Source organism: Nicoliella lavandulae, assembly GCF_037546185.1.
Classification (GTDB): domain Bacteria; phylum Bacillota; class Bacilli; order Lactobacillales; family Lactobacillaceae; genus Nicoliella; species Nicoliella lavandulae.
Map to the genome: position 1 here is coordinate 230,687 of NZ_JAWMWH010000003.1, position 115,343 is coordinate 346,029.

The window sequence follows — 115,343 nt, forward strand, 5'->3', positions numbered from 1 at the left end:
AAATGACTGTCTCAGTTGACCAAGTTAAGTCGGACATCAAAATATTCCAAAAGATGAGTGATGAGCACATCCAACTTGCAATTGGGATGGGCCAATCACAAGCTCAGTCGGACAAGATTGACCCGATTGCCTTTGATTCTGGCGTTATTTTAATGGCCAAGTACTATCTTTATATCGACTGGTTCAAAGGCAATGGTGGTGTCACTGGTGCGTCTGCTTTAGGCCAATCTCAAACGGTTGCTAATCCAGATGCAACTAGTGATGGCTGGCTCGCTTTGTACCAAGATATCGTTGATAGGTATGGCCAAGCTACCAATCTAGGAAGCTTTGATATGTATGACTGACGACTTTAATTATTTGCTGCTCAAGATTAAAGAATTACAGAAAATCAACAACTCACATATCTACATCGGTGTCCCGTATGACGATGACCATATGACCATGATCGGACTGGTCAACGAATACGGGACGCAAATTCAAGCAAAACCAGGCAAGTGGTTATGCATCCCAATGGTCGGTGCGCAGGGTAAAAAGCCTAGTGAGATACCGCACTTGTACAAGCGTGGTAATTCGTTGGGTGTCAACGACTCAACGCAACCGAACGGCTATCGACTATGCTTTGTGCTACGCAAGAGCGTCAAGATACCATCAAGACCGTTCATTCGGCACACACTTAGTCACTCAATTGGTGATTGGACTGACATGATTCAGTATTGTTTGCAACGTGTTTTATCTGAACGGCTATACAGTGCAGATGATTTTTTTAAAGACGTTGGCACACGTATGGTCAAGGACATGCAAAAGACAATCAAGGACATGACAGAACCCGCTAATGCGTCGTTGACGATTGCCAATAAAGGCAAAGACGATCCATTGGTCGATACTGGTAAGCTCATGAAGTCGATTATGTATGTTGTTGAGCATAAATAGGAGGAATTTATATGTTAAAAGTTGCAATTACTAATGGTGTTAAAGACGCTAACGGAAGTTACGCTGCACCAACTGATTTAACTAGTTACGCTTTCATCGCTTCAGATGAAAAACCACAAACTGCCCACATTGGTGGTTTAAACCCTGGGGATGAAGTTGCTGACGGTCAATACTACGTTGGTGAGTTCAATACTCAAGCAGAACGTTTTGTCGGTAACTTAATCAAAGTTAGTGCATTCGTTGCTGGTGGTGATCCAACACCTAAAAACATCACCGTAACCGCTACTGATGATGGTGCAGATGTAACTGCTAACAGCTCTGCTGCTGTTCAATCAAGCTCAGACGCTGCTAGTTCAGCACCTGCTAGCTCTGATTCAGTAAACAGTGCTAACTCTGCTCAACCAGCAAGCAGCAACGTAAACCACTTATAAGATGGATTTCGTAAATTTCGATAGTTTCGATTTCATGTTCGACCGACTTTCACAGCCAATTACCGTTGACATCCCTTATAGTAACAGCAAGAAACGGGATGCACACGGTAAACCCATCATCGATAAAGGCCAGACGTTAGAATTGAACGAGCCAATCGTCAACGATTCTAATCCGAATCTGACGTTTACTAATCAACCTGGTGGTCAACAACCCCAAGCAACGATGTATTGGGAATCTAAGGCGGTCAAGAATGCACCTAAAGGCACAGTTATCAAGACTGCGGACTTAGGCTCGTTCGAGACCGTCTCAAGTGGTCAAGTCGTGACGGCTGATATCGTTTACTATCAATTGAAACGAGTTGGTGATGCAAATGACTAGCTTATCAGCACGCTTGTACGATGCGTTGATTGAAATTATTGACAAGTACAAGCCGTACGAAGATATGACTGTGACTCGTGAGAATGTGATTGGGGAACCACCCGATTACCCGTATATCTCGGTCAATCAATACGATGATCCACAACCCATTACACGTAGTCACATATATACACAACTGGCGGTGCCAGTACAATTTAAAGCCATTTCAGATGACGAGGACCAAGCCAAAGACTTGGGACTGTTCCTGAGACGGCTTTTTTACTACGAAGAACCGCTAGAACAACTAGATAACCAAGGCATTAAGCCGGTCAAATGTAGTTCGATTCCAGGCATCCCTAGTTATGCCGACAACCTAATTCAATTCGTATCAGGCGCTGATATGACGTTTGTCGTGATTGATGATGTTGTCGACTTGACTCGTGGTAATCAACGAATCGAAAAAGTTGGTGGCATAGTCACTGACCAAACGCATTCAACTGGTATTAATGCAATAAGAAAGGATGAATAGAATGCCTTACACAGTTAAGCAAATCTCTGATGTGCACTTAAAAGTCATCCTACACCGTCTTAGCACGGTTGGTGATAGACCATTAGTTGCTATCGGGACTCCATCTACTGATGGTCAAATGCATAGTTATATCTATGACAATATCTTTGATCTCGGTAATAAGTACGATGAAACAACTCAAGTGTACCGCGTGGCTAACAACGCTTGGGACGTAGATGAATTCCAAGGCAAAGAAATTGAAATCATCGAATACCCACAAGGTGCATTTACGGTTAAGCCACCAATCAACCTTGATGACATTAAGCAAGAAGCAAGTGCCAACAGCAATGGGGATGTGAGCTTAAGTTCTAGTAGTGCTAATAACACCACTGGTACAGCTAAACAAACCGCATCAAGTGCTGGGACTCAACGTCCTGGGGTAGCTTACGCCTTTGCTAACCACCTATACGATGGTTTCATGTTCGCTACTTTAGCTGGTGCAGCCGCACAACCTACGGCTCAAGACTACTTTGACCTATCTGACATGCTATACGACAACCAACGTGTTGCCTTAGTTGGTCAAACTACTGACTTAAAGGATATCTACAACGCATATCAACACGTTCAAGGATATCAAACTGACGATGCTAAGCTAGGTAACTTTGCAATGGTCTGGGAACCTAATTCCAAGAAATTCCCAGTCGGATCAATGCTAGGTTATGCAGCATCTAACTGGCCAGTTGACTTTAAGCACATTGGTAACTTAGACGACTTTGACGTTCCAGATGGTTTAACTCAAGACACGATCGATGTTTTAGACCAAATTAACGGGATGACGATTGAACAAACTGCTAACGATTATATGGTATCAAGTGGTAAAGCCTTAGCTGGTAACTACTTAGACCAATTCGTTAACACTCAATACGCTGTCGATGCTTACCAATTCACGCTTCAAAACTTCTTAAACCACAAGAAATTTGGTTATACACAAGGCGAAATCGACTTAATGGAAGTTGCCTTAAAGGAAACTGACGGGCAATTACTAGCTAAGCGCGTCTTGTACCAACCATCTGACATCACTGCTCAAAAGCGTGCTGATGTGTCCAATACTGACGTGAGTGAACGTGAATACAACGGCTTTAAGATCAAAGCCCAAATCAATGACGACATTGAAACAATCAACGGAATCATTGATATGACTGTTTAGGAGGTGGATTAGATGACACAAATCGGTATTACTGACGCTGGCCATACGGTTAACCTATCTGATAATCCGTTTGACCATGTTGCAATTACCTTCCCTAATTGGAAAGGCGGTAAGACACTTGAACTTACCAACGACTTAATGCAAGGTAACTCGTTCACGGTTACACCAGCAACTGCGGCGTTCCAAAACACGCAAGACTGGGGTGACAACTCACATTTCTCACACAGCAATGATCATAGTGCTACTGGTACTATCATTCCGGTGCAAGATAGTGACGTTGACAAGTTACTAATGGGTATCTTCAAGAAGTCCCACCCGGTTAAAGGCGACTTATCTGATGCGACCGCGTCAGAATGTGTCTTTAACGTGCGTTACTGGAACAGTGCTAATGGTAAAGAATTAAAGGCACAAGGGTGCTTAATCACTAACTTACCAGCGTTCGAAGTATCTAATGGTTCGAACAGCACTCAAAACGGGAACAGTTACCCATTCACAGCAACTGACTACGACTACACACCAGCAGCACCTGCTGACAAGAATTACGCAGTCGACTAGTCGAACGGACGGAGCAATCCGTCCATACATACTAAATTTAGGAGGAATTTATTACTATGACAGAACAATCTAAGGAAACTAAGAACAGTAATGATTTAGCAGCAACTCAATTGGACTTGATGACGAAGAATCGGACGGTCAAGAAGGTCAGCTATCAAGATTTAGAAGGTACTGATCATGAAGTCGAGGCCGCATTGAAGGACCCCGGTGATTTCTACTTAGCTCAAGCTATCGATATGGTGCAAAGTGCCGATGATACGAGTGATTACGTTGGTTTATACAGCTTGATCATGGATAAGGTTCTGTTATCACCACGCTTGACTTACCGCTACGAAAACGAACAGCTTAAAAAGGCAAAAGCAGACGTTCGCAAGCATACCATCACTGCAACCGACAAGAACGACAACGAAATTCATCTAGTAGTCAAAGTGCCAACTTATGAACGACTAGTTAATCTCATCTTCATGAGTACTCGACCAAGTAGTGCTACTAACATCACTGGATTAGTGACTGAATTAGCGAATGGCGTGCTATACGACATGAACGATAACAAGATTGACAACGACTTTTGGGAATATGGTAAGCCAGGTAACGGCTTCATGATGAGTGTGATTAACGAAACCCTTAGCTATCTTCAAAACGTTGCTAATCGTGACGGCTTCTTGTCCGTTATGAACGCGGGAATCACGTTTCTTACGCAAAAGGGCTAGTTACTCTGCGTTTGAAAAAGCTGATGGGGGTATTGATACCGAGCAAGTGCAAAACGTTGCTAAGCGCAATTTTCGGTATCGTTTTATCGCTAAGTGGTTGAACATCCCTATCGAAGAGGTGCGGTCAATGACGCACGATGAAATGCTGGTCGCGACTGAAGAGGCTAAATTGTTTTTAAAGCAAGACTATGAGAGCAGCAAGCAAGCGGTCAATAACGCGTTTGTGTCGATACTGAACCAGTTATTCGGAAAAGGTGGTGAGAACAATGGCAAGCAATGAGGTTGCACATGCTGGGATTGGTGCTGACGTTACGGTCAACGGCTTAGATAAGCTAGTACAAGCTAATAATGAGTTATCCAAGATGAAGCAATTTGCTTCTGACTTGAAACAATCGATGAACGGGATGCAAGTTAATTTCAAAGGAATGAGCGATTTTAACTCTGTCATCGATAAGCTTAGACAACTCAAGGACAACATCAATGCTAAGGTCAATATCGAGGTGTCTGGTGACACTAAGCTGCTTAGCTTAATGATGGACATCAAGAACCTTACTAGTCGGATTCAGTCCAGTATGCACTCGATAAATCGTGAAACGATGACCATGACTGATTCATTACAACGAGTCGGTGGCGAGTTTACACATGCTGCTATGACCAGTGGTGATTTTGAACATGTCATGAATCGAAACACCCAAGCGGTTCAGCATTTCGAAGAAACGTTCAAATCGATGATGCACAAGACGTCCGATGAAACTAGGGCACCGCTTACTGGTCTTGGTAAAATCCGTGAGAGCATGGATAGACTAAAGGCTGAAATGCCACACTCGAGCATCTTTAGTGGTGTCTTTTCGGGAACGTTAGCAGCTAATGCTTTTAGCGGTGCTATCTCAACTGTGACGGGCAAGATTAAAGAAGCTGCCGCAGCGGGGATGCAATATGACGTTGATCAACAAAAGATGAACGCCACATGGACGACCTTGACTGGTAATGCGACCAAGGCTAAGCAAGTCTTATCAGATGTTAACCAAATGTCAATTAAGACCGGTCAAAGTCTAAGTGTCGTTGATGAATCGGAACAAGGATTCTATCACTTGCACTCGAACAAGCAAGAAGCGTCCAAGATGACTAGCTCAATGCTGAACATGGCCGATGCTGTTGGACTACAAACGCCTCAAATCCAAGCGGTAACGCAAGATATGGTTAACGGGATGTCTCGTGGAACGATCAATAACGGGACGTTGAACCAAGTTAGCCAATACTTCCCAATGCTGCGTGAACAGATGGAGAAATATGAAGGTAAGCTGCACCACACTAGCCAAATTACCGGTAAAGAATTAGCTGCAATGGCTAAGTCGGGTAAGATATCCGGCCAAGACTTTGAAAATGTCTTCAATCAAATGGGACAAGACAAGTATGGTAAAGCAGCCGAAAACATGATGAAAACCATGAACGGGATGAAGAGAACAATTGAAGCCCGTGTTCCAGCGTTGCTAGGCTCGTTTGAAACTCCAATTATGAATGCTAAGAATCCACTATATGGTGCAATCTCTAAATGGGTATCTGACAAAAGGACTAACGAAGAATTTAAAAAGCTTGGTCAAGCCACCAATAAAGGAATCTCAACGATTACCGGTGCGTTTGGCAAAGCTTTTAATTTAGGTCACGGTACTCAAGCAATGGATAAGCTAATGAGTGATCTGACTAAATCAGTTACTAAATTTAGCGATTCGATTGCTAAACATGCACCACAAATTAAGGAATTTTTCTCGTTTGCTAAGCAATCCAGTGGAGCTGGGCTAAAGATACTGTTCATGTCAATGAAAGCCTTAGCTGAAGTAACAACACCATTTGTTAAGCTTGCAATTGCACATCCCAAAGCATTTACGATCCTATTCTCTGGTCTCTTTGTTAGCAAGAAGATTGGTAGTGCTGCTGTTAGTATGTACAGAATGGGTAGTGCTTTTAAAGGGATTACCAAAGGCATAGCTAGTACTAGAGCAGCTATGAAACTATTCGGATCAGTAACCAATGAAAACGGTGAAATTATTAAAACATTTTCCAAGAATGGTTTAATTGCCAAAGGAGCAACAGCTGCATGGGCTGGTGTGATGAAGGTTGCTACCGGTACTGCTAAATTGTTTGGCAAAGAAGGTTTAATTGCCAAAGGAGCAATGGCAGCTTGGACAGGCGTGACTAAGGCAGCAACCGCTGCTCAAAAGCTATTAACATTAGCATTTAAGTCCAGTCCATGGGGCTGGATAGCACTTGCAATCGGGGCAGTTATAACTGTCCTAGTTGAGCTTTATAAGCACTTTAAGCCATTCCGTGATTTATGCAATAACCTTGCTAAATGGTTCATGCAATCATTCGGCAACGTTATCAAGTGGGCAGGCAAGCTGCTTGGTTCAATTGGTGATTTAGCTAAGGGTGTCGGCAAATGGTTCGGTAATATCTGGCAAGCCGGCAAAGAAAAGTTTGCGCATCTCCGTAGTGATGTTGGTAAGAGCTTCAAAGGTATGGGTAAAGACTTAGGCAAGACACAACAAGATAGTAATCGGACGATGAAAGCTTATGTAGGCGTGTTCCATGATATCTTCACTGGTAACTTTAAAAAGCTCAAGAAAGACATCCCCGCATACTACAAAGGGATGTTCAACATCATGAAGGATATCGGTAAGGCTTCATTCGACTTTTTGAATGATTTAACCGGTGGCAGACTTAAGGATATGTGTAAGACTGTTGAAAAATGGGGCGACTCAATCAGTGACGCCTGGAAATCAACTTGGAATGGTGTTGGCCATTTCTTCGAAGGTATCTGGGACTGGATCAAAAAGACAGCTAGCGGTGGTATCAATGGTGTTATCGGTGTAATGAATGGCGGAATTGGTGCTATCGATGACGTTATTCACACCTTTGGTGGTTCATCGTCTGCTATTGGCAAGATTAAAGAGGTCCATTACGCAACTGGGACTGGTGCCTTTAGCTCAGTAAGACGACCAATCACGCGGCCTACAATGGCTGTTTTGAACGATGGTAACGATAGCCCTTCAACTCAGAACAGAGAAATGGTTATCCATCCTAATGGCATGGGTGAGTTGGTCCAAGGTCGCAACACCAAGCGATTGCTAGCACCGGGTACAGAAGTGCTCAATGCAGCTGAGACTAAGATGTTGCTCGGTATGGATCACTTTGCTAAAGGAACTGGGCTATTCAGCGGACTTGAAAAGACCGCGTCAAATGCTTGGAACACGACTAAGAACGTTGCCGGTTCTGCATGGGACGGTATCAAGGACTTTGGTGCTTCGATTGCTGAGAAAGTCAAAGAGCTTGGCAAGATCATATCCAATCCAATGGGCTTCTTAAAATCCATGTTCGGCAACTTGACCGGTATTCAAGGCGACTTGATGCAACAACTTACTCAAGGGATGTATGCCAAGGGTAAGGACGCGGCAACTAGTTGGTGGACTGAGTTGATGAAGATGGCCAAACAAGCCGAAGGCGGTTCATCTTCTAGTTCTGAATTGCTGAACGCCGTTATGAAATATGGTTCTGGTCACAAGTATGTATGGGGTGCAACTGGTCCAGATAGTTTCGACTGTTCTGGATTAGTACAATACGCCTTACACAAACTAGGTATTGACTACCCTAGAACGTCCGGTGCTCAAATTGAACACGCTCAACACATTACACGCTCACAAGCACGGACTGGTGACTTAGTTGGTAATGGTGAGCATATCGGGGTTGTTGCTAATGATAGTGCTACTAAGTACTTTTCAGCATTCAACCCCAGCTCAAAGCCTAATATATTGATGACACCACTTAACAGCACTTACTTCCCTGGCACGCTGCAATTCGGACGTGTTCAAGGACTACGCGCTAACAAGTCTAAGTCAAGCAAGGGCGATGATAACTTAATCGCTAAGCTCATCAAGTCTGAGACTGGTGGATTCTTGAAATGGGTTGCTAAACACATGCAAAGCGGCGTTGGTGGTAGCTTTGGTAATCCAGCTGGTGACGGTGTTAAACGCTGGATTCCGGTTATCAAGAAGGCTGCTAGTGCAATGAACGTATCGTTGAGCAGCGGTAAATTGAGCCAAATCCTTGAAGTTATGCAAGGTGAATCTGGTGGTGATCCGACTGTTACTCAAAAGGTACAGGATGTTAACTCTGCCGAAGGACACCCAGCACAAGGGCTACTGCAATTCATTCCTTCGACATTCGCTCATTACGCTGTCAAAGGCCATGACCAGATCAAGAATGGTTATGATCAACTGTTAGCGGTCTTTAACGATAGCAGCTGGGAAAGTGACTTGACCACACATGGTTGGGGCCCTACTGGTAGTCGTAGACGTGCTAAGGGTGGTAAGACTCGCAAGGGTGAAACCTACCTTGTTGGTGAAGAAGGACCAGAATTGTTTACGCCGCCAGAAGATGGCAAGATTATCTCGCACGGTCAGTCCAAACGGATGATCAGTAAGATGAATCGTAGCTCATCGGTCAAGTATCAACCAATTATCAACATCAAGGGTAATCCTGACGATACTACGATTGAAAAGCTAAGCAAAGCGCTTGAAAAGCATGGTGATACGCTCATGGATATGTTGGCAGACGGTATGGGTTTTAACGATGAAGGAGGTTTGACGATCTAATGGCTAGGAAGAAAGATGCTGAAACTGTAAAATACGAGCGTGAGTTACGAGCGCAACGAATCAAGCAAGCAGATATTAGAACAAAAGAAGAAGCCACTAAATCGGCTGCTAATGCGTCTAAATTAGCTGCTGAAAAGAAAGCTGCATGGAACAAGGCAGCAGCGTCTAATAAGTCTAAATCAAGCTCAAATAGCTCGTCTAAGAAAGATGATAAGCAAGCCTCGGCTGGTTCAGATGTTAAGACTGTTACAAAAATTATGAATGGGCATGTAGTCAATTTGGTAGTTAATAATAAATCGTCTAAAAAAGAGACCGCTGCCGAGGAGAAAGCTAATGCTAAAGAGCGGACTAAGATGCGTAGTCTTGATAAACGTATCAAGGGTGATTCTACAAAATCATTAACTAAACATGCTGATTCACTCAGTGATAAGGTCAAAAATACCGCTCATAAGATTGGTAAAGCTGAAGAAGCAATCCGAAACAACCAGAAGATTCAAGATAGCTATCAAGATTATTTGAATGCCAAAGGTGGTGCAGCTGGTTCTGCTAATGAAAACATCAAAGCAATTGACAGTAAAATTGCTGACATCACCAAACAGATTGCTAAGTCTAAGCGCAAAAGCGAAAAAGAATCTTTACAAAAGCGCATTGATAGCCTTAACAACGACCGCAAGAAAGACGTTGATACCATCGCTAAGTTCAACAATGGTTCTGAGTATCAAAGCTGGTTAGCTAAGAACAAGCGGGCTACAGCTTCGATTAAGCAGATGAAGAAATCAATCAGCGCAATGAAAATTCGAAAATCAAGATACAAAGACGAGTTAAGCCACTATAAGAAAGAAATTAATCGGCAAAAGGACGCTAAGCAAAAGCATCTTGAAAAGAAGAACAAAGGAAATATTGAAAAGAAGATTAAGGACGATACTGACTCAATTACAAAGCGCAAGCAAAAGCTGACTTACATTTATCGTGATGATTGCAAGTCTGACACGTTAATCAAACTGCTTGAAACCTCGCCTAGTGAGCAAAATCAGGTTAATGCACCCCAGAAATCCATTGATAGTGGACTACCATTGGAACATTTTATACAAAACTCTGGTTTAACATTGAGTGGGCAATATGCTATTTATGAACCAACTTATGCCAAGCGTGTATCAGTTTATAACACACTTCGTAAGTGGCAGAATGACGGAGTCGCTATTCATATTCGTGGTTTCACACATTGGGACCACGTCTTGATTAGTAGTCTTAGCCGTAGTACTGCTGCTGAGTCGAATGGTAATGCGCTTATCTTGAACATCGAAATGCAACATGCTCGAGTTGCTAAGATTCAATATGCTAAGCAAGCGCAAGGCAAAAAGCATAAAGCTAAAGGCTCGAAGAAGGCCGGTACAAGCAAGACAAAGCACCGCTCGGTCAAAATTAAACCGGGGATGACTTACTCACAAGTATCTGCCAAGATGGGTATCAAGGTGTCCGAGTTGCGCAAGCTCAACCCTAAGTACAAGGACATGTCACTACCTGTTGGCGGCAAGATGGAGGTGTCTTAGATGGTGCATGACTACATTCCAGTCGACATTGACGCAATCATGGACGGTGGCTATACCCAGTTGATTGACCTAGATAGTGGGACTTACGAGTTTGCTTTCTACTTTAATCCGATCAACCGTGTTTTCTACGTTGATTTACACGATGAAGACGGTAACGATATCAAGGCTGGTGAGCCAATTTGCTTGAACCAACCGCTATGGCGCAATGTTAACAAGGACAAACTACCGCCCGAGACAATTACGCCGCTAGATGAATCGGGAATCGCTACGACAATCAAGCCGTCTAACTTTGGCGATACTGTGCAGCTATGCATTGACAATATAGGAGATGATAGCGATGACTAAACTAGCCGTCAGCACGCGTGGATACTTTCTCGGATACCGTACTAAAGTAATCTTTCCGAAGATAACCTTTGATACCCGTGAAGGTTGGGACATGACGTGGGAAGTCACGTCAACTGATGCTGGAGATGCAACTAGTAATACCGTGACCATTTCTAACTTGTCAAAGAAACACCAAAGCATGATCAAAGTTGGCGACCCGATTGAGCTCAAGACTGGCCCAACTGACTTATACGGAACACTGGTCAAGGGTACGGTTACGAACATATCAGCATCACAAGACGGGACTGACTCAACGTTTACTATCATTTTTCAAGAAGCACGTGGTTATGTTGAGGCAGGTAAGATTTACAACAAATTCAACGGGACTAAGACCGTCTCTAAGACGTCTAAAACACCGTCTGGTAAGTTATTAACCTATAAGAAGAAACAGGTTAAAAAGCTCAATATCGCATTCAAAAAGGGCTCGACTGCTAAGCAGATAATCACGCGGATATGTAGTGAAGCCAACTTTAGTCTTCGCAAGTTAAAACTGAAGGAAAATTTGATATACAAGAAAGGCTACACGCTATCTCAGAAGCCGTATGAAGCATTACGCTCCATTGCCAAGAGTTGCGGTAGCCTTCTGTATATCAGAGATGGCAAGATTGTAATTGATGCACTGACTGAGCCGAATCCGTTCAACGAACATATCTTTTTTAGTTTTCACTCTGGGTTGCTTGCTGAACCCACGATTAACAACAATTCGGGCAAGATTCCGCTAATTACGATTGATACGCTCGAAGATCCACGGGTTAAAGCGGGCTCAGTGATTTACGTTAAGTCACAATTGCTAGATACGACATCACGGGTACAGAGTGTCAAGCATAGTTTTAACCCCGATAACGGATACACGATGGAGGTGACTGGATATGGCGAAATTACATCATAATCGAATTGCGGTTGACCAACGGAATAAGCACAAGAATTTCTTTGGTGACCAACTCCCCAAGTACATTAGCAGTCAGATTCATTGCATGGAATTGGCACGGGTTAAAAAGTACGATACGAGCACGCATAAGTGTGAGCTAGTCCCGTTAGCTTTGCAAAGTGACGATGACAAGCGTGCTAACCTGCTCGAAGTCGAAGTGCCATATGACATCTGGCATCGTGATGAGGTTCTAGAAACGTTGGTCAAGGACTACGATTCACGGACTCATTCCAAGCTTAAGTGGGAAAAGCTCAAGAAAGGTAGCGTGGTGTTAGTTGGTTTCATGGACAGGGATACTGATAACTTTACCGGTTCAGCGACTAACTACAAAATTAAGCCCGAACGGATGCACTCACTTAACGATTCCATTGTGTTGGGGGTGTATAAACCATGAGCAAATACGCGTTTGCATTAGATGATGATGGTGATATCAAGTACAACGAAGACACCGGGACGTTCGACATGGTCTCGGCTGATGATGAGGTTACTCAATATTTGTACTTGCTGCTTGGGACTAACCTAGGCGAGTTAACTTGGAACGAAGATATTGGCTTACCACAGCAGCAGCTAATCTTGATGGGCGATGATGAAATGGCTGTACAAAGTATGATCAGCAATTACCTTGAAGAGATGCTCGGTACCCAATTCGTTGACTTGGATATCACACATTTTGAGGTCGACAACGAGAATCGACTCACTAACTTGCAGTGCTCGGTCACTATGAACACCGAAGATGGTGAGTTAACGCTCGATACAGCAATTAGTAACGATTCAGAAAGAGGAGGTGCATAAGTTGGCATATGATGAAAATCAAGGCGCATTCACCCTAGATGACCTAGATACGCTTAGACAGGTCGCAAACCAGCTATTTCAAATTCAATTTGGCATGGGTATCGACTTAGACGATGCTCAGACACCGGGGATGCTAGCTGCTATCTTGGCTTCGATAATGCAACGGTTTGAACAAGAATTGCAAGCAACGGTCAATAACTTTTTCGTCTTGCTCAGTAACGGGCAAGCGGTTGATGATCACGGGGTAGACGAAGACATCTATCGTAAGGTCGCTCAGTATAGCTATGTAAATTTACAGATTGATTGCTATGTTGATTCACCCACGATCATTCCGGATGAGTCCGAGTTTTCAACTAATGATGGTCATATCTTCAAGATTATTGACGGTGATGTGACGGTCTCAACACCAGCTTTTATCGATGATGGTAAAGGCAACGTGACCGCTTTGACTGACGAAGACGGTCAACCACTAGGACGGGTGTCAGTACAAGCGCAATCGCTTGAGACTGGTTACTCGGAGAACGTCTTGCCGAACACGATTACCAATGCTGAGCAAAGCATTGACGGGGTAGTCAGCGTGACTAATCCAGAAGGTAGCATTGGTGGGACTGATGCTGAATCAGATGATTTGTTGAAAAAGCGGATCATTGATACTCGAGTCGAAACACCCGCATACTCGCCAAATGGTGTCGTAGCAGCGTTGAAGAACCTACCGGATGTGACTGACGTTAAGCTAGTCAATAATCGTAAGCACGACACTGACAAGTACGGCAATCCGGGCAAGTCCGTTCACGTCTATGTAGTGGGTGGTGACCATCAAGAAATTGCCCAAGCGTTGTGTGACCACCTATACCCAACGACACAGACGATGGGTAACATTAGCGTCCCAGTTAGTCGCTCAGACGGCATCAGTGAGAACATGCAGTTTGACACGGCTAATGCAGTGCCAATCTATGTGACCGTTGACTTGAACGTTGATGAAAATATGTTCGATTTTGACAACGGTATCAATGCAATCAAGCAGAACATCACTAACTATTTCGACACAATTCGCATGGGTGATAACGTGGTGTATAGCAAGCTGTTCGCACCAATTTATCAACAATCGGGTGTTGAGTACGCTAATATCAAGATTAGCAAGGACAACAGCGTGTTCGTCACGACTGACCTTAGCTTTAACGACTTTGATTTGCCAATCGTTAACGACAAGAATATCATCGTTAACTTGAATAAGGTAGGTGATTAGTCATGCTAGTGAGTGATGAGAACCTAACTGATGAGGCTTATTTAGAACGATTACAACAATCGTTCCCAGCTGTCATGAACCAGCAAGATGACTCGACTAATCAGAAGCTAATCAACATCTTTAGTGGTATTGAAAATTATTACAAGAACCAGCTGCTAGCGATGAATGATTTGAATATTCTCGAGAACGTCAAAGGTGATATGTTAACACAGCTAGCGTTGGACTGGAATATCAGACGGATTGATAACGATGATGGATTCTTGCGTTTTCAAATCCGTTTTGCGATGTGGAAGCGTCACTTGGGCGTGGGTGTCAACGATATCAAAGAGTTTATTGCTTTCATTCTTAACGTTAAACCGAATGACTTTAATATCAACGCAACTGGGATGGAAGACATAGAAGTTACTGATATACCTTTTAACTTTAGTCGTAGTGATCATTCAGACTTGAAAGTCGATCTATTGATCAATGCACTTGAAAGCGTGTTACCGACTGAGTTTGACTTGACCAACGTGGAATTTATGAAGACATCAAGCATGACACTTTATCTTGGTATTGCAGTTCAGCATGGTCAAATCAAGCGAGTCTGGCAACGACCATTTAGCTATGATAAATCGGTCGTTAGCCAGTTTTACCTTGCTAATGGAATGAATGGCGCTATTGCACAAATTAAGCATGTAAAGCAACGATAGGGGGAATTTAATTGGCAACACCAAACGTAGGTATCTTGACTCAAAAAGGACTTGATATGTTCAACAAGGTTGAAGTTGGTCAAGACACTATCACATACACCAACATGGTCTATTCAAGTGATAACCTAATGGATAAGACCGATGAACAATTAGAACAACTAATTGACTTGAACAGCAAGGATTTAACATTACCAACCCAGTCCTTCATCAACACAGATGGCGTAACCGAAGTTCGCTCATCTGGCAATAATAAGGGTGTCGCTAGCGGATTTTACGTAAACGTCTACGGAATCTACGCCCACGGTACTGACGGAGTAGAATTCTTATATGGATTGACTGTCGATGATAAGCCTAGCTATGTAACGCCTTTTGATGGGGTGTCTCCGCAATCTCTTGTCATGAGTTGGCAAGCTAAGATTAGTAAGACTCAGAACGTAACATTAACTGCTACTACTGCTGTCTATGCAACAATTGATGACTTAGCTAATCAACAAGATTCACTCATCAAGAAAGTTAGTGAAGAAGGATTTATTAAGTCTAATGACGATATTAACTTTACTGGTAAACTTCAACATAGTGGATCAGACATTGCAACCGAAGTAGATGCCAAATCATATGCAGATAGCGCATATTCACACGCTAGTTCAGATTTAAGTAATTACGCTAGTAGTAACAATTTAAAGTCGAGCGTTGACAATCTTCAAGTTACTAAAGTCGATAAATCAGAATTGCAAGGACTATCTGACAACATTACGAACACGATTAATCCAAAATTAGATAGTAAAGCTGACAAGTCAGATTTGGATACGACTTTCCAAAATGCAGTTAACGTATCTAAAAAGTATACCGATGACAGCGGAATTCTAGTCAAGCCATATAGTAATTATGACGATGCTTACAATGCTGCCAAAAGCTCTAATGTTAAAGGTTTGTTTTTATATCCAATGATCAATGGTCAAATGGGTAAAGCTGTTAACTCAAGCATAATTTATAGTTACGGGAACGAAGCTTTGCCAGATGTAAGAGTTGAACTAACGAATCCTGATACAAGTCAATTCACGTTTACTAACGCTTATGTAACAATTAATCAAAAAACTATGGTAGCTACTTTACATGGTAGTATCGTTACTAAAACAAGCATAGGTAGCGGTAGGACTGTTGCAAGTTTAAACATCAAGCAATTCGGTATGAATGTGGTCGCGTACAGCTATCTTAATTCACAGTCAATTAGTGTTAATACTAACTATAATCTAGAACAATTAGTAATTAAGAATAACTATGATAATAGTAGCGGTACCACTTACAACATTGAGGGTTGCATCGTTAATCTAGCTTATGACGCTAACGCTAAGGCTAAGATTAGTGGCGACTATGAAGAAGCAGTCCCGCCACTACTATCAAAATACGGAAACAGTTCATACTATAACAAAGTTGTATATGTAGATAACATAGATGATTTTAGCGATTCGCCTTCTAACTCAAGCTTTGAACCTAATAATGAATTCACAGATGTAGATAGGGGCAAATCTGCACTAGTAAAAGCATTTAGAGGTATTTCTTTTGATTATATTGTCATTAAAATGATTGGAAGTGGTAATTACTACTGGAAAGACTTTAGCAATTGGAATACCGGAAATAACGGGTTTCTATTCTAAACATAAGGAGAATATTAAATTATGAAAATTTACGCAAAACTAAACGATAACAAATCTTTACAAACTTACTCAACAACCGCAATCGATGGATATACAGAGCTAACCATTGATGCAGCAGATGCTCATTTTTTAGGCGAAAATTATAATTTAATGTGGGCTGATGATAACGGCCTTGTGCATGCTGATAACGTTCCAGCAACTAGCTACGAACGTAAACTCGCTCAAATCGAAGCTAATATCGATACTAAGTCATCTGAAATTGATGGTAAAGTCAAGGACATGCAAGATAAGATTGATGAAGCAGACGATGCTAAAACTAAGCTAGAAAACGAAATCAGTGTTATGAATACGCAATTAGACAACGCTCAAAAGGCAACAATGGCCGTACAAGCTATGATTGCGCAAACTAAATAAGGGGGACGATATTAATGTTTGGATTATTAAAAATGGAATACGGTTGGGGTTGGTTAGGCGCTGACGAACTAAAGATGTACGTTAATTGGGGCTCAATCACGCAAGAACAATACGACCAAATCACCGGCGCTAATCAAGCAACACAATCTAGCGCTACTGACAGTCAATCCGCTGCTCAATCTAGCGCGGCAGCAAGTCAAACACCAGCTAGCTCAGCACAGCCAAGCGCTCAACCACAATCAACTCAGTCCAGCGTAACTAGCAGCAACTAGTTGCGCTTTTAATTTGCACAAATAAGGAAGTGACTAGATGCGAGTTTTGAAAAACATTCGATACTACGGTGAAACCACAGCGATTGCAGTCGTGACCTTCCTCATGGGGTTGTATATCAGATTCCATGTCAACTACCTTGATGACCCCCGTGTCACGCCTACGCCCTTTTTGCCGCCACCCGACTATCGTGAGTTGCTAGGGTTTGCGGACGACTGGTGGTTCGCAACGCTCTTGATCATCGTTAGTCTTGTGTTACTGCTCGGTGTGCTGCTAGACAGTATCAAGCTAATCAAGCCGACTATCTCGGTGTTGTCATCAATATATCTAGTCTTAGCACTAGAATTCTCAGCACGGGGAATGCTTGAGCCGCACTTTAACATTAGCTGGGCGGGGTGTTTGATTGCCGTTATAGCAATTCTAAACATCATGTTCAAGCTCGGCAGGGGTGGTGATCGTCATCCGTAATTTCGATTGGGCTGGATTCTCAGCCGTAATCACCGCTGCCGCTGGTATCTTCGCGTCCTACTTTTCTTTCAATCGTGGTAAAAACAAGGACAAGATGGAAGCGAAGGAGAAAGAACGTCAAGGTCAGCAAGATAACTATCAACAAATCATCAAGAATTACCATGATCAGTTCGAAGACCAGCGTAAGACTAACGAAGCTATGCAGAAACAAATCGATGATCTGCAGAAAGACAACAAGTATATTCGTGACGAGCTTAACAAGTTGCAAGATGAGAATGCTAAGGTGCGCAGCGAGAACCACGCACTGATTGTCTTGAACGATAAGCTCAAGCAGGACAACGATAGTCTTGCTGCTGACAACAAAAGTTTGACGGTCAAGGTCACGACATATCAGACCAAGTTTGGTGAAATATAGAAAGAAGTGATGAAATGGACGTAACGGATTACATCCTATTATTCGCGGTCATCGTCGGTGCTACGGTGACCGTTTGGCACGAGTTTAACAACTACTTAGTCAAGCAAGAAGCTAAGAAGGGTGCCAAGTACAAAGCACTAGTGGACAAGTCAGTCTATCTGAACCACATCGCAGCGTCAGTCGTTGCATCGGTCGCAGTCAATCCGCAGATTACCAAGTCGGAATCAATGGACGCTGCGTTGTCCAAGTTCTCGGCATTGCTCAATGCTAAGGGTATTAGCAACATATCGACTAGCATTGCGCGTGGCTACCTTGAAAGCAATTATCAGACTTACAAGCACAATCTAGGCGGGGACGTACATCAATCAGTGACCACGTTAACTGACGATGCAATCAACGCAATGCTTGACGGTCAAACGACTAAACAAGCACCAGTTAACCAAGGGGGTGTCGACCATGTCTAGTGTACTAGTTACGGATCACTCCGCATATAACGACAGCAGCGTTAGCTACTTCAAGAATTTAGCTAGCAAGGGTGTTAAGAGTGCCTTCGTTAAGCTATCTGAAGGGACTGGTTGGAAGTCTGACGTTGCACCTTTGCAAATCAGCAATGCTTTCAAGTCCGGCATGAAGACGGTCGGTGCTTACCATTTCTTCCACGGCAATGGTCGTCCCGAAGCCCGCTACTTCTTATACTGGGTCAAGCGTTATAAGCTCGACACGACTACTCCACTCATGATTGATGCTGAAACACCCGACATTGGTGGGACTAGCAACATCAACGAATTCCTCGATGAGCTAGTCAAGTACGGCTATAAGCGTGTTTTCGTGTACTCGATGCAAAGCTACTTTGGTGTACGGATTTTCCCCAAGTATCTCAAGCATGATGCTAAGCTATGGGTTGCTAACTATTCGGGTGGCTTTAGCATGGATAACGTCACGCTTTGGCAATTCACTGATAACTTCAGTGGCACTTCAACTGACGCTTCACGTTGCTATTTCCCATCTACGCTAGGGTTAGACGACAAGGTTGCTAAGCCCGATAAGGTCAAGATTGGTAACAAGGAATACTTGACCACCGGAACACACTTCAAGGTCACTAGCCTGGGTGGTGTCAATGCTTACAAGGACAGTCAGTTGACCAAGCCAGCTGGTATCCATCGCAACACTGGCTATGACGTCTATGGCAAGGTTGTCTATGACGGGAAATACCCACGGATCAAGACTAAGTACGGTAACTACTACACAACACGTACTGATTTAGTTCAAAGAATTAAATAGTATGCTATAATACATGTAGTTCATAAGACTATAGCGGATAATCAAGAATAGATAATTAAGCCTACTGCCCTAATGGGCGGTGGGCTTTTTTATTTACCTAAAATTAATCGTTAAACACGAAAAATCGTTTTTAATATTAATATGTACATTGCTCCCCAGAATATTTGACTACCCCACTGACTAACCTTTGCAAGATAGAATAGGATAGTATGGTAAAGTTAAAGCCGCTAAAAGCGCTGTAAAATCAATTTTAAAAGAAAGTGATAAGTTATAATCAACTGGCTTGTGTTTTTCTTCACAAAGGATTATGATAAGGGCATAAAATAATATTACGAAATATTCTTGCGAATATTAAAGGAGTTTTGATTATGAAGGTTATTGTTATTGGTTGTACTCATGCTGGTACTTTCGCTGTTAAGCAAATTTTAAAGGAACACCCTGATGCTGAAGTAACTGTGTATGAAAGAAATGACAATATTTCGTTCCTTTCATGTGGAATTGCACTTTACTTAGATGGTAAGGTTGCAGATCCTCAAGGATTATTCTACTCTAATCCTAAAGAACTAGCTGAACTTGGCGCTAACGTAAAGATGTTACATGACGTTAAGTCAGTTGATCCTGATAAGAAGACCATTGAAGTGGAAGACTTACAAAGTAAGCAAACCACTAATGACAGTTATGACAAGTTAGTTATGACTACTGGTTCACGGCCAGTTGTTCCTCCAATTGAAGGGGTGGACAATAAGAACGTATTCTTCTGTAAGAACTGGCACGATGCCCAAGTGCTCTTTGAAAAAGCAAAGGACAATAAGCGGATTACAATCGTTGGTAGTGGTTACATTGGTGCTGAATTAGCCGAAGCATACTCTAACCATGGTCATGACGTTACCTTAGTTGATACTAATGATCGAGTAATGTCCAAATACTTTGACAAGAAATTCACTGATAAGATTGAAGATAGCTACAAGAAGCACAATGTAAAGCTTGAATTAAACCAATTAGTTTCTAAATTTGAAGGTGATGATGAATTAACCATTACCACTGACAAGGGTCAAATCAAGACTGATATGGCCATTCTATGTGTCGGTTTTAGACCTAACACTGAACTATTAAAGGGTAAGGTTGACATGTTACCAAACGGTGCCATTAAGACTAATGATTACATGCAAACTTCTGATCCTGACATCTTTGGTGCCGGTGATAGTGTGGCTGTTCACTACAACCCAACTGGTCAAGATGCTTACATCCCACTTGCCACTAATGCAGTTCGGCAAGGAATCTTAGTTGGGATGAACATTGAAAAGCCAACTACTAAGTACATGGGAACACAATCATCATCTGGATTACAATTATACGATGACACGATTGTATCAACTGGATTAACGATGGCTAATGCTACTCAACAAGGAGTAGAAGCACGCGAAGTAGTAATTGAAGATAACTACCGTCCTGAATTTATGCCAACTACCACTCCAGTATTAATGTCCTTAGTTTATGATCCTAAGACTAGACGGATTCTTGGTGGTTCCTTAATGAGTAAGTATGATGTATCTCAATCTGCTAATACGTTATCTGTATGTATTCAAAACCGGAATACTATTGATGATTTAGCAATGGTTGATATGTTATTCCAACCAAACTTTGACCGTCCATTTAACTATTTGAATATTTTAGGCCAAGCTGCACAAGCTCAAGCTGACAATCAATAATTTAAATATTAAGTAAAGAGCATCCGATTGGGTGCTTTTTATTTTTGTCTAAAATTTAATACGATTAAATAGCAATCAAAGTGGGATTATGTAATAATGAATAGCATGATTAATTACGAAAGGATGTTCGTCTAATGAGTTCGGTTTATGATTTTACTGAAACTGAAATGAGTGGCCAAAGCTTACCATTAAGTCAGTACAAAGGTAAGGTACTATTGATTGTAAATACTGCTAGTAAGTGTGGCTTAGCAGGACAATTAAAAGAGATTGAAGCTCTATATAAGAAGTACCATCAAGACGGCTTAGAAGTATTAGGCTTACCATCAAACCAGTTTCACAATGAATTAGCAGATGATAAAGCAACCAGTGAATACTGTCAGTTACACTATGGAGTAACATTCCCAATGACCAAACACATTCGGGTCAATGGTCGTGATGCAGATCCATTGTTTACCTATTTGAAGGATGAATCAGGCCACGGTCGCATCAAGTGGAACTATACTAAGTTCTTAATTGGTCGGGATGGTCAATTGATTCATCGGTATGCCCCAATTACCAAACCAGAAAAAATGGAGCCAGAGCTTGTGACTGCATTATACGATGAAGATTAGGAAGCGATGAAGGAATGGCACTTCGTAGAACGCATATCGCTGCTTCAGAAGCACTAGTTTTAGGTGGATTATATTTTACTAACCAACCAATTTCGGTCGAAATGATTAGTGTTTTGGGGGTCTGGATCGGCGCTCAAATGCCAGATATTGATGTTAAGAATACACGGATTAACCGGTTCTTTGGCGTTTTTGGGTTCATTTTTTCGATGCAAAGGCACCGAACCTGGACGCATAGCATTTGGGCAGTTATATTAGCCGGAGTGGCTGCTTATTATTTACCGGTGTTTAGCATTATGAACGCTAATTTCATGGATTTAAATTTTCAGCGGGTGTTTTACTGGGCGGTTTTTGCCGGCTACTTATTACACTTAGTTGAAGATAGTTTTTCCAAGCAGGGCGTGCATTGGTTCTATCCGTTTTCACTTCATGAGTCATATAAGAAGTATCGCCGTAGTGGTGGACGCCGTTCGAAATGGTATTACTATCAAACCGGTGGACCGGCAGAACGATTGTTCTATCTTTGTGCAGTGTTAGCAATCGTATATCTGTCGATTATGATCTTTTATGCAAATTATCTAATAAAATAAGGAATTGGCTTTTGCCAATTCCTTATTTTTGTCTATTCAATTGAAATTAAACTAATTTTATTAGCACCATCAATATCTTTAATTTGCTCTAGCAATTCATCGATGGTGATGTGCATGTGGGTTAAATCAAGTGAAATAACAACACTTGCAACATCGTGAATGGGGATGTTTTGGTTGATTGTTAAAATACTGGCGTCACTATTGGAGATCGTTGCTAATACCTTTGACAATAAGCCCCTTCGATTATCCAGCATAAATGAAATTAGGGCCTTTCGATCCCATGAAGCATTACTGGCTTCGTATACTAAATCTTTATACTTATAATAACTACCACGGCTAATGCCGACTTCCTTAACCGCTTCACTAATTTTTTTAACCTGGCCAGTATCTAATAAATGCCGCGCTTGAATTACCTTATCGAAGGTTTCTGGCAATAAAGATTGGTCAACAATGTAGTATTTATCGATTTTAAAGCACCTCGCTTTTCGCTCCATGATTATCAACCATAATTGGGACAACTTGCCATTCTGGAAATGCTGCTTTAATTTGGGCGACTAATTGTGCTTTAATTGTTGGTTGGTCAGTCACTGCCATCATGGTCGAGCCACTACCACTAATGTAAAGCACGCTATTGAATTGATTACAAATTGCCTTAATTTGGTCGAAATGATGGATTAATTTTGCTCGATATGGTTCGTGCATGCGGTCATTCATTGCTTCTTTTAGCTGGCTTAAATTACCAGTTTCAACTGCATGCGTCATTAATAAACTATGGCTAACTTGATGGGTTACGTCAGGGTAACTCATTTGACTTGGCAATACCGACCGGGCTGCTGCCGTGCTAATTTTGAAGTTAGGGATAATGGCAACGAATTGCAATGCCTTGTTTACTGGATATTTAACCACTTGGACTTGTTGATTGGAATCAACGAATGCCATACATAAACCACCAAAAATAGCTGGGGCAACATTATCTGGATGACCTTCCATTTTAGTTGCGATTTCTAATAGTTCTTGATCGTTAAGTGGGAGGTCAAACCATTGATTAGCACCCACTAGTCCGCCAACGATGCAAGCAGCAGAACTACCCAATCCTCTAGAAACAGGGACGTTGGTGTGAATTTGAATGGATAGCTTAGGAACGGGTTGGTCAATGGCATTACAGACAGCTTTGAAACCCTGATATACTAGATTATCTTCATTTTGAAATTCGCTTGGACAACCACTGATTGTTAAATCAGCATTCGAATTATGTTCAAACGTGAATTTTGACTGCATGTCAACAGCTAGTCCAATGCAATCAAAACCTACTGATAGGTTAGCACTAGTGGCGGGAACCGTAACTTTAATCATGCTTGAACACCTCCATTGAACGTTGGTATACAAAGTCAGCCATTTGGCTTGGTTCAATGACAGGAGCTTGATCTTCAGGCAGTTCCCATACTTTAGCTAGGTTAGCTGGAACTTCAACACCAGTTGCTTTAAAGATGGCTTGAGTGGTTTTGATTGGATCGTCATCGTGGCTGCCCAACACTGCATCGGCAACCGCATCCACGAATTTATAAGGGCTAGCGGTACTCAATAATACCATTGGTGTATCAGGATCTTGGGCTTGGGCCGCTCTCATTACGGAGTAACCAGAAGCAGTATGGGGATCCATTAGATAATGATACTTATCAAAGACTTCCTTAATTGAAGCTTCAATTTGTTGATCATCACTAAATCCACATGCAAAGTCTTTTTGGATGGATGCTAATAATGATGGAGTTACCTCATATTTTCCAGTAGTTTCCAATTGATCCATCAATGATTTAATATATGCAGCATCCCCACCACTCTTATAGAAAAGTAGCCGTTCGAAATTACTAGAAATTTGAATATCCATACTAGGGGCCACCGTTTTAAAGAATGGGCGGTTACGGTCATAAACACCGTTGGTAAAGAAATCTGCTAGCACCTTATTGGAGTTACATGCCACCACTAACTTTTTAACGGGTAGTCCTAATAGCTTTGCGTAATAACCAGCTAACACGTCCCCAAAGTTACCAGTTGGCACGGTAAAGCTAATTGGGTCACCAAGTTTAACCTTTCCAGCATCAACCAATTGTTTGTATGCATTAAAGTAGTAAACGATTTGCGGGATTAAACGACCGATATTAATGGAATTAGCACTTGAAAGGTTAATGTCTTTTCCTAATCTTTGTTTCAAATCTGCATCATTAAAGATGTGTTTAACATTCGTTTGTGCATCATCAAAATTACCATCAATCGCAGCCACATTGGTATTATCACCCTTAGTGGTTAGCATTTGTTGTTTTTGAATTGGACTAACTCCGCCATCGGGGAAGAAAACACTGATTCCCATTTGCTTGGTATTCTTAAACCCAGCCAATGCAGCCGTACCTGTATCACCGCTAGTAGCAGCTAAGATCATTACCCGTTGTTCGGGACTAAGGGCGGTACGCATTAATTCTGGTAATAATTGAAGACCCACGTCCTTAAATGCACTGGTAGGCCCATGGAATAGTTCTAACACGTGGAAGTTATCAACCGATTCAACGGGCGTGATCCGCTCATCACTGAATGAATGATCGTATGCATTATGCAAACATTCATCAATTTCAGCTTCTGAAAAATCAGGAAGTAAAATACTGAGCACGTCAGCAGCCATTCCTTGATAGTCCTTCTTAATTAATGAAGCTAAATTAACTTGTTGATCTGATAAGTCGGGCAGCACAAATAATCCTTTATCATCAGAAAACCCTTTAATAATGGCATCCTTGGCACTCATCTTGATTTGGTCATTTCTAGTACTTATGTAGTAATTTGTCATAAATTTACTCCTCCAATAACTTGCATTCGATTTATATCCATGATAATATGTTTTTAAATAAAAAACAAGTGTTTATTAAAAATATACATATAGGAGGCTGCATAGGTTATGAATATTGCGATTTTAGGATTAGGAACTGTCGGCACTGGCGTTGCCAAAATAGTAGAAGGTGCTGATGCAATGACAAAAGCAGCAGATCTCCACGTTTCACACGTTTTTGTACGACCAGAAAAAGCGGATGCTAGTAAACGGTTAACGTCTGATTATGATGCCATTTTAAATGATGACGATGTTGACGCAGTCGTAGAAGTGCTTGGTGGAATTGAACCTGCCCATTCAATGATTTTAGATGCATTACGGCATCAAAAACATGTTGTTACTGCTAATAAAGCAGTTGTTGCTAGATATATGGAAGAATTTGTTCAAACGGCTAAGGACAATGTAGTTCAATTCCGATTTGAAGCCAGCGTTGCTGGTGGAATTCCTTGGATTACTAACTTGGAACGGACATTACGGATTGATTCCATTAATTCATTTCATGGAATCTTCAATGGAACTAGTAACTTCATTTTAGATCAAATGACTAAGACTGGGGCATCATTTGATTCAATTTTAAAGCAGGCTCAAGACTTAGGGTATGCAGAAGCTGATCCGAGTGCAGATATTGATGGATATGATATTGAAAACAAACTGTGCATCAGCTTAGACATTGCTTACGATACGTTAGTTCACCCCGGTGATAATTTACCTAAGTTTGGGATTCGGACAATTCAAGCCCAAGATATTGATTTCTTCAAGCAACAAGGTTGGGTCGTTAAATTGATCGGTCGTAGCGTTAGACATGGTGATCATTTTAGCTATGTGATCGAACCAATGTTATGTCGTGCTGGTTCCATTGAAGCAAGCATTAGCGATAACTTTAACTACGCTAGTCTACATGGTGATTCCATTGGTGAATTAGGCTTTATGGGCCAAGGTGCTGGGATGTTACCAACGGCACATGCAGTCGTTCAAGACTTATTGGATGTTAAATGCAGTAATGAACATTTGGACCGTTGCTTCGGCAAAACCCTTCAATTAGATAATCGTTCTGATGAGGGGACTTATTGGGTCCGGACAAGTGCAGCTCAATTCAAAGAATTGGCTAAGGCATGGCATCCTGTTGAACATGATGGTTACTTTAAGGTTGAAGATATTGATGCTCAATCAATGCATGATTTAATGAAAGAATTATTATTGATTGATGCAAACGCATTTATGGCTCGTGAATCTGGAGGTGTCGACTAATGATTGTTGCAAAATTTGGTGGAAGTTCGATGGCGGATGCTGACCAATTAAAAAAGGTCAAGGCCATTTTAAACAGTGATTCGAATAGACAGGTGGCCGTAGTTAGTGCGGCTGGAAAGGGGATTCACAACCCAGTTAAGTTAACTGATCAATTAATCCATATTTATGATTTGATTCAAGCTGGTAAGGATTTCTCTAATGCATTAAATGAGGTTTGGCAACGATTGGATGCGGTCGTAGAAGCCTTGGACTTAGATTTTCCGATCCATGAAGAGCTATCTAATATCTCAAAACAAATTAATCAACTTAGTTATGCAGAATTAGTATCACGTGGTGAATACTTAACGGCCCACTTATTAGCTAGTTACTTAAAGTGGCCAATGATTGATGCCGCTGATTTCTTAGTAATTAATAGTGGCCAAATTGACTATCAAGCTTCCAAGCAACGTTTAATGAACATCACTAAACATATTGAACACTGTGTGATTCCTGGCTTTTATGGAGTAAATGCTGCTGGGAAAATCGAATTATTACCCCGTGGTGGTGGTGATACTTCTGGAGCCGTGGTCTCTAATTTGGTGAATGCTGCTTGTTATGAAAATTGGACGGACACGAATGGAATTCTAGCAGTGGATCCAAGAATCGTTGATCAACCAACGAAGGTCAATATTTTATCCTATGATGAATTACAAGAATTATCATACTTAGGTGTAAAGGTATTTAATGAAGAAGCAGTCCAACCAGTGCGCATGAAACAAATTCCCATTCGCATTATGAATACGAACCGCCCTGAATTAGGGGGAACGTTCGTTGTTACTGATAAGAATAGTGTTGATTATAAACCAGAAGTAGCAGGGATTGCGGGTAAACAAGACCAAGTCATCTTAACGGTAAAGCAGTATCAATTATCTAGCCATGTTGATTCAGTGATTGCACTGATTAGATTGGTAAATAATTTCCATTTGAAGTCCACTTATTCATTATCTGGTGATTCAATTAGTTTTGTATTATCAGGAGTGGATGAACAAAAAGACATTCAGGACTTGGTCAATCAAATTAATGCTAATGTAAATCCAGATAATATTCATGTAACTGAACGAATTGCCAAAGTGGCAGTTGTTTCAGAAGCCTTTTGTAATCGGCCTCGGTTAGTTGGGAAAATGATCGAATTATTAGAAGCTAATTCAATTCCCGTTCAACAAGTTATTCAAACCAGCGATGATATTAAGGTTGTTTTTGGGGTTGCGAATGCTGATTATCAACGTGCCATTGAATGTTTGTATCATGAATTCTTTCGCAAAGCGAATGTAAGATCAATGGTAGCAGTGAATTCCTAATTTATTTAGGCTAACCAAAAAATAATGTTGGATATTATAGTTAAAATCATTTATAATAGGTAGTGGATAGTTATCGATTAATTAGATCTTTTCACACTTTACAGAAAATCACTAGAATTCCATTCTTCCTAATATTAGACATAGATTATACTATAATAAATATTCCATTCTAAAATGGTTGATAACTCAATCCTAAATGGAGGTTAATGAACAAGTTCGTGCTTGTTCACTAACCTCCATTTATTTTTAGACCGTGTTAGAATGAAACCATATTAAACTTTAAAATAGGTGGTAGTGACATGAAATTATCGATTGAGATCCAGCCCAAAGATAGCCAAACGAATGCACGACTATTAACTTTAATTCAACGAATTGCACCCGCTGCGGTATATGTTCCGTTCAATCCTGGTGGGCATCAAAATGAAATTGCTGATCATCACTTTTTAGACCAGGTGCAAAATAAATTACACATCCCAGTAATCCCACACCTGACTGGCCGTTACCAAAGTCAATCATCGGTTCGTAAACGCATCGATGAACTACAACAGTTACACATCGATCATTTATTAGCCCTCCGTGGTGATAACATTGCAGGCCAGCCACCAATGAAGACGTTTGAACATGCTAGTGATTTGATCCATTTCATTAATCACGTTGCACCCGAATTTAGCATTGCTGGAGCATGTTATCCGGAAGGCCACTACGAAGCCCCTAGTATCGCTTCTGACATCGCTAATTTAAAATATAAAGTCGCTGCGGGGGCCAAGGCCCTAGTGACCCAAGTGGTGTTTGATAATCAAACGCTATATCAATTTATGACACAACTACGCGCTGCGGGAGTTAAACTTCCCCTTTCAATTGGAGTGATGCCCGTGTTCGATCGTGATCAGGTTAACCGGATGCTCAAGTTAACTAAAGTCCAAATACCAGATTGTTTAGCAATGCTACTTGCGATCGAAGATGACTCGCTATTTGCAATGGCGGGTCGGATTTTTACTAAATTTCAATTACGTGATTTGGCTCAACATGGGATTGAGCGAGTTCATTTATATACGTTAAATAATGAGCAATTGTTAAATGATTTAGCAACCAATAATTATGTCGTACAAGATGGATAGATGGAAATTTAGTTAAATAACGAGTATAATTAGAGTATTATAAAATTTTAATGAAATTAAAATAACAAAACAATTTAAAGGAGTTTTACTATGAGTGAGTTAGCTAGATTATATCCAGTTTTTCAACCATCACATTATGATTTGTTAATTGATGTGAACCGGGGCGACAAGTTAATTAAGGGCCAAACAACGGTGACTGGAAATGCAAAGCAAAAATCAATTGCTGTGCACCAAAAGGACTTAACGGTTGAATCAGTCAAATTAGATGGTCAAGACGTTCCATTCTCATTGGATCGTGATCATGATTTGATCAACCTAGAACTACCAACTAATGGGGAAGTTACTTTTACCATTGACTATACAGCACCATTGACTGATACGATGATGGGAATTTACCCATCGTACTATGAAGTTGATGGAGTCCAAAAGCAATTAGTGGGAACTCAATTTGAAACTAACTTTGCACGACAAGCATTCCCATGTGTGGATGAACCAGAAGCTAAGGCTACGTTTAGTTTAGGAATTAAGTTTGACGAACAACCTGGCGAATCAGTTATTAGCAACATGCCAGAAGTAAAGGAAACTGACGGAGTTCACTACTTTGAAACGACAGTCCGGATGTCTACTTATCTAGTTGCATTTGGGTTTGGGGACATGCAAAACAAGCAGACCACCACTAAGAGTGGGGTTAAGGTCGGCGTATTTGCTACAAAGGCCCACCAACCAAAGGAACTTGACTTTGCCCTAGACATTGCTAAGCGTTCGATTGAATTTTTCGAAGACTTCTATCAAACTCCATACCCACTTCCACATTCATGGCAATTAGCATTGCCTGACTTCTCAGCTGGTGCAATGGAAAACTGGGGCTTAGTAACTTATCGTGAAGCCTACTTACTATTAGATCCAGATAATACTGCCCTATCTACGAAGCAATTGATTGCAACGGTAATTGCGCATGAATTAGCCCACCAATGGTTCGGTGACCTAGTTACCATGCAATGGTGGGATGATTTATGGTTAAACGAAAGTTTCGCGAACATGATGGAATACGTAGCGATTGATGCCATTGAACCAAACTGGCACATTTGGGAAAGTTTCCAAACTTCAGATGTTCCCGCAGCATTACAACGTGATGCTACCGATGGGGTTCAATCCGTTCACGTACAAGTTAACCATCCCGCAGAAATCGATGCTTTATTTGATGCCGCAATCGTATATGCTAAGGGAGCTCGGATGTTAGTAATGGTTAGAGCCTTAATTGGTGATGATGCATTGCGTAAGGGTCTTAAAGCTTACTTTGCTGCTCACAAGTATGGTAATGCTAGTGGGGATGACTTATGGAATGCGCTAGGGGATGCTTCTGGGATGGACTTGGCTAAGATCATGAAGACCTGGTTAGAACAACCTGGTTATCCAGTTGTCACTGCGGAAGTGGTTGATGGTCAATTAACCCTAACTCAAAAGCAGTTCTTCATCGGTGATGGTGAAGATAAGGATCGCCTATGGCAAATTCCATTAAACAGTAACTATGCAGCTGCGCCTGCTATTTTTGCTGATCGTAAAGTGGTACTTGGTGATTACCAAGCACTAAGATCACAAGCTGGAAAACCATTTAGAGTGAATGTTGGCAATAATTCTCACTTTATCGTTAAATATGATGATACGTTATTATCAGATATTTTAGACCACAGTGATGAATTAGGGGCAATTGATGAAATGCAACTATTACAAGACTTGCGATTATTAGCCGAAGCGAACCAAGTTAAATACACTACTGTCTTACCATTCCTATCCCGCTTTGCAGATAGCAAATCTGCAGTGGTAGTGAATGGAGTGTACCGGTTAGCCATTAAGCTAAAGGATTTTGTTACTCCTAATTCAAGTGAAGAAACTAATTTACGGGCGTTCTTTAATCAACTGAGTGCAAATGCTGCTAAGCGGTTAGGTTGGACCCCCAAGGCTGGTGAATCCAATGATGATCAACTTAGTCGAGAAACGATTTTAAGTGCGTCACTGTATGGTAAGAACCAAGCATCAATGGATGCCGCCCATGAAATCTTTACTAAGCATCATGATCATTTAGAAGCATTATCTGCTGATACACGGGGCTTAATTTTAGCCAATGAAGTTGAAAACTATGGCTCACAAGCCCTCTTTGATGAATTGATTGCTGATTACCGTAAAACAGCTGATGCTAGTTATAAATCTGATTTAACATATGCCGTAACTAAGGTACGGGATGCTAAGTTAGTTGCGGAACTGGTAGCTAAATTTGAAGATAGTAACACCATTAAACCACAAGACTTACGAGCATGGTTTGCCGGCGTATTAGCTAATGCTGCTGGTCAACAAGCCGCATGGGATTGGGTTCGTAATGAATGGCAATGGCTAGAAGATACGGTCGGTGGTGATATGGAATTCGCAACGTTCATTACCGTTATTTCAAGAGTTTTCCATACACCAGAACGACTAGCTGAATTTAAGGCGTTCTTTGAACCTAAGTTAGATACGCCTGGATTGACCCGTGAAATTAAGATGGACATCAAATCAATTACCACTAAGGTTGACTTAATTGAATCTGAAAAGGATGCAGTTAATCAAGCATTAAGTAAATAGAATTAAATTTAAAAGGAATTTCATGATTAAGATGAAATTCCTTTTTATTTGCGTAATTTACTAATGAAAGGGAGCTGATCGATGTGGATGCTAAACAAGTGTATCTATTACAATTTATTTCTGATGAATATGGACCAAGTGACTTCGTTGCAATTAATGATATTGACCGCTGCGTTATTATTGGTGATGCAGTAAGGACCTGGCGAGTACCAGCAATTGAGGCCCAAATTGTTGAACACCATGAATTAATTAAGGCGGTGTTAAATGGACTAAAAAGGGGATACCGGCTAGTGGTTGCTTCTCATCATCCTATTTTTTAATGAGTCCATTAGTGGAAATCGTCACGGCAATCAAGACACTAGAACATCGTTATTATATGTGTGTAGATTTGTTAAAATAAAGAGCTTAAATCCCGTCTTAATCATGACTAGTGATATACTTGTAAACGAATATAAATTAAATGATTCACTAGGAGGAATTTGGTTATGGCAGATAAAAAAGTAGCTTTAATTACTGGTGCAGGCCAAGGAATTGGAAAGGCAATCGCTGAACGTTTAAATCGTGATGGCTTTGCAGTAGCATTATTGGGCCGGCATTTAGATAAGGTGCAAGCCGTTGCTGATGAATTAAATCAAGCTGGTGGGGATGCATTTGCAGTTCAAGCAGATGTAGCTGACCAACAAGCAGTATTTGATGCAGTAGCAAAGGTAAAAGACCATTACGGTGACTTTAATGTAATGATTAATAACGCTGGGGTCGCTCCATCAGATCCAATTGAATCAGTGACACCAGAACAATTAGACTATGCTTACAAGATCAATGTAGGTGGAGTCATTTGGGGGACCCAAGCAGCAGTGAAGGCCTTTAAGGAATTGAACCACGGTGGTAAGATCATTAACGGTTCTTCTCAAGCTGGCCAAGAAGGAAATCCTAACTTAACTGTTTATGGTTCTACTAAGTTTGCCATTCGTGGGATTACGCAAACTACTTCTAAGGAACTAGCTCCAGACCATATTACGGTAAATGCATATTGTCCAGGAATCGTTAAAACACCAATGATGGAAGATATTGCTAAAAACGTTGCTAAGGAAGCTGGTAAGTCCGAAGAATGGGGAATGGAACAATTTGCTAAAAATATTTCTCTAAAGCGATTATCTGATCCTAGTGATGTTGCTAACCTAGTATCATTCCTTGCTAGTGATGATTCAAACTACATTACTGGTCAATCCATTTTAGTTGATGGTGGAATGGTTTATAGATAATAAAAACATTTTAACTTAAATATTAACCCTGCTAATTAAACTTGTAGTAACTGGAAAGCCCAGGATAGTTTAATTAGCAGGTTTTTTATTTACATATAAAATATCACCAAAGTAGTAAAGTATGCCAATTCATTAATCATTGAGGGTCCGGATTCGTTTTGACCAACCCCTAATTGATTATATTAGTATCAATAATTTTTATACCCACTTAATAGTTTTGTTTTATAAGGAACTTTCTGGTATAATTAATTTATTGTAAATATTATTAATTTTTATTTAATTTCAGGAGATGTTTATTGTGAAGTTTACTAAATTAGCAACGGCAGTCGCTGCTGCCGCTATGTTCGCTAGTGCTGGTTTCCCAGCAGCTCATGCAATGTCTACATACAACCAAAAGACGGCTGCAGTTACTAGCATTCCTCAAGTTAAGGTGGTTCAAAACCCTAATATTACTAGAGCATTACCTAACCCTTATGGATATGGTCAAAACCAATCCAACAACCAAGGACGGTTAAATACCATTACTGTTAATGGTGGGGCTAAGAGTGTTAGTTTTACTACTAGTGCCTTTTTAATGACCAGTCAAGGTTCACCACAAAGTGGGGCATTAGTTGGTAAGTACCTATATGCAATGTACAATGCTAACCGGAGTGAAAGTGATAACGACCGTAAGGATTATATCGTACGTTATGACTTAAGCAAGTTACAAAATAATCAATTCCCAGCCGATGCGATTAAACAAGGTCCTGAATTTGATGGTGGCCACGGTCAATCATTATCATACAACCCTAAGACTAAGCAACTTTGGTTCTTAAACATTGCACGTGGTTCTGATACCCATGCAGCAGCTGAATTAGTTAGCAAGAGTACTTTAACTCCTACTAATAGTGTTCAATTTAAATTCTCAAGCAATGGTAGTTCCATTGATAATAACTTAGCATTCGATAAGAATGGTTATGCTTATACTTATGTTAAGAGTGGTGGTGGAAACGTACCACAAGGTGCATACAAGATCTATCGTGGTAAGATTACTACCAAGGGTGTTCACTTCGACTTAATGAAGAGTGCCATCAGACATTCTGCCGGTGCAATTCCACAAGGTTTTGGTTACAATCCAAAGAATGGTCGTCTATACTTTGTTTCAGACAGTAGTATCGTTTCTGCACCTGCTAACAAGTTAAACAACCTTTCTAAGTCAGACGTTAAGTACATTCATGCTGATAGTACTCGTGAATTTGAAGGTTTACTATTTAATGCTAGTGGTAAAGGCTTCTTAATTAGTCTTCGTCCTGATGAATTAATGGCAATGAAGGGTTCATTCTAATTTATTAGTTTGAATACTAACTATTATTAAAAATGCATCCTAATGATTTTAGGATGCATTTTTTGTATCTGAAGTTGATCGTAGAGGTAGTAAATTATGTCAAAATGATTATTTTGCATTTGAATCTGTAACTGCTGCTATTTATACGGAAGTATCAATCGATACGGCTGGTTCAATTGGCTACTGTGCCGAACAAAATGCCATTGGGCCTAATTAATTAATTACCACGCTAATATTTTAGGGTGGTTTTTGATTGCAACCATTTATAAAATATTTAATAATTATAAATAGAAATGGGGGTAATTAATTTGAATAAAAAATGGAAAATATTTGGCTGGGGCTTTGTCATTTTAATGGTCTTCGGTTATTTTGGTGGTGGTTCAAGCGGCAGCCAATCAAATGCTAAACATGAATCAGCAACCAGCAGTAGTAAAGCGGTTAGTTCGACCAGCAGTAGTGATAAACCTAAAACGGTAGCGCACACAGAAGCTAAGAAGGAGACTAAGGTTCATCATTCCACGAAAAAGCACCACGCAAAGAAATCAAATGATAGTAAAATAGTCACAGAGTTAGCTGATCAAAACTATCATAGTGGTGAAGCAGCGTACATAAATGTTAATGGTGGTAATAGTACTCTTAAAGCCAGTGCCTGGCACACTAATCACATCCATTATGCTGACTTAGATAGCTTAAACCGGACTTCAGCCGCTAATACTGGTTATTTGGAGCAACGAAATGTTGCAAACGATTCGTTACGGACTACTCAAACCGTTTATCCAACTGGTTGGCAACAAAAGTTCATTAACCGGGTGGCAATCATTAATCGAGGCCATTTGATTGCGTATAGTTTATCAAAGGGCATTTCTGTTAATGGGACCTATAGTCCTAGCGATGAGTCGGGAGATCAAAATAATCCGCGTAATTTATTTACGCAGACGGCATTTAGTAACCAACGGGTACAAACAATTTATGAATCCAAAGTTAGAGATGCCTTACGGGATGGCGAACGCGTTATTTATCAAGTGCAACCCATTTTTAGAGGTTCAGAGTTAATGGCCCGCGGGGTTCATTTGCAAGCAATTTCCACTAATGGGCATTGAATTTTAATGTCTATTTATTTAACGTTCAACCAGGTGTCGATTTTGACTACGCAACTGGTCATTCTAAAATTGATCATGCGATGGTCGTACCGACGCCTGATGGGGCACCCACTTTCTATAATGATGAGCATCATAGCTATTATCACCGTCATTATAGCTATCATCGCCATTATTATTATCACTATTAATGGTTTTAATTCCGCTAATTTTAAAGTTAGCGGAATTTTTTTTAAAAAACTTTGCATTTTTATTTGACAAACAATAATAATAGGTTTATGATAGTGACAACATAATTTATTAAAAGTTACTGAGAAAAGATGAGTAATTAATTGTAAGCATCACAGAAAGCCACGGTTGTTGAGAAGTGGTATGTAAGCATTTAATGAAGATGGTCTTGGAGTAACCATAGTTGGTGAGTTATTGATTAATAAGCCGATTACGATTAACAATCGTTACCATGTTCTAGTATAGCTTCCATTAGTGTACTTGTGAGGATTAGCCTTATTTTTGGCTAATTGAATTAGGGTGGTACCGCGTACATAATACGCCCCTAGATAGACATTCATTTGTTTATCTAGGGGCGTTTTTTTATGCACAGGTTTTTAATAAATTATTAAATTAGATTGGAAAGAAATTAGAAAAAGGGGTTTTAGCATATGACAAAGACAATTATTGGTTTTCCTAGAATTGGAGCACATCGCGAATTAAAGTTTGCAACTGAACACTATTGGAAGCATCAAATTGATCAAGCAGAATTATTAAAACGAGCACATGAAATTAAGGTAGCTCATTGGCAAGCCCAAAAGGATGCTGGAATTGACTTAATTCCAGTTGGTGACTTTTCATTCTTTGATAATTTATTAGATACTGCAGTGGCATTAAACGTTGTTTCCAAGCGTTACCGCGATTTAAACGTTTCACCATTGGATGAATATTTTGCTCAAGCCCGTGGATATCAAGCAAATGATGAAACCGTTCGAGCACTCCCAATGAAGAAGTGGTTCAATACTAATTATCACTACATTGTTCCTGAATTTACCAAGTACACCGACGTTAAGTTAATTGGTAATAAGCTATTTGAAGAAATTGATGAAGCCAAGACTGCTGGCATTGATCCTAAAGCTGTTATCATCGGACCTTATACATTATTACGATTATCACGTTTCTTAGATGGTACTAAGCCAGCAGACTTTGTAAAGCCACTAATTGCGGCATACCAATCACTATTGAATAAGTTAGCAGATGCTTCAGTATCATACTTACAAATCGATGAACCAGCATTATCATTTGATGTTACGGGTGAAGAAAAAGCCATTTTTGACCAACTCTACGATGGAATCTTAGGTTCAGCTAGTTCAGTTAAGGTCATTTTACAAACTTACTTTGGTGATATTCGTGATGTTTACGAAGACGTAATTCAAAAACCATTCTTCGGTATTGGGTTAGACTTCTTGGAAGGTCATTACAACTTTGATTTAATTAAAGCTCATGGGTTCCCAGCCGATAAAACCCTATTTGCTGGATTAGTAAATGGAAAGAACATTTGGCGGAACCAATATGATTTAACGTTAAAACGATTTGCTGAACTTAAAACGGATGCACCAATTGTATTGAACACTTCTTGTTCATTGCTCCATGTGCCATATTCAGCTGCCAATGAAGACCAACTAGCAAGCGATGTTCAACAACACTTAGCATTTGCGATTGAAAAGTTAACTGAATTAGTTGAATTAGATCACATTGTTAATCATGACCAAGGTAGTGAAGAACTATTAACGAATAACCAAAACCTATTCAAGAATGTTAAGCATCCATTTAACCAATCAGTTCATGATCGAATCGATGCATTAAGTGATGATGATTACACTCGATTACCAAAACGAAGTGAACGTGAAAAAGTTCAAAAGGCTGAATTCAAGTTACCAGAATTACCAACAACGACAATCGGATCATTCCCTCAAACTAAGGATGTTCGGGCTAACCGTCGCAAGTTCAGACATAATGAAATTACGCGCGAACAATACGACCAATTCAACCGTGATAAAATCGCTCGGATCGTTAAGATTCAAGAAGACCTTGGATTAGACGTGCTTGTGCATGGTGAATATGAACGAAATGACATGGTGGAATACTTTGGTGAAAAACTAGATGGATTCGTCTTTACGCAAAATGGTTGGGTTCAATCATACGGAACTAGAGGAGTTAAGCCACCAATCATCTGGGGTGATATTAGTCGGAATGCACCAATCACCGTCGCTGCATCAGTCTATGCGAATAGCCTAACTGATAAATGGATGAAGGGAATGTTAACTGGTCCAGTAACGATTTTCAACTGGTCATTCCCACGTGAAGATATTGCTAGAAAGGATACTGTAACCCAAATTTCCCTAGCATTGCGGGATGAAGTTTTAGACCTTGAAAAGAATGGCATCAAGATTATTCAAATCGATGAACCAGCACTTCGTGAAAACCTACCATTACGAAAGTCAGATTGGTACAAAGAATATCTTGACTGGGCAGTTCCAGCATTTAGATTGGTCCACAGTGGAGTCCAACCATCAACGCAAATTCATACGCACATGTGTTACAGTGAATTCGGCGATATCTTAACTGCAATTGATAACTTGGATGCAGATGTTATTTCATTCGAAGCATCCCGTGCCGACTTCACCTTAATTGATGAACTAGTTGCTGATAATTTCCAAACTGAAGTGGGACCAGGGGTTTATGACATTCACTCCCCACGGATTCCGTCAGAAGCAGAAATTCAAGATTTAATTCAACAAATTATTAGTAAATTACCAGTCGATAAGATTTGGATCAACCCAGATTGTGGGTTAAAGACCAGATCAGAAACTGAATCATTCGAAAGCTTAAAGAACATGGTTGAAGCAACCAAAGTAGTAAGGGGGAGCATTTATGAACATAGCTGATCTTTTTAAACACAAAACTGTGTTTTCACTTGAAGTTTTTCCACCAAAGAAATATTCTGCGGTCGAAACGATTTTACCAACCTTAACGGCACTTAAGAACGTTAATCCTGATTTTATTTCCGTTACACTAGGTGCCGGAGGTTCAGCGCAAAGCGATGGCACGGTAGCAGTTGTTAATTTAATCCAAAATCATTTGAATATTCCAGCGGTTGCTCACGTGCCAGGGCTTTATCAAGATCAAGCTCAAGTGGATCAGCTGATTCAACGCCTTCAATCAATCAACGTGAATAATATCTTAGCATTACGTGGTGACCAGATTCCTGGGTTAGCGCCCCGCGGTGAGTTTGAACATGCTAGTGACTTGATCGAGTATGTTCATGAAAACTATCCAGATGTCAATATTGCAAGTGCGTGTTATCCAGAATGTCATCAAGAAGCAACGTCATTTATTGCGGATATTGAACACTTAAAGCTTAAAATTGATGCTGGAAGTGACCATTTAATCTCTCAACTATTCTTTGATAATCAACATTTTTACGATTTTCGCGAAAAATTAGCTTTAGCCGGGATTAATGTCCCCGTTGAAGCTGGAATTATGCCTTGTACTAGTAAGCAACAAATTGAACGGATTACTCAAATTGCGGGCGTCCCAGTTCCAGATAAATTCAAGAAAATGATGAACCGATATGCCAATAATAAAGTCGCCTTGAAAGATGCTGGAATTGCCTATGCAATTGATCAAATCGTTGATTTAGTATCACAAGGAGTAGATGGAATTCATCTTTATACGATGAATAAACCGGAAGTAGCCCAACGAATTTGGGATGCAACTAAGAATATATTTGGTGCCAGTGAAATCAAAGATGGCAAGATTCATGTTAAATAACTAATAACTGTTTTAAAATGAAGCACTCGATAAATCATCGGGTGCTTTTTTGTGCAAACCATTTGGTAAATTAAGCTTGGACAACTACAATTGATACTGTGAACTAGTTAAAATTAATTATTTGTAATAAATTATAAAAAATAAAGGAGCTTATTAATGACAAAAACATGGTTAATAACGGGAACTTCAACTGGCTTTGGCAAAGAGTTAGCATTACAATTAGCTAAACAAGGCGAAGTGAATTTAATTGCTAGCGCTCGTAAACCGGCTCAACTTGCTTATTTAGATCAATATGATCACGGTCAAATCATCAAAGCACAATTGGACGTAACCAAAAATGATGATATTAAACGAGTGGTCAATGCGGGATTAACTAAATTTGGTTCAATTGATGTCTTAGTTAATAATGCCGGATTAGGATACTTTTCAACGCTAGAGGAAAGTGATGAAAAACAAGCCCGATACTTGTTTGACGTTAATTTCTGGGGGGTGGTTAACATGACTAAGGCCGTCTTACCATCAATGCGCAAACAACGTTCAGGAATCATTGTTAATTTATCATCGATTGCAGGAATCAAGGGGACAACCGCGTTATCATTCTATAACGCAAGTAAACATGCTGTTGAAGGATTAACTAAGAGTTTTCAACAGGAGGTTTCAGCATTTGGGATTAAGTGTATGCTAGTGGAGCCTAGCGCCTTTCGGACTGACTGGGCAGGTCGTTCGTCCCTTAAAGATGCCACTAAGATTGATGACTATAAGCAACTAGATGATGCTAGAATTAATGGCCATAGTAATAGTAAGTACAATGAATCGGGTGATCCGGTCCTAGCTGCTAAGATCATTATCGACCAAGTGCAAAATCATGCTGATGACTTACCACTGCATTTGCCACTAGGTAAGTGGGCAATTGGTGCTGGATTGGATGAATTTAAACAGGGAATTGATGCATATCATAAATACGCTAAATTAGCAGAATCCGCTGATGATCCGTTAACTAAATAATAAATTAGAAAACAATTAAAAAATGATTGACTTTCTAATTTAATGATGTATACTGATATCAATTAATAAATGAACCGGATGAACTAGTGAATTCGAATGATAGGCTTACTTAGCGAGTGCCGTTTGATGGGAAGGCATTAAGCACTATGATTTTAAAAGCTAAATTTAGTGTGGTGCCAATTGTTTAGATTGGCTGGTCGTCACCCAATACTGTGACTAATGAGGAGTCATTCGACTTAAATTAAGGTGGTACCACGTGTAAAACGTCCTTCAGAAAAATTTTTCTGATGGGCGTTTTTTTCGGTTAACACATAGTAATAGAAGGGAATTGATATTATGAAGTATGGCATTATTGGAGCAGGGGCAATGGGCTACCGTTATGGAGTTATGATGCAAGAAAACGCTGGTTGTGAGGTTGATTTTATCGATACCTGGGAACCAAACGTTGAAAAGGTTCGTGAACAAGGCGGGGTTAAAGTGGCTCGTGATCATGAAAACCAACATATCGTGCCAATTAATATTTATTACCCAGAAGAATATGATGGCCATCCAGATGTTTGGATCATTTTTAAAAAGCAAATGCAATTAGCGGATGAATTAGAACGTGACCAAGCAGCTGGAATCTTCCATCGTGACCAATACGCATTTTCAGCAATGAATGGGTTAGGTCATTTTGAAAAAATCGCGAAGTACTTTGATGATGATAAAATTATCTGTGGAACCGCAATGATCGCCACTCGAATGGATGGTCCTGCTGATGTTGACTTCATGGGACCCGAAAATGGTGAAGTCATGCATATGGCACCATATGATAATCAACCGGCTGATGAAACAACCCAACAGGTGTTTGATGATTTTAAAAAGGCTAAGTTAGGTCCAGTTATGGCTCATGAATGGTTAGGAATGTGTATGTCAAAGGTGGTTTATAATGCCGTTGTTAACACCCTTTGTACCATGTTCGAATTACAAATGGGTCAATTCATTGAATATCCAAAGGTTCCCGAAATGGCGACCCAGTTATTTAATGAATCCTTTGATGCGTGTGAACGTGCTGGCATTCAAATGATCGAAACCAGACAGGAACAAATTGATTCAGTTACCACCACTAGTCATCAATTCAAATACCACTATCCTTCAATGTATCAAGATTTCTCAAAGGGTCGACCAACTGAAGTTGACTATATCAATGGATACATTGCCAAAATTGGTCGTGAACATGACTATGTTTGTCGAACCCATGAATTCATCGTTAATGAAGTGCATATGGTTGAATTAATGCGTAAGTACAAACAAAAATAATCTTTTAATGCAAAGGTCATTCCATTTGGGATGACTTTTTTGAATTTTTTAATCAATTAGTGTTGACATTTATAAATGATAAGATTATTATACTAGATAACATATTAATTAAAGGTTACTGAGAAAAGATGAGTAAACATTTATCTGATTTTAACAGAGAGCTCAGGTTGATGAGAATGGGTATTTTAGAGAATGTTGAAGATGGTCTGGGAGTAATTTTAAATGGTGAGTTCATGAAATGAGCCGTTTACGACATAATGCCCGTTACCGCATTGAAGGATAGCTAAGTTAGTGTCTGGAGATAATTGGGATTTAATTGCCAATTAAGTAGGGTGGTACCGCGTTACATATGCGCCCCTAGGTTTAGATTTTTTATAGTCTGAATCTAGGGGCGTTTTTTATTTGCAAAGGAGGAGTTTCAGCGATGACAGTTAATGTAAAAAATGGATTTTTAAAGGCAAGTCAGGAATGGGTTGATCAAAAGTTAAATCAACCATTAAAAATTTTGGTGTTGAACTTAATGCCAACGAAAAAACAAACTGAATTACAATTTTTGAATATTTTAAATGCATTAGATCATGATATTGAAGTAACGTTCATTTATCCTGCTACCCATCATTTTAAAACCATTGACCGGGCTGAAGTGGAAGACTGTTACTGTAGTCTGAATCAAATTAGTGATCACCACTACGATGGACTGATCATTACTGGAGCTCCGGTAGAACAAATTGACTTTGAATCAGTTGATTATTGGGACGAATTTGTTTCAATTAAACGCTGGGCCCAAACTCATGTTGGACAGACGATTAACGAATGCTGGGCAGCCCAAGCCGCTTTGTACGATGATTTCGCCATTGATAAGTGCTTGTTACCACAAAAGTTGTTTGGCATTTATCAAGCTACGGCGGTTAAAGATGATTGTCAATTAAGCGTTGGGTTAGAACACTTTACCAACCCACAATCTCGTCATTCAGCATCATTGATCGATCGGAAGCACTTACCTAACGGCTTAAACATCGTTGCGGATAACCCAGAAGCAGGGCCACTACTATTACACTCGGATGTTAAGCACCAAACTTATGTTACTGGACATCCCGAATATTTAACTAGGACTTTAAACGATGAATATCTACGCGATATTGCTCGCCATGCTCAAATTAAAGCTCCAGTAAATTACTATGATCAAAACCACCACGTACGAAATACATGGCAGTCAAGTAGCATTCGTTTATACCAAAACTGGATTAATTTAATTGAAAGTGAGGCCCTTAATTATGACCAAACCAAAATCACAATTTGAAAAGGAATCGACCCAAGCTAACGAAGAAGAACAAGTCGCAATTGAAGTCTTGATTCAACAGTTAAATAGCTGTTATTTATACTATTAATTGAATGTAGCGCGTAAATGAAAGTGAGGAATCAGCATATGACAGAACCTAAATTACATTTTGAAACCCTACAAGTCCACGCAGGACAAACCGTTGATCCAGAAACTGGTTCTAGAGCAGTACCTATTTATCAAACGACTTCATATGTATTCAAAGATTCACAACAAGCCGCAGACCGATTTGGCTTGAAGGAACCGGGTAACATTTATACCCGATTAACAAATCCAACGACTGATGTAGTTGATAAACGGGTGGCAGCCTTAGAAAATGGTACTGCCGGAGTAACATTAGCCACTGGTTCGGCGGCCATTACAGCAGCCATCTTGAACATTGCTGGACAAGGTGATGAAATTGTAGCCGCTAGCACATTGTATGGCGGAACGTATGACTTATTTGCAGTAACCCTACCTAAGTTAGGGATTAAGACTCATTTCGTGGATCCTGATGATCCAGAAAATTTTGCTAAGGCAATTACGGATAAGACCAAGGCGGTATATGTAGAAAGTATTGGGAACCCCAATATTAACTTAGTTGATTTTGATGCAATTGCTAAGATCGCGCATGCTCATAACATTTTATTCATTGTTGATAATACATTTGGCACCCCATATTTAATTCAACCATTGGAACATGGTGCCGACGTTGTGGTCCATTCTGCAACTAAGTTTATTGGTGGCCACGGGACTACAATGGGTGGCGTTATCGTTGAAAATGGGAAGTTCGATTATCGAGCTAGCGGGAAGTATCCCGGATTCACCGAACCCAACGCGCAATATAATGGACTAGTATTTGCTGATCTGAAGGGTGCGGCCTTTACGACTAAAGTCAGAGCAGAAACCCTTCGTGATTTAGGGGCGGCAATCAGTCCATTTAATTCCTTCCTGTTATTACAAGGACTGGAATCACTATCATTACGGGTTCAAAGACATGTTTCCAACACCGAAAAAGTGGTTGATTTCTTAGCCCAACATCCTAAAGTAGCATGGATCAAATACCCATACTTAAAGGATAGTAAATACCACTCATTAGCTAAGAAGTATTTCCCAAGAGGCGTTGGTTCAATCTTTACCCTAGGATTAACCGGTGGTGAAAAAGCGGGGAAGGAATTGATTAGCAACTTAAAACTATTTTCACTATTAGCTAACGTGGCAGATGCTAAATCATTGATTATTCACCCCGCTTCGACTACCCATGCGCAGTTGAACGAAGAACAACTACGTGCAGCTGGGGTTACTCCTGATTTGATTCGGGTTTCGATTGGGATTGAAAACGCAGATGACTTAATTGCAGATTTAAAACAAGCATTAGATAAAATATAAAGGAAGCGTGATATTTATGTGTAGCGATTGTACATGGCAACGAAAGATTGATACGATTTTAGCGCAAGCGGGTAACCGCGTGGACAATGTAACGGGTGCGATTTCCATGCCGCTTTATTTTTCAACGGCATATCGACATGCGGGACTAGGTAAGTCAACTGGGTATGATTACTCACGGATGACTGAACCAACACGGGATGTGTTGGAGGATGTTTTAGCAAAACTTGAAAATGGGTATAAAGCATATGCAGTTTCATCAGGAATGGCAGCAATTCAGTTAGTATTTACCCAATTTAACACCGGTGATCACATTGTAGTTTCTGATGATTTATATGGCGGGTCATTCCGGTTCTTTGATCTATTAGCGAACCACTACCATTTACGGTTTAGTAAGTGGGATGGAAAAGATTATGATCAATTGGATAAATTGCTCCAGGATGATGCCAAGGCAGTCTGGATCGAAACACCATCTAATCCAACTATGAAGGTGATTGATATTCAAGCCGTCGCCGAACATACCCATGCCGTTAATGCGCAATTAATTGTTGATAATACTTTCTATACCCCATTGATTCAACAACCATTGAATCTAGGCGCAGATGTTGTTGTGCACAGTGCTACTAAATATCTATCCGGGCATAATGATCTACTAGCCGGCGTAGTGGTTTGTAAGACTGAAGCCACTGCAACAGAAATTGGGAATAACTTAATTACGATTGGTTCGAATTTATCACCATTTGATTCTTGGTTACTAATTCGTAGCCTTAAGACCTTGCCATTACGGTTGCATAAACAAGAAGCAAATGCCCAAGCAATTGTAGCGGCCCTTCGCCAATCTGATTTAATTGAAAATGTTTTATATCCTGGTCGCGGTGGGATGATTAGCGTTTATGTCAAACCAGCGGTCAATGTTGACCAATTCTTACAACACCTTCAAGTTTTATCCTTTGCGGAAAGTTTAGGGGGGACCGAGAGTCTAGTGACGGTGCCTGCAATTCAAACTCATGCGAACTTGAGTCCAGAGCAACGAAGTGCAGCGGGGATTACTGACAATTTGTTGCGGATCTCATGTGGGATTGAAGATAGCACCGACTTAATTCATGATTTAAAACAGGCACTAACCAGTGCTAGCAAGCCAGCGGAGGTGGATTCGAATGCCAAATAATCATTTTTCAGATTGGACCGAGGTAATCAAAAGTACCACTAAACCAGATCCAGCAACGGGTGCGATCAATCCACCAATTCAATTATCATCTACGTTTGAACAACGTGATTTTGATCACTTTGGCAAGTGGGATTACTCCAGAAGTGGTAATCCGACTCGGGATGTATTGGAAGCTAGTATTGCAAGTCTAGAACATGGGACCCGTGGCTTTGCATTTTCAACCGGGATGGCTGCGATCTCCACTGCACTGTTGACATTAAATCAGGGTGATCACATTATCCTGACCAAAAATGTTTATGGTGGTACGTTTAGATTAGTAACTCAAGTGTTGGTCAAGTATGGAATTGAATATACGTTTGTGGACTTAGGGGATGAAGATGCACTACGGGGTGCTTTTCAAGATAATACCAAGGTCGTATACATTGAAACGCCATCCAATCCCACCTTACAGGTTACAAACATTGCCGATGTGGCAGCAATTGCCCATGAACATGATGCTTTAGCATTTGTGGATAATACATTTATGACGCCAGTCCTACAAAAGCCATTAGACTTAGGGGCCGACTTAGTTGTTCACAGTGGTACTAAGTTCTTGGCGGGGCACAGTGATATTTTAGCTGGCTTGGTGGTGACTAAGGATGAACAACTAGGCGATCAAGTATACTTCTTGCAAAATGCCATGGGGGCCACACTAGGGGTTTCTGATTGTTGGTTATTGTTGCGGGGAATTAAGACATTGGCGGTAAGAATGGAAAAAGAGTCAGCAAATGCATTAGCACTAGCTCAGTGGTTAGAACAACAACCATTGGTAACTAAGGTCAATTATCCAGGACTTGCTTCATCCCCAGAACATGATGTTCAATTAGCCCAAGCTAAATCAGGCGGGGCCGTCCTATCTTTTGATATTGGTAGTGAAGATAACGTTAGAAAGTTAGTTGATCTATTAAAAATTCCAGTGTTCTCCGTTTCATTAGGAGCTGTGGAATCGATCATTTCCTATCCGCCTAAAATGTCACATGCGGAAATGAATCCGGCAGAACGGCATGCGCGTGGCATTACCGATGGACTATTAAGATATTCAGTCGGTTTAGAAGATATTGATGATTTAAAACATGATTTGAAAACAGCGTTCGATCAAATTGAACACTAAAAAAACGGCTAATGTTAGCCGTTTTTTTAGTTGCTACTGATTTGATAAAGGGCAATGGCAGTTAAAACACCACCAATAATGGTGATTAACAACCCCCATTTAATAAGCTTGCCACCAATTCCATCCCACGCTGGTTTATTCTGCAGCGCGCGGAATTTAAAGGCTGTCCAACCAATTCCCATTATTAAGATTCCACAGAATAGGATGGCATAAGCAATGATAATTAAATAATTAATGGTTTGTGGAAATTGATTCATAAAGATTCTCTCCCATGTTAGTAATTAATGCATATATTTAGCTAGGAACTGCTTAATCGTTTTTTCATATAGTTGCTTATCATGTTCATATGATCGTGCATGACTAGCACCCTTAACAATTAGTAGTTGTTTAGGCCCTTGACTGGCTTTATATAGTGGATAGACCATCTTCGTTGGAACAAAATGATCATTGCTACCATGAATAAAGAGCATGGGGCGTTTATTTTTGGCAACTTGTTTTAACGCATTACCATCTTCATAGAAAAAGCCATTTTTAACCTTGTTGATCACACTGATCATTGGTTCCAATGGATAAAAAGGAATCGTTGGCAGGTGATACAATTGCTTAGCTTCATACTTCAACTCATTATGAATGCTATCGTACCCACAGTCTTCGATAAATGCTTTGACTTGGTGCGGAACGTCTTTTTCACCACTGACCATCATGGTCGTTGCACCCCCCATACTGACCCCGAACATGACGATCTTAGATGACTGACCGTTAGCATTAATGACCTTATGGATCCACTTTAAATAGTCTAGTCGATCTGGCCAACCGTAACCAATGTAGTTACCCTGACTATCGCCTTGTCCGCGATCATCTGGTAATAAGACGTTATAACCTAGCTTATGAAATAGTGCGGCATAGGTACCCATGGTATTTTTGTTGCCCATATAACCATGTGCGATGACTACGGTACGGTTAGTTTTATGTTGGGCGGGGATGTAGTAAGCATCTAGTTTTAAATTACCAGTAGCTGATTTTTCGTACCATCGTTGTTTCTTAACATTTTGGTACCACTTTTCATTATCATATAAGGGATTATTTCTGGTAATTTGATTATTTGATAAGAATGATTTACTAGTAGGTACAGATATGACCCGATATAAATAAGCACTAGCGATACATAAAATAATTGCTAGAATCGCAATTATTGTCGATATAGTAATGATGATTTTACGTTTGAGACTCATGATTTGACGACCTTCTTTTTGGATTAATTATCATTTTACCATTAAAAATGCTCCTATGTCAATAACTTGGACTGATTTTATGTAGTTTTGACCAAGCTAATTCTTTCATTGTTATACCATCTTACGTACCAATCAATACCTGCAATTGCCTCTTCTATGCTTTCAAACTTTGTTTGAAATACTAATTCACGTTTTAGCATTGAATGAAAGTTTTCAATGTAAGTATTGTCGTATGGATGGCCTTTCAATGAATATGAATGCTTGATATTAAGTTTGTTTAATAACTTTTCAAATAAATCACTGGTATATTGACTTCCCATATCACTGTGTAAAAACATAGGTTTGCTAGTCTTTTTCACCGCTTTAAGCATGGTATTAGTTACTAATTCTGCAGTCATTTCATTACAAACCTGATGGGCAATAACCTTATGGTTATTAGGATTATAGACACTGGCTAAATAAACCCACTTGTGATTCGTTAGTGGAATATAGGTAATGTCAGCACACCAAGCAGAACGCCAGTCCTGACGGACTAAGTTAGCACGTTGTTCATAATCATTATGGGTGGTTGGTTTGCGATATTTTTTGTTCATTACTGAATGAATTTTCATGGAATGCATTAGCTTCCAGACGGTTCTAGAGCTGACCTGTAATCCTTTATTTAAGAGGACTTGATGAATTCTGGGATACCCATAAACATAACGGCTTTGTTGCCAGGCAACTAAAATTTCTCGTTTTAAAATTAGATTATGATGATCACGTTTTGTTGGTTGATGATTAGTCCAATAATAATAGGTACTCTTAGGCATTTTAAAAGCTCTTAAAATGGTTGCTAAGCGGTGTCCATGTTCCAAACTATCTTTAATGAAGCCTAAGGCTTCATTAATTGTTAGCGCTTGCCAAGTAACACCGCGGCTCGTTTTAAAATTTCAAGTTCCTCTTGAGTCTCAGCTAACTTATTTTCCATTTGAATATATTTTTCATATGAAATACTTTTACCATCAACATTAATCGTCTTGGCTTGCTTGATCCAACGATTGATTGTATTAGTAGAAATATTATAATCCTTAGCAAGTGAAGTGATACTACGTCCTTGTTTTGCTAGTGCAATAATTGAATCTCTTAATTCTTTAGAATATGATTTTGGCATAATAAAAACTCCTTTAATAATAATTATACCCGAAAGGGTACGACATAAAAATGGTCTATATTATTATCATAGGAGCATACCTATATTTGTACATTGTTCATCTATGGTATATTCGTTAATTTTATTAATACTATCAGTATTTTTTATAGCATCGCAAACTTTATTATCGCTAATAATAGATTTGATTTGCTCTGGATCTGCCTTTTTGTATTTTGATCCTAGCTGCTTTGATAATTCATTCTCTAAGTTTTTTTCATTTTGCATACTTTGATTCATGTATTTATAGTGTGCTAGTAGCCATACCTCGAATGATATGTTAGATAATCCTATTTTAATGCCTTTTTTACTAGCATCCTTAATCATCTTCAAACATTTATTTTTATTATCATTATCACGATCAAAAATAATAAATATTTTAGTTTGAGAATCCACTGGGTACTTAGAACTTTCTTTAAGCTGTTTTAATGTCTTCTCTAATAGATTACCACTACCATTATTTAAAATTTTTATTGTGTGTGATGAAGTGAGTCTGAATTCTTTTTTTAAAGCTTTGAAAAAAACACTCTCAGTTTCTCCTTCTACAAAAAAGTAAATTTTGGGTTTAGGCTTAAGATTTCTTCTATATCTACTCACTATCGTTCAACGCCTTTCTTAGTAATCCTTCATCAACAATTTGAGTAGCCCCATATCTACCTTCTAGATACTGTTTTTTATACTTTACATCTTTTCTCTTAAGTTTTGGATCGTCAAAATCAAATAAGCTAAATAATTTACTTTGACCATATCGATTTTTTTCAGCGAACCATATCTGGTCTGTTCGTAACTTGCAATCCATAAGCGATAAGTTATGTGTAGTTAGAATGAATTGATTATTTTGATCTTTACTATTAATTAGGTTTATTAACGCTTTAGATAGTTCTAAGTGATAGGCTCTATCAAATTCATCAATTAACAAAACTTTATTTTGATTTGATAATATATTTAAAGCTAATAACACAAATATTTTTGTTCCTTCACTTTCTTCATGAAAAGTTAGTAAAAAATCATTTTCATTAGACTTATGAGTAAAATATACATCATATACTTTAGTAGTTTGTGATACACCTTCATCATCACTATCATTAATTAAGCCAAGTCTTTGTGCAATGAATTTAGGACTAGGTGCTGAATTCTCTTTGACATCAACATCTACAATATTAAAGTCAGCAGCCTGCATAAATTTAATAAATTTACTTTTAAATTTATGATTCATTAACATTTTAAATCTTACATTAGGAACACTCTTTGTATTTATGAGTATTAATTCATCATAAAACCAACGATATGCTTGACTAGCTTGTTCAACATTATTTTGTTGTGCAAAAAAAAGCATTAATTGATTTCTTCTAATATTATCTTTAATAGCATTAAGCTGTTCAGGTAAAGTATTGAACTTTTGTCTATCTCGATCAAATATTAGCTCATTATTAACCAATAATTTTTCTTTTACAACTTCATTTGGATTATATTGAATGCTATATTTATATTCTTTCTGTTTTTTTAAAAATGTAATTTCAAATTTTGTATCACCTTTTTTGTGTGCAAATGAATCAAAGTTTAATTTCTGAACATCACTTTTTGTAGGAACTACAACTAACTGTCTTAGCATCATTATAGAATAAATTAAATTCGTTTTACCATTAGCATTTGCGCCAAAAATCATTGATGATTTGAGTAAATTTATTTTTTTATTCTGATTAATTAATTCAAATGTATTATTTTCTTTATATTTTCTCAATCTAGCCCCTGTTTCCATTGAGAAATCTTGTTCATATTTAAATGACCTATAATTTTCAACCTTAAAATCAATTAGCATAATCTTATCTCCTTTAAAAACGTTTTTTCGTTTTTAATCCCTTTATGTAATATTATAGTTAAATAAAAAAAAATTCCAAACGTTTTTGCAAAATTTTTGCTTTGTATCTAAAAACAGTAAATCATTTAATGAAATTCAATACACTCCGGGGATGCTTCCTCTAGTCCAAAGTAGTGCAAAGCCATCCTCGTACTCGAGTGATTCAACACCTTCATCACCAAGCCAATGTTGTAGTTGGATTACTTGTAAACCATAAAAGTCCTGGTCTTTCGCATGGTATGGGTGCCTAGATAGTTGATACCTAGTAAGTCACCAGTCTTTAACATGACGCGATAGTACTTCGTCTTGCGGCCGTAGGTTTCTTGGTGTTGCGATTATTAGTTAACAACTTCCGTGAATTGATATCGTGCTTCTTGAGCTATCTTTGATAACGATATAGGTTATCGGCTACTTGATTCAAGTATATTCGATTGCTTTTTTGCGTCTTTTGGTCCTTGATATACACTGAGCGCTTTACTTCATCGTTATGAAGGCGAACAGCAAAACCAATCAATGGTTATATGCATACTGGTTACCTAAAAAGGTTCACGGCTATAACTGGTTGAACACTTATGGCTGGAATCAAAGTGCTGGTGATGGGACCTTTTATAATTTACATCAGTTTGGTAAGCATGAAGTCTTGACCGTTGCTGGAGGCTACAATGTTTCAGCTTATGGTCATTACTACCGGAGTGCCAAAGTTGCTAAGCAATTAGAACGGGTTAAGTATTCTAATTTCGTTTACTATTAAAAACTTAAAAAATCATCGATCAACAATGAAGTGCTGGTCGATGATTTTTACGTTCACATAAAATTTAATAGTACCATGTAAGTAGCAGTCCCAACTAGAATCGATATCATCATATTCCGTTTCCAAAAATGTAATCCTAAGGTTACTAACCCGGCAATGCTAGCAAACAGTGTTTTTTGGTCAACGTGTAAAATCTGATCCTTATAACAATATACGACTAGAATACCTAATATTGCGGGAGGTAAGTAATCACCCAGATACTTTACAAATTTAGGCGTGGGCTTACCTTCTGGAAAGATTAAGAAGGGCGTAAACCTTGTCGCCATTGTAGCTACCGATGCAATGGCAATGGTAATGATTTGTTGCATAACTGTCATTTGACCATCTCCCGTCTGTATTTAATGGCAAGGGTAATGACCATCATTACCAATGCAACGATTAGAAAATATTGTGGACCAACGATGAATAGTGCTAGGACCGTCCAAATAATTCCAGTGATGGAACTGAAATGACTCTTTTCACTTATAAATTGATTAGCGAATAAGACAATGAACAGTGCCGTCATTACAAAATCAAGACCTGGTAGTTTGATCGTGATTAAGCCACCTAACACCCCACCTAAAAAAGCACCAGAAACCCAGTAACAATAATCAAGGACGGTAACGTAGAACATAAATTCCTTATGATCGATTCCTTTAGGGACCTTTGTGGCATAGTTGATGGCAAAGGTCTCATCACACATCCCAAAGATCATAAAGAACTTTTTCTTACCGGTTCCCTTATATTGCTCGAGCATTGAGATTGCGTAGAATAGATGACGTGAGTTTATAATTAGTGTTAGGATCAATGCTAACCATGGGTTAAATTTACCCAATAGTAAGTTCCCAATCACAAATTCAACGGAACCACCAAAAATGGTGGCGGCCATTAAAGTGGGGTAAATAAAGTTGAACCCCAGTTGATGCATGTAAATTCCATATGTAGTCCCTAAGAAGATAAATCCCGTCATGATGGGGATTGTAGCTTTAAAAGCATACTTGAACGTTGGCTGATTCATACTTATCACTTCCTCATTAATTATATTTTTAATTATAAATCATAAATGAGTACAATCAATGATATAATTGTACTCATTACAATAAACTGGAATGAGGAATGCATATGTCAATTAATGTATTTACCGACTATCCACTTAGTTGGCGCCCGGATAAGCGTAAATTAACGCGGCCATATTATAAGTCACTAGTGGCAGCCCTAAAGCAAGCCGTTGCTAGCGGCGAATTATTGCCAGACACTAAGTTGCCACCCCAACGTGAATTGGCTGACTTTTTAGACATTGGGTTTGCAACGGTAACCCGGGCATATCAATTAAGCCAAAAGTTAGGCATCACGTATGGAATCGTGGGTCGCGGCACCTACATTGCAAAGAACGTTAATGGTCCGCAAACCATCACTGCAAGTGCTATTAAGGATACCATTGAGTTAGGCTTCAACGCATCATTTGAAAGCAATAATCATATGATTCAAAAGACGATTCAATCAGTGGCTAATCAAGTTCAGTTGACGACTTTATTGAATTATGATGAACCAACGGGAATGGCTAAGCATAAATTAATTGCCAGTAATTACTTAAGTCGGATTGGGATGCATGCGAATAAAGAGACCACGATGATTACATCTGGCGGCCAAAACGCATTGACGGTCGTGATGCTTAGTTTATTTAACAGCGGTGACAAAATTGCAGTAGATAAGTTTACGTATGCTAATTTTATTGAACTGGCTCGGATGAAGGGAATTGAATTAGTGCCAATCGATGGGGATGAATTTGGGATGCTACCAGCAAAACTAGTTCAGCAGTGTCAATCAAAGGCAATCCAAGGAATTTATTTAATGCCTGATTATGCTAATCCAACAGCGACTCTAATGCCCAATGAGCGGCGAGTGGCCTTAGCGAAAGTGATTGCTCAATACCAGTTAATATTAATTGAAGATGACTACCTTAACTTCTTGAATTTATATCGGGACCATCCCTTAACGAAACTGAGTCAATTAGTGCCTGCCCAGAGTATTTATATCTGTAGTATGTCTAAACCGCTAGTTTCAGGACTACGGGTCGCATTTATCCGCGTTGCTGATCAATTTAAGTTAGCAGTGAAAAATGCCATTTTTAACGTTAACGTAAAAACATCGGCATTGGATACAGAAATTATTACTAAGGCGCTGCAAAACGGAAGTGCCCGTAAAATTATGAACAGTAAGATTCAAATGGTGGTAGCTGCTAATCAGATTTTTAATCGGGTGTTTGGGTTTACTGATCATCCGCATGATTATCGATTCTTTCGAACGATACCGGTCACTAACCGCGTTAGTGGGGCGAAGATTGAAGCAACATTGTTAAACGATGGAATTCATGTGATTCATTCTGATAAGACATTGGTCGGGAGTGCTACTGATGATTGCTTCATTAGAGTTTCGTTGACTTCGTTGGCTAGTGGGGATGAATTGAAACGCGCGTTGATTAAATTAAAAGCAGCGTTAGTTCGGCATAAATTTACGTTAGCTGTTTGATCGTTGTTGTTGACTACATCATTAACAAATAAAACGAGGCACTTTAAGTGACAATGTTATGATAATGACTATAATAATAGGTAATTAAATTTAAGGAGTGGGTGAAATGAGTTTAGATAATGAAAAAGATAAATTAGCTGGAAAAGCTACTGAATTAAAAGGTAAAGTAACTGGTGATAAAGCCGAAGAAGCAAAGGGTAAAGCAGAAGGCTTTTTAGGCAAAGCCAAGGACTTTGTTGATGAAACGGTAGACAAAGCTAAGGATAAGTTTGACCACAAAGATGATCAAGACCAATCTGACGATAATAAATAATTAAAAATCCACTTAGTGTCGTTAGTGACACTGGTGGATTTTTTGCTAGGAGGCATTATTTTGTTAAAAATTGAACGGATTTATTCCAAGCCCTTTGATTTAGACGGCTATCGGATCTTAGTGGATCGTAAATGGGCCCGGGGCATTTCTAAAGCGGATGCCAAATTAGATCAATGGGAAAAAGCGATTGCTCCATCTACTGAGTTGCGAGAATGGTTCAACCATATTGATGATCGATTCGATGAATTTGAGCGTAAATACATTGATGAATTGAAGCAAAATCCAGCTACTGATGATTTTGTTAAGCTAGTTGCTAAAAAGCTTCAATCTGGCGATGTGATTTTACTATATGGCGCCAAGAATACCGCCCACAATAATGCCGTCGTTTTAAAACACTATTTAACCGAACGGCTTCATTTAACTAGTCGTGATGACCATTCGCTAATTAACTTACTTTATAACGATGGGCAAACCAATCACGATAAGCGGTTGAACGCAGCAATTGATTGGTTAGGCAATCATCCAGACGTAATTGACAAGTATAATTTAAGCATTAATGGTGATAAATTATACGAGGGCTCGAAAACAAAGGCACTAAGTCATCAAGAACTGCTAGCATTGATCACTAAGGACTAATGATAATCCATTAATGCATTTTTATGGGATGCAATTAATGGATTATTTAGTATCCAAAATATTAAAATATTTCTATGATTAAAAAATAATGGTAATATGATTATAATATTTTAATATAGGAGCGATGTTATGGATCAAGCAGTACCTTCAGATAATATGCCAACGATTACCAATCGAGAATCGAAGGCCCAATTGATTAAAGCTGCGGCTAGTAATTTAATTAGTGCTTTGACTGGGGACATGTTCTCGATGGCAATGGGATTGATGTTATTGGATCGAACCCATTCACCGATTAGCTTTGGAATCGATATGATTATTACGCCCATTGTCTCATTATTATTAATGGTCCCAATTGGTAATTTAGTTGATACATATAAGCATAAGCATATTTTGATTGTCAGTTCAGCCCTGCGAATCTTATTAATTGCCTTGTTTTACTTTACGTTACCACTGTTTCCCAAGAACACGATTTTGATTCCGGTGGTAATACTATTATCTGGGATTTCTGTTTCCGTTAATATTAATTCGACTTGTTATAATTCAGCAGTGCATGAACTGGTCAACAGTAATAATATTCAAAAATTGAATTCATTGACCCAAAGTGCGATGGCGTTATCGATGGTAGTGTCACCATTAATTTCAGTTGGGGTGTATAGCCTGTTAGGCTTTGATTTTTTCATCTTAATAGAAATTGCATCAAATTTAATTTCATTTTGTATTATGTTATCAATGAAGTTCCACTACTTTACTGAGCATAAGGAACAACCAAGTCATGAACAGTCACAATTGCATAAGTTTAAATTAGCAATAGACTACATTAAAAAAATCAAGGTAATTAAATATGTTATTTTGATCGGGTTGGTATTTAACTTTTTCTACGCGGCAATTTCAATTGGGTTACCCTATGTCATTAAGGTCCAACTGCACTTAGGCAACGGTCCGCTAGGGATTATGAATTCATTATTTGCTTTTGGTTTTCTTGCCGGTAGCGTGCTTAGCATGGCAATGAGCAATGTTAAATATAAGTATAAGTTTGTCTTGCCGGTCGCATTGTTCAACTTGTTATTTATTTTATTAGGATTTATTTTAATGCAAAAACCAACAGCACTGACCTTGAATATATTAGGTGGGGCGTTAGTTGCATTCATGGCCCTTATCGCATCGTTACTTAATGTTGCGGTTCAAGTCTTTATCCAAAAGAATGTAGAAAATAGTATGTTGGGTCGAATCAATTCGTTGTTAGTTGCAATCAATACCTCGAGCATGCCAGTTGGAATCGTTGTATTTACTTTTATTTTCGATGTGGCGTCCAATGGAGGAGTCGTTTATCTGGTAAGTGGGATTATCATGATGATATATACATTTATCTTTATTCCATCGTTACTAAGCTTTTTCAAACAAAAGGGAATTTAAAAATAAAAAATAGCTCTAATTAGGATCCATATGGTTCCTAGTTAGAGCTATTTTTATGAATTAATAACCAAGTGCACTATGGTGCCAAAAGTGTTGGCTTCAATCATGATGAATAGGCCAATTCCAATATAAACGATGGCCGTAAAAATATCACCATATCGATCCAATAGTTTGGCTACGATGGGGATGTTGATAAATAGTAATGCTAAGCCAAAGAAAACGGTTAACATGATTAAAAACGTGACTAAGATGATTAATAATGAATGCCATTGGTTAATTTGGGCGAAGATAGGCACATAAATCCCGATATTATCAGCGCCACAGGTAGTAATGGTAATGATGGCGACGTTAAGTACCAAGTGGCGTTTGGATAATCTTTTGACTACTTGTTCGTGTTCATCTTCATCACCTAGTTTAGTTAGGATAATGATCCCGATGATAATGGGGATGATGCCTAACAGGCCTAAGATCCAATCCGCAGGAATCAGCTTCGCACTAAACGATAGAGCTAAACTAGTGGCCACTAATACAATTGTGCCAATTAAGTCACCCCAATATACTTTGATGCGCTCAGTAGTGGTTTGGTTAAATGCTAAGACTGTCATTAGGATTAAGATATAATCGATACCGGTTGAGATGTAGGCAGTAATTCCAGTCATAATGGAATTAAACATATGCATTCTCCTCTTTATATGTTAATTATTTCATATGTAAATGTTAACATATGTTTATGCATAAGTAAATTCGTCATGATTTAAAATCACCAACCAAAAAAGATTGAAAATGCCCTTAGCATCTTCAATCTTTTTTAGTCGAGTGGAATTTGGATTTCAAAAATCGTTCCCTTTGGTTGTTGGTCACGAACTAATATTTTACCGTGGTGTTCGTCTACGATCCATTTAGCAATGGCTAATCCTAATCCATGACCACCAGTCGTTGGGGTTCTAGATGTATCGGTTCGATAGAATCGTTCAAAGATGTGTTGTTTATCGTCATCAGGGATGCGTTCACCAGTGTTGCTGATGCGAATGGTGAAGTTTCGTTCATCATTTAACACGGTGATTCCCACGCTATCACCAGGTTGCGTATATTTAAATGCATTATCAAAAATAATGGTGACTAATTGGCGAATTAGATCCGGGTCAATGTCTGCTTGCTGATCAGTCTCGATCCAGGAAGTAAAGGCCTTGTTCTGACTAGCCGCAATTTCAGCATATGGCTTAATAATGGATTGGAACCAAGGCTTTAAGTCGATGGATTGCTTCTTGATTTGAATGATGTCAGAGTCTGAACGTGCAAGGGTCAATAAACGATCGGTTAAGATCTTTAGGTGTCGTGTCTCATTTAAAGTTGTTGAAACAGCGTCGATCTCACTTAAAATCGTAGCCTTAGGTTTAGTTAACATGGCTTCCATTTGATTTTGAATTACGGTCAACGGGGTCCGTAGTTCGTGAGCCGCGTTGGAACTAAATTCACGTTGCCGTTCCCATGACTTGATGATGGGCTTCATACTGGATTTAGATAGTAAAAATGCCACAGCAATCGCTAATAACCAAAAGACAAATAATGTAATGATTAATGCGTTTTTAAAACTGTTGATTGCTAGTAAATCGCTATCCACGTTTTCTAGGATCAAAACATATTTACCAGCGGTTCGTTCGTCAGGAGCTGATTTGGGCACCTTAACTAGGAGGGAACGAAAATGACTAACGATTCCGTTATAGGTCAACGTCATGTCTTGAATTTTATTGACGGTCCTGGGGTTTAATTGGACCTTACTAAATAATTGATAGGTCCGATTCCCCAGTGCCGCTGCATTTTGAATTTTACCATTATTGTTGAAAATAATTTCATTAGTTCGAAAGGGACTATTTAATGAAGGGGCTTGTGAAAAGTCACGGCCATTCTTAAAAATGGGTGGATTTTTCTTCCAATTAGGGTCTGGCTGGGGACTTTTAAGCATTTGTTCCTTTTGGACTTGTAAACTATGGTCAATGTTACGGTAAATAGACTGGCTAAAGAATAGGTAAATGATTAACCCTAAGCTTAAAAAGATAATGGCAAAGGCAATCAGTTCCTTAATGAATAACTTTAGCTGTTGTTTTTGGTGGGGATTAGCTGTTTTCATGGTTAATCCTCCGTTTCAAATAGGTATCCAACCCCGCGAACGGTTTTAATTGGTTGGTTGGTCAGCGCTTTTTTAATTTTTTTGCGTAGGTTACTCATGTATACTTCAACGACCGTTAACGTGGTTTCAGAATCAAATCCCCATAGACGATCAAAAATCTGATCCTTGGTGATGATAATATCTGGGTTTTGTAAGAAGTAGATCAATAAGTCGTATTCCTTTCCGTTTAGCTGTACGGCTTCACCGTTAATGGTAATCGTATGGTTACTTAAGTCCGCATGAAAGGGCCCAACAGTTAGTTGATTGTTATCACCTAAGTGGCCGGTGCGTTTAAGTAATGCTTTTACGCGGAGCAATAACTCTTCACGGTGAAAGGGCTTGGTTAAATAGTCATCGGCGCCGTTGGAAAACCCTTGGACCTTATCGGCAATGGTGTCCTTAGCAGTTAAAATTAACACAGGAAAGTTGATTTGATCTTCGGTTCGCCAGTGTTTTAAAACATCGTACCCATTTTTTTCGGGTAGCATTAAATCTAAAATAGCAATGTCATAAATATTATCTTGGCCCATTTGTTGGCCAGTAAGTCCGTCGTTGGCAATCGTCACATCACCTAGGGGCTCTAAGAAACTAGCGATGCTCTTTGCTAATGGAATGTCGTCTTCAACGATCAATATTTGTAAGTTTTGCATTCAAATTCCTCCTAATTCCAACCCCTATTTTAACCAATAACCAAATAAATATCATTTTTATTTTGATTTTTAAGGTTAATTTATGGTTGGGGTTCTAAACTATGGTTATTCAATTCGAAAGGAGCATGATGTGAAATGCCAGATCAATCAAATCAAGTTGAAGAAACACGAGCTGAGCATCACGATGCAAAAGCGCTGCATAAGCGATTTAGACTCGATTGGTTCTTAGTAGCCACGTTAGTCATCGCATTAATATTATATACATGGAAAATATGGGAGGCCGGAAGCGCGAACGACTTCTATACGTCAGCCATTACTAGTATGACCCAGAGTTTTAAGAACTTCTGGTACGCTAGTTTTGATCCCGCTGGATATATTACGGTCGATAAGCCTCCAGTAGCCCTATGGTTCATGGCAATTAGTGCTAAGATCTTTGGGGTTCACCAATGGAGTGTCGTTCTCCCATCCGTCCTCTTCGGGCTTGGTTCGGTCTACTTAATGTACCGGTTGGTTAAGCCCAAGTTTGGTCGGGTCGCTGGTAACTTAGCAGCCTTTGCAATGACGATTACGCCAATTGCAGTGGCTGACTCTAGAACTAATAATATGGATGCAACGTTAGTTTACTTCCTATTATTAGCAATCTACATGCTCGTTAAAGCAATCGATAATCAAAAGCTACGTTACTTAGTTCTTAGTTTTTCCATTATCGGGATTGCATTTAATGTTAAAATGTTACAAGCATTTATGATTTTACCAGGAATGCTATTATTCTATTGGTTAGCATCCCACTTTAACTGGAAGAAGAAATTAGCTCATCTTTCAGTAGCATCCGTTGCGTTAGTTGTATTTACGCTCATCTGGCCATTGTCAGTTGACCTAACGCCTGCTAGTCAACGGCCTTATGAAGGTGGTTCTGAACACAACTCCGTATTAGAATTAGCCTTTGGTTACAACGGAACGGAACGGCTCTTAGGTCAAACGACCGGAACTGGTGGTGCCTTCCCAGGAATGGGTAGCAACAGTAAGTCTAAGACTGGTAACATGCCAGGTGGTCAACCTGGTTCAAGCAAGTCAACTAAGGGCATGCAAATGCCTGGTAACGGTAAGACTGGCAATTTCCCTGGCAATGCTAAAAATGGTAGAGCTGGTAACATGCCAGGTGGTAATCGTCGCGGTGGCGGCGGTGGAATGGGTGGCGCTGGTGGTGCCTTTAACATCGGTACTGCAGGTCCACTTCGGTTATTCCAAGATCAACTAGGACCTCAAATTAGTTGGTTATTACCATTCTCGATCGTTGGATTAATTAGTGCCTTTGCTTACTTCCTTGACCGGAAGCGGAAGTGGTACCAATTAACTGAAAAACAAAAACACCTCGTTATGTGGACGGGTTGGTTAGTGCCAGTCGGCGGATTCTTCTCCGTTGCTAGTTTCTTCCACCCATACTACACGATCATGTTAGCCCCACCAATTGCAGCATTGACTGGAATTGGGGTCGTTACAATGTACAAACAACTTAAAGCAGCAACTTGGAAAGATTGGAAGCGTTACTTACTTCCATTCGCAATCGTCGTAACGGCAGCCTTACAAGCATGGTACGTAAGCAGCTACTACGTATGGGCAACTTGGTTGCTCATCATCGCCGGAATTGTATTCGCAGCATTACTATTGATCAAGCCTGGTAAACAACTAAAGACGCTTACCATCGGTGGAATGATTTCAATTATGTTAGCGCCTGCATTTTGGTCCATGACACCAGCGATTGCTGGTGAATCAGCTGCCATTCCTACCGCCGGTCCAGATCTACTAAGTAGTAACGGCCAAGGTGGTGCTGGTGGTGGAATCGGTGATGGAAGTGTGAACTCAAAATTACTTTCATACCTTGAAAAACACCAAGGCAGTGCTAAGTACCTCTTTGCAACTGATGATTCCGGAACCGCAGCTCCATACATTATCAAGACTGGTAAGGCAGTCATGGCAATGGGTGGATTTAACGGAACTGACCCTGCAATGACTCTAACTAAGTTCAAACAATTAGTTAAGAGCGGTCAACTTAAGTACTACTACTCAGGCGGTAAGTCTGGTTCTTCCAATAGTGCAATCATTAATTGGATCAAGAAGTACGCCACTAAGGTTAAGGCTAGTGAATACGGTGGTTCAACGACCACTACGACTGGTTCAACTAGCAAGAAGACGAATGGTCAATCCATGGGTCAAATGCCTACAAATGGTGGTAAAATGAATGGTAAGATGTCTGGTAAGCCAAGCATGAAACCAAGTGGCAATAAGATGCCATCAACGAAGAGTTCTAATAAGAATAACACCCAACAACAAATGCCTACTGGTGGCGGTATGATGGGTGGTAATAGCGGAACCCTTTACGATTTATCAACAATATACAAATAAACTAACAGGAGGTTAGGGCATGGCAAGAAATCAGAATCCTTTAATTTCAATTGTATTACCAGTCTTTAACGAAGAAGAAGGCATTCGGCATACGATCGAGATTCTAGAAAGCTACGTTGCCAGCCAACCTGAAGATTACGAATTAATTTTTGTGGATGATGGTTGTGTGGACCGGAGTGCCGCAATAATTCAGGAAGCTGAACAACAATATAATAATATTCGCCTAGTTCAATTCTCGCGGAACTTTGGTCACCAACTAGCAATTACTGCTGGAATTCGGTACGCATCTGGAGATGCAGTGGTGGTAATGGATGCCGACTTACAAGATCCACCATCGGTCATTCCAGCAATGGTCAAGAAGTGGCATGAAGGATACGACGTGGTATACGGAAAACGACTCCAACGTGATGGTGAAAGTTGGTTCAAAAAGGCCAGCGCATCCGCATTTTACCGGATTTTGCATAAGTTCGCGAATATCGATATCCCATTAGACACTGGTGATTTTAGATTAATGGATCGCCAAGTCGTTAAAGTCCTCTCAAAGATGGATGAACCAGATCCGTTCGTCCGGGGGATGGTCAGTTGGGTCGGATTTAAGCAAACGGCGGTTGAATACGAACGGGATGAACGGACCGCTGGAACGACAAAGTACCCGTTATCCAAGATGTTGCATCTTTCAATGAATGGAATCACTTCATTCTCAGATGTGCCATTGAAGTTAGTTAACGTTGCCGGATTCATCATGATCGCAATTGGGGTCATCTACGGATTCATATCCCTATTTACTGGATTCGCAACCCTTCAATTTGCAATCTTCTCAATGTTCGAACTATTTGGCATTTCTGCTTTGATGTTAGGAATCGTTAGTGCATACCTCTACCGAATCTTTGAAACATCTAGAGAAAGACCATTGTATGTGGTCGCTAAGACCTCCGGGTTTGAACGTCACCAATCAGAAGTAAAACACATTAATACAATGTAGTAATCGAGGAGCATCTCGCCAGTGGCGGGATGCTCCTTTTTTGCTTATGCTGAAATTGAATTGTGCTAAAATGATAACTGACAACTAATTATCGAGGGGGTGAATACTATCGCTGTTTTTGTACCAGTCGCATTATTTACGTTGTTCTGGATACTATTACTCTGCTTAAGTTTTCGATCTAATCCAGCACGTCTGCTAAATGGCTTTTTGGCCACAATTGCACTAGGTTCATTTTTTTTGATGATTACGGTCGGCATTATTGGTTTGAACAATCATTTGATTATCGATGGTTATGTAGTGTTGTTTGGATTGATCATTTTATTACTTTTGTTTATCTACTTCTTCCAGGGATTCTTTTGGTTGTGGAACGCCTTAATTGTGTGGCGACGCGAGAATCACACGTTGGCGAACATGTTAACGCTGATTATCGGGGTGATTACATTAGGGTTACCGGTGTTGAATGGGATGTTAACGAAGCATCCACTAGGTCCAATCGGGGTCTTTTCATACTCGGTAATTGTGCTATCTATTTTGTACCTGCTATTCTGTATCGTTTCATTCATGCTAGCCGCGTTTTTGTTTACCTTTAAGAAGCCGCGGCCCAATAAGCGCTTTATTATTGTATTGGGTGCTGGATTACTTCATGGAGATCAGGTTTCTCCACTATTAGCTTCGCGTATTAATAAGGGAATTGAATTTTATCACCAGGTCAAAGCGGCCACTGGCCATGCTCCGCTGTTAATTTGCTCCGGTGGTCAGGGCAATGATGAAACGATTCCAGAGGGTCAGGCGATGCGGACATATGCAATTGACCATGGGGTAGCAGCTAACCATGTTGTCGCTGAAGTGCAATCAAAAACGACTTTGCAGAATATGTTATTCTCTAAACGAATTATTGAGCAACACAAGCTGCCGTTGAATGATGGAATCTATGTTTCTAATGATTACCATATTTTCCGTGCTGGAATCTATGCGCATCAAGCAGGGTTACCAATTCAAGGGCTAGGTGCGCGAACTAGTCGGTTCTTTATTCCGAATGCTACCATTAGAGAGTACGTGGCCTTGTTGATGAATCATAAGCGATTCCATATGATGATGGTGGGATTGATTTTACTTGCATCACTAGGAGTAGCGTTATTAGTTGGTTTTATCAGATAAACAAGTTAGATAAGGGGGACGATTAAATGAGGTTCAAACGAGTTTTACCATTATTAATGGGATTAGGTTTATTTTTTAGTTTTATGACCACAACGGCTAGTGCTAGTAAGCAGTATCTAAATGCCTTTCCTAGTCCAATGCAGGCTAAGTGGTATGCATATAATAAAAAGACAGGGTATACTACGTTAAAGATTTCTGATCATCAATTGTCAGTGATTAAGGATCAACGGACTACAGCTACAGTTAGTTTACATGCATATCAAAAACACGATGCAACGAAGGCCACCAAAAAGCAAGCAAATTGGATCTACGCTTGGCGTGACAATGACTGGATAGCAACTTATGGATGGAATCAACGTTTTGGTTCAGGTAGTTACTTCAATGTGAAAAAGGTGAAGAAGTCAAATCAACTGACGATTCATTCAATGCAAGCAGGGGTTAACTCAGGAACCTATTATCAAACTAAGCATCTTGCTAAACACTATGGTAGTAAGCAACAATCAAATAACACGATTTTAATGTAATTATGTAGTAGTGAATGCTTGCGATTAAAGCGTTTGCTACTATTTATTTCTGAGTCAATAATTAATTGTTACATTAACTAAACTGATTAAAAAATAAAAAATTATAGTCAATTGCGAAATTGCGAAATTTCGTAATGGGGAAATTTCGCAATTACATATAACTTTAGTTGTTATAGAAGGGATGCTTAACTATGCGTATATTATTTTTTAGTTTTATCGGAATTGTGATTGGAAACTTTACAAGTGCAGGGGTTAGCATAATTGTTGATGCCATTCATAATTTAATCAGCGATATTCCATGGACCTCGAAAGACTTTAAAGCTGAGAAAAACAGTCAGGAGACGGATCAAATGTTATTTATTATTATTTCCATCTTAGTAATCGCTAGTATGGTTGCTGGAATGGTTGTCTACTCCAACACTCAATCCAATTTAAAAGTGGTCCAATCTGCTGCTATGACAGCGTTGCTTATTGGTGTAACTGCTCAGATGGATTATAAATTGGCTTATAGTCGCCGGTATAAACGGATTAGAAGGAATAGGGAGAAGTAGATGATTTTTTAACTATAGGCCTTGATAATTATTTATACAAATTATTGATAATGGTATTTAAATTTCCTTGTCTTTAGTATATAATACTATTTAAGGTTATAGGAAAGGAGGAATGAAGAATGGATGAGACCTTATGGGCAAAAAAATCAATTGGTAATGATGGATTACCAAAATGGTTGCCTTTGAAGCAACATCTTCTAGACACTAGTTTTACTATTAAAATGTTGTATAGAAAATATTTAAGTGATAATCAGCAGTTAACGATAAAAAAGGCAATTTCTGATTCATATAATAATATTCCAGTTTCTGAATTAGATGAAAAAGCTGAGCAATTGGTTAAATTTATTGCCTTATTACATGATATTGGAAAGGCAACTCCTGCATTTCAAAGCAAAGATAGTTATAGAGGAATAAGAGAACTAGATTTATCTATAAAAAGTAAACTAATTCAAAATGGCTTTTTCCCCAGTGATGATACAAAGATTCCTACATCTAAATTTTCACCGCATGCTTTAGCTGGAGAAGCAATTTTAAAACAGTATGGAGTTAATGACGAAATTGGATCAATTATTGGTGGACATCATGGAATGCCTGTTACATCGATAGGTGATGTAAAAAGGCAACTTCCTAAATATCCAATTAACTACTACTTTAGTAATGTTTACGATAGGATACATGAAAGATGGGAACGCATCCAAAAAGATTATTTTCAATGGGCTTTAAAAGAAAGCGGTCTTAATACTATTGATAATATTCCAAGTATCAAAAGCTTTGGTTCACAGGTTATATTGGAAGGGTTACTAGTAATGGCTGATTGGGTCGCAAGTAATGAGAACTATTTCGGCTTATTTAACATGGACCAAGTAAAAGATGGATCTAATAGATATAAAAATGGATGGTTAAAGTGGTTCAAAACATTTAAATGGGAACCAGAAATCTATACAGATGCTAACGATTATTATAATGATCGTTTTGGATTTGATCCTCATAAATTACAGAAGCAGTTATTTAGTACAATTGATGATTCTATTGACCCAGGAGTATTTATTATTGAAGCTGGAATGGGAACTGGAAAAACTGAAGCTGCATTATCATCTGTAGAACAACTTGCTCAAAAAAAAGGGTGCAGTGGATTATTTTGGGCTTTGCCTACTCAAGCGACAACTAATGCAATGTTTGGCCGAGTTGAAGCTTGGTGTGAAAAAATAGCAGCATCAAGTGACACTAATGTAGAAATTCAGCTTGTTCATGGAAAAGCTGCTTTGAATGATAGTTTTACCAAGATTCCACACTCAATAGATATTAATGAAGATGAAAATGCAGGTGTATTAGTTAATGGGTGGTTTTCAGGAAATAAAAAAGCGATTCTGGATGACTTTGTTGTAGGGACAATAGATCAATTATTACTGCTTGCACTTAAGAAAAAGCATCTGGAATTGCGCCATTTAGGATTTAGTCAAAAAGTAGTTGTAATTGACGAAGCACACAGTTTCGATGCATATATGCAAGAATACTTGTATAGATCACTGAATTGGTTAGGCAAATATGGGGTACCAGTGGTTATTTTATCAGCAACATTGCCATCTGATAAAAGGCTCAAGATGATTAATTCGTATTTAGGTATTAGTGGAGCAGATGATTATAATCAAAATAATGCATATCCATTAATTACTTATACTGATGGGAATAAAGTTAGTCAAATAAGCGTTTCTGATAACATTGATTCAAAAAATGTAAAATTAAATAAATTTAATGGAAATCTTTTGGATGAATTAAAGAGTGTTCTTTCTGATGGTGGAGTTGCAGGAATAATTGTTAATACCGTAAAAAGGGCACAACAAATTGCAAAGGATATGATTGAAGAATTTGGTGAAGATAGTGTTGAGTTATTACATTCTAGTTTTATTGCAACTGATAGGTCTAATAAGGAGAAAAATCTTTTACTAGAAATTGGTAAAGATAATTCACATAGGCCTTATAAAAAGATTATTGTTGGAACTCAAGTTTTAGAACAGAGTTTAGATATTGATTTTGACATTTTGTTTACTGATTTAGCACCAATGGATTTATTGATGCAAAGAATTGGTAGACTTCAACGTCATGAGAATAATAATAGCAATAGGCCATCAAAATTAAAGAAGCCACAAGTATATGTTCTTCAAACAGATTCTAATTATGAATTTGATTCTGGTTCAATTGCTATTTATGGAGAATTACTATTAATTAGAACCCAATATTATTTACCATCAATAATAAGTATACCGAGAGACTTATCTTGTCTTGTTCAATCTGTATATAATCTAAGTTCTGATATAACAAACATCAATTTAGATTTACCTAATGACTTTGATGCAAAGTACAAAAGGGCTAAAGATAGTTATCAAGAATTAATCAATGATAAACGTAAATCCGCAAAAACATACATGATTAAAAAGTATGAAAAAAATAAGGATAACCTAATTGGTTGGATAAACAAGTCTAAGGATGAACTCAGTGATTCTAAGGGTGATGCAGAGGTTAGAGATGGTGAAGAAAATATTGAAGTTATAGTTTTATGGAAAACTAAAGATGACAACTATAAATTATTAAATGGAAAGATGATATCTAATAGTGACTTAGAAATTGATCAGATCACTAAGAATATTGCTACCAATACAATTAAGCTTCCTGTGGTTATGTCTAAATCATATAATATCGATAAAACGATTGATGAATTGGAAAAATTCAATAAAAAGTATTTACCAAATTGGCAAATGTGTCCATGGTTAAGGGGTTCATTAGGCATTTTACTTGATGAAAATAATGATTTTATTATTAATGGATATAAGTTACATTATGATAAGAATTTAGGGATGATGTATAACAAGATTGAGTGATTAAAAGGAGATGATTTAATTGGGTAGGTATAATCTACTAGATGAGTCATGGATAAAGGTCATAGATGAAAACTATGATTTAAAAAGTGTTTCATTAAAAGATTTATTTGCTAATGCTAATCATTATAAATTATTAGCTGGAGATACTGCTCCTCAAAATTTTGCAGTATTTAGATTTTTATTGTCAGTCATACACACTGTTTTTAGTAGGTATGACGCAGATGGAAATGAAATAGATGATGATGATGATCCAATCGACGTGTGGAAAGGTATTTGGGAAAATGAGAGATTTCCTAAAGAAGTAATCAATAAATATCTAGAATCACAAAGAATAAAATTTAATTTGTATGATGAAGATTACCCATTTTTCCAAGTTACTAAAAGTAACTTGGAAAAATATAATATTAAAAAAACTGGTACTATAAGTGGTAAGTTAATTAACCGTTTGTTATCAGAGAGCGATAACAAACAAGATCTTTTTGCGCCAACTAGTCAATTATATAAAAACAAATTATCAAACGATGAATTGGTTCGTTGGTTAATTACTTTTCAAGGATATACAGGAACTGGTGATAAGGCTAAATTTCCTGGAATGAAAGTTTCCGCATCAAGAGGATGGTTACTAGACTTAGGTGGTGTATATATACAAGGAAATAATTTGTTTCAGACATTAATGTTTAATTTTAAAATGGATGAGATAAGTGATCAAACACCTATATGGGAGTGGGATGTTAAAGATAAGATGAACTTATCCCGAGTAAGTCATCCTGAAAATCTAGCTGATTTGTACACTAATTGTTCCAGACTTATCTTTATTGATCCGAACACAGATTTGTCATCCGATAATGTTTCTATTGAAGCAGTTCAACTTCCTGGAATAATAGAAAGTGAATGCTTAATGGAACCAATGACGATTTGGCAGATTCCAAAAACTGGTAAAAATAAAGGAAATATAATTCCTAAAAACCATAGAGAAAATGAAGCTTTATGGAGATCGTTTGGATCACTGATTGTTTCTGATAAACTAAGACCTGGAATAATAGACTGGTTTAGTAACTACTTGGACTTTGATGTTGTTAATGGTAGCGATGTTAAAATAGTTTCGGTTGGAATGACTAGAAATCATGATGCTTCGAGTATGCCAAATGATGAGATACATGATGGATTAAAAATTAAAGATGAACTTTTACATGGAATGAGAACAGAAGGATGGATTGGAGCAATTGAATCAGAGGTTAAAACAACTAAAGATGCTATTTATTCAATAAGGAAATTCGGTATTAATGTATGTAAAATTAGGAATGATTTTGATTCTAATTTACCTGATAATCTAGAAATGGAAGCTTACTTTGATGTTGACATTCCCTTTAAGGAATGGGTAGAAGATATTACTTTAGAAACCGATTTGAGATTATATCCATTTGAATGGCGGAAAAAACTATATGAAATTCTTAAGAATATAGCTAAATCCCAAATTAGTCCTTTGAGTAATCGTGATTTAATTGGTGTTGTCAATAGTAAAGATGGATCAATTGATAATATAGTTACAGAATATATGAAGCTATTAGGGAATTTAAAATATAAATTAGACTTAAAGGAGGATTAGAATGTTAAAAAATGAAGAGACTGTTTATAAAACTACTAGTCAAATAATTAAAAACTTAGAATTTAATGACGGCAAGAGCTACTCTAAAGCTGTATTAGCTGAACTTAGGAATTCTGTAACGCATCCGTTTGTAAAAAATGGACTTCTATGGCAAGCGTTATTTAATAATATGCCAAATTCGTTTTTGAGTAGGGATGGGAGTTTATCAAAACCTGAGAAATCAATTCTAAATGCATTACAACTTTACGCGATTCATCAACAAGGTAATGATTCTTCTGTTAATACTTATGATAATCTAAATGCAGATATATCATTTAATGTAACTTATAGTAATAATAGCTTTGAGATTTTTAGTTTAAATTCATATGATAGTGACCCAATAAAGCAATTTAACCACTTTGATGAATTAGTGAAATACATGTCATCACTTAAAGATAACATTAAAAGTAATGATGTTGATAATAATCAATATAATAGAAAATGGTATAAAGATAACTTTGGACAGGCATTAAGTATTGTTAGAAAATCATCTAATGATTCAACCGCAATTGATAGAAGATTTAATGCTATGATTAGTTCTAACACTTACGATGAGTTAATTTACCATTTGAGACATTTAACGCGTTTGATTAGATCAAAAAAGCTTCATATTGAAATCAACTACTCAAAGGTTGCTGACGACTTATATACCTTTTTAAGTAGTTTGAATGGACAAGAAAAAATTAAGTTACTATGGAGCGAATCTTACTATGCACAACATAAAGGAGAAGAATAATATGACTAAAAATAATTTATACATTGATATCCATGCAATTGAAACAGTTCCCCCTTCAAATATTAATCGTGATGACGCTGGTAGTCCCAAGACAGCTTTATATGGTGGTGCCCCTAGATCACGGGTAAGCTCTCAAGCATGGAAAAAGGTAATGCGAGATTACTTCGTTGAACATTTAGATGAGAATAAATTAGGGATAAGAACTTTAGAGCTAGTTAAGTATATAGCAGATAAAATTCAAAATATTGATAGTAGTATTGATGATGATAAGTCGATGGAAATGGCCGAAACTGTTATATCTAAATTAGGAATTAAAATGACAACCTCTAAGTCTGATAACGTTAAAAAACATAAAGTGCTTAAAGCATTATTCTTTATTGGTAATCAACAGGCTAATGACTTAGCTAATGCCGCTATTAATGGAGTTAGTGATAAAAAAGAACTAGCTGAAATTTTAAAGAGCAATCCCGCCGTTGATATTACACTATTTGGAAGAATGGTTGCTGATGATCCTAATCTAAATGAAGATGCCTCAGCACAAGTTAGTCATGCAATTTCTACTCATGCAGTTAGAACTGAATTTGACTTTTTCACTGCTACTGATGATTTTTCACAGAGTGGTCATTCTGGTGCTGGAATGCTTGGAACCACAGAATATAATTCATCGACCCTTTATAGATACGCCAATATCTCTGGACATGAACTTTTAAGACAATTAGGTAGTAAGGAAGATACAGTTAAAGCGATTAATTTGTTTATTAAAGCATTTGCTAAGACAATGCCAAGCGGTAAGATTACATCATTCGCTAATCAAACTTTACCACAATCACTTGTTGTTACGATTAGAAAAGACCGTCCTGTTAATCTTGTGACTGGTTTTGAAAAGCCAGTCGCATCAAATGATGGATATGTAAATGAATCTATTCAAAGATTAAGTAATGAGTTTGATAAGGCATCTAAATGGGTTGATTCTCCAGAGGCTACATTATCCATCGGAATGCCTGATTCATTTGGTAATAACAATAATAATTTAGACGAATTATTAGATAAAGTTTCAAGTAAGCTCAATTCATTATTATAAAAAGGTTGTATGTACAATGAAAACAATATTAATGAAATTTGCAGGGCCTTTACAATCATGGGGGATTAATTCACACTTCGAGTCGCGTAGAACTAATCGTTTTCCATCTAAAAGTGCTGTTATTGGCATGATTGCATCTGCTTTGGGGTATAGAAGATATGAAGATATAAAATTAAAGGGATTAAATGATCTTTCGTTTGCTATTAGAATTGATCAGCCTGGTAGTTTATTAAGGGATTTTCAAATTGCTGAAAGTCATAAGCCTAATGGTGATAAATTAAGAAGTTATGTTACTAATCGATTCTATCTACAAGATGCAGTTTTTGTTATTGCAATTAGTAGTGAAGATGATAATCTGATTAAAGAAGTTTATGATTCGTTATTAAATCCATACTTTTCTTTATATTTAGGTAGACGATCACTACCCATTAATTTTGACTACATGTTAGGACTTTTTGAAGGCGATGCTATTAATTCATTAATGAATATGAAATGGCAAGCTTCTGATTTTTATAAAAGTCATAATTCAAATAATCTTGATATTTGGGCAGATTCTAACTTAATAGATCGTAATGATTTAATTGTCAGAGATACTCCTGTATCGTTTTCACAAGGCGTTAAAGATAGTAAGTACAGCAATGATGATCGAAGAAAATATTCTTTTAGATCAATTGGAAAAATAACTGTCAAAGTAAATCAATAATATTTTAGTAGAGACAAGGAGGGATATAATTGTATTTATCTAGAATTCAAATTGATGATAATGATCAAAAAAAGATTAAAGACCTTAATAACCTGGAATCATATCATGGTTGGATTGAAAGTAGTTTTCCGAATGAATTTGAAGAGAATATTAGGACAAGAAAACTATGGCGAATCGATACTCTATTTAACAAAAGATATTTATTATTAATTAGTCGTGATAAACCAAGTAAAGAAATGATAACTAAATATGGAATTAGTAAGACATTAAAAACAATTAACTATAATGATTTTTTAGAAAAGGTATATCCAGGAATGGTTGCAAAGTTTAGATTAGTTGCAAATCCAACTTATTCGAAGAGTACTGGTAAGTCTTCTGGAAAAAGAGGAAAACCATTTCAATGTGTAAGCATTGATGGACAAATGCAGTTTCTAGAAAAAAGAGCACAAAAAAATGGATTTAGTTTAATTGATTCTGAATATACGATAACACATAGATCTACTGAATTGTTAAAAAAGGAAAATAGAAAAATATATATTAGCAAAGTATGTTATGAGGGTAGGTTGATTATAAATGATGCTAAATTATTTACAGATTTATTATGTAATGGATTAGGGCACAATAAATCCTATGGATTTGGAATGATAACTATTATTCCAGAAGACATTTCTCTATAATTCTGTTAAAATAAAAAGAACAAACTGAAGGTATTTTTAATTTTTATAAATTGAAAATACTTTTATATTAGGCTTTTTTAAGTCTTTTTCTCGCAAGCGCGAGAGTGATCCTATAGTAGAAAATACTAGTAATGTTTTGGTCAGCTTTTTCTCGCAAGCGCGAGAGTGATCCCGGCAAAGTGTTCGGCATTGCTGGTCAATCAGTCTTTTTCTCGCAAGCGCGAGAGTGATCCTCGCTAAGAACATCATCTCGGATTACGATAGCGCTTTTTCTCGCAAGCGCGAGAGTGATCCCAGATTTATCGGCTAAAATTGACGCTATGAATACTTTTTCTCGCAAGCGCGAGAGTGATCCTACCCCTAACGTTCAAGCGTTGCAACAAGAAAACTTTTTCTCGCAAGCGCGAGAGTGATCCCATGGTATCAATAAAGCGACCGTTAAAGTACACCTTTTTCTCGCAAGCGCGAGAGTGATCCTATGTTCATCGTAATATTTGATTAGTTTCAAAACTTTTTCTCGCAAGCGCGAGAGTGATCCCCACTTACAGTAACGTTAGTAGCTGCCGGCATACTTTTTCTCGCAAGCGCGAGAGTGATCCTGTGTCGTTCTCTTTATCCGCTTCATCGAACTTCTTTTTCTCGCAAGCGCGAGAGTGATCCTATCATAAGTTTCATTCAGCAACTCAAAATCTGCTTTTTCTCGCAAGCGCGAGAGTGATCCTATAGTTGATTTACGTTGTAACCACGGATGACACTTTTTCTCGCAAGCGCGAGAGTGATCCTATACTTCACGTCCCCTAACCGCTCCCGTTTCTCTTTTTCTCGCAAGCGCGAGAGTGATCCTGAAGTTGCAATACTTCGCTCAATCAGATGAAACTTTTTCTCGCAAGCGCGAGAGTGATCCTAAACAAATTCTAAGGCTTGCATCAGCAGTCATCTTTTTCTCGCAAGCGCGAGAGTGATCCTATCTGTCGTTGGGCGGTGGCGTTATGAAATTTCTTTTTCTCGCAAGCGCGAGAGTGATCCTGGTACGCGATCAAATGACACGGCACTAGCTAACTTTTTCTCGCAAGCGCGAGAGTGATCCTATTGTTACGATAATCAGGCGTATCGTTAAAAACTTTTTCTCGCAAGCGCGAGAGTGATCCTAGTGTAGTAGTAAGCTCAGAGGGATTGAATGACTTTTTCTCGCAAGCGCGAGAGTGATCCTACCGTAACGGTGTTCCAATGTTCTCAACCAACCTTTTTCTCGCAAGCGCGAGAGTGATCCTGTTTCAAGTTTTGGATTTTTAACATTTTCCATCTTTTTCTCGCAAGCGCGAGAGTGATCCCACGAATGCCGTTGATAACGTCATTGTTAGCTGCTTTTTCTCGCAAGCGCGAGAGTGATCCTGACTTAGTGACACATGCAATTAAGTTTGCTGACTTTTTCTCGCAAGCGCGAGAGTGATCCTGATCAAACCTAACTTTTCTAAATGAGCATATACTTTTTCTCGCAAGCGCGAGAGTGATCCCGGCGATAGAACAAAGCTAAATATTGAAGATACCTTTTTCTCGCAAGCGCGAGAGTGATCCTAATATTCTGAACTTTTGAGCTTAGCATGCTTTCTTTTTCTCGCAAGCGCGAGAGTGATCCTGTCAACCGTGGGTTTGGTTTCTGAAAACACAACTTTTTCTCGCAAGCGCGAGAGTGATCCTACGCTAACGAAATTAAGCGTATTAACAAACAACTTTTTCTCGCAAGCGCGAGAGTGATCCTGGCAGATACGAGATACGAGATACGAAAGGACGCTTTTTCTCGCAAGCGCGAGAGTGATCCATCACTCGTCACGGCTTTACGTGCATCAGTCCGCTTTTTCTCGCAAGCGCGAGAGTGATCCTATCCATATGCTTTAAGTCTTGATTATCAAATCCTTTTTCTCGCAAGCGCGAGAGTGATCCTACATCAACTAATCCATAAAAATCTAATGTGTCCTTTTTCTCGCAAGCGCGAGAGTGATCCTGATATTTGATAAATCACTAGTATCATCATTAACTTTTTCTCGCAAGCGCGAGAGTGATCCTTCCATTTTATGAACCTTATATGCTATCGAGTCCTTTTTCTCGCAAGCGCGAGAGTGATCCTTAGCATTCCTATATCACGATTACTAACAAACCCTTTTTCTCGCAAGCGCGAGAGTGATCCTACAATGGTCAAACAGTTGCAGCTTTACGTCAACTTTTTCTCGCAAGCGCGAGAGTGATCCTGCTAAAGGTTCTGGTGCAAACGACCCTTCTACCTTTTTCTCGCAAGCGCGAGAGTGATCCTCTGCCCCACCTAAAGCAAGGTTGACTGCATACCTTTTTCTCGCAAGCGCGAGAGTGATTCATTAAAACTTTATAGAAAAAAATGATTAAAATGCTGTTTATAATTTAATTATCTAAGTGATTAAATACGTTGAAAGGAATTATATATGAAAAAATCAAGTGGTCTATATAAATCTGATATTCAGGAATTGCCTAGAGTTGGTGATCGGATAAGTTTTTTATATTTTGAACATGCTAAAATAAATCGACAAGATGGAGCAATAACATTTTCTGATAATCGAGGGGTTATAAAAGTACCTGCTTCAATGATTAGCGTTTTATTATTAGGTCCCGGAACTGAAATTACTCATCGAGCTATAGAATTAATTGGTGATGTTGGAACTAGCATACTATGGGTTGGTGAACAAGGGGTAAGACAATATGCTAGTGGTCGTGCTTTAGGACATAGCAGTCGTTTATTAGTGAAGCAAGCTTCTTTAGTGTCTAACGTAAGGAAGAGATTAAATGTTGCTCGTAGAATGTACCAAATGAGATTTAAAAATGAAGATGTAAGTAAACTAACTATGCAACAGTTAAGAGGACGAGAAGGGGCTCGTGTCAGGTCAGTTTATAGAGATCTATCTAAACAATATAAAGTGAAATGGAATGGAAGAAGTTATGATGTTGATGATTTTACAGGAGGTAGTATCATAAATAAGGCTTTGTCAGCAGCTCATTACTCATTATATGGTTTAGTTTATAGTGTTATAGCTGGATTGGGACTATCTCCTGGTCTTGGATTTGTTCATACTGGGCATGATTTATCTTTTGTGTATGACATTGCCGATTTATATAAGGCTGAGGTTACTATTCCAATTGCATTTGATGTTGCTTCTAAAAGTAATATAAATGATGATATTGGTAAAATAACAAGGCTAAAAGTTAGAGATTCTTTTATAGATGGAAAGTTAATAAAGAAAATCGTTAAGGATTTGCAGTATCTTTTAGATGTTGATAGTGATGATTATCTTGAAGCTGAAAGTATTCATTTATGGGACGACAAAGAAAAGTTAGTTGATTATGGTGTTTCTTATCATGAATATGACTAATAACTATGGAGTTGTATTAATATGCCGATGACTGTTATTACTTTAACCAAAGTTACTCCTGCTCTAAGAGGAGATCTAACTAAGTGGATGCAGGAAATATCTACAGGTGTCTATGTTGGTAATTTTAATTCTAGGGTAAGAAGTAAGCTATGGAATAGAATAATTGAAAATATTGGAAATGGTAGTGCTACCATTAGTTATGAATATAGAAATGAAATAGGTTACGATTTTGATACCTTTAATACAAGTCGTGAAATAATTAATTATGAGGGAATACCATTAGTTAGAATTCCAAATTTAATTGAGAATAATAAACTTAAAGATGGATTTAGTAATGCTTCTAAATTTAGAAAATTAAAGAAGATTAATAGCAAATCCACAAGTTTAAAATATGTAATTTTAGATATAGAAACAACTGGAATTAATATTGAAATTAGTAAAATAATCGAAATTGGTGCAATCAAAGTCAATGGTAAAAATATTGAAAAACTAAACTTGTTAGTTAATATTGATCAGAAATTACCTGAAAAGATTACAAATTTAACAGGAATAAGCGATGATTTATTATTAAAAAAAGGAATTAGTTTAAACGATGCATTATTAAAATTAAAACAATTTATAGGTAATGAAATTTTAGTAGGATATTTTATTAACTTTGATCTTAAATTTCTTCATAAAGCATTTAAGGATACTTTGCGTGATCATATTTCTAATAAATATATAGACATTATGAAACTAGTGGAGAGAGATAACCAATTTATTGAAAACTATAAGTTAGAAAGTGTATTACCTGAGTACGGGATTGATTCGAAAGTACCTCATAGAGCATTGATGGATGCTGAGTTGATAAATTTATTAGTTGATAAGCTACCAAGTTTTCATCATGTTCTTAAACAAAAAAATCATTAATATATTAATTTATTGTTCATAATATTAGATAGTTTTACGGATTTACATCATGACTACGTTTCCAAACACATAAAAATACCTGACAGCCATCTTTTAAATGACAGTCAGGTATTTTTATTAATGTGAATCTGATCTAACGAAATGGTGGAAACACTTCTTTCTTATCTAAATTTTGAGTTTGAATCCTTTTCTAAGTGAATGGTTACACCTTCCTGGAAATTATTATTTTTCTTGAGAGCGATATTTAGTTAGTTGGTAGTAACATCTTCCTTCACAACTTAATTTGAGGTATCACGTTCAAATTGCATCGGAAACATCTCCTTAGCTTTCTTCACTACTGGTAATTATAAGAACATTTAATCTAATTCTAATCTTTCGTAGGTTGATTTTAGAATGGTGGAAACAACTCCCTTATCCATAGAATCTGTGGTAAATCGTTGCATTAAATGAATGTTAACAACCTCCCCATTACTATTTTTAAAAGCGTTACTTAGGTAGTTAGTAGTAAAACCTTCCTTCATCATTAATCTGAGGTATTACCTTGATATTGCATTGGAAACATCTCCTTTGCTTTTCGTTGTTAATAATATATATCATTACGATGAGAATGTAAAGGGTTTTATCTAATTACTTTTTAATTATTTTCACATTTGCTTAGAAATGCTATTATATAAGGATTTGTAGTAAAATAATATTTGGGAAGTGATTACTGTGAATTTATACTCTTATAAGTTTTTAAGCCAAAATAATGATACTTTTAACTACATATTTCTAATTGTAATGGTTATTTTTGGACTAGCACTAATCTTTATTGGTTACAAATACCTACAAAATCGAACCAATTTAAAGTTTAGGGATTTTTTCATTCTACTGATTTTAATAACGTTGTTAGTTATTGGAATGCAGATTAGTAATGTTAATTCGAATAGTTTCTCGAATGGTCGTCGGGTTGCAGATTTACTGCAACAGATCAGTAAAGATGAGCATGTTCCGCTGAATGAAGTTTATGTAGACTCGACCAGTTTAAACAGTAGTATGACTGCGAAGGTAGGTAATAAATTTTATAATGTAACGGTTAATGATAAACAAACGGGGTACCAAATTTCGCCCACTAAGGTTATTAACCCGCAGAGCATTAAGTATATCAACAAAAATGAATTTACCTGGAACATGTTTAATAATAATTACCTAGTCTTAGGATTAAAGTTATTACTAGGTTTTATTATGTTAGTTATTCAGATCAACTTGTCTGGAAAATCGAATCTAGCTCAGTCAACAATCATTGATCAAATGCAGAATTATGTGCTAGGTGGAATTATTGGTGGAATGATTTACAACCAAGATATTACGATCCTAGAATTTACAATTATTCTCTTACTATGGTCAATTATTATCTTTGCTGGACGACTATTGTCTAAAAAGACGCGCACATTTCATTCGTTATTAATTGGTAAGCCACGAGTCCTGATAAGAAATGGCTTTGTTAATGTAGATGCTATTTTAAAGTCTGGAATGTCGGCAGACGATTTATTATTTAACTTGCGTTCGAATGGAATCGAAAACTTTAGGGACGTGAATGAAGCAATCTTCGAGCGTAATGGTTCATTAACGATTTTTGGTAAAGATGCTGATCGAACTTACTCTGTTATCGTTGATGGTACTATTAATCATGATGAGTTACGTCGTTCGAAGTTAAGTGATGATGACCTAAAACAACAGTTGGTCTTTCATCATCATCACTATAAAGTTGACCAAGTATTTTTATGCCAAGTTAAGAATCAAAAAGTTCAATTTATTTTATATCCACAAATTGATCGTCAGACGTTTTCAAAGTTTTTCCATCAATGGTTAATGAAACATAATTCTTAATGTTTGATTCAATCGAATCATTTATGCTACTTTAGTAGTATATAAATTAAATAAAGGACGGATATTAATATGGATAAGAATGAAGAACTAATTAATTTAGCTCACCGTAGATACGCAACAAAGAAGTATGATCCAAATAAGCATATTTCTGACAAGGATTGGAACACAATCATGGAAGTGGCTAGATTATCACCAAGTTCAATGGGTTTTGAACCATGGCAATTTTTGTTGATTGAAAATAAGGATTTAAAGCAAAAAATGTATAACGATGCCTGGGGTGCTCAAAACAGTTTTAATGGAGCAGACAAGTTCGTTGTAATCTTAGCTAAGAAGAACATGACTGCAACTTCACCACACGTTAAGCACATGAGCGAAGATGTGCAAGGGCATACTTTTGATCCTAATTCACCATTTACCAAGAAGGTAATGGACTTCCAACAAAATGACTTTGATTTAAACACTGAACGGGCATTGTTTGACTGGACTTCAAAGCAAACATACATCCCACTCGCCAACATGATGACCGCAGCCGCAGCATTAGACATTGACAGTTGTCCAATTGAAGGATTCAATCGGGATAACATTGAAAAAACACTTGCTGATGCTGGTGCGATGGATGCAAAAGAATGGGGTGTTTCTGTAATGGCTAGCTTTGGCTATCGTGACCAAGACATTACCCCTAAGAAACGGCAACCAATGGAAGCTGTTTATCGCGTAATTAAATAAATTATTATAAAGAGTAACTTTGGTGTTAAATCAAGGTTACTCTTTTACTATTAACAGTTCTTTATTTAGATATTGACTAACTTTATTTTATTGATTATGATATTAATGTATCAAATTAAATAATTTGATTAATGGGGTGCTTCAATGGCTGAGATTATACCCACGAACCTGATCCAGGTAATACTGGCGTGGGGAAACTTTTTTATATGTGGTAAGTATCTAGTTGTTGCTTCATTCGATTAATCTTTTCATATAGGAGATTTTTCAAATGGCAAAAACAGTTTTAATTACAGGTGCAAGTTCTGGTTTAGGATTAGCTACAGCTAAGCTTTTTGGTGATAGGGGCTTTAACGTTGTTGTTAACTATTTTCATAATCAATCAGCAGCCGAACAAGTTGTTGATGAAATCGGTAGAAATAGTGCAATTGCGGTTCAAGGTGATGTCCGAGATAGGAATAGCGTAGATCGATTAGTGAAAGAAGCCATTGTTCATTTTGGTAGGATTGACGTAGTCGTTAATAATGCATTAGTTGGATTTAAATTTGATTCAATTAAACAAAAGAAATTTATGGACTTATCGTGGGAAGATTACCAAAAGCAAATTGATGGGACTTTAAAGGGTGCGTTTAATGTTACCCAAAGTACCTTACCTGCTTTAATTAAAGAACATCACGGCAAAATCATTAACATCGGGACCAACTTATTTTAAAATCCAGTTGTGCCTTATCATGAATACACTACTTCTAAAGCGGCATTATTGGGCTTTACTAGAAACCTAGCTGCCGAGTTAGGGACAAATGGGATTAGTGTTAACATGGTTTCCGGTGGATTATTAAGAACTACAAATGCAAGTTCTGTAACTACGCCAGAAGTCTTTGATATGATTGCTAATCAAACACCACTTAAAGAAGTTACAACTCCAAAACAAGTTGCAAAAATGGTCGTTTTTCTTGGTACTGATGAAAGTAATGGAATTACAGGTTAAAACTATACGTTGATGGCGGATTAACAATGAACTAACTAAAAAAGCTAGCTCACATGAAGTGCTCTCTATAGGCGTTAAATTTTGTTTAGCAAGTATAGAGTAACCTCATGGGGGAGGGCTTTTTTGTGTTATTAGGCCTGTATTTTATTAAGATTTGCAGGAAACTATAAGTCTATCATTAACGTTATAATTCAAAGAGAATTAGAATGAATACTTAAGATAGTTTTTGTCATAATTTAACATATTGGTAACTTATATTTGATAATCAATATTTTTATAATATAATTTAGTTAATAAATATATCCATTTATTTAAAGGGGTGCTTATATATGAAAAAAACAATATTATATTTAGCTACGTTAGCTGCTCTAACAGGTAGTGGCATAGCCATAGTTAATAATTTAAATCATAATGCATACGAAATGACCACTGCGCACGCTGCTAGTGGGATTTGGATTTTTGTGAAACCGTTGAATACTGAAGAAGCTAAGTATGTTTCGTATAATCCAATCGATGGTGCCGGATTAACTGATGCCGGAAAAGAAATGTATACAGCTGGAAGTGATGGTAAAAACCAATACATATTTGCAGACGCACCGTATGTAAGAGACGAAAACCAAGTTAACAATAGCGTATTAGACAATGATAAATGGGTAGGACAACTTTACACAATTACGCTGGTCCCTAAGAATAGTTCATTGCAACCAATCAAAATCCAAATGATGAGTGAAATGGGTGCAGAAGACGTTACTCGGGGGACTAATGCATTACCAGATTACATTTCACAACTTTCAGCTCATTATAGCCACCCTACTGAATTATTTGCTGAAGACCAAAGAGTAATGGAAGCTGCTCATAGTCTTGAATTAGCTGGTGTTATTCCACATGATGCAAGAATTCAGTCCACGTTAGATGCAATGGATAAAGATGATTCATTAAATGACAGCAACTCAAGTAATAGTCAGACCACTACTAATAGTAGTAGTCAAAGTAGTTTAGATAGGATTAATAAAAAAGTACAATTATTACGTGCTAATCTTAAAAAAACCACCAAAGAATTAAGTAGCAGTAAGCATAAGTCTAAACGCGATAAAAAAATTGCTAGACAAAAATACAATAAAGCTAAAAAGGAATATAACAATGCCGAACGTAAATTAAAACAAATTGAAAATAAATAAAATTTTTTAATAGCTACTTCAAATGCTTCTATACTAAATATATATGTATTGTGGTTCAATCATGAACGAAGTGCACTAACTATAAAAGGACTGATTCCGATTTAATATCGAAATCAGTCCTTTTAACTCAACTAAATATTAAAAATGTTTAATTTTAGATTACAATTCAACACAGTTGGTTTTTGTTATTTTTCAATGGTTTGATTAATGGTAGCCATGATTCCTTGATGGTATTGAGCCAATTGCTTTGTATCAAAGCTTAGGATCATGTCATTAGTAATGTTGTTTTGCTTACAATATGCTAATTTAGCATCAGCATAGTGGTCGGCTTGTTCGATGGTTGTTTCGACCATTTCAAGGAAATTAATGGGATCAGATGGTTCGTTTAATTTCTTGACCACTGGTGCAAAACATTCTAGTACTTTTTCATAAATTGGTTCTAATTCTAAATCATTTCCGTGTAGCGTCTTGATTTGATCCACAGTAGCTAAAATGTTTTTACGTTGAAAATCAGTTGGTAATTGGCGTTGAGCTAAAACATTTTGAATAATGGTGTGTAAGTCAACGTCCTTTAACATTTGATATAAGTTAGTTAGCGTTACTGGTTTCCATAATTGATCTAACTCATCTTCGCTTAATTGGGTTGCTTGGTAATTAGTAGTATCTTGATAGTACTTAATGAAAATTTTAGCGTAGAGTTTAAAAATTTCCTGTGCTACGTTCATAATAACGGGATCATTGATTTCTTCATCTGTAATAATGTGTTTAGCGATTAATCTTAATTCATCCCGCATTGGAATTACTTCACCATGCTGACTAGCTTTAATGGCTTGGTGGAAACTTTCTGAATATGCAAATTCTGACATGTTATCATTCCTTTAACTATTTGTATATTACCATTATAGTGGAGTCAGTTGGAGATGACTAGTGATGAGTCAGTAATTTAGCTAATCTAAATAATTTTAGGATAATCAATAAAAAAAGACGTTTGTTACTTGATGTGCACCCCAAAAGTTGTACATTATTATATTGTTTTTCCTAGGCGGAAAGTTTCCGGTATTGAACCGGTGACTTTCCGCCTAGTTTTGTTTTAATACGATGATTATTGTAATAATCAATCCATATTTTCATTGACGACATTAAATCTTCTTTAAAGTCATAATTACAGTCCATGATTTCAGCTTTCATAATATGGAAAAATGATTCCATAGGTGAGTTATCTATACAATTCCCCTTACGGGACATACTTTGAAATATCTTATTCTTCTTAAGCTCTTTTTGCCAGATATGACTTTGATACTGAGCTCCCTGATCACTATGAATTGTCGTTCTGTATGGTAAATCCTTAACTAATTGAATAACTTCTTTCAACGGTTTCATAACACAGTTCATATTTGGATGGCTGCTAATGTTATAGGATATTATTTCACCAGAAAATAAATCCATAATAGGTGAAAGATAAATACGATGATTAATATCACAATTTCCATATCTGAATTCACTGATATCAGTACAGAGCTTTTGATATGGTCTGTCAGTATTAAATCTTCGATTTAATTGATTTGATTTAAGTTTTCCAACCTGACCACGATAGGAATTATACTTACGTGTTTTTCTTGAATATGATGAAGATAGTAAATTATTCTTTTTCATTATCTTTAATACTAGTTTGTGGTTAACACGGTATCCACGATTAGTTAATTCTAAACACACTCTTCTATATCCGTAGGATTTATTTTTATCTTTAATATCCTTGATAATTTTAGCGATTTCAGCGTGCTTATCAGGCTTATTTTGGATTGATCTAATATAATAATAAGTACTTCTAGATATCCTTAATGCCTTTAGTATTAATGTTTTAGTGGTATGGTATTTCAGCCTTAGTTCGTCGATTATTTTAATAATTACTTCTGGTCTTCTTCGTCGTCTAAGGCCCTCAATTTTTTTAAGAAGTCATTCTCTATTCTCAACATTAAATTTTCTTCTTCAATCTTCTTCAATTTTTCTTTATCGGTATTAGTATTGTTTGATTCGGCTTTGTTAGTTTTCCTTTTTGTCATGGCTTTTCTTTCCCTTCGGGACAATAAACCATCAATACCTTTTTGCTCTAGTCGTTTTTCCCAAGTCCAGATAGTTGATGGAGAAGGAATATTAAAATGATAAGCTGCCTCTGGATAAGATGATTTAGTCGTTTTCATCCAGTTTAATATATATTGTTTCTCTTTGGTAGAGTATTCGATTATATTCTTTCTTTTTTTAAGACCATTTAGTCCATGTTTTTTGTAACTCTTAACCCAACATAAAACAGTATTTCTACTTTTAACTCCAAAGTTTCTAGCCACCATTTGCGATCCCATACCGTTTAGGTATGCGTTAATTACATTTAATTTATCTTCTACTTTATATTTAGACACAAAAAAACACCCCAAAGTTTTGTACAAACTTTGGGGTGCAGTGCAACTTAATATATAGTAACAAGCGTCTTTTGTACTTAATAATTTAGCTAATTATTTTAATAGTGAATTTAGGTGCTTATTAGCCTTAGTTAAGGCTTTCTTGTCAGCCTTAAGTTGCTTATTAGCACGAGCACGGGTCTTCTTAGTCTTAGCTTTTGTAACCCGTTTTTGCGCAGCTGTAACTTTCTTTTCTGCCTTCTTAACCTTATTCCAAGCACTCTTAATGGTATTCTTGAATGAAATATGATCAGCAGCAACGGCAGAACTAGCAGCGGAGCTAACTTGAGCTGCGATTGAACTAGTAGCAGATGCACTTGCAGAAGCACTTGCACTGGCAGAAGCACTAGCGCTACTTGCTGAAGCGGATGCACTTGCGGATGCGCTGGCACTACTTGCTGAAGCACTGGCGCTGGCAGATGCGCTAGCACTGCTTGCTGAAGCAGATGCACTAGCACTAGCAGAAGCGCTGGCACTAGCCTTTGCACTTTCACTGGCAATTGCACTACTGTCAATGCTTGGAGATGCTAATAATGAGTTAAGTGCTAATGAGTTAGCATTAAATGCGCTTTGTTGAACAGCAAAGCTAGTGGTAATTTGTGTAAGCGTGTGTGGTTGATTGTCAGTAAATTGACTATTAACCGCGTTGATTCCGTTAAATGCACTTGCCATGTTGCTGTATAAAGAATTAGCATTAGAAGCATATGATTGTTGTGCAGAATAAATGGAACTTTGTTGAGCACGATTATTAAATGCAGATTGAGCAGCACTAGAATTTTGGGTACTAAGGGCAGCATTGTATTCAGAGTTGGCAACGCTACTATAGTTAGTGTTGTAACTAGCTTGTGAAGCAAATCTAGCTTGAGCACTATTGTTAGCAACGCTAGCAGAGTTAACGGCACTAGCAGCACTTAAAGCAACTGATTGTGCAGATTGTTGAGCGCTACTAGCAGTCGTTGATTGACTAGCACTGGATGTAACAGCTGATGATGCAACATCAGCGTGTACGTTTGGTTGTTGGGTAGCAGTCGCAGCACCTGCGGCTGTAAGTGTAAGAATAGCACTTAAATATAGATTTGATTTTTTCATAATATCATTACCTTTCGTTAATATGACTTATAACTTCTATGCTTATATTATGACACTATTTTGTTAGATGTGAAGTTAAATGCTCATTACAATTATTTAATTGGTTGTTGCTTTGTTTCTGGACCAAAGAATCCAACAATAAGGGCAGCGAATAATGAAATTCCTGCGATGATGAAGAAAATCATCGTTGGGTTGTACTTGGTAATAATGAATAAAACCATGTATGGAGAAAGAGTAGTTAATAATTTAGCAATTCCGTTTGCAAACCCAGTGCCTCTAAAGCGATAGTTAGTTGCAAAGAGTTCAGGTGCATAAACTGATACGTTACTAGCAATTAAGATATATAAAAGGGTAGTTAAAATAAACCCATTTGCAATCGTTCCAAACGCGGTCGTTTCAAATCCGTAAGCGATTCCGGCAATTGCAGTTAAGATGAAGGCAGGAACAATGGTAAACTTATGACCTAATCGATCAATCAATAGACTTCCAATAAATGCTCCTATTGGTGCACCAATCATCATAATTGTAGCGAACCACATTGAGTGAATAATGCTGATTCCACGACCTGCTAATAAAGTAGGAACCCATGAAGTGAACGTGTATTGACAAAGTAAACTAGCAGATACAGCAGTAATTGCAACTAGTAATCCACGACCTTTATTGATGGTCATTGCATTTTTATTTGTGGATTGATCTTCATCATAGTGGCCCTTTAATTCTAGTTTTTCAATAATTGATTGTGCTTCTTCCTTTCTTCCATGTTGAATTAACCAACGTGGTGATTCTGGTAGGTTGCGTCTGCAGAAGAATAAAATAAATGCACATAGACCGATAAAGATAAACATGGAGCGCCATCCGTAGTTACCGATTAAAATAGTGGATAGTAATAGACCTAATGGGGCACCAAGATTAGCAATAATTGCAATCATGCCACTCCATTTGCCTTGTTTATTAACGGGAGCAAATTCACTGATCATAGAATACCCAGTAACAATTTCAGCACCCAGACCAATTGCTGCAATAAACCTAGTGGCAATCAGCATTTCAATATTAATTGAGAAAGCTCCAATTAATGTTGCGATACTAAATATTAATAGGTTCCAGTGATATGTAGCTCTTCTACCAAAGAAGTCACCTAGATAACCAGTAATAATTGACCCAATAAAGAGGCCTAAAAAGCCAACTGATAAAAATGTTGATCCTTGGTTCAGAGTTGCAAAATGAGTTGCGATAATCGATGAATTAATGGTACTCGCCATGTAAACATCTGCGGCATCTAGCATCATACCAGCACCAACTAATGCAAAAATTTTGTAAAAGAGTGGGGATTCCTTAGCGGTATCAATTCGTTGAGTTAGTGTATAGTTATTAGCAGTCATCATAGCTGTTCAGCTCCCTTTTTGTTAATTGAGTTAATCATTGTTTCCATTGCTTCATTGGAATAATTACTTTCTAATTGATTCAGTGAATCTAATCCAACGAAATGATTGAATTCATTAAACTTGATCATGTGCTTTTTAGTGTCTTTGGTTTGACCAATTTGATGTAATCCTCGTAGAAATTCTTTGTCTGCATAAGCATGGGCATAAGTTAGGGCAGTTGGATGAACTACAAAACTGTATCCCATTTCCTCCAATTCGGCAGTTGAAGTCATTGGTGTTGCCCAACCTTCAATCATATTGGCCATTAATGGAGTGCCCTTAAAGGTATCAGCAATGTATTTTAATTCTTCCTTACTTTGTGGGGCTTCAATAAAAATCATGTCAGCACCAGCTTCTTTATATAATTGGCCACGTCTGATAGCATCAGCTAGTCCATTCATTTGTCTAGCATCCGTTCTGGCCATTATTAAGAAGTCCTTGTTTTGACGTGCATTACAAGCTGCTTTGATCTTGGATGCTAGTTCTTCAGCTGGAACAACACTTTTGCCAGCCATATGTCCACATCGTTTTGGCCAAGCTTGATCTTCAATGAACATCCCCGAAGCACCGGCAGACTCATATGCACGAGTAGTTCTGGCAACATTCTCATTATCTCCATAACCAGTGTCAGCGTCCGCAAAAACTGGAATATTAACAGCTGAGATAATTTCCTTAATTTTACTTAGCATTTGGCCAAAATCTAGAATTCCTCGATCTGGAAGTGATAATGAACTAGCTGAAGTTGTATAGCCAGCAACAAAGATGGATTGAAAACCTTCTTTTTCGGCAATCTTAGCTGCTAGTGCATCTGGCGCAACGACCATGCTTAAAATCTTATCTCCGTAAATTAATTTATTAAAATCTTGACGTTCTTTTTCAAATGTTTTCATAATAAATCGCTCCTTTGTAATTAATCGGTAATTGATGCCGTTTCTTGATTGAAGTTATGGATATTGATTCCGTAACTATTGTTAATCATCGTGCTTGGATCAATGATGATGTCCTTAATGCCCAACTCACTAATTAAGAATAATCTTTGGTCTAATTCTTCATCTGTATATTGATCGGAGCAATCTAATTTGATCCAAATGCTTGTATATTCAGGGTGGTGGGCGTCCAAAGCAGCTTTGACCTTACCAATGAATTCATTCAAACTAGCAGGAATTTGGTTTGCTTTGTTAGTATGAGATGGATTTTTTTGATCATTTAAAATAATGATGTCAGCACCATGTTTTTCCATTTCTTGAATGGAATGATAAGTGTTGAGTGGATTACCAAAGCCAGCCTGCCCATCTAATATAAAGGGCTTATTAGTTAATACACGTAAGTAATCAAAGTAATTTAAGTATTCTGATAATGATAGTAGTCCTTCATTATGTTTGCCGATTAATTGGTATGATAGCTCAGAACCAGGTAGATAATAAGAATCACTGTCTAAGTTGTGTTGAATGGATGGGGCGGATAATGCATTAGTTATTTTCATTAAAATCACATTCCTTTCAAAATTAGCAAATAAAAAACCACACTGCCTAGATTGACAGTGTGGTTTACGAGTGCGATTCTAATGCACCACACGTATCAATCATATGACCCGTGTGGATTTGAGGTTATCTAACGACGAAATAACATCAATCAACGCAGGCCGCGGTTAACGACAACCACGACCACGACGACTGATGATTTAATTTTATTATCTAAATTAGTATAATTAATGTTCGTCATAGTAATAACCCTCTCTTTTATTTTGATTGTCTAAATGATAATAAAATTAGAAATAAATTGCAATAGCATTAGCTTGCTTTTATTTATTATTATTTTATTGATCACTATTTATGTTAATATAGCACTATTTAATTAGTTTAATAAATGATTAGATTAAAATCAGATGTACACATTTTGAGTATGTATCTGATTTTAAAGTTTGATATTTAAATTAATTATTCATTATTTAGTGGGATCACCATTAAATGGTTTAAATAATCCGAAATAGTATTTCTTACTTCCATTATCATATTCCCAAATTGAAACTGATTTTTTATTATGCACTTTAACTAATACTGTACTACCAAAGTCATGATTCAATGAATGGTGTAATTCATAGTAAAGACTCTTTTTACCGCTACCGTCCCCACCAGAAGTAACTAAGTATTCATTATGCCCCAGCGATTTGTAATGTGGATTCACTGCAGCAGTGGCACTTGCATCAGCACCGCTAGTCGTAAACTTCTTATTCTTATCATATGAATACATTGTTGGATTAAATCCATATTTAGCGGAAAATGGTGTATATGTTCTAATGTAATAATTTTTACTGTTTCTACCATTTGCATTAACTTTTTTGAAATCACTTAACCATGATTTTGTATGTTTAAATACATATGGTGTGCCGGCTTTCCATTTAGATGCATTCGCGCTTGAATTACCAATCGTTAAAGCTGGAGTCGCGAATAATAAAGTAGCCGTTGTTGCTAACAATAATTTCTTAATTTTCATTATTAACATCTCCTAATAATATCAATTAATTTAAATATATAACTTTATATATTTAAAATCAAAATATTTGTTAATACGCTAAAAATTTAAAAGCTAACTTTGGTATCAAATAGTTGCTCAAAGCCAAATTTTCAACAACTTAAAAACTACTCATTATTGAGTAGTTTTTTCATTATGTTTAATTAATTTCATATACGCACCAAACCATATCGATATGATATTCTTGTAAAATGCGATCATGAAACTCAAATGACAATGGGGTGGCGGGTTTACTAAAGATAGCATATTGAAATTTACCCTCTGCAAATGCAGTTTTAGCCAGCGGCTTACTAGTGACATATGAACGTTCGAGGGGCGCATCAAGGGTTGATTCGAATTGATTCATTAACTCGTTTGTTGCGGCATGTAAAACAGCGTGGTGATTATTGATGTCTTGATTTTCAACTAACAACATGGGATAGGTAGGCAGGAAAAAGGTATCGACGATTGATAAATCTTGCCAAAAGTAGTAGTTATTACTAGCCCAGCTTTCGTGATTAGTCCGACTTTGATAAGCGGTCGGGACTAAGAAATAATCACCTGAATATGATTTTAAGTGTTGGTAAATGGTCTCAAATGAATCGTGTAGGACAATTGCTTCATCCTTGAATTTATCATGATGATGGATTAGATACTGGGCTGCTCGGAAGCTATCCGTAGCTTTGGGGCCTAGTGTATGGAGATTAGTCATTTGAATTCACTTCCGATAATTTTTCCATGAGTTCGTTGACGATTAACTCCGGTGACTTATGATCAACGTCAATGATCACGTCAGCTAGTTGCTCGTATGTTAGTTGGCGCTCATGTTTTAGTTTAATGATTCCGTCAATGCCCAGTTGTTTAAAGAGGGGGCGTTCTTCAATGCCGTCATGAATTAAATGGTGGGTAATGGTGTTATCTTGAGCGTTTAAGAACACCGTTGCTGTATTGGCTTCTTGAATTAATTTGAAATTATTAGCTTGCATTGGTGTTCCGCCACCAGTCGAAAGAATCCCACCGGTCGCTAAGGCTAGTTGTAAATTATCCATTTCTAATTTTCGGAACTTAGCTTCGCCGTATTGTTCGAAGTATTCAGGAATGGTCAATCCAGTCCGTTGTAGCACCATTTCATCCAAGTCATTTTGTTCAATTTCTAACTGCTGGCTTAGGGCATTGGCAACGGTGGTTTTACCACTCCCCATGAAACCGATTAATGTAATATTCATGTTAAGTCCTCCATTTTGTTTCTAATTTGGTTGGCATGTGTGAACATTTGCTTTAAAGCTTGTTCATCCCCAGCTTTAATCATTGTTTTTAGCTGTTCTAATTGTTGTTGTAAATCAGTGATTTGATCAGTGATGGTTTGCGGTTCACTGGTCAGGATCGAAGCCCACATGGTGGGGTTGGCTTTGGCAACTCTAGTGGTATCTAATAACCCACCCGCTGGAATTCCCGGGTCAATGCCCATGGCGTTAATTTTTTGGTCGATCATATTGATCAAAGTGAACGCTAGGGCGTGGGGTAAGTGGCTAGTAAGGCTAACTAATTGGTCGTGGTCTATCGCACTTAATGATTGGAAATTAAATTGACCCGCAGCAATGAGGCCTTTAAACGCGCTGATCTGTTGTTGACTGGCATTTACATTGACCAAGAAATAAGTATGTGCTGCTAATAGTTGGCTACTACTATGTTGACTGCCAGATAGGTGCGAACCAGCCATTGGATGGCCACCTAAAAAATGAATCCCACGATCGACTAACGGCTGGGCAGCATCCACAATGGCCGTTTTATTACTGCCAACGTCGGTAACTAGCACGTCTGGTCGCAATTTCAGTTGGGCTAGTTGATTCAAGCTCTTAATGATCGATTTCACGGGCGTGGCTAGGATAATTACATCGGCATTGGTGGCACCTTGTGTAAAATCAACGGCTTGGTCAATGACGTGTGCTGCTTTCATTAACGTTAGATTTTGTGGATTAACGTCACAGGCCGTGATGGAAACGGTGGGGTCCGTTTGTTTAATGATTTTAGCCATACTAGCTCCAATGAGGCCTAATCCATTGATAAACACTGATTTCAAATTCAATCAACTCCTTAATTTAGCTAAATCGGTATTGAACGTGGGGTATGAGATATTGATGCATTCTTCGTCATTGATGGTAACGGGGGTTTTAACTAATAGTGCAGCAATTTTTAAAGTCATGGCGATTCGATGGTCATGATAGCTATCTAAGTGCGGATCAACGACGTGCCAAGGTTCACGCCCATCGATAACGAAGCCATCTGGTAATTCCTCGATTGCGATGCCTAACTTTTTAAACTCGGTGGTAATGGCTTTGATCCGATCAGATTCTTTCAAGCGTAACTCTTGGGCACCGGTGATTCGACTGATACCATTAGCCCGGGCAGCCAGTAATGCTAATAACGGAACCTCGTCCACTAAGCCGGGAATTTCGGCTGCCGTAATGGTAAATGGCTTAAGTGGGGTGGCCGTGATTGAAATATCAGCACTAAGTTCACCGGTTTGACTTTGATTAGTTAAATTGATGTTGGCGCCAGCACGTTTTAAAACGCTTAAAATCCCAGTTCGGGTAGGATTGATCCCTACGTTTGTAATCGTAATGTTTGATTCGGGGATGATTGCGGCTGCAACTAAGAAGAATGCAGCGGATGAAATATCACCAGGAACGTTAATGGTTTGTCCAACCAGCGGGTGATGGGGCTGAATGATGATTTGATTGCCATGGACGGTAATACTTTGCGGGCTGAACTGGGCCAACATGGCTTCGGTATGGTCACGCGACTTAGTATCTTCAACAATGGTAGTGGGTTGATTAGCGCTTAGCGCGGCTAAAATGATGGCACTCTTCACCTGGGCACTAGCAATTGGCATGTGGTAATCAATGCCGGTTAGCTGACCGCCCGTGATTGTTAGTGGGAGGTGGCCATCCGTTGATTGAAAATGAGCGCCCATTTGAGTGAGTGGTTCGATGATCCGCTGCATTGGTCGTTTGGATAGGGATGCATCCCCCACCAAAGTTGTCTCAAACGGCCGACTCGCTAAGATACCACTGATTAATCGGGTCGTCGTACCGGAGTTGCCCATGTTTAGTGGTTCACTGGGGGCTACTAAATGGTCGATGCCCTTCCCATGCACATGGACTTGATTATCAACAGTTTCGATCTTAACGCCTAGCTGACGAAAAGCATTCATGGTGGTTAAACAATCTGCTGATTCTAAGAAGTTATTGATCACGGTCTCGCCGTTGCTGATGGCGCCGAACATGATGCTACGGTGGGAGATACTTTTGTCACCAGGCACTGCAATGGTTCCAATTAATGCTGATTGCATATTTAACACCTCCTAAAATGATTTAATTTCTGCACGGTATTCTTCAATTTGATGGGTCAAACGTTTCATGTTACTGCCATCAAAGGTTTCAGTAATGATTTTTGCTAATTCGATGGCAATGACGCTTTCGATAACGATTGAAGCTGGGACGATGGCGGTAGTGTCAGAACGTTCAACGTTCGCCTTACGGACTTCCTTGCTATTGATGTCAGCACTTTGAAGTGGTTTGTAAAGGGTAGGGATGGGCTTCATTGCGGCCTTGATAATGAGTGGCATCCCATTAGTCATACCACCTTCGAAGCCGCCTAGGTGATCGGAGTTACGGGAAAAACCAGCCTGGTCGTTCCAATCGATCTCATCCATCACTTGACTACCAGGATGATCAGCATCAGCAAAGCCATCCCCAATTTCAACACCTTTCATGGCATTGACCCCCATCACAGCAGCCGCTAACTTAGCATCTAATTTGGTGTCCCAGCTGATGTAACTACCTAAGCCGACGGGAACGTTTTGAGCCACGACCCTAATGACGCCGCCTAATGTATCACCATTTCGTTTGGTGGTATCGATTAAGTTGTGGATCTTGTCGACCGCTTGGTCATCGGTAACTCGTAAATCATTGGTCAAGATTCGTTCGTTAATTGTATCCACATCAGTTGAGAGATCATGATCGGCTTTGATGCCACCCACGGCTTCAACGTAGCCAACTAACTTAATGTTTAATTGGTTGAGCATTTGCTTACAGATACTACCGATGGCAACTCGCATGGCAGTTTCACGTGCGGATGAACGTTCTAAGACGTTTCGTAAGTCACGGTGATCGTACTTCATGCCACCCACTAAGTCCGCATGACCGGGTCTAGGCCGCGTTACCTTGCGCAGAGTGTTTTGCGGGGTGGCTGGATCAGTGGGGCTCATGATTTCTGACCAGTGGGCATGGTCACGGTTCTTAATGGTTAAGGCAATTGGGGAGCCGAGCGTAACGCCGTGGCGCACCCCACCGGTAATGATCACTTGGTCGTGTTCGATTTTTTGACGGTTCCCGCGCCCATATCCCCCTTGGCGGGCTGCTAAATCGGCATTGATTTGGTCAACGTTAATCGTCAATCCAGCGGGGATGCCTTCGATAATTCCACTTAATTCGGGTCCATGTGATTCGCCTGCAGTTAAAAAGTACATATTAATCATCCTTTACAGTTTTATTTTGGGTTAAACTATTTTGGTATTGTTTCGCATTGTTCATAATGTTTTGAATTATGTTTTGGTTGTATGGCAAGATGTCCTTTTGCTTAGTCAATTGGTCCACTTGATTTAAAACTGCCTGTTCTCTTTTAAGGTCTTCAGTTTGAATGTGATCAGCTTGCTTAAAGTGGCTAACGGCCTTAACCGCTTGGAAGCGTTGTTCTAAGATTTTAATTAATTTGGCATCTAGTTGGTTAATTTCTGTTCGCGCATCCCCCAGTGAATTAGGAGCTGGTTTAACTGCAAAAACAACGATGGCTACGAGACAACTGATCAGTGCGATTACGATGTCACCATTTAAAATGTTCTGTGCACCTAGTAGAATCAAAAAACCAGAAATGATGGGAACAGTAAATGATGCAATGCTTCCGAACATAAAGAAGATACCAGTGAGCGTGCCCTTACGGTTCGGAAAGATTGCGAGTAGTTGGTTCAATGCCATTTGCATTACGCCACCGGCGGCACTTAACCCGAAGGCGAATGCGGCAACTGATGATAACAGTGGGATGCGACTGGCCGATACGGTAATGATGGCGATTAGCGCCACTAAGTTTAAATCTAAGAATAATTGTCGTCTAGCGTTGAATCGTTTTAAAATGAGGAATGAAGCAATGACTCCGGTGATGGACCCGATGCTGTAAAGGGATAAGAGCAAGTGGGCAGTGACATCGGAGAAACCAATCTGGTTGGCAAAGATGGTGATCCATTGGGTGAACCAGATCATTACGGCCATGGAAGTAAAACCGTAAATGAATAGTACCGTAGTTAGAGCAACTTGTTTCATGTTAATTGGTTCGTTCGATTGTTTGGCTTCAACTTGATCAACAACCCGTTTAGCAGGGAATTGACATGTGATTAAGTTGATGATGTTCAAACCTAGAATGGCTGCGGGAATTAAGAATGAAATTCCAAACCATAGTTGATGTCCCTTTAGGAATAAAACAATCAGTGGCAAAATGAACTCACCAATTGAAATGAATGCCTTGATCAAGATGTTATTGGAACTATCATTACGACTTAATTCTGTAAAGAGGGGGTAAGTGGCGGAATCTAAGGCTGAATTGGCAATTCCGGCGATAATCGATAAGCCATATGCAATCATAATCGAATGGTTCATGGGAGTAACAATGAAGAACAATAAGTAAGTACTCATACCGATTAATAAAATTTGCTTGCGTCCGAAGCGATCGGAAAGCATTCCCATGATTAAGTAGGCGACTAGCCGGCCGATTCCGATTCCAGATAATACGAATGATGCGACCGCAATCGTGCTGTTCCAGTTATGTGCTAACTCCAAGAGGTTCTGCGTCAAAATGATAAGTGCGAACCCATGGACAAGGTAGTTTAAGAACAACCCCTGTTTTAATTTAAATTGATTCATAACGAACTCCTCCTTTTAGTTGATAATTTGCATGATGGTCCTTAGTTGAGCAAAACTTAGTTGCCCCGGTGCTGATTGGTGGTGTTGATCAGTACTAGCAAATGAAATGATTGAACCGGTTAACATGGTACTGATTCGAGTGAGCATGCCGGTTTTACCCATGGCCATGCTGATGATCGGAATGGATAATGTTTGGTTAGCTTGATTTGAGATTTGCATTAGGCGTAGTGTGTCGGTGGCATCATTCGGCATCACGGCCACCTTGGCAATGTCACACCCAAGTTGTTGCATTTGATTGAATTTTGCCAGTAGGGTGTGGTCATCAGGGGTATTTTGAAACTGATGGTAACTGCCAATGACTTCGATGCCAGTTGAATGAGCGGCACTAATGGCGGTCGTGACAATTGATCGTGGTCGGTCAACTTCGATATCGATCAAGTCGATGGGTAATGACACGAGTGTTTGAATTAACTGTAGATAGGTTTGATCATCTTGGTCGAAGTGGCCGCCTTCGTGGCTAGTTCTAATCGTAGCAATGATGGGGGTCATTGGTAGTTGGTCGCGAATTATTTTTAAATCGAATGCCAGATTAGCCGACTGAAGTTCGACTAGAAAGTCAATTCGCCATTCCACTAAGTCGGGAGCCATCGAGTTAATTTGACTAGCTTGTTCTTTGATTTCAGCAGTAGTACCACCGGTAATGGGGACCGCGATTTTGGCAACTTGATCGTTTAATGTTAGATCATGGACTTTAATTGTTTTCATTAGCGTGAGCATCCTTTGCAGCAATTTGTTGTTCAACGACATCGATTGGCATATCTTGACCGGTCCATAGTTTAAATGAAGCGGCGCCTTGTTCGATCATCATCCCGAGCCCGTTGTAAACGTGTTTGACCCCAGCTTGTTTGGCAATGCGCATTAGCTTAGTCTCACGAGGAGAATAAACGGTATCAAAGACTACTAAGTCTGGTTTGAACCAACTGGGATCATTAATTAAACTTTCATTTTCTAGTGGTTTCATACCGACACCAGTGGCATCACAGTAAATATCAGCTTCTGCAATGGCCTGCTTGAATGCATCCTGATCAGCTAAGTCGTAAACTTGGGCTTTGCAATCAGTCCGTTCATTAATGATCTTAGCGTTACGTTGGGCATTAGCGAAGTGGCCATCAGCATTATTGAAGATTTTAACTTCAGCTAGCCCATCTATTGCTGATTGAATTGCAATGGGGGTTCCAGCCCCGCCGGCCCCAGTAACGACCATGCGCTTACCCTTCACATCGTGGCCCTTTTTACGTAAATCAGTAACAAAGCCGATTCCATCGGTTGTATAACCGGTTAGTACGCCATGATCGTTAACGACCGTGTTAACGGCTTGGTTGAGCTCAGCTGAGATATCAAGATGATCTAGGTAGGGGATGATTTTTTGCTTATTCGGCATGGAAACGTTGATGCCGCGCATGTCTAAAGTCCGAATTGCATTGACTCCAGCAGCAAGTCGATCGCTATCAATATCGAATGCCAAGTAGGCGTAGTTCAAATTTAATTTTTCAAATGCTGCATTATGCATGGTAGGAGACATTGAATGTCTAATTGGGTATGCCATTAAACCGATTAAAATTGTGTGACCGTCAATATTACTCATAAATAAATCTTCCTTTCCAAATAAAAAAGCCAGCTAGATGAACTGAATCACCTAGCTGGCTTTAATAATTTGTTTTCGTTGAAAGAAACAGATTATCAGAATAATCCTAGCCAGGTGATTTTCACACCTAGCTAGCTAAAATCAAAAGTTATGACTTTACTACTTAGATGCGAACGCGTAAGTACGTCCGCATCATATGTACGAACGTACTAATTAAAGTAATAATAGCCATAAAAATAATTTTGTTTTAGCATTAAATTATTCATAATTAACAATTCCTTTCCTGTTTGAATGTCTTAATTAAACCATGCCTAAAATTAAAAATCAACCATTATTTTTAATTTTATTTTAATTTATTGATTATTTGAAACTGGTATATATAGAAATAAAGCGATTTTTGGGAACTATAATATTAATTTGATTTAATTTTATTGCCATTTTTAGTTGACAAGAATGAGAACATCATCTAAACTTAGACTCAATTAAATGATTCGTCCGTAAAAACCAATGATGTGGAGATCAAGATTGTTGTGCACGTAAAGAGAGTCACCGATTATGGGAATGTGACCGAACGCAGGCAGTTAAATGGACCACGGAGGGTTCTTCCGAAAAATTAACTTTGAGTACGGAGAAACGTTAGGCATACGTCAGTTGCCGGGGGTGTGAACACGCACCTCGCTAAGGAGGGATTGGTTTAATGGCTATTTAGGCACTTATTAGGTAGCGATTGGACCAGTCTAATTAAGGTGGCACCGCGGAATAAATCCGTCCTTAACAAAGCATTAGTTGCGTTGTTATGGGCGGATTTTTTTAATGCAATTAAAAATCTGAGGTGAAGATATTTGAAAATTAAATCACAGTTAAAGCAATATCGCCATTCTTATTCCTACCTACCTGTTAGTTACACTCTTTCCATTCACGATTTTAATGCCTTTAAATTAATTGAGCATTTTGATCCCCAGCATAAAAATAGCATGCTATTGACCCATCAAAATGGGCGAATGCAAACCGTAGTGGTTAATCCTAAGGCCATCATTACCGCTCGTAATGGTCACGTTGAAGTAACCAAGCATCATCAACGCCAGCTGATCGATGAATCACCAGTGACATATTTAAAACAACTGGTTGATCAATACCGCGTTCCTAGAATAGCTCAAATGCCAGCGTTTACCACGGGATTGATTTGATATTTCAGTTACGATTTTGCGCAATACGTTAATCACCATCTAAAATCAGTTCCAGACCAACTGCAACTAGCGGACTATGACTTAATGTTACCGAATGTGGTCATTAACTATGACACTGCTAGTCGTCAAATGACGTTAACGCAGTTGATTAAGGCTGATGATCTTGAAACTAGTTATGACGCAACCGTCACCAAACTATCAGGATATGCCAAAGATTTGTGCACCATTTTACAACGGCCAATAGAATTACCAGCATCCGTTGAATTAACGAGTCCATTTCATAATCAATTTGATTTACCAGCGTTTGATAAACGGGTGGCACAGGTTAAGCAACATATCCATCAAGGCGACGTGTTTCAATTGATTCTTTCGAATCCATATCTTGCATCAGCGAAGGGTTCACTAATTAATACGGCTGCTGATTTGAATGAATATGTTGAATCACCATATCACTTTTACTTTACTCACAATGACTTTGAGGCAACCGGCGCATCCCCAGAAACGTTGATTCGCAAACAAGCTGACCACCTATTCAGTTACCCTCTTTCGGGAACCAGAAGACGTGGGCACACAGTGAGCGAAGATGTACAATTTGCGACTGAATTACAAACAAGCCCTAAGGAATTAGCTGAACATAACATGTTAGTTGATTTAGGCAGAAATGACCTAGGCCGGGTCAGTCAATTCGGCAGCGTTCAGGTCACTAAACTGTGGATATCATTGCAGCAACCCTACCGGCTGGAACGTTATCGGGAGCGCCTAAAATTTCCGCAATGCAAATTATCAGCAAGTTAGAACAACGGAAACGCGGAATTTATGGTGGTGGCATCGGATACATTGACTTTAATGGCGACTTGGATCTATGCATCGGCATTCGATTAGCGTATAAAAATGGCTCCCAAATGGTAGTCCATTCAGGAGCCGGGATCGTTGCTGATAGTGATGCTGATCAAGAATATCACGAATTTAAAAATAAGAGTCGCTTGATGATGAACGTATTGCAACCCAATCAGGAGGTGCATTAAAGATGATCTTAGTAATTGATAACTACGATAGTTTCACCTATAACCTAGTGCAAGCAATCGGGAACTTAACTGAACAGTCGTTACTGGTGTTAAAGAACGATGAAGTAACTTTGGCCGATTTAAACCGGCCAAAGTTAACGGGATTGGTATTATCACCTGGGCCAGGGCGGCCAGAAGATGCAGGCAACATGAATGCAGTTTTAAAAGCAGCAATTGGTAAAGTTCCCATTCTAGGGGTTTGCCTAGGCCATCAGGCCATTGGTGAAGTATATGGAGCTCAAGTAGTAAATGCACCTCAACTAATGCATGGGAAAACAGATACATTAACTCAATTACGACCTAGTAAGTTATTTCATAACTGTGCGGAACGATTCACGATCGGTCGATATCACTCGTTAGTAATTGATCCACAAACGATTCCATCATCACTGACTGTCACTGGAGTAGCTAGTGATGGCACGATTCAATCCGTAGCTGATGATGAAAATGAGGTGTTCGGCGTTGAATTTCATCCAGAATCTATTATGACGGATGCAACGGCTGCTAATACGATTTTTCATAACTTCATTACGCTTACTTCACAGTTAACTTACCAGCATTGATTCGCTTGAGGTATGCGGTAATCCAAGGCTTAAGGCTCTTGATCGTTTTGTCAACGCTCAATTCAGGCTTGGAATCATACCAGATACTAACTGCTGAACCGGCAATGTTTTTCGAAGCACTGACCTTTTGATAAAAGGTCTTGGCATTGAAAATATTTTCGCCCCAGTATTTATTTAAGTCCTTGACGTAATACTTATAGTTCTTCTGACTCGTAAAGCTTTTTTCAGCTAGTAAGTATAAGAAGTAAGAATTAGTGTTAATGACCTTATGATTACTCTTCAGCAGTTCAGTTGGTGAGGCATTGATTTTAATGTTGGAAGCAGAAACTGAAGCGCTCGATTTATCTTCAGATTGACTCCAGTATTCAATAAGAATGTTTTTATTCAATTGCTTATAAGTAAGTTTTAGGGCACTGTCGTTGTAGATCCACATGGGATGACCAACCAAGGCGGCATTTAAATTATTATCAAACTTTAATAACGCCTTGCGAGCCTTGTTGCCAGATATGATCAGTTCATCTCCACCAGTTCCAACTGGGGTGTCGAGCGGCAAGATCGGTAAGTATTCGCCAAAGAGTTGGTTCACAAATTTTTGGGTCGTAGCACTACTGAACTTGAGCTGATTGTTAGATGCATCATAAACTTTTTTATCTAACGCTGAATTCGTAGTTTTTAAGATTGCATGTAACCCCTCAACATGACCAGGAACATCGATTTCAGGGATTACAGTAACCTGCTTGCTTTGACCATATTGAATTAATTGGCTGAGTTGATTTTTACTTAAAAATAGCTTTTTCGTTTTGGAATTATAGTGGAGGCCATTTTTCATCGTTGGGTACTTATCAGTCGTTTGACCCAGCGTCTGGCTTTCAATGGCAAAGTCTTCGTCGTCAGTCAGGTGCAATTTAATATAATTACCGTGTGTTTTAGCAATCGTATCAATTAACTGTTCGATTTGACTAACGTTAGCTGGATTTCTGGCTTCATCGTAGTCCAATCCATGCCAGGATTTAGTTTGGGCATTGGCATGGATTCCATTCATGCCAATCACTGCCAAAATAGTCACCATTAGTATCATTAAATATTTTTTGAAATTCATAAATAATCACCCACTTTGTCTCATATCATATCACTTTAGTGGAGTGAATTGTTGAACAATGTCAAGATGCAATTGAAATTTAATTAACTTGTAAAGACTTAACCCAGGGGGTAATAAAATGATTAATACCACAATTAAAAAAGTAACCGCAAATGATGATTTAACTTTTGAAGAAATGAACCAAGTAATGGATGAAATTATGGATGGGGATGCAACTCCAGTCCAAATTGCAGCTATGTTGACGGCTTTAACGACTAAGGGCACAACGGTGACTGAGATTGCAGGAGCTGCTCGTTCCATGCGCGCCCATGCAGCTGAATTTGATCAACAACAAGCAGCACTAGACATCTCAGGAACCGGTGGAGACCATTCCAATTCGTTTAACATTTCTACGACTACTGGACTGGTAGTTGCTAGCTTAGGAATTCCAGTGGTCAAACATGGAAATCGGGCAGCTTCATCGAAAAGTGGGGCTGCTGATATGCTACAAGCGCTAGGCTTTGACATTAACTTGTCAGCGGCTGCTAGTGAACAGATGTTAGTTGATCGGAATTTCTGTTTCTTATTTGCTCAAAAATACCATCAAGCCATGAAGTATGTAGCAGGGGTCCGAAAGGAACTAGGGATTCGGACCATTTTCAATATCTTAGGCCCATTAGCTAACCCGGCCCATGCTCAACACCAATTGCTCGGGGTCTATGATGAAGCATTATTATTGCCAATGGTGAAGGTATTGAAACAATTAGGCGTTACCAATGCAAAGGTCATTTTTGGAACGGATGGATTGGACGAAGCCTCTATTTCCGCACCCACCAAGGGAATTTCATTAGTTAACGGACAATTGACGCCATTCACAATCACTCCTGAATCATTGGGATTAACTAGAGCATCCAAGGCCGATATTATTGGTGGGACGCCAGCTGACAATGCGCAAATTACCCGCGATATTTTAAATGGGATGAAGGGACCCAAGCGCGATATTGTATTGCTCAATGCGGGCTTAGCAATTAACACTGCTGATCCCACCATTACCATTTCGGAAGGCATTCATATGGCAGCCAATGCAATTGATAGCGGCCAAGTTAACCAGTTATTAACAGATTTATTAGCATATTAAGGAGGAACTAAGATGATTTTAGATGACCTAGTAGCAGCAACTAAAAAGCGAATTGAAGCAGAACAGCGTGCCATCCCATTAACGACGTTACAACAAACGATTGCTAAAATGCCTAAACCAGACCCTAGTTTAGTGTATCAACGGTTTTTAAGACCGGGAATTCATGTGATCGGTGAGGTCAAACAAGCTTCACCATCTAAGGGACAAATCGTTGACCACTTTCCATACTTAGAAATTGCTAAGGATTATGATAATGCTAACGTTGGCGCCATTTCAGTCCTAACGGAACCCGATTATTTCAAGGGTAAATTAGCATACTTAAAAACGATTGCACAGAATGTGTCAGTGCCCGTGTTAAGAAAAGACTTTACGATCAATTCATACATGCTATACCAAGCAAGAGCGGCTGGAGCTCAAATCGTGTTGTTGATCGTAGCGATCTTAACCCCGGATCAATTAAAGGCACTCCTTAATTTGGCTGATCAATTAGGATTAGCTGCCATCGTTGAAGCCCATGATGAAACCGAAGTTAAAACGGCAATCAATGCGGGGGCGCAAATGATTGGCGTGAACAATCGGAATTTAAAGAACTTTACGGTCTCATTTGAAAATAGTATTAAATTACGGCCCCTAGTGCCCAAGTCAATTGCATTTATTGCTGAAAGCGGAGTTAAAAACCAAGCAGATATTAAGGAGCTGCACCGAATTGGGGTCAATGGCGTTTTAATCGGTGAAACCCTGATGGAATCAAATGACCGTGAACAATTTATTCGAACAGCCCAGGAGCGTGATTAGATGACACAAATTAAGATCTGTGGCCTACAAACTCCACGGGATGCTGCCATCATTAATCAATCTCGACCAGACTTTGCAGGGGTTGTGTTTGCCGCTGGGCGTCATCAAGTGTCACCGGACCAGGCTAAGTTAATTAGACAACATGTTGATGCAAAGATTCCACTAGTGGGGGTATTTATGAACGCTCCTGAATCAATGATCAAGGATCTATATGATCAACATATTATTCAAATTGCCCAATTGCACGGTGATGAAGATGAATCAATGGTACGTGCATTGCAAGCACATCACATCCCAGTTATTAAGGTCTTTAAACCAACTGATGAGAAAGCTAAGTTCACTAATGCTGAAATGGTCATGTTCGACAGTGGGGGTGGTTCTGGGCGGACGCTTGATTGGCAGCAAATTCCATCAATTGATCAACCCTTAGCCCTAGCCGGTGGGTTGAATCCAGCGAATGTATCGAAAGCAATTGAAATCGTTCAACCAACAATGGTGGACGTTAGTAGTGGCGTAGAAGTTTCCGGCCAGAAAGATTTAGCATTAATAACGGCAATGGTTACGATTGCCCATAGAAAATAAGGAGTGGATTAACATGTCAAAAAATAACGGTCGTTTTGCAGAATACGGGGGCCAATATGTGCCCGAAACCCTAATGGGTGAATTAAACAAGTTAGCTGATGTATATGAACAAGCTAAGCAGGATCCTAATTTTCAAACTGAATTACATGATTTATTAAATAATTACGCTAACCGGCCTTCGTTACTATACTATGCTAAACGCATGACTGAAGACCTCGGGGGCGCCCAAATTTACTTTAAACGAGAGGATTTGAACCACACAGGGGCCCACAAAATTAACAACGTTATTGGCCAAGCCCTTTTGGCTAAACGGATGGGGAAGCGCCGTTTGATCGCTGAAACTGGTGCAGGGCAACATGGGGTTGCCACAGCTACGATTGCAGCGTTGTTCGGGATGGACTGTGAGATTTTTATGGGCAAAGAGGATACTGATCGACAACGCTTAAACGTTTATCGGATGCAATTACTAGGGGCTAAGGTCCATGCGGTGACATCTGGTTCTAAGGTGTTAAAAGATGCCATCAATGCAGCATTGCAAGAATTTGCAGCACGGCCTGATGATACTTTTTATGTCATGGGTTCAGCAACTGGGCCCCACCCATATCCAACCATCGTACGGGACTTCCAAAGCGTCATTAGTCAAGAATCGAAGGCCCAGATGCAAGCATTAACTGGAAAATTACCAGATAAAATTATTGCCTGCGTGGGTGGCGGGAGTAACGCCATCGGTAGTTTTGCTAACTACATTAATGATCCTAGCGTTGAACTAATTGGAGTGGAAGCAGCTGGTAAGGGCGTTGATACCGATTTAACAGCGGCCACCATTGAAAAGGGGCGATTAGGAGTGTTTCATGGGATGAAGTCATTATTCCTCCAAAATCAGATGGGCCAGATCAAACCAGTTTACTCTATCTCAGCTGGACTAGATTATCCAGGAGTAGGGCCAGAACATGCAGCATTAGCAGCTGCTAAACGGGCTCGCTACGTTGGAATTACCGATGATGAAGCCGTAGCAGCATTTGAATACATTGCTAAGGAAGAAGGCATTATTGCAGCCATTGAAAGCTGTCATGCGGTTGCGTACGTTCAAAAACTAGCACCCACCCTTAGTAAGGATCAGACGATTATTTGTACACTATCAGGACGTGGCGACAAGGATGTTGCTGCAATTGCTAAATACCGGGGAGTTGATTTAAATGAATAAAATTGAACAAGCATTTCAAGATCATAAACAGTTGATTGGATTCGTAACGGCTAACGATCCAGATATGCAAACGACCGTTAACAATGTAGTCGCCCTTGCCAAAGGTGGCGCTGGAATTGTAGAAATTGGGATTCCGTTCTCAGACCCAGTTGCAGACGGCCCAGTGATTCAAAAGGCTGATTTAAGAGCCCTACGTGATCCAGAACTATCTTTACAACGGATTTTTACGGCAGTAGATGAAATTAGAACTCAAACCAACGTGCCATTAGTATTTTTAACCTACTTAAACGTGGTTTTACAGTATGGCTATGAACGTTTCTGTCAGGATTGTCAAAAACACGGTGTTAGTGGAGCAATTATTCCGGATTTACCATATGAAGAACAAGATGAATTGCTGCCGTTAATGAATCAATACCAGCTAGCATTGATTCAATTAATTACGCTCAATTCTGGTTCACGAATTGAGAAAATTGCCCAACGAGCAAGTGGCTTTATTTATTTAGTATCTTCACTAGGGGTAACCGGTGAACGTGATCACTTTTCCAATCAATTAAGTCGAGTGGTCAATTCGATTAAGGCAGTGACCGATGTACCCGTAGCGATTGGCTTTGGAGTGCATTCTACAGAACAGGCCCACGAACTAGTTCAATTTGCTGATGGAGTCATTATTGGTAGTGCATTTGTTAAGCTAGTAGCCACTCACAAAGAACACGCCCCCGAACACTTATCACAATTTGCAAGTGAAATTAAGAACGCAATTACTGATTGATGTAATAAATATTCAAAAAAATGTCTTATATGTTATAAAAAGTGACATATGCTATTGACTTCTGTATATAATTAGAATATGATTAGATAAATTATAACATTTATAATTTTATTCTAATTTAGGGAGTGAATAGCATGGATATTTTTAGAAAGAAAGATTTAACTAAGATTACTGCTAACGCCACCCCGTTAAAGCGAAGCCTACATACAATGGACCTTACTTTATTAGGGATTGGTGAAATTATTGGAACTGGAATCTTTGTTTTAACTGGAAAGGCCTCCTTAACTGCTGGTCCTTCGATTATTGTTTCATTTATCATCGCCGCCATTTGTTGTGGATTTGCCGGACTTTGTTATGGTGAATTTGCATCGATTGCACCAATTTCTGGATCGGCTTATACCTATTCATACATTGCATTCGGTGAATTGATCGCCTTTATCATTGGGTGGGACTTGATTTTGGAATATGCATTAGGGGCGTCAGCCGTTGCAGTAGGGTGGTCAGGATATTTAGTCAGCTTATTGCATAGCTTTGGCATTAATATTCCGATTCAAATTGCTAGCGCGGCTGGTACGACTCCTGGTGTTGTTTCATACTTTAACTTACCAGCATTCCTATTAATCATCGTATTAACATCAATCATCGCGATGGGCATCAATCAAACGAAAAAAATTAACGACATCATGGTATTCGTTAAAATTGGGGTTATTATCCTATTTATCGTTTCAACATTTTGGGCTATCAAGAGTCAAAACTGGCGGCCATTTGCACCTTATGGTTGGTACTCATTTAACCACGGCATTGCTTCTGGAATTATTCCGGGGGCCTCAATTGTTTTCTTCTCATTCATTGGATTCGATGCTGTATCATCCAGTGCTGAAGAAACAGTTAATCCTAGTAAAACATTACCCAGAGGGATTATGTTTTCACTATTGATCTCAACGGTGCTGTACATTTTAATGACGTTAATTATGACGGGGGTAGTTAAATATACTGCATTCGCCCAATACTTAAACGATCCAGTAATTGCCGTACTACGTTCAACTGGTCAAACATGGCTATCAGTTATTGTTAGTTTTGGAGCCATTTTAGGAATGACAACGGTTACGATGGTTTCATTATATGGACAAACCCGGATTAGTTACTCAATGGGTAGAGATGGATTATTTCCAAAATTCTTTGGTGACGTTAATCCAAAGCGTCAAACGCCAGTTAAGTGTACTTGGTTCTTTGGCATCGTCACTACACTGATTGCAGGATTGGTTAACTTAAATGTTCTTTCCGAATTATTTAACATTGGGACATTAACTGCATTTATCCTTGTGTCTGCTGGTATTATTTGGATGCGTAAAAAACACCCCGAAATCCACCGCGGCTTCAAAGTTCCTGGGGTACCAGTAGTACCATTAATTTCAATTGCATTCTGTATTCTATTAATTTTAGGATTGAATTGGGAAACTTGGGTTCGGTTCTTGGTATGGTTTGTAATCGGGTTAGTTGTATACTTGCTATACGGCAAGCGTCACTCTAAATTAAATCAAGATGCGAAATAAATTAAAAATAAATGATAAAAAGTGTTGACTTTATAATTTTAGGGTATATACTTGTAGTCAATCAGATAAACAAATAGCGATTATAAGAAAAAACGCAGAAGTCAATTTTATAGAGACCATTGGGTTGGTGGAACAATGGATTGAGATTTCAAGTCGTTATCATTCTTTAGTTAGTGAGCTGAAATTGAGTAAGCCCCACCGGATGCACCCGTTATCATGCCAGCGTATCGTTTAATAACCGTACGTAAAGGTCAAACTAACTATTTAGTTTGATAAATAAAAGGTGGTAACGCGCATGAGCGCCCTTGGATTCCCAATTCGGGAATGCAGGGGCGCTTTTTGTTTAACTGAAAATAATAAGTAGAAAGAAGTGGTTCGTATGAAATCCGAGATTAGTAACAATTCAGATGACGGACAGATTCAGATTAAAAACTACATTGAAATGAAAATACGAATCACAATCTCAAATTATGATTCGTTCTAAATTATAAGGAGCGATTTATTATGACAACTACTAACACTAACCAAGAAAATGTAACCCTATTAAACTTAAACGACACTGAAGAAAAATTAGCCCAAGCATTATTCAATGCTTATACTAATCGTGAAGCCCTAAAGATGGACGAATGGACAGATTTATTGAATGATGAAGATGCCTCATATCGAGTTCAACGCCGATTAATGGAATTAAAGGATCAACCCCTAGGGGGATACAAAGTTAGTTTAACTAGTAAGCAAACTCAAGACATGTTTGATTCAACAGAACCATTGTATGGCGCCCAAGTGCAAAATCACTTTGTTAAATCACCAGCAACCCTTTCATTAAGTAGTAACTTAATGGATCCATTAGCTGAAGTTGAATTAGTCTTTAAGGCTAAGGAAGACTTATCACCAGAAGATTCATTAGAAGAATTAGCTCGTAAGACTACGGTTGCCTCAGGGGTTGAAGTTCCTGATTCACGCTTCTCAGATTGGTTCCCATCACTATCTAAATACTTAGTAATGGCAGATGCTGCCGTCGGCGGATACGTCGTGTATGGTGATGAACGTGACACCACTGATTTTGCCTTGAAGGACTTAGAAAACGTTCATACTAAGCTATATCATGATGGCAAAGAAGAAGTAGACGGGGTCTCATCAGAAGTATTAGGTAACCCCCTTAATTCACTTCACTGGCTAGTTAAGAAACTACATGAACAAGGCCAATCATTTAAGGCTGGCCAACGAGTATCATCCGGAACATTCTTATTACCACCACGGTTAACTGAAGGTAAATGGACCGCTAAGTTCGACAACGGCTTTAGCGACGTTGAAGTAAACGTTACCGACTAAAATTTAATGATTATCATTGAGCAGGATTCAATTCTTTTAAATTGAATCCTGCTTTTAGTTTGTCGTAAAATAGATGTTATTAATATGTAAAGGAGGGAATCAAATTGAACTTATTAACCGCTCAGGAGCTAGTTACGACCATAGTTACATCGCTTTCAGCGATTATAGCTGTATTTCAATATGTTTGGAATAGTCGACCCCATTATCAGGTTTTAAAATCAATTAATAACTATAGTATTGGTGAACCTAAGGACAGTTTATCAATTCAAATTGCTAATACTGGTAAACTGAAAATGAATATTGCATTAAAAGGCATTACTAATAGCAAGCATGATGGGTCTAATCAACACTTTGCGGATGCGATTAGTTTTCCAAAATCAATGACTGACTTTAAAAGTTTTGATCCAAATGAGGTCGGGACGTTAATTGAGTTTAGTTCGAAGGGCTTTTATCAGTTAATTACCTACCGCTCTAACTCTAAATTTTTGAGTCAAGTCCAAAGTCGAATTAAACAACAAGCACCAATTGAATTCTATGTTTGGACCATTGACTATCGACAACAAAAACGACCATTATACGTTAAAATTGGTGTAGACACTGGTTTTTACCGTAATCTAACCGCGTTACTTAACCACTAAATCATCTTGGATTATTTGAAATTAATTAAATTAGGTGTTGACATTAATCATAAAAGAATTAAAATATGATTAGAAACTATAAATAACTAATTACATAAACAAGGTGAGCAGGAAAGTAATTTAATTCAGCTACTCAGAAAATTTGCGGTTGATGCGAGCAGATTAGCGGGAATTAAATGAAAATGGCCTGTGATTTGGTATTATCGATATTTAGATAATGATGGGTTGGCATCTCATTACTGATGCACACGTTTGAAAGAGATTTCAGTCGTTAATAAGGAATTCATTATTGAATTTAAATTAGAATGGTACCACGGTTGCCCCGTTTCTATTAATTTAGAAACGGGGCTTTTTGTTTATTGATTAAAGAAAGAAGGCTCTTCCAATGGATCTATCCAATAAAATTAATAACTCAGTTAAAAGTATGAAAACAAATCAAATTGTCGAGTTCAATCTAAAGATTGCCGACATTCCAGGTCTCATCTCACTAACCTATGGTGAGCCAGACTTTCCAACGCCTCAACACATCAAGGATGCTGCTATTAAGGCCATTAATGAAAATAAGAGTCACTATACTGACCCCCGTGGTGTGTTACCATTACGACAAAACGCCGTTAAATTTCTCAAGGAGAAGTATAACTTAGATTATGATCCCGATACTCAAATTACCACAACGGTCGGCTTGGCTGAGGGGATTCATGACGTTTTTACCACGATTTTAAATCCAGGCGATGAAGTTATCATCCCAACGCCAACCTATCCTTTATATGCTGCTAACGTTGAATTTAACCAAGCTACGCCGATCTTTATTGATACATCTAAGGATAATTTTTTATTAACGCCAGATAAACTAAAGCAAACATTTGCTGAGCATCCCAACGCTAAGGCAATTATCATCAACTATCCTAACAATCCAATTGGTAATACTTATACTAAAGCAGAATTACAAGCACTAGCAGATGTGATCAAACAACATGAAGTATTCCTAATCAGTGATGAAATCTATAGTGAAATGACGTATGACGAACCACATACTTCATTTGGAACCCTATTACCTGATCAAACCATCGTAATGAACGGTGCTTCCAAGACCTTTGCAATGACTGGTTGGCGGATTGGAATCGTCTGTGGACCAGCTAACATCATTAGTAAGATCAACGCAGTTCATACGTTGATTAATACCAATGCGACTGATAACGCTCAATACGCTGCTAGTGAGGCATTCAAAAATGGTGCTAATGATGGACAACTAATGAAGCAAACATACGAAAAACGGCGCAAGTTACTTCGGGATGGGTTAACTAAGGCTGGATTTACTAGTCCAGAACCAAGTGGTGCCTTTTATATCTTAGCTAAGATTCCAGATCAATTTGAACAAGATAGTTACAAGTTCGGTTATCAACTGGCTAAGGAAGCAAAGGTCGGCATCATGCCCGGTGCTATTTTTGGTCCTGGTGGGGATGGCTACGTTCGATTTAGCTATGCCGCTAGTACCGAAGATTTGACCGAAGTGGTTAAAAGAATCCAAAAATTTGTTGATGAACATTAATAAAACAGAGAGGAATGATGATTAATGAAATATGCTATTTTAGGTGCTGGTGGAATGGGGCTTCACTTTGGAACGTTGTTACAAGATATTGGATACCATGTTGATTTTATCGATACCTGGGCACCCCAAGTTGAAGCAATTCGCAAACAACACGGTGTCTATGTTTCAAGACGGGGCCAAGATCGCCATCTAGTTGAAATCGATAATATTTACTATCCAGAAGAATATGATGGTGACCCAGATGTGGTGATTCCATTTACGAAGCAAATTGGCCTAGCGGATATGTTAAAACGGTGTGCGCACTTCTTTAACGATAAGCAATATGCCGTTACGTTGATGAACGGAATGGGCCATATTGAAAAAATTGATGAATACTTTCCTAAACAACATGTAATTGGTGGAACTGCATTAATCGGTAGCATCTTAACTAAACCTGGCGAAGTTGACTATGTCGCTAAAAAGGGAACGGGGTCATGTAATTTAGCTAATCAAACTGAACACATTGATGACACTACGCGTGAAATTGCTAAGGAATTTACAGAAGCCGGTTTGAATGCCACCATTCATGAAAACTTCATGGGCACGTTATTGGCCAAGGTCATTTTTAATTCCGTCTTGAACAGTCTAGCAACCAGTTTCCAATGTTCATATGGAGAATTCATTGCCTCACCATCAGCTAAGCCCCTTAGTATTGACCTAATTAACGAAGCATTTGATGTGTTCGAACGAGCTAATATTAAATTAATCGGGACGCGTGAAGAAGTTTGGCATACCATCTACCATACGGCCCACGATATTAACCCTGAACATTATCCATCTATGTACCAAGATTTAGTGACGGATCGACCAACTGAGGTGGAATATATTAATGGATATATCTATCGGTTAGGCCTAAAGCACGGCTACATTGCGCATTCACATAAATTTGCGATCAATCTAGTGCATATTGCTGAAAAATTACACCAAACGCGCGAAAATAAAAAAGATTAAATCGAGATGATTTAATCTAATTGCTGCCCAGCCCAATGGTTGATGGGACCATGGTCATGACCAACAATGATGGGATGTTCAATTGTTTGATCAACATAGCGTTTAGCCTTGATGATGGCTGCTTTGATGTCAGTCCCCTTAGCTAATTCAGCCGTGATTGCAGCCGATAGGGCATCCCCAGTTCCATTTTTTCGCTTAGTCTTCAGATAACGACCGGGGAGGATAAAATGTTCACCAGATGCTAATAGTACTAAATCATCAGTCTTATGCTTAGATTGTTCATTACGCCCTTTGATAATGACATTATTACAGCCAAGTAGCTGAATTGAGCGGGCAGCCGTTAACATTGTTTGATGATCAACAATTTGAATATTGGTTAATTTTTCGGCTTCTTGATAGTTCGGCGTACTAACCGTAGCTAATGGCAATAGTGTCGTCTTTAAATAATCAATGGTGGCATCATCAATTAGTTTTTCACCAGTCTTAGCATAGATAACGGGATCGACGATAAGTGGCATTGAAGGATACTTTCGAGCAATTGAACTTACCCATTTAATTAGTGCCCGCGATGATAACAAGCCGGTCTTATAAGCACGAATTTGATAATCGGCAGTTAACGCCGCAAATTGTTGTTTGATAAATGATAGTGGTAATGGTTGTTCAGCTACTAATCCCATCGAATTAGTAGCCACAACATCAGTGATTACTGATAATCCATAAACTTTTAATGCACTCATGGTCTTTAGATCAATTGGCATCCCACCGCCACCGTCATTATCAAACCCAGCAATCGATAGGGCTTGTGGATATTGATTCATATTTAGGTCTCCTTTGTTAATTAATATTTACATTATATCAAAATATTTCCACGTTCAATTAAAATTATAGGAGTGATAAAAATGAAAATTAACGCTGAAGATGAACGAACATACTTGCAAACCGTCTTTAATAAAAGTGGTTTTTCCACCGCAGACAGTGATTTATTAGCTGACACCTTAGTTGATGCTGATTTACGAGGGATTTCATCCCATGGGATTCAACGGTTAGCTTGGTATCTAAAGATGGTCAAGGATGGGACCATTAATCCCCATAATAAATTAAAAGTATTGAAGGAAAGCCCCAACAGTCTATTGATCGATGCTAATCAGAACATGGGTCAAATTGCTTGTAACTACGCGATGGATGAATTGATTAAAAAAGCTAAAGCATCCGTGATTTCAATTGCAGTCATCCGAAATTCCAATCACTTTGGAACGGCTGGCTATTGGGCCCGTAAGGCAGTAGCAAAGGGGTTAATTGGAATCGCATTTACGAACACCCGGCCGCTAGTCGTACCTACCAATGCCCTTGAAGCGTTCTTAGGTTCAAATGCATTTGCATTTACATTCCCAGCCGAACCACATCCATTTGTATTTGATGGGGCGACGTCAGTGGTTTCTGGTGGAAAGATTCAAGTTTTAGATAAGAAGAAACAACCACTCCCCGGTGAATGGGCGGTTGATAAGCAACGTAATGTGGTCTCAGATGCCAAACAAGCAGAAGACATTTTAGCCACAGCTGCCCTTACGCCTAATCAAAAGGGTGGTGGGGTGTTGACCCTTGGTGGTGCCGATGAACATAATTCTAACTACAAAGGGTTCGGGAACTCACTAGTTGTTGAACTATTAACTGGAATTTTAGCGCAAGGTTCCATTTCAGCTGATACCAACGTAGGAAAACATGACTTTAGTCAATGCTTATTAACCATTGATCCTAGTTTCTTTGGTGACATTGATGCATTACGCACAAAGGCCACTGATATGTTCAACCGAATTCGGAACTTAGACCACGGTGCCAGGGACTGAAATTAAAATTCCTGGTGACCGTGAGTACCGTAACTATGCGGAAAATCAAAAGCATGGAGTCAGTATTGACGATGTGACAGCATCTCAAATTCAAACGATTGCTGATGAATTAGATATTGAAGCTCCCAAATCAATTTAATTAACGCTCATTTAATGCAAAAAAATAGTTCAACCAATTGGTTGAACTATTTTTTTAGTGGTTATTTTATACTAGGTCGATCGTCATATCGCCCTTCTTGATCTTATGAGTAGCACGGAGGAACTTACCCAATACGTATGATACTACGGCTGGGATAATTACCCCTAATACTAAGTATAAGATGAACTTACTCATGCTTTCTGATGCAAGTGTGATGGGGGCAATCAATGAGTTCAAGCCTAGTCCAGCAATCTTGAATGAAACACTGAACTTAAAGAAGATGGTTCCGATTGGTGCTAAGACTGCCGCACAGAGTAACCCAGGAATTGCAATGTAGAAGTTCTTTGTGATGTTCCCAAATTGAACTTTAGGCGTGATGATTCCTTGTGCGATATTAGCACCAGGTTTGTTTTCACTAAATGACATTGCAACGTAACTAACGAATTGAGCAGTAGTTCCGATCAATGCAGCTCCAGATGATAGTGGGTCAAGCATTACCGCAATGGCTAGTGCTGCCGATGAAGCGGGAGTCAGTAAGAACAATGCCCAAACTACTGACCCTAAAAGTGGGTTAATCTTCATTGTGTCAGCAATAACACCGGATAGCCAAACCAATGCTGGCGTGGTTACAGCTGCCATTCCTAAAGCAACAAGGGTTCCTAATAGGGTAGCAGCAAATGGTACCAAGAACATATCTAATGGGGTCTTCCCAGTTAAATACTTTCCGATCAATGTTGCAACTACCGCACCACCAAGGGCACTAACTGGTTGTCCAATCATAAACACAGCTGAACCAGCTGGTTGAGGTAGTAAATGGCCCGTTGCCGTTAATGCATTAACGGGTCCGCTAGTGAAGAATACATTATTAGCACCAACCGTAGCTGCAACCATTGAACTGAATAATACCAATGTGTTCGTCTTCAATTGAGAAGCAACTGCGGCTCCAATTGCTGGTGCCATTAAGTACTGACAAATCAAGCCGATTTGAGCTAATGCACTCCAATGAACGAAATTAGAAATTGCACCAATTAATAATCCAACCCCTAAAGTGACTAAAATGGCATTTGACACCCCGTTAAATACTAAGTAGACGCTTTCTTTAAAACTAGTTTTGGCAGTGATGTCAGACATATTTGCCGCGTTCATTTTTGGTGAACCTTTTTCCGTTGAATTCATCATCTCGAATCAACTCCTTTTTATTATTATGTATCAATTAGAAGATTAAAATTAGATTAAAATATAATTGATGCTTATAATTAAAACATAATTAAAAAATTAAGTCAAGCATTATTTTAGCGTTATTCTCAAAATCAGTGTATAATTATTTAGTTTAATAAAAATTGAAAGGGTGTTAATTTTGAATATTTTAGTTGGTGCACCAAATCCAAATTTTGACTTACAAGTGATGAAAGCAAAAATGCTAAAACATCCAGGATTAATGAAGGAACATCTATATTTTACTGATCAGAATCTATCCCAAGCTGAACTAGATTCAATCGATGTTATTATTGGTTATGATTCAAAACTAGTTCCAGCAATTATCGATAATCCCAACAATCGTCTAAAGTGGATTCAATCATTGTCAGTGGGCATTGATTACTTCCCATTGGATGAAATTAAAGCCCGTGGGATTCGCATGGCAACGGTCAAGGGTATTCATTCCGAACCAATTGCTGAAACGGTGCTTGGAATGATCCTAGGGCAATACCGGAACCTAAATCGGATGGCAAGAATCCGCAGCTGGCAAAAACCGGCTAATCCGTTTAAAATTTTAGCTGACCGGACGGTAGCTATCTATGGAACGGGAAGTATTGGAACCCGAATTGCTGAAATGCTTAAAGTCTTTGATGTAAACGTGATTGGAATCAATCATAGTGGTCATGCAGCTAAGCACTTTGATGAAACTTTTGCGATGCAACAAAGTGTGGATGCGGTTGCTAACGCTGATGTGATTATTAATTCATTACCGTTAATTCCAGACACTGATAAGTTCTTTAATCATGATTTCTTTAGTCAATTAAAGCGCCAACCACTATTTATTAACGTGGGGCGCGGGGGCAGCGTGGTGACTGATGATTTGATCGCATCCCTAGAACAACATCAATTAAGTGCTGCATCCCTAGATGTCATGGATCCAGAACCATATCCAAGTAATAGTCCACTCTGGCAAATGGATAATGTCTTTATTTCACCCCATATTGCTAGTTTGTTCGATCAATATGGTGAACAAGCATTAGAAATTTTCTCTAAAAACCTTCGTGAATACGAATATGACGGGTC

Annotated in this window: 108 protein-coding genes, 4 pseudogenes, 1 CRISPR repeat array and 2 other annotated features (1 of these 115 cut by a window edge); of the genes and pseudogenes, 80 read left to right on the forward strand and 32 right to left on the reverse strand. The window is 38.6% G+C overall.

Translation table 11 applies throughout. The features are described 5' to 3' along the window. Positions 1-2: 2 nt before the first annotated feature. From R4146_RS07715 to R4146_RS07845, 27 genes are all read left to right on the forward strand, one after another. A complete protein-coding gene (locus R4146_RS07715) occupies positions 3-344 on the forward strand; it encodes a hypothetical protein (protein ID WP_339960876.1) in 342 nt (113 codons plus the stop codon). Then, positions 337-930, forward strand: a complete 594-nt coding sequence (locus R4146_RS07720; RefSeq protein ID WP_339960877.1) for a hypothetical protein — start codon at positions 337-339, stop codon at positions 928-930. The genes R4146_RS07715 and R4146_RS07720 overlap by 8 nt, the downstream gene beginning before the upstream one ends. An 11-nt stretch (positions 931-941) precedes the next feature. Continuing rightward, the gene (locus R4146_RS07725; RefSeq protein ID WP_339960878.1) at positions 942-1,361 is read left to right on the forward strand and encodes a hypothetical protein; all 420 of its coding nucleotides are present in this window, start codon (positions 942-944) and stop codon (positions 1,359-1,361) included. Positions 1,362-1,395: 34 nt separating this feature from the next. Continuing rightward, a complete protein-coding gene (locus tag R4146_RS07730) occupies positions 1,396-1,740 on the forward strand; it encodes a hypothetical protein (RefSeq protein ID WP_339960879.1) in 345 nt (114 codons plus the stop codon). Beyond that, a complete protein-coding gene (locus tag R4146_RS08930) occupies positions 1,733-2,248 on the forward strand; it encodes a phage neck terminator protein (RefSeq protein ID WP_444939758.1) in 516 nt (171 codons plus the stop codon). The genes R4146_RS07730 and R4146_RS08930 overlap by 8 nt, the downstream gene beginning before the upstream one ends. Before the next feature lies 1 nt (position 2,249). Continuing rightward, positions 2,250-3,434 carry a hypothetical protein gene (locus R4146_RS07740; RefSeq protein WP_339960881.1) on the forward strand — a complete coding sequence of 395 codons (1,185 nt, stop codon included), beginning with the start codon at positions 2,250-2,252 and terminating at the stop codon, positions 3,432-3,434. Between the two features lie 12 nt (positions 3,435-3,446). Next, positions 3,447-3,989 (forward strand): hypothetical protein, encoded by a 543-nt coding sequence (locus R4146_RS07745; protein WP_339960882.1) that lies wholly within the window; start codon positions 3,447-3,449, stop codon positions 3,987-3,989. A 56-nt stretch (positions 3,990-4,045) separates the two neighbouring features. Further along, positions 4,046-4,699 carry a hypothetical protein gene (locus tag R4146_RS07750; RefSeq protein WP_339960883.1) on the forward strand — a complete coding sequence of 218 codons (654 nt, stop codon included), beginning with the start codon at positions 4,046-4,048 and terminating at the stop codon, positions 4,697-4,699. A gap of 127 nt (positions 4,700-4,826) precedes the next feature. Next, entirely contained in the window at positions 4,827-4,979 is a 153-nt protein-coding gene (locus R4146_RS07755; protein WP_339960884.1) for a hypothetical protein, read from the forward strand. Then, positions 4,966-9,348 carry a tape measure protein gene (locus tag R4146_RS07760; RefSeq protein WP_339960885.1) on the forward strand — a complete coding sequence of 1,461 codons (4,383 nt, stop codon included), beginning with the start codon at positions 4,966-4,968 and terminating at the stop codon, positions 9,346-9,348. Before R4146_RS07755 ends, R4146_RS07760 begins: the two co-directional genes overlap by 14 nt. Then, complete coding sequence (locus tag R4146_RS07765) at positions 9,348-10,898, forward strand: phage baseplate protein (protein WP_339960886.1); 1,551 nt, start codon at positions 9,348-9,350, stop codon at positions 10,896-10,898. Before R4146_RS07760 ends, R4146_RS07765 begins: the two co-directional genes overlap by 1 nt. Further along, positions 10,899-11,243, forward strand: a complete 345-nt coding sequence (locus tag R4146_RS07770) for a phage baseplate plug family protein (protein ID WP_339960887.1) — start codon at positions 10,899-10,901, stop codon at positions 11,241-11,243. It abuts the gene before it with no gap. Next, positions 11,236-12,171: a hypothetical protein gene (locus R4146_RS07775; protein WP_339960888.1), complete on the forward strand. Its 936-nt coding sequence runs from the start codon at positions 11,236-11,238 to the stop codon at positions 12,169-12,171. The genes R4146_RS07770 and R4146_RS07775 overlap by 8 nt, the downstream gene beginning before the upstream one ends. Continuing rightward, complete coding sequence (locus R4146_RS07780; RefSeq protein WP_339960889.1) at positions 12,152-12,604, forward strand: hypothetical protein; 453 nt, start codon at positions 12,152-12,154, stop codon at positions 12,602-12,604. Before R4146_RS07775 ends, R4146_RS07780 begins: the two co-directional genes overlap by 20 nt. After that, on the forward strand, positions 12,601-13,002 hold the full coding sequence (locus tag R4146_RS07785) for a contractile injection system sheath initiator (RefSeq protein ID WP_339960890.1): 402 nt from the start codon (positions 12,601-12,603) through the stop codon (positions 13,000-13,002). The genes R4146_RS07780 and R4146_RS07785 overlap by 4 nt, the downstream gene beginning before the upstream one ends. 1 nt (position 13,003) lies before the next feature. Next, positions 13,004-14,248: a baseplate J/gp47 family protein gene (locus tag R4146_RS07790; RefSeq protein WP_339960892.1), complete on the forward strand. Its 1,245-nt coding sequence runs from the start codon at positions 13,004-13,006 to the stop codon at positions 14,246-14,248. 2 nt (positions 14,249-14,250) lie between these two features. Next, positions 14,251-14,940 carry a hypothetical protein gene (locus R4146_RS07795; protein ID WP_339960893.1) on the forward strand — a complete coding sequence of 230 codons (690 nt, stop codon included), beginning with the start codon at positions 14,251-14,253 and terminating at the stop codon, positions 14,938-14,940. A gap of 11 nt (positions 14,941-14,951) precedes the next feature. Further along, positions 14,952-16,595, forward strand: a complete 1,644-nt coding sequence (locus R4146_RS07800) for a hypothetical protein (protein ID WP_339960894.1) — start codon at positions 14,952-14,954, stop codon at positions 16,593-16,595. Between the two features lie 21 nt (positions 16,596-16,616). After that, positions 16,617-17,009 (forward strand): hypothetical protein, encoded by a 393-nt coding sequence (locus tag R4146_RS07805; protein WP_339960895.1) that lies wholly within the window; start codon positions 16,617-16,619, stop codon positions 17,007-17,009. A 14-nt stretch (positions 17,010-17,023) separates the two neighbouring features. Continuing rightward, complete coding sequence (locus R4146_RS07810) at positions 17,024-17,281, forward strand: XkdX family protein (protein ID WP_339960896.1); 258 nt, start codon at positions 17,024-17,026, stop codon at positions 17,279-17,281. A 37-nt stretch (positions 17,282-17,318) separates the two neighbouring features. Then, positions 17,319-17,747: a hypothetical protein gene (locus tag R4146_RS07815; RefSeq protein ID WP_339960897.1), complete on the forward strand. Its 429-nt coding sequence runs from the start codon at positions 17,319-17,321 to the stop codon at positions 17,745-17,747. Beyond that, on the forward strand, positions 17,728-18,162 hold the full coding sequence (locus tag R4146_RS07820; RefSeq protein ID WP_339960898.1) for a hypothetical protein: 435 nt from the start codon (positions 17,728-17,730) through the stop codon (positions 18,160-18,162). The genes R4146_RS07815 and R4146_RS07820 overlap by 20 nt, the downstream gene beginning before the upstream one ends. 14 nt (positions 18,163-18,176) lie before the next feature. Further along, the gene (locus R4146_RS07825; protein WP_339960899.1) at positions 18,177-18,626 is read left to right on the forward strand and encodes a hypothetical protein; all 450 of its coding nucleotides are present in this window, start codon (positions 18,177-18,179) and stop codon (positions 18,624-18,626) included. Further along, a complete protein-coding gene (locus tag R4146_RS07830) occupies positions 18,619-19,443 on the forward strand; it encodes a GH25 family lysozyme (RefSeq protein ID WP_339960900.1) in 825 nt (274 codons plus the stop codon). Before R4146_RS07825 ends, R4146_RS07830 begins: the two co-directional genes overlap by 8 nt. A gap of 368 nt (positions 19,444-19,811) precedes the next feature. Next, a complete protein-coding gene (locus R4146_RS07835; protein ID WP_339960901.1) occupies positions 19,812-21,152 on the forward strand; it encodes an FAD-dependent oxidoreductase in 1,341 nt (446 codons plus the stop codon). Positions 21,153-21,286: 134 nt separating this feature from the next. After that, on the forward strand, positions 21,287-21,763 hold the full coding sequence (locus R4146_RS07840) for a glutathione peroxidase (protein WP_339960902.1): 477 nt from the start codon (positions 21,287-21,289) through the stop codon (positions 21,761-21,763). A 14-nt stretch (positions 21,764-21,777) separates the two neighbouring features. Next, positions 21,778-22,350: a metal-dependent hydrolase gene (locus R4146_RS07845; protein WP_339960903.1), complete on the forward strand. Its 573-nt coding sequence runs from the start codon at positions 21,778-21,780 to the stop codon at positions 22,348-22,350. 32 nt (positions 22,351-22,382) lie between these two features. Here the strand turns inward: R4146_RS07845 and R4146_RS07850 are convergent, their stop codons facing one another. The 3 genes from R4146_RS07850 to thrC are packed head-to-tail and all read right to left on the reverse strand — an operon-like array spanning position 22,383 to position 25,183. Continuing rightward, positions 22,383-22,817: an ACT domain-containing protein gene (locus tag R4146_RS07850; RefSeq protein WP_339961051.1), complete on the reverse strand. Its 435-nt coding sequence runs from the start codon at positions 22,815-22,817 to the stop codon at positions 22,383-22,385. Between the two features lies 1 nt (position 22,818). Continuing rightward, positions 22,819-23,703: a homoserine kinase gene (gene thrB / locus R4146_RS07855; RefSeq protein ID WP_339960904.1), complete on the reverse strand. Its 885-nt coding sequence runs from the start codon at positions 23,701-23,703 to the stop codon at positions 22,819-22,821. Next, positions 23,696-25,183, reverse strand: coding sequence for a threonine synthase (gene thrC, locus R4146_RS07860; RefSeq protein ID WP_339960905.1), 1,488 nt, complete (start codon positions 25,181-25,183; stop codon positions 23,696-23,698). The genes thrB and thrC overlap by 8 nt, the downstream gene beginning before the upstream one ends. A gap of 108 nt (positions 25,184-25,291) precedes the next feature. Here thrC and R4146_RS07865 point away from each other — a divergent pair, with 108 nt between their 5' ends. The 16 genes and pseudogenes from R4146_RS07865 to R4146_RS07940 all read left to right on the forward strand — a co-directional run bounded on the left by R4146_RS07865 (position 25,292) and on the right by R4146_RS07940 (position 46,372). Beyond that, positions 25,292-26,470: a homoserine dehydrogenase gene (locus tag R4146_RS07865; protein ID WP_339960906.1), complete on the forward strand. Its 1,179-nt coding sequence runs from the start codon at positions 25,292-25,294 to the stop codon at positions 26,468-26,470. Next, on the forward strand, positions 26,470-27,807 hold the full coding sequence (locus R4146_RS07870; protein ID WP_339960907.1) for an aspartate kinase: 1,338 nt from the start codon (positions 26,470-26,472) through the stop codon (positions 27,805-27,807). The genes R4146_RS07865 and R4146_RS07870 overlap by 1 nt, the downstream gene beginning before the upstream one ends. Before the next feature lie 299 nt (positions 27,808-28,106). Next, positions 28,107-28,925, forward strand: a complete 819-nt coding sequence (locus R4146_RS07875) for a methylenetetrahydrofolate reductase (RefSeq protein ID WP_339960908.1) — start codon at positions 28,107-28,109, stop codon at positions 28,923-28,925. A gap of 90 nt (positions 28,926-29,015) precedes the next feature. Further along, positions 29,016-31,541 carry a M1 family metallopeptidase gene (locus tag R4146_RS07880; RefSeq protein WP_339960909.1) on the forward strand — a complete coding sequence of 842 codons (2,526 nt, stop codon included), beginning with the start codon at positions 29,016-29,018 and terminating at the stop codon, positions 31,539-31,541. An 83-nt stretch (positions 31,542-31,624) separates the two neighbouring features. After that, positions 31,625-31,861 (forward strand): hypothetical protein, encoded by a 237-nt coding sequence (locus R4146_RS07885; RefSeq protein ID WP_339960910.1) that lies wholly within the window; start codon positions 31,625-31,627, stop codon positions 31,859-31,861. Between the two features lie 165 nt (positions 31,862-32,026). Next, a complete protein-coding gene (locus R4146_RS07890) occupies positions 32,027-32,803 on the forward strand; it encodes a (S)-acetoin forming diacetyl reductase (protein WP_339960911.1) in 777 nt (258 codons plus the stop codon). Between the two features lie 298 nt (positions 32,804-33,101). Then, positions 33,102-34,127, forward strand: coding sequence for a hypothetical protein (locus R4146_RS07895; protein WP_339960912.1), 1,026 nt, complete (start codon positions 33,102-33,104; stop codon positions 34,125-34,127). A 293-nt stretch (positions 34,128-34,420) separates the two neighbouring features. Next, positions 34,421-35,316: pseudogene (locus tag R4146_RS07900) on the forward strand (DNA/RNA non-specific endonuclease); the annotation flags it as partial. Positions 35,317-35,527: 211 nt separating this feature from the next. Beyond that, positions 35,528-35,782, forward strand: a binding site (T-box leader). A 101-nt stretch (positions 35,783-35,883) separates the two neighbouring features. Continuing rightward, positions 35,884-38,160, forward strand: a complete 2,277-nt coding sequence (gene metE / locus R4146_RS07905) for a 5-methyltetrahydropteroyltriglutamate--homocysteine S-methyltransferase (protein WP_339960913.1) — start codon at positions 35,884-35,886, stop codon at positions 38,158-38,160. Further along, a complete protein-coding gene (metF, locus tag R4146_RS07910; protein ID WP_339960914.1) occupies positions 38,147-39,046 on the forward strand; it encodes a methylenetetrahydrofolate reductase [NAD(P)H] in 900 nt (299 codons plus the stop codon). The genes metE and metF overlap by 14 nt, the downstream gene beginning before the upstream one ends. A gap of 156 nt (positions 39,047-39,202) precedes the next feature. After that, positions 39,203-40,051 carry an SDR family NAD(P)-dependent oxidoreductase gene (locus tag R4146_RS07915; RefSeq protein ID WP_339960915.1) on the forward strand — a complete coding sequence of 283 codons (849 nt, stop codon included), beginning with the start codon at positions 39,203-39,205 and terminating at the stop codon, positions 40,049-40,051. Between the two features lie 336 nt (positions 40,052-40,387). Beyond that, a complete protein-coding gene (locus R4146_RS07920) occupies positions 40,388-41,350 on the forward strand; it encodes a ketopantoate reductase family protein (RefSeq protein ID WP_339960916.1) in 963 nt (320 codons plus the stop codon). 424 nt (positions 41,351-41,774) lie between these two features. Next, positions 41,775-42,650, forward strand: coding sequence for a homoserine O-acetyltransferase/O-succinyltransferase family protein (locus R4146_RS07925; protein ID WP_339960917.1), 876 nt, complete (start codon positions 41,775-41,777; stop codon positions 42,648-42,650). A gap of 126 nt (positions 42,651-42,776) precedes the next feature. Further along, positions 42,777-44,057 carry an O-acetylhomoserine aminocarboxypropyltransferase/cysteine synthase family protein gene (locus tag R4146_RS07930; protein ID WP_339960918.1) on the forward strand — a complete coding sequence of 427 codons (1,281 nt, stop codon included), beginning with the start codon at positions 42,777-42,779 and terminating at the stop codon, positions 44,055-44,057. Positions 44,058-44,073: 16 nt separating this feature from the next. Next, on the forward strand, positions 44,074-45,222 hold the full coding sequence (locus tag R4146_RS07935; protein ID WP_339960919.1) for an aminotransferase class I/II-fold pyridoxal phosphate-dependent enzyme: 1,149 nt from the start codon (positions 44,074-44,076) through the stop codon (positions 45,220-45,222). After that, entirely contained in the window at positions 45,212-46,372 is a 1,161-nt protein-coding gene (locus tag R4146_RS07940) for an aminotransferase class V-fold PLP-dependent enzyme (protein ID WP_339960920.1), read from the forward strand. Before R4146_RS07935 ends, R4146_RS07940 begins: the two co-directional genes overlap by 11 nt. Before the next feature lie 26 nt (positions 46,373-46,398). On the opposite strand, the gene R4146_RS07945 is transcribed toward R4146_RS07940, so the two are convergent. The 5 genes from R4146_RS07945 to R4146_RS07965 all read right to left on the reverse strand — a co-directional run bounded on the left by R4146_RS07945 (position 46,399) and on the right by R4146_RS07965 (position 50,609). Next, positions 46,399-46,629: a hypothetical protein gene (locus R4146_RS07945; RefSeq protein WP_339960921.1), complete on the reverse strand. Its 231-nt coding sequence runs from the start codon at positions 46,627-46,629 to the stop codon at positions 46,399-46,401. 24 nt (positions 46,630-46,653) lie between these two features. Next, positions 46,654-47,604: an alpha/beta hydrolase gene (locus R4146_RS07950; protein ID WP_339960922.1), complete on the reverse strand. Its 951-nt coding sequence runs from the start codon at positions 47,602-47,604 to the stop codon at positions 46,654-46,656. A 77-nt stretch (positions 47,605-47,681) separates the two neighbouring features. Further along, a protein-coding gene (locus tag R4146_RS07955) for an IS3 family transposase (protein ID WP_373695354.1) occupies positions 47,682-48,754 on the reverse strand; the annotation gives its coding sequence in 2 pieces (ribosomal slippage) (positions 47,682-48,499 and positions 48,499-48,754; 1,074 coding nt in all). A gap of 66 nt (positions 48,755-48,820) precedes the next feature. Further along, on the reverse strand, positions 48,821-49,387 hold the full coding sequence (locus tag R4146_RS07960; RefSeq protein WP_339960923.1) for an RloB family protein: 567 nt from the start codon (positions 49,385-49,387) through the stop codon (positions 48,821-48,823). Next, positions 49,380-50,609, reverse strand: a complete 1,230-nt coding sequence (locus R4146_RS07965) for an AAA family ATPase (protein WP_339960925.1) — start codon at positions 50,607-50,609, stop codon at positions 49,380-49,382. The genes R4146_RS07960 and R4146_RS07965 overlap by 8 nt, the downstream gene beginning before the upstream one ends. A gap of 526 nt (positions 50,610-51,135) precedes the next feature. Here R4146_RS07965 and R4146_RS07970 point away from each other — a divergent pair. Then, positions 51,136-51,399, forward strand: a complete 264-nt coding sequence (locus R4146_RS07970; protein ID WP_339960926.1) for a hypothetical protein — start codon at positions 51,136-51,138, stop codon at positions 51,397-51,399. A 53-nt stretch (positions 51,400-51,452) separates the two neighbouring features. Here R4146_RS07970 and R4146_RS07975 read toward each other — a convergent pair whose 3' ends face one another. Continuing rightward, positions 51,453-51,776, reverse strand: coding sequence for a branched-chain amino acid transporter permease (locus R4146_RS07975; RefSeq protein ID WP_339960927.1), 324 nt, complete (start codon positions 51,774-51,776; stop codon positions 51,453-51,455). After that, complete coding sequence (locus R4146_RS07980; protein ID WP_339960928.1) at positions 51,773-52,456, reverse strand: AzlC family ABC transporter permease; 684 nt, start codon at positions 52,454-52,456, stop codon at positions 51,773-51,775. Before R4146_RS07980 ends, R4146_RS07975 begins: the two co-directional genes overlap by 4 nt. Positions 52,457-52,560: 104 nt before the next feature. On the opposite strand from R4146_RS07980, the gene R4146_RS07985 reads away from it, so the two are divergent. From R4146_RS07985 to R4146_RS08000, 4 genes are all read left to right on the forward strand, one after another. Then, positions 52,561-53,967 carry an aminotransferase-like domain-containing protein gene (locus R4146_RS07985; protein WP_339960929.1) on the forward strand — a complete coding sequence of 469 codons (1,407 nt, stop codon included), beginning with the start codon at positions 52,561-52,563 and terminating at the stop codon, positions 53,965-53,967. Between the two features lie 106 nt (positions 53,968-54,073). After that, complete coding sequence (locus R4146_RS07990; RefSeq protein ID WP_339960930.1) at positions 54,074-54,280, forward strand: CsbD family protein; 207 nt, start codon at positions 54,074-54,076, stop codon at positions 54,278-54,280. A gap of 57 nt (positions 54,281-54,337) precedes the next feature. Continuing rightward, positions 54,338-54,916, forward strand: coding sequence for a DUF488 domain-containing protein (locus R4146_RS07995; RefSeq protein ID WP_444939759.1), 579 nt, complete (start codon positions 54,338-54,340; stop codon positions 54,914-54,916). Between the two features lie 129 nt (positions 54,917-55,045). Further along, complete coding sequence (locus tag R4146_RS08000; RefSeq protein ID WP_339960932.1) at positions 55,046-56,329, forward strand: MFS transporter; 1,284 nt, start codon at positions 55,046-55,048, stop codon at positions 56,327-56,329. 53 nt (positions 56,330-56,382) lie between these two features. Here R4146_RS08000 and R4146_RS08005 read toward each other — a convergent pair whose 3' ends face one another. The 3 genes from R4146_RS08005 to R4146_RS08015 all read right to left on the reverse strand — a co-directional run bounded on the left by R4146_RS08005 (position 56,383) and on the right by R4146_RS08015 (position 59,146). Continuing rightward, positions 56,383-57,003: a cadmium resistance transporter gene (locus R4146_RS08005; RefSeq protein WP_339960933.1), complete on the reverse strand. Its 621-nt coding sequence runs from the start codon at positions 57,001-57,003 to the stop codon at positions 56,383-56,385. Positions 57,004-57,137: 134 nt separating this feature from the next. Beyond that, the gene (locus R4146_RS08010; protein WP_339960934.1) at positions 57,138-58,457 is read right to left on the reverse strand and encodes a sensor histidine kinase; all 1,320 of its coding nucleotides are present in this window, start codon (positions 58,455-58,457) and stop codon (positions 57,138-57,140) included. A gap of 2 nt (positions 58,458-58,459) precedes the next feature. After that, entirely contained in the window at positions 58,460-59,146 is a 687-nt protein-coding gene (locus tag R4146_RS08015) for a response regulator transcription factor (RefSeq protein WP_339960935.1), read from the reverse strand. Positions 59,147-59,281: 135 nt separating this feature from the next. Here R4146_RS08015 and R4146_RS08020 point away from each other — a divergent pair, with 135 nt between their 5' ends. The 17 genes and pseudogenes from R4146_RS08020 (at position 59,282) to R4146_RS08100 (ending at position 81,544) form a co-directional block, all read left to right on the forward strand. After that, entirely contained in the window at positions 59,282-61,549 is a 2,268-nt protein-coding gene (locus R4146_RS08020; protein ID WP_339960936.1) for a glycosyltransferase family 39 protein, read from the forward strand. A gap of 19 nt (positions 61,550-61,568) precedes the next feature. Then, positions 61,569-62,531, forward strand: coding sequence for a glycosyltransferase (locus R4146_RS08025; protein WP_339960937.1), 963 nt, complete (start codon positions 61,569-61,571; stop codon positions 62,529-62,531). 207 nt (positions 62,532-62,738) lie between these two features. Continuing rightward, on the forward strand, positions 62,739-63,689 hold the full coding sequence (locus R4146_RS08030; protein ID WP_339960938.1) for a YdcF family protein: 951 nt from the start codon (positions 62,739-62,741) through the stop codon (positions 63,687-63,689). A gap of 26 nt (positions 63,690-63,715) precedes the next feature. Continuing rightward, positions 63,716-64,213 carry a hypothetical protein gene (locus tag R4146_RS08035; protein ID WP_339960939.1) on the forward strand — a complete coding sequence of 166 codons (498 nt, stop codon included), beginning with the start codon at positions 63,716-63,718 and terminating at the stop codon, positions 64,211-64,213. A 191-nt stretch (positions 64,214-64,404) separates the two neighbouring features. After that, a complete protein-coding gene (locus R4146_RS08040) occupies positions 64,405-64,764 on the forward strand; it encodes a hypothetical protein (RefSeq protein WP_339960940.1) in 360 nt (119 codons plus the stop codon). Positions 64,765-64,883: 119 nt separating this feature from the next. Next, complete coding sequence (gene cas3, locus R4146_RS08045; protein ID WP_339960941.1) at positions 64,884-67,640, forward strand: CRISPR-associated helicase Cas3'; 2,757 nt, start codon at positions 64,884-64,886, stop codon at positions 67,638-67,640. Between the two features lie 19 nt (positions 67,641-67,659). Beyond that, complete coding sequence (locus R4146_RS08050) at positions 67,660-69,246, forward strand: type I-E CRISPR-associated protein Cse1/CasA (RefSeq protein WP_339960942.1); 1,587 nt, start codon at positions 67,660-67,662, stop codon at positions 69,244-69,246. Position 69,247: 1 nt separating this feature from the next. Beyond that, positions 69,248-70,021 (forward strand): type I-E CRISPR-associated protein Cse2/CasB, encoded by a 774-nt coding sequence (gene casB, locus R4146_RS08055; RefSeq protein ID WP_339960943.1) that lies wholly within the window; start codon positions 69,248-69,250, stop codon positions 70,019-70,021. A gap of 1 nt (position 70,022) precedes the next feature. Continuing rightward, positions 70,023-71,102 (forward strand): type I-E CRISPR-associated protein Cas7/Cse4/CasC, encoded by a 1,080-nt coding sequence (cas7e, locus tag R4146_RS08060; protein ID WP_339960944.1) that lies wholly within the window; start codon positions 70,023-70,025, stop codon positions 71,100-71,102. Between the two features lie 16 nt (positions 71,103-71,118). Beyond that, positions 71,119-71,805 carry a type I-E CRISPR-associated protein Cas5/CasD gene (gene cas5e, locus R4146_RS08065; RefSeq protein WP_339960945.1) on the forward strand — a complete coding sequence of 229 codons (687 nt, stop codon included), beginning with the start codon at positions 71,119-71,121 and terminating at the stop codon, positions 71,803-71,805. Positions 71,806-71,834: 29 nt separating this feature from the next. Beyond that, positions 71,835-72,482 (forward strand): type I-E CRISPR-associated protein Cas6/Cse3/CasE, encoded by a 648-nt coding sequence (gene cas6e / locus R4146_RS08070; protein ID WP_339960946.1) that lies wholly within the window; start codon positions 71,835-71,837, stop codon positions 72,480-72,482. Positions 72,483-72,565: 83 nt separating this feature from the next. Next, a CRISPR array of direct repeats spans positions 72,566-74,850; the repeat unit is 28 nt; unit sequence CTTTTTCTCGCAAGCGCGAGAGTGATCC. A gap of 85 nt (positions 74,851-74,935) precedes the next feature. After that, the gene (gene cas1e / locus R4146_RS08075; RefSeq protein ID WP_339960947.1) at positions 74,936-75,877 is read left to right on the forward strand and encodes a type I-E CRISPR-associated endonuclease Cas1e; all 942 of its coding nucleotides are present in this window, start codon (positions 74,936-74,938) and stop codon (positions 75,875-75,877) included. Positions 75,878-75,898: 21 nt separating this feature from the next. Beyond that, positions 75,899-76,786 (forward strand): type I-E CRISPR-associated endoribonuclease Cas2e, encoded by an 888-nt coding sequence (gene cas2e / locus R4146_RS08080; protein WP_339960948.1) that lies wholly within the window; start codon positions 75,899-75,901, stop codon positions 76,784-76,786. Positions 76,787-77,497: 711 nt separating this feature from the next. Next, on the forward strand, positions 77,498-78,655 hold the full coding sequence (locus R4146_RS08085; protein ID WP_339960949.1) for a DUF3290 family protein: 1,158 nt from the start codon (positions 77,498-77,500) through the stop codon (positions 78,653-78,655). Positions 78,656-78,724: 69 nt separating this feature from the next. Further along, a complete protein-coding gene (locus R4146_RS08090) occupies positions 78,725-79,381 on the forward strand; it encodes an NAD(P)H-dependent oxidoreductase (RefSeq protein WP_339960950.1) in 657 nt (218 codons plus the stop codon). A 268-nt stretch (positions 79,382-79,649) separates the two neighbouring features. Continuing rightward, positions 79,650-80,366 (forward strand): annotated as a pseudogene (locus R4146_RS08095) (3-oxoacyl-ACP reductase). 329 nt (positions 80,367-80,695) lie between these two features. Then, complete coding sequence (locus R4146_RS08100; protein WP_339960951.1) at positions 80,696-81,544, forward strand: hypothetical protein; 849 nt, start codon at positions 80,696-80,698, stop codon at positions 81,542-81,544. 185 nt (positions 81,545-81,729) lie between these two features. Here R4146_RS08100 and R4146_RS08105 read toward each other — a convergent pair whose 3' ends face one another. From R4146_RS08105 to R4146_RS08180, 16 genes are all read right to left on the reverse strand, one after another. Then, positions 81,730-82,410 (reverse strand): hypothetical protein, encoded by a 681-nt coding sequence (locus tag R4146_RS08105; RefSeq protein ID WP_339960952.1) that lies wholly within the window; start codon positions 82,408-82,410, stop codon positions 81,730-81,732. A gap of 172 nt (positions 82,411-82,582) precedes the next feature. Then, complete coding sequence (locus R4146_RS08110; RefSeq protein ID WP_339960653.1) at positions 82,583-83,485, reverse strand: IS3 family transposase; 903 nt, start codon at positions 83,483-83,485, stop codon at positions 82,583-82,585. Continuing rightward, entirely contained in the window at positions 83,449-83,958 is a 510-nt protein-coding gene (locus tag R4146_RS08115) for a helix-turn-helix domain-containing protein (RefSeq protein WP_339959675.1), read from the reverse strand. The genes R4146_RS08110 and R4146_RS08115 overlap by 37 nt, the downstream gene beginning before the upstream one ends. Positions 83,959-84,051: 93 nt before the next feature. Continuing rightward, the gene (locus tag R4146_RS08120) at positions 84,052-85,086 is read right to left on the reverse strand and encodes a hypothetical protein (protein WP_339960953.1); all 1,035 of its coding nucleotides are present in this window, start codon (positions 85,084-85,086) and stop codon (positions 84,052-84,054) included. Between the two features lie 92 nt (positions 85,087-85,178). Then, a complete protein-coding gene (locus R4146_RS08125) occupies positions 85,179-86,468 on the reverse strand; it encodes an MFS transporter (protein WP_339960954.1) in 1,290 nt (429 codons plus the stop codon). Further along, a complete protein-coding gene (locus R4146_RS08130; RefSeq protein WP_339960955.1) occupies positions 86,465-87,397 on the reverse strand; it encodes an isocitrate lyase/PEP mutase family protein in 933 nt (310 codons plus the stop codon). Before R4146_RS08130 ends, R4146_RS08125 begins: the two co-directional genes overlap by 4 nt. 20 nt (positions 87,398-87,417) lie before the next feature. Beyond that, the gene (locus tag R4146_RS08135; RefSeq protein WP_339960956.1) at positions 87,418-87,990 is read right to left on the reverse strand and encodes a hypothetical protein; all 573 of its coding nucleotides are present in this window, start codon (positions 87,988-87,990) and stop codon (positions 87,418-87,420) included. Positions 87,991-88,451: 461 nt separating this feature from the next. Continuing rightward, positions 88,452-89,000, reverse strand: a complete 549-nt coding sequence (locus R4146_RS08140) for a hypothetical protein (protein ID WP_339960957.1) — start codon at positions 88,998-89,000, stop codon at positions 88,452-88,454. A gap of 178 nt (positions 89,001-89,178) precedes the next feature. After that, positions 89,179-89,730 carry a hypothetical protein gene (locus R4146_RS08145; protein ID WP_339960958.1) on the reverse strand — a complete coding sequence of 184 codons (552 nt, stop codon included), beginning with the start codon at positions 89,728-89,730 and terminating at the stop codon, positions 89,179-89,181. Further along, positions 89,723-90,244 (reverse strand): shikimate kinase, encoded by a 522-nt coding sequence (locus R4146_RS08150; RefSeq protein WP_339960959.1) that lies wholly within the window; start codon positions 90,242-90,244, stop codon positions 89,723-89,725. The genes R4146_RS08145 and R4146_RS08150 overlap by 8 nt, the downstream gene beginning before the upstream one ends. Continuing rightward, complete coding sequence (locus R4146_RS08155; protein WP_339961052.1) at positions 90,241-91,089, reverse strand: prephenate dehydrogenase; 849 nt, start codon at positions 91,087-91,089, stop codon at positions 90,241-90,243. The genes R4146_RS08150 and R4146_RS08155 overlap by 4 nt, the downstream gene beginning before the upstream one ends. A gap of 15 nt (positions 91,090-91,104) precedes the next feature. Continuing rightward, positions 91,105-92,370, reverse strand: a complete 1,266-nt coding sequence (gene aroA, locus R4146_RS08160) for a 3-phosphoshikimate 1-carboxyvinyltransferase (protein WP_339960960.1) — start codon at positions 92,368-92,370, stop codon at positions 91,105-91,107. A gap of 12 nt (positions 92,371-92,382) precedes the next feature. Next, positions 92,383-93,558 (reverse strand): chorismate synthase, encoded by a 1,176-nt coding sequence (gene aroC, locus R4146_RS08165; RefSeq protein WP_339960961.1) that lies wholly within the window; start codon positions 93,556-93,558, stop codon positions 92,383-92,385. Beyond that, positions 93,551-94,993: an MFS transporter gene (locus R4146_RS08170; RefSeq protein ID WP_339960962.1), complete on the reverse strand. Its 1,443-nt coding sequence runs from the start codon at positions 94,991-94,993 to the stop codon at positions 93,551-93,553. The genes aroC and R4146_RS08170 overlap by 8 nt, the downstream gene beginning before the upstream one ends. Positions 94,994-95,008: 15 nt before the next feature. Then, positions 95,009-95,758 carry a type I 3-dehydroquinate dehydratase gene (gene aroD / locus R4146_RS08175; RefSeq protein ID WP_339960963.1) on the reverse strand — a complete coding sequence of 250 codons (750 nt, stop codon included), beginning with the start codon at positions 95,756-95,758 and terminating at the stop codon, positions 95,009-95,011. Further along, positions 95,745-96,638 carry a shikimate dehydrogenase gene (locus R4146_RS08180; protein ID WP_339960964.1) on the reverse strand — a complete coding sequence of 298 codons (894 nt, stop codon included), beginning with the start codon at positions 96,636-96,638 and terminating at the stop codon, positions 95,745-95,747. Before R4146_RS08180 ends, aroD begins: the two co-directional genes overlap by 14 nt. 842 nt (positions 96,639-97,480) lie before the next feature. On the opposite strand from R4146_RS08180, the gene R4146_RS08185 reads away from it, so the two are divergent. The 3 genes and pseudogenes from R4146_RS08185 to R4146_RS08195 all read left to right on the forward strand — a co-directional run bounded on the left by R4146_RS08185 (position 97,481) and on the right by R4146_RS08195 (position 99,452). Continuing rightward, complete coding sequence (locus R4146_RS08185; protein WP_339960965.1) at positions 97,481-97,825, forward strand: hypothetical protein; 345 nt, start codon at positions 97,481-97,483, stop codon at positions 97,823-97,825. Between the two features lie 60 nt (positions 97,826-97,885). Continuing rightward, positions 97,886-98,850, forward strand: a pseudogene (locus R4146_RS08190) (chorismate-binding protein). A gap of 2 nt (positions 98,851-98,852) precedes the next feature. Beyond that, complete coding sequence (locus tag R4146_RS08195; RefSeq protein ID WP_339960966.1) at positions 98,853-99,452, forward strand: anthranilate synthase component II; 600 nt, start codon at positions 98,853-98,855, stop codon at positions 99,450-99,452. On the opposite strand, the gene R4146_RS08200 is transcribed toward R4146_RS08195, so the two are convergent. Further along, entirely contained in the window at positions 99,424-100,521 is a 1,098-nt protein-coding gene (locus R4146_RS08200) for a family 20 glycosylhydrolase (protein WP_339960967.1), read from the reverse strand. The genes R4146_RS08195 and R4146_RS08200 overlap by 29 nt on opposite strands. Before the next feature lie 148 nt (positions 100,522-100,669). Between R4146_RS08200 and trpD the strand changes: the two genes are divergently transcribed. The 10 genes from trpD to R4146_RS08250 all read left to right on the forward strand — a co-directional run bounded on the left by trpD (position 100,670) and on the right by R4146_RS08250 (position 111,080). Continuing rightward, the gene (gene trpD, locus R4146_RS08205) at positions 100,670-101,668 is read left to right on the forward strand and encodes an anthranilate phosphoribosyltransferase (RefSeq protein WP_339960968.1); all 999 of its coding nucleotides are present in this window, start codon (positions 100,670-100,672) and stop codon (positions 101,666-101,668) included. A gap of 12 nt (positions 101,669-101,680) precedes the next feature. Next, positions 101,681-102,463 carry an indole-3-glycerol phosphate synthase TrpC gene (gene trpC / locus R4146_RS08210; protein ID WP_339960969.1) on the forward strand — a complete coding sequence of 261 codons (783 nt, stop codon included), beginning with the start codon at positions 101,681-101,683 and terminating at the stop codon, positions 102,461-102,463. Continuing rightward, positions 102,464-103,045, forward strand: coding sequence for a phosphoribosylanthranilate isomerase (locus tag R4146_RS08215; protein ID WP_339960970.1), 582 nt, complete (start codon positions 102,464-102,466; stop codon positions 103,043-103,045). Between the two features lie 13 nt (positions 103,046-103,058). Then, entirely contained in the window at positions 103,059-104,249 is a 1,191-nt protein-coding gene (trpB, locus tag R4146_RS08220) for a tryptophan synthase subunit beta (protein WP_339960971.1), read from the forward strand. Further along, positions 104,242-105,018 carry a tryptophan synthase subunit alpha gene (gene trpA, locus R4146_RS08225; protein ID WP_339960972.1) on the forward strand — a complete coding sequence of 259 codons (777 nt, stop codon included), beginning with the start codon at positions 104,242-104,244 and terminating at the stop codon, positions 105,016-105,018. Before trpB ends, trpA begins: the two co-directional genes overlap by 8 nt. A gap of 134 nt (positions 105,019-105,152) precedes the next feature. Then, positions 105,153-106,571: an amino acid permease gene (locus tag R4146_RS08230; protein ID WP_339960973.1), complete on the forward strand. Its 1,419-nt coding sequence runs from the start codon at positions 105,153-105,155 to the stop codon at positions 106,569-106,571. A gap of 504 nt (positions 106,572-107,075) precedes the next feature. Beyond that, positions 107,076-107,903 carry a 2-keto-4-pentenoate hydratase gene (locus R4146_RS08235; RefSeq protein ID WP_339960974.1) on the forward strand — a complete coding sequence of 276 codons (828 nt, stop codon included), beginning with the start codon at positions 107,076-107,078 and terminating at the stop codon, positions 107,901-107,903. A 104-nt stretch (positions 107,904-108,007) separates the two neighbouring features. Next, a complete protein-coding gene (locus R4146_RS08240; protein ID WP_339960975.1) occupies positions 108,008-108,541 on the forward strand; it encodes a hypothetical protein in 534 nt (177 codons plus the stop codon). A gap of 94 nt (positions 108,542-108,635) precedes the next feature. Continuing rightward, positions 108,636-108,874: a binding site (T-box leader), on the forward strand. 52 nt (positions 108,875-108,926) lie between these two features. After that, positions 108,927-110,090 carry an aminotransferase class I/II-fold pyridoxal phosphate-dependent enzyme gene (locus R4146_RS08245; protein ID WP_339960976.1) on the forward strand — a complete coding sequence of 388 codons (1,164 nt, stop codon included), beginning with the start codon at positions 108,927-108,929 and terminating at the stop codon, positions 110,088-110,090. Between the two features lie 24 nt (positions 110,091-110,114). Then, entirely contained in the window at positions 110,115-111,080 is a 966-nt protein-coding gene (locus R4146_RS08250; RefSeq protein WP_339960977.1) for a ketopantoate reductase family protein, read from the forward strand. Between the two features lie 11 nt (positions 111,081-111,091). Here R4146_RS08250 and thiD read toward each other — a convergent pair whose 3' ends face one another. After that, positions 111,092-111,898 carry a bifunctional hydroxymethylpyrimidine kinase/phosphomethylpyrimidine kinase gene (thiD, locus tag R4146_RS08255; RefSeq protein ID WP_339960978.1) on the reverse strand — a complete coding sequence of 269 codons (807 nt, stop codon included), beginning with the start codon at positions 111,896-111,898 and terminating at the stop codon, positions 111,092-111,094. Between the two features lie 81 nt (positions 111,899-111,979). On the opposite strand from thiD, the pseudogene R4146_RS08260 reads away from it, so the two are divergent. Next, a pseudogene (locus R4146_RS08260) lies at positions 111,980-113,063 on the forward strand (Ldh family oxidoreductase). Positions 113,064-113,129: 66 nt separating this feature from the next. On the opposite strand, the gene R4146_RS08265 reads toward R4146_RS08260, so the two are convergent. Next, complete coding sequence (locus tag R4146_RS08265; RefSeq protein ID WP_373695362.1) at positions 113,130-114,209, reverse strand: PTS sugar transporter subunit IIC; 1,080 nt, start codon at positions 114,207-114,209, stop codon at positions 113,130-113,132. 211 nt (positions 114,210-114,420) lie between these two features. Here R4146_RS08265 and R4146_RS08270 point away from each other — a divergent pair, with 211 nt between their 5' ends. Then, on the forward strand, positions 114,421-115,343 hold the 5' portion of the coding sequence (locus R4146_RS08270; protein WP_339960979.1) for an NAD(P)-dependent oxidoreductase. Its footprint extends 34 nt past the window's final position; the window shows 923 of its 957 coding nt (coding positions 1-923); the start codon lies at positions 114,421-114,423; the stop codon falls past the right edge of the window.

Excerpts from the sequence above, each read along its gene's own strand:
- R4146_RS07715 (WP_339960876.1), top strand. The coding sequence starts at position 3 with ATGACTGTCTCAGTTGACCAAGTTAAGTCGGACATCAAAATATTCCAA.
- R4146_RS07720 (WP_339960877.1), top strand. The coding sequence starts at position 337 with ATGACTGACGACTTTAATTATTTGCTGCTCAAGATTAAAGAATTACAG.
- R4146_RS07725 (WP_339960878.1), top strand. The coding sequence starts at position 942 with ATGTTAAAAGTTGCAATTACTAATGGTGTTAAAGACGCTAACGGAAGT.
- R4146_RS07730 (WP_339960879.1), top strand. The coding sequence starts at position 1,396 with ATGTTCGACCGACTTTCACAGCCAATTACCGTTGACATCCCTTATAGT.
- R4146_RS08930 (WP_444939758.1), top strand. The coding sequence starts at position 1,733 with ATGACTAGCTTATCAGCACGCTTGTACGATGCGTTGATTGAAATTATT.
- R4146_RS07740 (WP_339960881.1), top strand. The coding sequence starts at position 2,250 with ATGCCTTACACAGTTAAGCAAATCTCTGATGTGCACTTAAAAGTCATC.
- R4146_RS07745 (WP_339960882.1), top strand. The coding sequence starts at position 3,447 with ATGACACAAATCGGTATTACTGACGCTGGCCATACGGTTAACCTATCT.
- R4146_RS07750 (WP_339960883.1), top strand. The coding sequence starts at position 4,046 with ATGACAGAACAATCTAAGGAAACTAAGAACAGTAATGATTTAGCAGCA.
- R4146_RS07755 (WP_339960884.1), top strand. The coding sequence starts at position 4,827 with ATGACGCACGATGAAATGCTGGTCGCGACTGAAGAGGCTAAATTGTTT.
- R4146_RS07760 (WP_339960885.1), top strand. The coding sequence starts at position 4,966 with ATGGCAAGCAATGAGGTTGCACATGCTGGGATTGGTGCTGACGTTACG.
- R4146_RS07765 (WP_339960886.1), top strand. The coding sequence starts at position 9,348 with ATGGCTAGGAAGAAAGATGCTGAAACTGTAAAATACGAGCGTGAGTTA.
- R4146_RS07770 (WP_339960887.1), top strand. The coding sequence starts at position 10,899 with ATGGTGCATGACTACATTCCAGTCGACATTGACGCAATCATGGACGGT.
- R4146_RS07775 (WP_339960888.1), top strand. The coding sequence starts at position 11,236 with ATGACTAAACTAGCCGTCAGCACGCGTGGATACTTTCTCGGATACCGT.
- R4146_RS07780 (WP_339960889.1), top strand. The coding sequence starts at position 12,152 with ATGGCGAAATTACATCATAATCGAATTGCGGTTGACCAACGGAATAAG.
- R4146_RS07785 (WP_339960890.1), top strand. The coding sequence starts at position 12,601 with ATGAGCAAATACGCGTTTGCATTAGATGATGATGGTGATATCAAGTAC.
- R4146_RS07795 (WP_339960893.1), top strand. The coding sequence starts at position 14,251 with ATGCTAGTGAGTGATGAGAACCTAACTGATGAGGCTTATTTAGAACGA.
- R4146_RS07805 (WP_339960895.1), top strand. The coding sequence starts at position 16,617 with ATGAAAATTTACGCAAAACTAAACGATAACAAATCTTTACAAACTTAC.
- R4146_RS07810 (WP_339960896.1), top strand. The coding sequence starts at position 17,024 with ATGTTTGGATTATTAAAAATGGAATACGGTTGGGGTTGGTTAGGCGCT.
- R4146_RS07815 (WP_339960897.1), top strand. The coding sequence starts at position 17,319 with ATGCGAGTTTTGAAAAACATTCGATACTACGGTGAAACCACAGCGATT.
- R4146_RS07825 (WP_339960899.1), top strand. The coding sequence starts at position 18,177 with ATGGACGTAACGGATTACATCCTATTATTCGCGGTCATCGTCGGTGCT.
- R4146_RS07830 (WP_339960900.1), top strand. The coding sequence starts at position 18,619 with ATGTCTAGTGTACTAGTTACGGATCACTCCGCATATAACGACAGCAGC.
- R4146_RS07835 (WP_339960901.1), top strand. The coding sequence starts at position 19,812 with ATGAAGGTTATTGTTATTGGTTGTACTCATGCTGGTACTTTCGCTGTT.
- R4146_RS07840 (WP_339960902.1), top strand. The coding sequence starts at position 21,287 with ATGAGTTCGGTTTATGATTTTACTGAAACTGAAATGAGTGGCCAAAGC.
- R4146_RS07845 (WP_339960903.1), top strand. The coding sequence starts at position 21,778 with ATGGCACTTCGTAGAACGCATATCGCTGCTTCAGAAGCACTAGTTTTA.
- thrB (WP_339960904.1), bottom strand. The coding sequence starts at position 23,703 with ATGATTAAAGTTACGGTTCCCGCCACTAGTGCTAACCTATCAGTAGGT.
- thrC (WP_339960905.1), bottom strand. The coding sequence starts at position 25,183 with ATGACAAATTACTACATAAGTACTAGAAATGACCAAATCAAGATGAGT.
- R4146_RS07865 (WP_339960906.1), top strand. The coding sequence starts at position 25,292 with ATGAATATTGCGATTTTAGGATTAGGAACTGTCGGCACTGGCGTTGCC.
- R4146_RS07870 (WP_339960907.1), top strand. The coding sequence starts at position 26,470 with ATGATTGTTGCAAAATTTGGTGGAAGTTCGATGGCGGATGCTGACCAA.
- R4146_RS07875 (WP_339960908.1), top strand. The coding sequence starts at position 28,107 with ATGAAATTATCGATTGAGATCCAGCCCAAAGATAGCCAAACGAATGCA.
- R4146_RS07880 (WP_339960909.1), top strand. The coding sequence starts at position 29,016 with ATGAGTGAGTTAGCTAGATTATATCCAGTTTTTCAACCATCACATTAT.
- R4146_RS07890 (WP_339960911.1), top strand. The coding sequence starts at position 32,027 with ATGGCAGATAAAAAAGTAGCTTTAATTACTGGTGCAGGCCAAGGAATT.
- metE (WP_339960913.1), top strand. The coding sequence starts at position 35,884 with ATGACAAAGACAATTATTGGTTTTCCTAGAATTGGAGCACATCGCGAA.
- metF (WP_339960914.1), top strand. The coding sequence starts at position 38,147 with ATGAACATAGCTGATCTTTTTAAACACAAAACTGTGTTTTCACTTGAA.
- R4146_RS07915 (WP_339960915.1), top strand. The coding sequence starts at position 39,203 with ATGACAAAAACATGGTTAATAACGGGAACTTCAACTGGCTTTGGCAAA.
- R4146_RS07920 (WP_339960916.1), top strand. The coding sequence starts at position 40,388 with ATGAAGTATGGCATTATTGGAGCAGGGGCAATGGGCTACCGTTATGGA.
- R4146_RS07925 (WP_339960917.1), top strand. The coding sequence starts at position 41,775 with ATGACAGTTAATGTAAAAAATGGATTTTTAAAGGCAAGTCAGGAATGG.
- R4146_RS07930 (WP_339960918.1), top strand. The coding sequence starts at position 42,777 with ATGACAGAACCTAAATTACATTTTGAAACCCTACAAGTCCACGCAGGA.
- R4146_RS07935 (WP_339960919.1), top strand. The coding sequence starts at position 44,074 with ATGTGTAGCGATTGTACATGGCAACGAAAGATTGATACGATTTTAGCG.
- R4146_RS07940 (WP_339960920.1), top strand. The coding sequence starts at position 45,212 with ATGCCAAATAATCATTTTTCAGATTGGACCGAGGTAATCAAAAGTACC.
- R4146_RS07945 (WP_339960921.1), bottom strand. The coding sequence starts at position 46,629 with ATGAATCAATTTCCACAAACCATTAATTATTTAATTATCATTGCTTAT.
- R4146_RS07950 (WP_339960922.1), bottom strand. The coding sequence starts at position 47,604 with ATGAGTCTCAAACGTAAAATCATCATTACTATATCGACAATAATTGCG.
- R4146_RS07965 (WP_339960925.1), bottom strand. The coding sequence starts at position 50,609 with ATGCTAATTGATTTTAAGGTTGAAAATTATAGGTCATTTAAATATGAA.
- R4146_RS07970 (WP_339960926.1), top strand. The coding sequence starts at position 51,136 with ATGAAGGCGAACAGCAAAACCAATCAATGGTTATATGCATACTGGTTA.
- R4146_RS07975 (WP_339960927.1), bottom strand. The coding sequence starts at position 51,776 with ATGACAGTTATGCAACAAATCATTACCATTGCCATTGCATCGGTAGCT.
- R4146_RS07980 (WP_339960928.1), bottom strand. The coding sequence starts at position 52,456 with ATGAATCAGCCAACGTTCAAGTATGCTTTTAAAGCTACAATCCCCATC.
- R4146_RS07985 (WP_339960929.1), top strand. The coding sequence starts at position 52,561 with ATGTCAATTAATGTATTTACCGACTATCCACTTAGTTGGCGCCCGGAT.
- R4146_RS07990 (WP_339960930.1), top strand. The coding sequence starts at position 54,074 with ATGAGTTTAGATAATGAAAAAGATAAATTAGCTGGAAAAGCTACTGAA.
- R4146_RS08000 (WP_339960932.1), top strand. The coding sequence starts at position 55,046 with ATGGATCAAGCAGTACCTTCAGATAATATGCCAACGATTACCAATCGA.
- R4146_RS08005 (WP_339960933.1), bottom strand. The coding sequence starts at position 57,003 with ATGTTTAATTCCATTATGACTGGAATTACTGCCTACATCTCAACCGGT.
- R4146_RS08010 (WP_339960934.1), bottom strand. The coding sequence starts at position 58,457 with ATGAAAACAGCTAATCCCCACCAAAAACAACAGCTAAAGTTATTCATT.
- R4146_RS08015 (WP_339960935.1), bottom strand. The coding sequence starts at position 59,146 with ATGCAAAACTTACAAATATTGATCGTTGAAGACGACATTCCATTAGCA.
- R4146_RS08020 (WP_339960936.1), top strand. The coding sequence starts at position 59,282 with ATGCCAGATCAATCAAATCAAGTTGAAGAAACACGAGCTGAGCATCAC.
- R4146_RS08025 (WP_339960937.1), top strand. The coding sequence starts at position 61,569 with ATGGCAAGAAATCAGAATCCTTTAATTTCAATTGTATTACCAGTCTTT.
- R4146_RS08035 (WP_339960939.1), top strand. The coding sequence starts at position 63,716 with ATGAGGTTCAAACGAGTTTTACCATTATTAATGGGATTAGGTTTATTT.
- R4146_RS08040 (WP_339960940.1), top strand. The coding sequence starts at position 64,405 with ATGCGTATATTATTTTTTAGTTTTATCGGAATTGTGATTGGAAACTTT.
- cas3 (WP_339960941.1), top strand. The coding sequence starts at position 64,884 with ATGGATGAGACCTTATGGGCAAAAAAATCAATTGGTAATGATGGATTA.
- casB (WP_339960943.1), top strand. The coding sequence starts at position 69,248 with ATGTTAAAAAATGAAGAGACTGTTTATAAAACTACTAGTCAAATAATT.
- cas7e (WP_339960944.1), top strand. The coding sequence starts at position 70,023 with ATGACTAAAAATAATTTATACATTGATATCCATGCAATTGAAACAGTT.
- cas5e (WP_339960945.1), top strand. The coding sequence starts at position 71,119 with ATGAAAACAATATTAATGAAATTTGCAGGGCCTTTACAATCATGGGGG.
- cas1e (WP_339960947.1), top strand. The coding sequence starts at position 74,936 with ATGAAAAAATCAAGTGGTCTATATAAATCTGATATTCAGGAATTGCCT.
- cas2e (WP_339960948.1), top strand. The coding sequence starts at position 75,899 with ATGCCGATGACTGTTATTACTTTAACCAAAGTTACTCCTGCTCTAAGA.
- R4146_RS08090 (WP_339960950.1), top strand. The coding sequence starts at position 78,725 with ATGGATAAGAATGAAGAACTAATTAATTTAGCTCACCGTAGATACGCA.
- R4146_RS08100 (WP_339960951.1), top strand. The coding sequence starts at position 80,696 with ATGAAAAAAACAATATTATATTTAGCTACGTTAGCTGCTCTAACAGGT.
- R4146_RS08105 (WP_339960952.1), bottom strand. The coding sequence starts at position 82,410 with ATGTCAGAATTTGCATATTCAGAAAGTTTCCACCAAGCCATTAAAGCT.
- R4146_RS08120 (WP_339960953.1), bottom strand. The coding sequence starts at position 85,086 with ATGAAAAAATCAAATCTATATTTAAGTGCTATTCTTACACTTACAGCC.
- R4146_RS08125 (WP_339960954.1), bottom strand. The coding sequence starts at position 86,468 with ATGATGACTGCTAATAACTATACACTAACTCAACGAATTGATACCGCT.
- R4146_RS08130 (WP_339960955.1), bottom strand. The coding sequence starts at position 87,397 with ATGAAAACATTTGAAAAAGAACGTCAAGATTTTAATAAATTAATTTAC.
- R4146_RS08135 (WP_339960956.1), bottom strand. The coding sequence starts at position 87,990 with ATGAAAATAACTAATGCATTATCCGCCCCATCCATTCAACACAACTTA.
- R4146_RS08140 (WP_339960957.1), bottom strand. The coding sequence starts at position 89,000 with ATGAAAATTAAGAAATTATTGTTAGCAACAACGGCTACTTTATTATTC.
- R4146_RS08145 (WP_339960958.1), bottom strand. The coding sequence starts at position 89,730 with ATGACTAATCTCCATACACTAGGCCCCAAAGCTACGGATAGCTTCCGA.
- R4146_RS08150 (WP_339960959.1), bottom strand. The coding sequence starts at position 90,244 with ATGAATATTACATTAATCGGTTTCATGGGGAGTGGTAAAACCACCGTT.
- aroA (WP_339960960.1), bottom strand. The coding sequence starts at position 92,370 with ATGCAATCAGCATTAATTGGAACCATTGCAGTGCCTGGTGACAAAAGT.
- aroC (WP_339960961.1), bottom strand. The coding sequence starts at position 93,558 with ATGATTAATATGTACTTTTTAACTGCAGGCGAATCACATGGACCCGAA.
- R4146_RS08170 (WP_339960962.1), bottom strand. The coding sequence starts at position 94,993 with ATGAATCAATTTAAATTAAAACAGGGGTTGTTCTTAAACTACCTTGTC.
- aroD (WP_339960963.1), bottom strand. The coding sequence starts at position 95,758 with ATGAAAACAATTAAAGTCCATGATCTAACATTAAACGATCAAGTTGCC.
- R4146_RS08180 (WP_339960964.1), bottom strand. The coding sequence starts at position 96,638 with ATGAGTAATATTGACGGTCACACAATTTTAATCGGTTTAATGGCATAC.
- R4146_RS08195 (WP_339960966.1), top strand. The coding sequence starts at position 98,853 with ATGATCTTAGTAATTGATAACTACGATAGTTTCACCTATAACCTAGTG.
- R4146_RS08200 (WP_339960967.1), bottom strand. The coding sequence starts at position 100,521 with ATGGTGACTATTTTGGCAGTGATTGGCATGAATGGAATCCATGCCAAT.
- trpD (WP_339960968.1), top strand. The coding sequence starts at position 100,670 with ATGATTAATACCACAATTAAAAAAGTAACCGCAAATGATGATTTAACT.
- trpC (WP_339960969.1), top strand. The coding sequence starts at position 101,681 with ATGATTTTAGATGACCTAGTAGCAGCAACTAAAAAGCGAATTGAAGCA.
- R4146_RS08215 (WP_339960970.1), top strand. The coding sequence starts at position 102,464 with ATGACACAAATTAAGATCTGTGGCCTACAAACTCCACGGGATGCTGCC.
- trpB (WP_339960971.1), top strand. The coding sequence starts at position 103,059 with ATGTCAAAAAATAACGGTCGTTTTGCAGAATACGGGGGCCAATATGTG.
- trpA (WP_339960972.1), top strand. The coding sequence starts at position 104,242 with ATGAATAAAATTGAACAAGCATTTCAAGATCATAAACAGTTGATTGGA.
- R4146_RS08230 (WP_339960973.1), top strand. The coding sequence starts at position 105,153 with ATGGATATTTTTAGAAAGAAAGATTTAACTAAGATTACTGCTAACGCC.
- R4146_RS08235 (WP_339960974.1), top strand. The coding sequence starts at position 107,076 with ATGACAACTACTAACACTAACCAAGAAAATGTAACCCTATTAAACTTA.
- R4146_RS08245 (WP_339960976.1), top strand. The coding sequence starts at position 108,927 with ATGGATCTATCCAATAAAATTAATAACTCAGTTAAAAGTATGAAAACA.
- R4146_RS08250 (WP_339960977.1), top strand. The coding sequence starts at position 110,115 with ATGAAATATGCTATTTTAGGTGCTGGTGGAATGGGGCTTCACTTTGGA.
- thiD (WP_339960978.1), bottom strand. The coding sequence starts at position 111,898 with ATGAATCAATATCCACAAGCCCTATCGATTGCTGGGTTTGATAATGAC.
- R4146_RS08265 (WP_373695362.1), bottom strand. The coding sequence starts at position 114,209 with ATGAACGCGGCAAATATGTCTGACATCACTGCCAAAACTAGTTTTAAA.